Source organism: Erwinia sp. 009765445, from assembly GCF_058137865.1.
The window spans coordinates 114,603-229,945 of record NZ_JBYUWC010000005.1 but is presented as its reverse complement, the minus strand read 5'-3'; the positions used below and the strand labels follow the sequence as shown (position 1 = coordinate 229,945).

General features: G+C 54.2%; 93 protein-coding genes and 3 pseudogenes (2 of these 96 cut by a window edge). 44 read left to right on the top strand and 52 right to left on the bottom strand.

Going from position 1 to position 115,343, the window contains the following annotated elements:
* Positions 1-1,065: the 3' portion of a porin OmpA gene (ompA, locus tag AC3Y5R_RS07065; RefSeq protein WP_158784263.1), read on the top strand. 6 nt of this gene lie to the left of the window's left edge; the window shows 1,065 of its 1,071 coding nt (coding positions 7-1,071); the start codon falls outside the window, past its left edge; it ends in the stop codon at positions 1,063-1,065.
* A 97-nt stretch (positions 1,066-1,162) separates the two neighbouring features.
* On the opposite strand, the gene matP is transcribed toward ompA, so the two are convergent.
* Positions 1,163-1,618 carry a macrodomain Ter protein MatP gene (gene matP, locus AC3Y5R_RS07060; protein WP_158784264.1) on the bottom strand — a complete coding sequence of 152 codons (456 nt, stop codon included), beginning with the start codon at positions 1,616-1,618 and terminating at the stop codon, positions 1,163-1,165.
* 185 nt (positions 1,619-1,803) lie between these two features.
* On the opposite strand from matP, the gene AC3Y5R_RS07055 reads away from it, so the two are divergent.
* Together AC3Y5R_RS07055 and fabA are read left to right on the top strand one after the other, a co-directional pair.
* Positions 1,804-3,558, top strand: coding sequence for an AAA family ATPase (locus tag AC3Y5R_RS07055; protein WP_489920734.1), 1,755 nt, complete (start codon positions 1,804-1,806; stop codon positions 3,556-3,558).
* A gap of 68 nt (positions 3,559-3,626) precedes the next feature.
* The gene (fabA, locus tag AC3Y5R_RS07050) at positions 3,627-4,145 is read left to right on the top strand and encodes a bifunctional 3-hydroxydecanoyl-ACP dehydratase/trans-2-decenoyl-ACP isomerase (RefSeq protein WP_338562673.1); all 519 of its coding nucleotides are present in this window, start codon (positions 3,627-3,629) and stop codon (positions 4,143-4,145) included.
* Between the two features lie 133 nt (positions 4,146-4,278).
* Here fabA and rmf read toward each other — a convergent pair whose 3' ends face one another.
* The 6 genes from rmf to rlmKL form a co-directional block, all read right to left on the bottom strand.
* The gene (gene rmf, locus AC3Y5R_RS07045) at positions 4,279-4,446 is read right to left on the bottom strand and encodes a ribosome modulation factor (RefSeq protein ID WP_158785402.1); all 168 of its coding nucleotides are present in this window, start codon (positions 4,444-4,446) and stop codon (positions 4,279-4,281) included.
* Between the two features lie 283 nt (positions 4,447-4,729).
* Positions 4,730-5,299: a membrane integrity-associated transporter subunit PqiC gene (pqiC, locus tag AC3Y5R_RS07040; protein ID WP_489920733.1), complete on the bottom strand. Its 570-nt coding sequence runs from the start codon at positions 5,297-5,299 to the stop codon at positions 4,730-4,732.
* A complete protein-coding gene (gene pqiB, locus AC3Y5R_RS07035) occupies positions 5,296-6,939 on the bottom strand; it encodes an intermembrane transport protein PqiB (RefSeq protein WP_489920732.1) in 1,644 nt (547 codons plus the stop codon). Before pqiB ends, pqiC begins: the two co-directional genes overlap by 4 nt.
* On the bottom strand, positions 6,926-8,200 hold the full coding sequence (pqiA, locus tag AC3Y5R_RS07030; protein ID WP_489920731.1) for a membrane integrity-associated transporter subunit PqiA: 1,275 nt from the start codon (positions 8,198-8,200) through the stop codon (positions 6,926-6,928). The genes pqiB and pqiA overlap by 14 nt, the downstream gene beginning before the upstream one ends.
* Positions 8,201-8,211: 11 nt before the next feature.
* On the bottom strand, positions 8,212-10,122 hold the full coding sequence (locus tag AC3Y5R_RS07025) for an ABC transporter ATP-binding protein (protein ID WP_489920730.1): 1,911 nt from the start codon (positions 10,120-10,122) through the stop codon (positions 8,212-8,214).
* A 5-nt stretch (positions 10,123-10,127) separates the two neighbouring features.
* A complete protein-coding gene (gene rlmKL / locus AC3Y5R_RS07020) occupies positions 10,128-12,242 on the bottom strand; it encodes a bifunctional 23S rRNA (guanine(2069)-N(7))-methyltransferase RlmK/23S rRNA (guanine(2445)-N(2))-methyltransferase RlmL (protein WP_489920729.1) in 2,115 nt (704 codons plus the stop codon).
* Positions 12,243-12,398: 156 nt separating this feature from the next.
* On the opposite strand from rlmKL, the gene AC3Y5R_RS07015 reads away from it, so the two are divergent.
* Complete coding sequence (locus AC3Y5R_RS07015) at positions 12,399-13,520, top strand: YcbX family protein (RefSeq protein ID WP_489920728.1); 1,122 nt, start codon at positions 12,399-12,401, stop codon at positions 13,518-13,520.
* Positions 13,521-13,609: 89 nt separating this feature from the next.
* Here AC3Y5R_RS07015 and AC3Y5R_RS07010 read toward each other — a convergent pair whose 3' ends face one another.
* Positions 13,610-14,155, bottom strand: coding sequence for a cell division protein ZapC (locus AC3Y5R_RS07010; RefSeq protein ID WP_489920727.1), 546 nt, complete (start codon positions 14,153-14,155; stop codon positions 13,610-13,612).
* Positions 14,156-14,330: 175 nt separating this feature from the next.
* Entirely contained in the window at positions 14,331-15,341 is a 1,011-nt protein-coding gene (pyrD, locus tag AC3Y5R_RS07005) for a quinone-dependent dihydroorotate dehydrogenase (RefSeq protein WP_489920790.1), read from the bottom strand.
* A gap of 384 nt (positions 15,342-15,725) precedes the next feature.
* Here pyrD and ssuE point away from each other — a divergent pair, with 384 nt between their 5' ends.
* The 5 genes from ssuE to ssuB are packed head-to-tail and all read left to right on the top strand — an operon-like array spanning position 15,726 to position 19,996.
* A complete protein-coding gene (gene ssuE / locus AC3Y5R_RS07000) occupies positions 15,726-16,277 on the top strand; it encodes an NADPH-dependent FMN reductase (protein WP_489920726.1) in 552 nt (183 codons plus the stop codon).
* 17 nt (positions 16,278-16,294) lie between these two features.
* Positions 16,295-17,254: a sulfonate ABC transporter substrate-binding protein gene (locus AC3Y5R_RS06995; RefSeq protein ID WP_489920725.1), complete on the top strand. Its 960-nt coding sequence runs from the start codon at positions 16,295-16,297 to the stop codon at positions 17,252-17,254.
* A gap of 11 nt (positions 17,255-17,265) precedes the next feature.
* Complete coding sequence (gene ssuD / locus AC3Y5R_RS06990; protein WP_489920724.1) at positions 17,266-18,411, top strand: FMNH2-dependent alkanesulfonate monooxygenase; 1,146 nt, start codon at positions 17,266-17,268, stop codon at positions 18,409-18,411.
* A gap of 8 nt (positions 18,412-18,419) precedes the next feature.
* On the top strand, positions 18,420-19,211 hold the full coding sequence (gene ssuC / locus AC3Y5R_RS06985; protein WP_489920723.1) for an aliphatic sulfonate ABC transporter permease SsuC: 792 nt from the start codon (positions 18,420-18,422) through the stop codon (positions 19,209-19,211).
* A complete protein-coding gene (gene ssuB / locus AC3Y5R_RS06980) occupies positions 19,208-19,996 on the top strand; it encodes an aliphatic sulfonates ABC transporter ATP-binding protein (protein ID WP_489920722.1) in 789 nt (262 codons plus the stop codon). The genes ssuC and ssuB overlap by 4 nt, the downstream gene beginning before the upstream one ends.
* Before the next feature lie 52 nt (positions 19,997-20,048).
* Here ssuB and pepN read toward each other — a convergent pair whose 3' ends face one another.
* On the bottom strand, positions 20,049-22,664 hold the full coding sequence (gene pepN, locus AC3Y5R_RS06975) for an aminopeptidase N (RefSeq protein WP_489920721.1): 2,616 nt from the start codon (positions 22,662-22,664) through the stop codon (positions 20,049-20,051).
* A gap of 264 nt (positions 22,665-22,928) precedes the next feature.
* Here pepN and pncB point away from each other — a divergent pair, with 264 nt between their 5' ends.
* The 4 genes from pncB to AC3Y5R_RS06955 all read left to right on the top strand — a co-directional run bounded on the left by pncB (position 22,929) and on the right by AC3Y5R_RS06955 (position 28,507).
* Complete coding sequence (gene pncB, locus AC3Y5R_RS06970) at positions 22,929-24,134, top strand: nicotinate phosphoribosyltransferase (RefSeq protein WP_489920720.1); 1,206 nt, start codon at positions 22,929-22,931, stop codon at positions 24,132-24,134.
* 177 nt (positions 24,135-24,311) lie between these two features.
* Complete coding sequence (gene asnS / locus AC3Y5R_RS06965) at positions 24,312-25,712, top strand: asparagine--tRNA ligase (RefSeq protein ID WP_489920719.1); 1,401 nt, start codon at positions 24,312-24,314, stop codon at positions 25,710-25,712.
* Between the two features lie 301 nt (positions 25,713-26,013).
* A complete protein-coding gene (gene ompF / locus AC3Y5R_RS06960) occupies positions 26,014-27,105 on the top strand; it encodes a porin OmpF (RefSeq protein WP_489920718.1) in 1,092 nt (363 codons plus the stop codon).
* A 211-nt stretch (positions 27,106-27,316) separates the two neighbouring features.
* A complete protein-coding gene (locus AC3Y5R_RS06955; protein ID WP_489920717.1) occupies positions 27,317-28,507 on the top strand; it encodes an amino acid aminotransferase in 1,191 nt (396 codons plus the stop codon).
* A 70-nt stretch (positions 28,508-28,577) separates the two neighbouring features.
* Here the strand turns inward: AC3Y5R_RS06955 and AC3Y5R_RS06950 are convergent, their stop codons facing one another.
* The 7 genes and pseudogenes from AC3Y5R_RS06950 to cmoM all read right to left on the bottom strand — a co-directional run bounded on the left by AC3Y5R_RS06950 (position 28,578) and on the right by cmoM (position 39,223).
* On the bottom strand, positions 28,578-29,207 hold the full coding sequence (locus AC3Y5R_RS06950) for an MBL fold metallo-hydrolase (protein WP_158784283.1): 630 nt from the start codon (positions 29,205-29,207) through the stop codon (positions 28,578-28,580).
* A 42-nt stretch (positions 29,208-29,249) separates the two neighbouring features.
* On the bottom strand, positions 29,250-29,798 hold the full coding sequence (gene mepK, locus AC3Y5R_RS06945; protein WP_489920716.1) for a peptidoglycan L,D-endopeptidase MepK: 549 nt from the start codon (positions 29,796-29,798) through the stop codon (positions 29,250-29,252).
* Positions 29,799-29,985: 187 nt separating this feature from the next.
* Positions 29,986-31,650: pseudogene (gene ldtD, locus AC3Y5R_RS06940) on the bottom strand (L,D-transpeptidase); the annotation flags it as partial.
* 319 nt (positions 31,651-31,969) lie between these two features.
* On the bottom strand, positions 31,970-36,430 hold the full coding sequence (mukB, locus tag AC3Y5R_RS06935) for a chromosome partition protein MukB (RefSeq protein WP_489920715.1): 4,461 nt from the start codon (positions 36,428-36,430) through the stop codon (positions 31,970-31,972).
* Positions 36,423-37,139, bottom strand: coding sequence for a chromosome partition protein MukE (gene mukE / locus AC3Y5R_RS06930; protein ID WP_158784287.1), 717 nt, complete (start codon positions 37,137-37,139; stop codon positions 36,423-36,425). Before mukE ends, mukB begins: the two co-directional genes overlap by 8 nt.
* Complete coding sequence (gene mukF / locus AC3Y5R_RS06925; RefSeq protein WP_158784288.1) at positions 37,120-38,442, bottom strand: chromosome partition protein MukF; 1,323 nt, start codon at positions 38,440-38,442, stop codon at positions 37,120-37,122. The genes mukE and mukF overlap by 20 nt, the downstream gene beginning before the upstream one ends.
* A complete protein-coding gene (gene cmoM, locus AC3Y5R_RS06920) occupies positions 38,435-39,223 on the bottom strand; it encodes a tRNA uridine 5-oxyacetic acid(34) methyltransferase CmoM (protein ID WP_489920714.1) in 789 nt (262 codons plus the stop codon). Before cmoM ends, mukF begins: the two co-directional genes overlap by 8 nt.
* A 128-nt stretch (positions 39,224-39,351) precedes the next feature.
* Here cmoM and elyC point away from each other — a divergent pair, with 128 nt between their 5' ends.
* Positions 39,352-40,131, top strand: coding sequence for an envelope biogenesis factor ElyC (gene elyC / locus AC3Y5R_RS06915; RefSeq protein ID WP_489920713.1), 780 nt, complete (start codon positions 39,352-39,354; stop codon positions 40,129-40,131).
* Here elyC and AC3Y5R_RS06910 read toward each other — a convergent pair.
* From AC3Y5R_RS06910 to serC, 12 genes are all read right to left on the bottom strand, one after another.
* Positions 40,108-41,001, bottom strand: coding sequence for a YcbJ family phosphotransferase (locus AC3Y5R_RS06910; RefSeq protein ID WP_489920712.1), 894 nt, complete (start codon positions 40,999-41,001; stop codon positions 40,108-40,110). The genes elyC and AC3Y5R_RS06910 overlap by 24 nt on opposite strands.
* A gap of 102 nt (positions 41,002-41,103) precedes the next feature.
* The gene (kdsB, locus tag AC3Y5R_RS06905) at positions 41,104-41,850 is read right to left on the bottom strand and encodes a 3-deoxy-manno-octulosonate cytidylyltransferase (protein WP_489920711.1); all 747 of its coding nucleotides are present in this window, start codon (positions 41,848-41,850) and stop codon (positions 41,104-41,106) included.
* The gene (locus tag AC3Y5R_RS06900; RefSeq protein WP_158784293.1) at positions 41,847-42,029 is read right to left on the bottom strand and encodes a Trm112 family protein; all 183 of its coding nucleotides are present in this window, start codon (positions 42,027-42,029) and stop codon (positions 41,847-41,849) included. Before AC3Y5R_RS06900 ends, kdsB begins: the two co-directional genes overlap by 4 nt.
* A gap of 82 nt (positions 42,030-42,111) precedes the next feature.
* Positions 42,112-43,320: a winged helix-turn-helix domain-containing protein gene (locus AC3Y5R_RS06895; RefSeq protein ID WP_489920710.1), complete on the bottom strand. Its 1,209-nt coding sequence runs from the start codon at positions 43,318-43,320 to the stop codon at positions 42,112-42,114.
* A gap of 58 nt (positions 43,321-43,378) precedes the next feature.
* Positions 43,379-44,359: a tetraacyldisaccharide 4'-kinase gene (gene lpxK, locus AC3Y5R_RS06890; RefSeq protein ID WP_489920709.1), complete on the bottom strand. Its 981-nt coding sequence runs from the start codon at positions 44,357-44,359 to the stop codon at positions 43,379-43,381.
* Entirely contained in the window at positions 44,356-46,104 is a 1,749-nt protein-coding gene (gene msbA, locus AC3Y5R_RS06885) for a lipid A ABC transporter ATP-binding protein/permease MsbA (protein ID WP_489920708.1), read from the bottom strand. Before msbA ends, lpxK begins: the two co-directional genes overlap by 4 nt.
* Before the next feature lie 34 nt (positions 46,105-46,138).
* Positions 46,139-48,397 (bottom strand): ComEC family protein, encoded by a 2,259-nt coding sequence (locus AC3Y5R_RS06880; protein WP_489920707.1) that lies wholly within the window; start codon positions 48,395-48,397, stop codon positions 46,139-46,141.
* Positions 48,398-48,657: 260 nt separating this feature from the next.
* The gene (ihfB, locus tag AC3Y5R_RS06875) at positions 48,658-48,942 is read right to left on the bottom strand and encodes an integration host factor subunit beta (RefSeq protein ID WP_013201528.1); all 285 of its coding nucleotides are present in this window, start codon (positions 48,940-48,942) and stop codon (positions 48,658-48,660) included.
* Positions 48,943-49,028: 86 nt separating this feature from the next.
* On the bottom strand, positions 49,029-50,702 hold the full coding sequence (gene rpsA / locus AC3Y5R_RS06870; RefSeq protein ID WP_158785405.1) for a 30S ribosomal protein S1: 1,674 nt from the start codon (positions 50,700-50,702) through the stop codon (positions 49,029-49,031).
* 106 nt (positions 50,703-50,808) lie between these two features.
* Complete coding sequence (gene cmk, locus AC3Y5R_RS06865; RefSeq protein WP_158784298.1) at positions 50,809-51,498, bottom strand: (d)CMP kinase; 690 nt, start codon at positions 51,496-51,498, stop codon at positions 50,809-50,811.
* A 207-nt stretch (positions 51,499-51,705) separates the two neighbouring features.
* A complete protein-coding gene (aroA, locus tag AC3Y5R_RS06860; protein WP_489920706.1) occupies positions 51,706-52,992 on the bottom strand; it encodes a 3-phosphoshikimate 1-carboxyvinyltransferase in 1,287 nt (428 codons plus the stop codon).
* Positions 52,993-53,071: 79 nt separating this feature from the next.
* On the bottom strand, positions 53,072-54,157 hold the full coding sequence (gene serC / locus AC3Y5R_RS06855; RefSeq protein ID WP_158784300.1) for a 3-phosphoserine/phosphohydroxythreonine transaminase: 1,086 nt from the start codon (positions 54,155-54,157) through the stop codon (positions 53,072-53,074).
* Positions 54,158-54,465: 308 nt separating this feature from the next.
* On the opposite strand from serC, the gene ycaO reads away from it, so the two are divergent.
* From ycaO to pflA, 4 genes are all read left to right on the top strand, one after another.
* Complete coding sequence (gene ycaO / locus AC3Y5R_RS06850; RefSeq protein ID WP_489920705.1) at positions 54,466-56,223, top strand: 30S ribosomal protein S12 methylthiotransferase accessory factor YcaO; 1,758 nt, start codon at positions 54,466-54,468, stop codon at positions 56,221-56,223.
* Between the two features lie 378 nt (positions 56,224-56,601).
* Complete coding sequence (gene focA / locus AC3Y5R_RS06845) at positions 56,602-57,459, top strand: formate transporter FocA (RefSeq protein ID WP_489920704.1); 858 nt, start codon at positions 56,602-56,604, stop codon at positions 57,457-57,459.
* 82 nt (positions 57,460-57,541) lie between these two features.
* Positions 57,542-59,824: a formate C-acetyltransferase gene (gene pflB, locus AC3Y5R_RS06840; RefSeq protein WP_489920703.1), complete on the top strand. Its 2,283-nt coding sequence runs from the start codon at positions 57,542-57,544 to the stop codon at positions 59,822-59,824.
* A gap of 165 nt (positions 59,825-59,989) precedes the next feature.
* Positions 59,990-60,730 (top strand): pyruvate formate lyase 1-activating protein, encoded by a 741-nt coding sequence (gene pflA / locus AC3Y5R_RS06835; RefSeq protein ID WP_489920702.1) that lies wholly within the window; start codon positions 59,990-59,992, stop codon positions 60,728-60,730.
* Positions 60,731-60,831: 101 nt separating this feature from the next.
* Here the strand turns inward: pflA and AC3Y5R_RS06830 are convergent, their stop codons facing one another.
* The 9 genes and pseudogenes from AC3Y5R_RS06830 to lrp all read right to left on the bottom strand — a co-directional run bounded on the left by AC3Y5R_RS06830 (position 60,832) and on the right by lrp (position 73,308).
* Positions 60,832-61,983, bottom strand: coding sequence for an MFS transporter (locus AC3Y5R_RS06830; RefSeq protein WP_489920701.1), 1,152 nt, complete (start codon positions 61,981-61,983; stop codon positions 60,832-60,834).
* A gap of 242 nt (positions 61,984-62,225) precedes the next feature.
* Entirely contained in the window at positions 62,226-62,516 is a 291-nt protein-coding gene (locus AC3Y5R_RS06825) for a hypothetical protein (RefSeq protein ID WP_489920700.1), read from the bottom strand.
* The gene (locus tag AC3Y5R_RS06820) at positions 62,513-63,010 is read right to left on the bottom strand and encodes a 4Fe-4S dicluster domain-containing protein (RefSeq protein WP_489920789.1); all 498 of its coding nucleotides are present in this window, start codon (positions 63,008-63,010) and stop codon (positions 62,513-62,515) included. Before AC3Y5R_RS06820 ends, AC3Y5R_RS06825 begins: the two co-directional genes overlap by 4 nt.
* 32 nt (positions 63,011-63,042) lie before the next feature.
* Positions 63,043-65,389, bottom strand: a pseudogene (locus AC3Y5R_RS06815) (DmsA/YnfE/YnfF family dimethyl sulfoxide reductase).
* 235 nt (positions 65,390-65,624) lie between these two features.
* Positions 65,625-66,917 carry a serine--tRNA ligase gene (serS, locus tag AC3Y5R_RS06810; protein WP_158783119.1) on the bottom strand — a complete coding sequence of 431 codons (1,293 nt, stop codon included), beginning with the start codon at positions 66,915-66,917 and terminating at the stop codon, positions 65,625-65,627.
* Positions 66,918-67,011: 94 nt separating this feature from the next.
* Positions 67,012-68,355 (bottom strand): replication-associated recombination protein A, encoded by a 1,344-nt coding sequence (locus AC3Y5R_RS06805; RefSeq protein ID WP_489920699.1) that lies wholly within the window; start codon positions 68,353-68,355, stop codon positions 67,012-67,014.
* Between the two features lie 7 nt (positions 68,356-68,362).
* Positions 68,363-68,974, bottom strand: coding sequence for an outer membrane lipoprotein periplasmic chaperone LolA (gene lolA, locus AC3Y5R_RS06800; RefSeq protein ID WP_489920698.1), 612 nt, complete (start codon positions 68,972-68,974; stop codon positions 68,363-68,365).
* 205 nt (positions 68,975-69,179) lie between these two features.
* Complete coding sequence (locus tag AC3Y5R_RS06795) at positions 69,180-72,695, bottom strand: DNA translocase FtsK 4TM domain-containing protein (RefSeq protein WP_489920697.1); 3,516 nt, start codon at positions 72,693-72,695, stop codon at positions 69,180-69,182.
* A 118-nt stretch (positions 72,696-72,813) separates the two neighbouring features.
* The gene (lrp, locus tag AC3Y5R_RS06790) at positions 72,814-73,308 is read right to left on the bottom strand and encodes a leucine-responsive transcriptional regulator Lrp (protein ID WP_006118610.1); all 495 of its coding nucleotides are present in this window, start codon (positions 73,306-73,308) and stop codon (positions 72,814-72,816) included.
* 526 nt (positions 73,309-73,834) lie between these two features.
* On the opposite strand from lrp, the gene trxB reads away from it, so the two are divergent.
* The 5 genes from trxB (at position 73,835) to infA (ending at position 79,751) form a co-directional block, all read left to right on the top strand.
* Entirely contained in the window at positions 73,835-74,803 is a 969-nt protein-coding gene (trxB, locus tag AC3Y5R_RS06785) for a thioredoxin-disulfide reductase (protein ID WP_489920696.1), read from the top strand.
* A gap of 149 nt (positions 74,804-74,952) precedes the next feature.
* Positions 74,953-76,722, top strand: a complete 1,770-nt coding sequence (gene cydD, locus AC3Y5R_RS06780; protein WP_489920695.1) for a heme ABC transporter permease/ATP-binding protein CydD — start codon at positions 74,953-74,955, stop codon at positions 76,720-76,722.
* The gene (cydC, locus tag AC3Y5R_RS06775; RefSeq protein ID WP_489920694.1) at positions 76,719-78,446 is read left to right on the top strand and encodes a heme ABC transporter ATP-binding protein/permease CydC; all 1,728 of its coding nucleotides are present in this window, start codon (positions 76,719-76,721) and stop codon (positions 78,444-78,446) included. Before cydD ends, cydC begins: the two co-directional genes overlap by 4 nt.
* 32 nt (positions 78,447-78,478) lie before the next feature.
* Positions 78,479-79,171 carry a leucyl/phenylalanyl-tRNA--protein transferase gene (gene aat / locus AC3Y5R_RS06770; protein WP_158783126.1) on the top strand — a complete coding sequence of 231 codons (693 nt, stop codon included), beginning with the start codon at positions 78,479-78,481 and terminating at the stop codon, positions 79,169-79,171.
* Positions 79,172-79,532: 361 nt separating this feature from the next.
* Positions 79,533-79,751: a translation initiation factor IF-1 gene (gene infA, locus AC3Y5R_RS06765; protein ID WP_002211347.1), complete on the top strand. Its 219-nt coding sequence runs from the start codon at positions 79,533-79,535 to the stop codon at positions 79,749-79,751.
* A gap of 88 nt (positions 79,752-79,839) precedes the next feature.
* On the opposite strand, the pseudogene AC3Y5R_RS06760 reads toward infA, so the two are convergent.
* Positions 79,840-80,805: pseudogene (locus AC3Y5R_RS06760) on the bottom strand (AAA family ATPase); the annotation flags it as partial.
* A 182-nt stretch (positions 80,806-80,987) separates the two neighbouring features.
* On the opposite strand from AC3Y5R_RS06760, the gene hcp reads away from it, so the two are divergent.
* The 4 genes from hcp (at position 80,988) to ltaE (ending at position 86,575) form a co-directional block, all read left to right on the top strand.
* Positions 80,988-82,628 (top strand): hydroxylamine reductase, encoded by a 1,641-nt coding sequence (gene hcp, locus AC3Y5R_RS06755; RefSeq protein ID WP_489920693.1) that lies wholly within the window; start codon positions 80,988-80,990, stop codon positions 82,626-82,628.
* A gap of 47 nt (positions 82,629-82,675) precedes the next feature.
* Positions 82,676-83,665, top strand: a complete 990-nt coding sequence (hcr, locus tag AC3Y5R_RS06750) for an NADH oxidoreductase (protein ID WP_489920788.1) — start codon at positions 82,676-82,678, stop codon at positions 83,663-83,665.
* Between the two features lie 120 nt (positions 83,666-83,785).
* Positions 83,786-85,507 (top strand): ubiquinone-dependent pyruvate dehydrogenase, encoded by a 1,722-nt coding sequence (gene poxB / locus AC3Y5R_RS06745; RefSeq protein ID WP_489920692.1) that lies wholly within the window; start codon positions 83,786-83,788, stop codon positions 85,505-85,507.
* Between the two features lie 63 nt (positions 85,508-85,570).
* Positions 85,571-86,575, top strand: a complete 1,005-nt coding sequence (gene ltaE, locus AC3Y5R_RS06740) for a low-specificity L-threonine aldolase (protein WP_489920691.1) — start codon at positions 85,571-85,573, stop codon at positions 86,573-86,575.
* Between the two features lie 62 nt (positions 86,576-86,637).
* Here the strand turns inward: ltaE and AC3Y5R_RS06735 are convergent, their stop codons facing one another.
* Positions 86,638-87,465, bottom strand: a complete 828-nt coding sequence (locus AC3Y5R_RS06735; protein WP_489920787.1) for an N-acetylmuramoyl-L-alanine amidase — start codon at positions 87,463-87,465, stop codon at positions 86,638-86,640.
* A complete protein-coding gene (locus tag AC3Y5R_RS06730) occupies positions 87,462-87,785 on the bottom strand; it encodes a heavy metal-binding domain-containing protein (RefSeq protein ID WP_158783136.1) in 324 nt (107 codons plus the stop codon). The genes AC3Y5R_RS06735 and AC3Y5R_RS06730 overlap by 4 nt, the downstream gene beginning before the upstream one ends.
* 107 nt (positions 87,786-87,892) lie before the next feature.
* On the opposite strand from AC3Y5R_RS06730, the gene AC3Y5R_RS06725 reads away from it, so the two are divergent.
* The 6 genes from AC3Y5R_RS06725 (at position 87,893) to AC3Y5R_RS06700 (ending at position 92,372) form a co-directional block, all read left to right on the top strand.
* On the top strand, positions 87,893-88,435 hold the full coding sequence (locus tag AC3Y5R_RS06725; RefSeq protein ID WP_489920690.1) for a lipoprotein: 543 nt from the start codon (positions 87,893-87,895) through the stop codon (positions 88,433-88,435).
* A gap of 202 nt (positions 88,436-88,637) precedes the next feature.
* Positions 88,638-89,366, top strand: coding sequence for an arginine ABC transporter ATP-binding protein ArtP (gene artP, locus AC3Y5R_RS06720; RefSeq protein WP_158783138.1), 729 nt, complete (start codon positions 88,638-88,640; stop codon positions 89,364-89,366).
* A gap of 14 nt (positions 89,367-89,380) precedes the next feature.
* Positions 89,381-90,112: an arginine ABC transporter substrate-binding protein gene (gene artJ / locus AC3Y5R_RS06715; RefSeq protein WP_489920786.1), complete on the top strand. Its 732-nt coding sequence runs from the start codon at positions 89,381-89,383 to the stop codon at positions 90,110-90,112.
* 7 nt (positions 90,113-90,119) lie between these two features.
* Entirely contained in the window at positions 90,120-90,836 is a 717-nt protein-coding gene (artQ, locus tag AC3Y5R_RS06710; RefSeq protein WP_489920689.1) for an arginine ABC transporter permease ArtQ, read from the top strand.
* Entirely contained in the window at positions 90,836-91,504 is a 669-nt protein-coding gene (gene artM / locus AC3Y5R_RS06705; protein WP_489920688.1) for an arginine ABC transporter permease ArtM, read from the top strand. The genes artQ and artM overlap by 1 nt, the downstream gene beginning before the upstream one ends.
* Positions 91,505-91,634: 130 nt before the next feature.
* Positions 91,635-92,372, top strand: a complete 738-nt coding sequence (locus AC3Y5R_RS06700; protein ID WP_489920687.1) for a transporter substrate-binding domain-containing protein — start codon at positions 91,635-91,637, stop codon at positions 92,370-92,372.
* 6 nt (positions 92,373-92,378) lie between these two features.
* Here the strand turns inward: AC3Y5R_RS06700 and rlmC are convergent, their stop codons facing one another.
* Together rlmC and AC3Y5R_RS06690 are read right to left on the bottom strand one after the other, a co-directional pair.
* Positions 92,379-93,506, bottom strand: a complete 1,128-nt coding sequence (gene rlmC, locus AC3Y5R_RS06695) for a 23S rRNA (uracil(747)-C(5))-methyltransferase RlmC (protein ID WP_489920686.1) — start codon at positions 93,504-93,506, stop codon at positions 92,379-92,381.
* Between the two features lie 55 nt (positions 93,507-93,561).
* Positions 93,562-94,041 (bottom strand): YbjO family protein, encoded by a 480-nt coding sequence (locus AC3Y5R_RS06690; RefSeq protein WP_158783144.1) that lies wholly within the window; start codon positions 94,039-94,041, stop codon positions 93,562-93,564.
* Positions 94,042-94,342: 301 nt separating this feature from the next.
* Here AC3Y5R_RS06690 and AC3Y5R_RS06685 point away from each other — a divergent pair, with 301 nt between their 5' ends.
* The gene (locus AC3Y5R_RS06685; RefSeq protein WP_489920685.1) at positions 94,343-95,446 is read left to right on the top strand and encodes a M20 peptidase aminoacylase family protein; all 1,104 of its coding nucleotides are present in this window, start codon (positions 94,343-94,345) and stop codon (positions 95,444-95,446) included.
* A gap of 392 nt (positions 95,447-95,838) precedes the next feature.
* Here AC3Y5R_RS06685 and potI read toward each other — a convergent pair whose 3' ends face one another.
* From potI to nfsA, 7 genes are all read right to left on the bottom strand, one after another.
* Complete coding sequence (gene potI, locus AC3Y5R_RS06680; RefSeq protein WP_489920684.1) at positions 95,839-96,684, bottom strand: putrescine ABC transporter permease PotI; 846 nt, start codon at positions 96,682-96,684, stop codon at positions 95,839-95,841.
* Positions 96,681-97,643 carry a putrescine ABC transporter permease PotH gene (potH, locus tag AC3Y5R_RS06675; RefSeq protein WP_489920683.1) on the bottom strand — a complete coding sequence of 321 codons (963 nt, stop codon included), beginning with the start codon at positions 97,641-97,643 and terminating at the stop codon, positions 96,681-96,683. Before potH ends, potI begins: the two co-directional genes overlap by 4 nt.
* Before the next feature lie 11 nt (positions 97,644-97,654).
* Positions 97,655-98,788 (bottom strand): putrescine ABC transporter ATP-binding subunit PotG, encoded by a 1,134-nt coding sequence (gene potG, locus AC3Y5R_RS06670; RefSeq protein ID WP_489920785.1) that lies wholly within the window; start codon positions 98,786-98,788, stop codon positions 97,655-97,657.
* Positions 98,789-98,881: 93 nt separating this feature from the next.
* Positions 98,882-99,991 carry a spermidine/putrescine ABC transporter substrate-binding protein PotF gene (gene potF, locus AC3Y5R_RS06665; RefSeq protein WP_489920682.1) on the bottom strand — a complete coding sequence of 370 codons (1,110 nt, stop codon included), beginning with the start codon at positions 99,989-99,991 and terminating at the stop codon, positions 98,882-98,884.
* A gap of 423 nt (positions 99,992-100,414) precedes the next feature.
* Positions 100,415-100,897: a YbjN domain-containing protein gene (locus AC3Y5R_RS06660; protein ID WP_158783149.1), complete on the bottom strand. Its 483-nt coding sequence runs from the start codon at positions 100,895-100,897 to the stop codon at positions 100,415-100,417.
* An 86-nt stretch (positions 100,898-100,983) separates the two neighbouring features.
* Positions 100,984-101,886 carry a 30S ribosomal protein S6--L-glutamate ligase gene (gene rimK / locus AC3Y5R_RS06655; protein ID WP_489920681.1) on the bottom strand — a complete coding sequence of 301 codons (903 nt, stop codon included), beginning with the start codon at positions 101,884-101,886 and terminating at the stop codon, positions 100,984-100,986.
* 19 nt (positions 101,887-101,905) lie between these two features.
* Positions 101,906-102,628 (bottom strand): oxygen-insensitive NADPH nitroreductase, encoded by a 723-nt coding sequence (gene nfsA / locus AC3Y5R_RS06650; RefSeq protein WP_489920680.1) that lies wholly within the window; start codon positions 102,626-102,628, stop codon positions 101,906-101,908.
* Positions 102,629-102,857: 229 nt separating this feature from the next.
* On the opposite strand from nfsA, the gene AC3Y5R_RS06645 reads away from it, so the two are divergent.
* On the top strand, positions 102,858-103,121 hold the full coding sequence (locus AC3Y5R_RS06645) for a GrxA family glutaredoxin (protein WP_158783152.1): 264 nt from the start codon (positions 102,858-102,860) through the stop codon (positions 103,119-103,121).
* Positions 103,122-103,231: 110 nt separating this feature from the next.
* On the opposite strand, the gene ybjM is transcribed toward AC3Y5R_RS06645, so the two are convergent.
* On the bottom strand, positions 103,232-103,603 hold the full coding sequence (ybjM, locus tag AC3Y5R_RS06640) for an inner membrane protein YbjM (RefSeq protein WP_489920679.1): 372 nt from the start codon (positions 103,601-103,603) through the stop codon (positions 103,232-103,234).
* A gap of 272 nt (positions 103,604-103,875) precedes the next feature.
* Between ybjM and AC3Y5R_RS06635 the strand changes: the two genes are divergently transcribed.
* From AC3Y5R_RS06635 to AC3Y5R_RS06620, 4 genes are all read left to right on the top strand, one after another.
* Positions 103,876-105,564 (top strand): aspartate:alanine antiporter, encoded by a 1,689-nt coding sequence (locus AC3Y5R_RS06635; RefSeq protein ID WP_489920678.1) that lies wholly within the window; start codon positions 103,876-103,878, stop codon positions 105,562-105,564.
* A gap of 203 nt (positions 105,565-105,767) precedes the next feature.
* A complete protein-coding gene (locus AC3Y5R_RS06630; protein WP_489920677.1) occupies positions 105,768-106,502 on the top strand; it encodes a phosphatase PAP2 family protein in 735 nt (244 codons plus the stop codon).
* Positions 106,503-106,507: 5 nt separating this feature from the next.
* A complete protein-coding gene (gene ybjG / locus AC3Y5R_RS06625) occupies positions 106,508-107,113 on the top strand; it encodes an undecaprenyl-diphosphate phosphatase (RefSeq protein ID WP_158785319.1) in 606 nt (201 codons plus the stop codon).
* Between the two features lie 510 nt (positions 107,114-107,623).
* Complete coding sequence (locus tag AC3Y5R_RS06620; RefSeq protein ID WP_489920676.1) at positions 107,624-108,904, top strand: HAAAP family serine/threonine permease; 1,281 nt, start codon at positions 107,624-107,626, stop codon at positions 108,902-108,904.
* 80 nt (positions 108,905-108,984) lie between these two features.
* Here AC3Y5R_RS06620 and AC3Y5R_RS06615 read toward each other — a convergent pair whose 3' ends face one another.
* Positions 108,985-110,190: a serine hydrolase gene (locus tag AC3Y5R_RS06615; RefSeq protein ID WP_489920675.1), complete on the bottom strand. Its 1,206-nt coding sequence runs from the start codon at positions 110,188-110,190 to the stop codon at positions 108,985-108,987.
* Between the two features lie 275 nt (positions 110,191-110,465).
* Here AC3Y5R_RS06615 and AC3Y5R_RS06610 point away from each other — a divergent pair, with 275 nt between their 5' ends.
* The 5 genes from AC3Y5R_RS06610 to AC3Y5R_RS06590 form a co-directional block, all read left to right on the top strand.
* The gene (locus AC3Y5R_RS06610; RefSeq protein ID WP_489920674.1) at positions 110,466-111,122 is read left to right on the top strand and encodes an HAD family hydrolase; all 657 of its coding nucleotides are present in this window, start codon (positions 110,466-110,468) and stop codon (positions 111,120-111,122) included.
* 711 nt (positions 111,123-111,833) lie between these two features.
* Complete coding sequence (locus AC3Y5R_RS06605; protein ID WP_489920673.1) at positions 111,834-112,505, top strand: DUF1120 domain-containing protein; 672 nt, start codon at positions 111,834-111,836, stop codon at positions 112,503-112,505.
* A gap of 324 nt (positions 112,506-112,829) precedes the next feature.
* The gene (locus tag AC3Y5R_RS06600; protein WP_489920672.1) at positions 112,830-113,519 is read left to right on the top strand and encodes a DUF2574 family protein; all 690 of its coding nucleotides are present in this window, start codon (positions 112,830-112,832) and stop codon (positions 113,517-113,519) included.
* 48 nt (positions 113,520-113,567) lie between these two features.
* Positions 113,568-114,257, top strand: a complete 690-nt coding sequence (locus AC3Y5R_RS06595) for a fimbria/pilus chaperone family protein (RefSeq protein WP_489920671.1) — start codon at positions 113,568-113,570, stop codon at positions 114,255-114,257.
* Positions 114,258-114,350: 93 nt separating this feature from the next.
* Positions 114,351-115,343: the 5' end (the start) of a fimbria/pilus outer membrane usher protein gene (locus AC3Y5R_RS06590; RefSeq protein WP_489920670.1), read on the top strand. The gene runs 1,287 nt beyond the window's last position; the window shows 993 of its 2,280 coding nt (coding positions 1-993); the start codon lies at positions 114,351-114,353; its stop codon lies beyond the right edge, outside the window.

The window sequence follows — 115,343 nt, the reverse complement described above, 5'->3', positions numbered from 1 at the left end:
AAGACAGCTATCGCAATTGCAGTGGCACTGGCTGGCTTCGCTACCGTAGCGCAGGCCGCCCCTAAAGATAACACCTGGTATACCGGTGCAAAACTGGGCTGGTCTCAGTACCATGACACTGGTTACTACGGTAACGGTTATGAGAACAACAACGGTCCAACTCATGAAAGCCAGCTGGGTGCCGGTGCCTTCGGTGGCTACCAGGCTAACCAGTACCTGGGCTTTGAACTGGGTTATGACTGGCTGGGTCGCATGCCTAACAAAGGCACCGTGACTAACGGCGCATTTAAAGCACAGGGCGTTCAGTTGGCTGCTAAACTGAGCTACCCAATCATGGACGATCTGGACGTGTACACTCGTCTGGGCGGCATGGTATGGCGTGCAGACTCAACGCAGACTAACCCAACTACTGGCCGCATCAGCGACCACGACACCGGTGTTTCTCCACTGGCTGCAGTTGGTGTTGAATATGCGCTGACCAAAAACTGGGCTACCCGTCTGGATTACCAGTGGGTTAACAACATCGGTGATGCAAACACCGTTGGTACCCGTCCGGATAACGGCATGTTGAGCGTGGGCGTTTCTTATCGCTTCGGTCAGGACGAAGCTGCTGCTCCAGCACCAGCTCCAGCTCCAGCGCCAGCTCCAGTTGTTGAAACCAAGCGTTTCACTCTGAAATCTGACGTGCTGTTCACCTTCAACAAGGCAACCCTGAAGCCAGAAGGTCAGCAAGCTCTGGATCAGCTGTACACCCAGCTGAGCTCCCTGGATCCTAAAGACGGCAACGTAGTTGTTCTGGGCTTCACTGACCGTATCGGTTCAGAGCAGTACAACCAGAAGCTGTCTGAAAAACGTGCTCAGTCTGTAGTTGACTACCTCGTTTCTAAAGGCATCCCTTCCAGCAAAATCTCTGCACGTGGTATGGGTGAATCTAACCCAGTTACCGGCAACACCTGTGACAGCGTGAAAGGCCGTAAAGCCCTGATCGATTGCCTGGCACCGGATCGTCGTGTAGAAATTCAGGTTAAAGGTATCAAAGACGTTGTAACTCAGCCTCAGGGTTAAGTTTCGCTTTGATAAAAAAACCCCGCTCCGGCGGGGTTTTTCTTTGGCTGATACAGCCCGATAAACTCTTTTTTGTCTTACGTTTCTGCCCTTCCCGTCAGTCCGGCTTGCCTAAAATGGCCTTAAGATCCTGCTTCAGCGAGGACATCTGGCTGGCATATTGTTCTTTGCGCTCAGCATCTTCAATCAACTGTACGATCGTTTCTGATAAAGTGCTGTTGCGGCGCTGCGCCAGACCAGCCAGGCGTTGCCATACCAGATACTCAAGGTCGATCGACTTTTTGCGCGTGTGCTGATGTTCAGCATTAAAATGGCGTTTACGTCGGGCCCGAATGGTCTGCTTCATCCGGTTTTCCAGCGCCGGATTGATATGACGCGATATCCACTGCAGCACGTCTACCGGACGATTCTCCATCGACAGCAGTTCATCCACGGCAACCTGCGCCGCGCTGAATTCAAGATAGCGCGTGATCGCTTCACCTTCCCGGTGTTTTTTAACCAGGTACTTCCATTTCCACCCGCTTTCAAGATTTTCCAGTTGCTGATATTTCATCGGAATCTCATGCTTTTCATATAACCCGTTTAGAATAACAGCTTTTTTTAGCCCTGCCGCATAGAAAACGGGGTTGTTATCGCAATCCCGACCTCTGACCGGGGTGAAGTGCATGTCTACGGTGCTTAACAGGCTGAAATCTTGTATAATGCCGCTTTTACTCATTTCAGAAAAATACGATAACTTTGACCAACAACCGACTAGAATGGCGCGCCCTACAGCCCGATACCGACAGCGTTCAGTCCCTTTTCTCTCAGGTACCTGAAGACGATTCCAGTTGCTTTGCCGCGGTACAATCACGCCTGTTTAACGGGCTGAATCTGCTGCAGCAAACGCCGGCTAAATTGCCACTGATGCTGATTAAATCGGCTGAAAACGCTGAATATCTCGCTTTACTTCAGGACCAGCTCGCCAGCATCACTGCTAAGGATGAAGCAGAACTGCATGGCGGTCACTACCTGATCGAAGGTTTGTCGATAAGCTGGCGTCCCGCTGAGTCTGGGCAGGATAATTTCGCCAGCGTTGGCGGCATTCATTGTGCGGACTGGATTGAGACAGAGCAGCTGTTCGGCTGTGTGCGCTGGTATAACAATACCCTGACGCTGCAACCCGGATTGGTACATCAGGCTAATGGCGGTACGCTGATCCTCTCCCTGCGCACCCTGCTGGCGCAGCCGTTGCTGTGGCTGCGAATGAAGAAAATCCTCACCACTCAGCAGTTTGACTGGTACTCCCCGGATGAAACACGACCTTTGCCTGTGGCGATCCCTGCCATGACACTCCAGTTCCGTTTGATCCTGACCGGCGAGCGCGACGCTCTGGCCGACTTCCAGGAAATGGAGCCGGAGCTTTCAGCACTGGCGCTCTACTCAGAGTTCGAAGAAAACATTCAGATTGTCGACGCAGAAGAGTTCAGCCTGTGGGTGAAATGGGTTCGCACTCTGGCTACCAGTGAAGGTATTGAAGCGATTGCCGACGATCTCTGGCCGGTGCTGATCCGTGAAGCGGTTCGCTATACCGGCGATCAGGATACGCTGCCGCTCTGCCCTGCATGGATTACACGCCAGCTGCAGGATGCAGTGATGTACAGCCCGTATGAAAACATCAGCGGTGAACATCTGCAAAGTGCGCTGGAAACCCGCGAATGGCGGGAAGGTTTCCTGGCTGACCGAGTACGCGATGAAATCCTGCTCGACCAGATCCTGATTGAAACCGAAGGAGAAATGATCGGGCAGATCAATGCGCTGTCAGTTATCGAATTCCCTGGCCATCCGCGTGCCTTTGGCGAACCTTCCCGTATTAGTTGCGTGGTGCATGTTGGCGACGGCGAGTTCACTGATGTTGAGCGTAAAGCCGAGCTGGGGGGCAATATTCACGCCAAAGGCATGATGATCATGCAGGCCTGGCTGATCGCCGAGCTGGAACTGGAACAGCAGCTGCCCTTTTCCGCCTCTCTGGTGTTTGAGCAGTCCTATTCCGAAGTGGATGGCGACAGTGCTTCCCTCGCCGAGCTTTGTGCGCTGATCAGCGCGCTGGCCAGCCAGCCGATCAATCAGCAAATCGCCGTGACCGGATCGGTCGATCAGTTTGGTCGCGTGCAGCCGGTTGGCGGGCTGAACGAAAAAATTGAAGGCTTTTTCCACATCTGTAACCAGCGCAATCTGACCGGCAACCAGGGCGTCATTATCCCTGCTGCCAATGTGCGCCATCTTTCGCTACAGCAGGAAGTGGTGGATGCGGTGCGTGAAGGCAAATTCAACCTCTGGGCAGTCAGCAGCGTGGATGAAGCATTGCCTTTGCTGACCGGTGAAGAGTGGGAAAAAGAAAATTCGGCCTGTCTGCTACGCTCAATACAGGAGCGCATTGCGCAAATTAATCAGCAGGACGGGCGTCAGCGTCCGTGGCCGCTGCGCTGGCTTAACTGGTTTAACCAGAGCTGATCGGACTTGTTCAGCTTACGCCTGTTAGCTAATCTTCGTGATTCATTAAAATAAGGCTTATTGAGAACATGGTAGATAAACGCGAATCCTATACAAAAGAAGACCTCATTGCCTCCGGCCGTGGTGAACTGTTTGGTGCTGAAGGCCCACCGTTGCCGTCCGGAAACATGTTGATGATGGACCGCGTGGTGAAAATGACCGAAGACGGCGGTAACTACGGCAAAGGATTTGTTGAAGCCGAGCTGGATATCAATCCGGACCTGTGGTTCTTTGGCTGTCATTTTATCGGCGACCCGGTCATGCCAGGCTGTCTGGGTCTGGATGCCATGTGGCAGCTGGTTGGGTTCTATCTGGGCTGGTTAGGCGCAGAAGGCAAAGGTCGTGCACTGGGTGTGGGTGAAGTGAAATTCACTGGCCAGGTTCTGCCAACCGCGAAAAAAGTTTCTTACCGCATTCACTTCAAGCGTGTGATCAATCGCAAGCTGGTGATGGGTGTGGCGGACGGTGAAGTGCTGGTGGACGGTCATGTGATCTATACCGCGACCGATCTGAAAGTAGGTCTGTTCAAAGACACAACCGCTTTTTAAGCCTCCCTTAAAACGGAAACCTCCGCTTCGGCGGAGGTTCTTCCTTTTAAAACCTGAGTTATCCAGTTTCACAAACCTGATAGTGCTATTTTCACGAACCGGATGTTCAGATTATATAACGTGAACAATCGGGTTATACGCTAACCGTCCTGTCCTCCATGGCTTGTCGCCAACCTCCCAACCAGTGAGACCTCGCGTCTATCATTTGATAGGGACACATCTCTTTCGAACGTCCGGTAATACCGGCCTGATAACCTCTGGAATGTGCCCGTTCGAGTCGATCTCGTTTCTGTCTCTTCATCATGCCTGTAATCCCCTCTTCAGGTCAGGTGGAATCTGGTGGAAAGAAATCAGTGATTGCATTGTTTGCAACCACACTTCAATTTCTAACGCCATCCGGGCTAAAAATCAATCCGCAAATTTCACGCCAATGTCATATTACCGTGAGAATATGCGGGTGCTGTTTCGCCCAGAAAACCCGAAAGATGAGAAATAACCCGCTGTAATATCACAAAAAAGCCCCTGATTGCGCATAAATCTGATTTTGCGACAATCAAGGGCTTAGCTCTTTATATTAATTTTTATTAACTTTTACTGCGGATCGTATCGGCCATCTGCCTGGCTTCCTGCTGCCAACCTTTAGCCAGCGTTCTGACTAACGCATCGTAACCATCTTCCGTTTGTGGCAACGTCAGTGCAAATGAACGCTTGATAATCTGCCCCTGATGCTCCAGCACCCAGGCACCGCTGATCACTGCCTGGCCGTCATAACGCCCGTGGAAGCCAGTCACGTTGACGTTCAGCGTATCCTGCTGCGCGCCCAGTGGCGATGCGGAAACCAGCCAGCCCGGCAGCGCATCACTCAGATCCGCCACCAGCGTCTGTTGCAGTTGCTGATCCAGCGGGCTGGCCCACAGATTATTGCTGGCAATCACATACTTCACGTCACTGCTCTGATAGACCAGGCCGTTGCCCGCCAGATAGTCGGGCACCGAGACATGCTGTACGAACACCGCCGGGCGCAGTGCATCAGAGCTGCTGACCGCAGCCGCAGAGCTTTTTTCTGCAGCGGGCAGCTGATAGTAAGTTGTTTCCGGCGTAGTGCTACAAGCCGTCACGGCCAGAGCCAGCGCAATGGGTATCCATTTCATCATTGTTTCGCCCTCTTAGGCTGTGGATCCTGTCCGGGTTTCGCCTCAAACACCAGCGCATTGCTCTTGTTGTTGAGCGTTTTCAGTACGGGTTGCAGTTCACGCAGCACCTGATCCAGACGCTGCATATCACCCACCATTTTGCTGTAGGCTGGAGAGCCAGGCTGGAAGGCCTTCATGCTGCTGTTCAGCTCGCGCAGGGTTTTCTGCATATCCGCCGGCAACTGTTGCATCTGCTGGCTACCGGTGATCTGATTGATGTTATCCAGCGTTTTCTGCAAGTTACGCAGCGTAGTCTGGCTCTCTTTCAGCGTTCCGGTAGCCTGATTGATCATCGGATTCAGCGGCATACTGTTGATCTTATCCAGCGTTTCCATCAATTTCTGCTGGATTTGGGCCAGCCCGCCACTGGTGGTCGGGATCAACTCATAACCAGCGAACTCTGCCGGGCCGGTATAAGGCCTGGCATTGTCATGGAAATCGAGATCGACGTACAACGAGCCGGTCAGGAGATTAGCCGACTTCAGCGAGGCACGAAGGCCCGATTTGATGCCGTCTTTCAGGTGCTGCTCGATATTGAAGTCCTTGCCCAGCATGCTTTCGAAGCGGTCTGGTTCAATGCGGATCAGTACCGGAATGCGGTAATCGTTATTCAATCGCTGAGCCACTTCTTTCGACTGGAACGGAACGGCAGCCACGGTGCCCAGACGGATGCCGCGGAATTCAACCGGTGCGCCAGGCTGCAGGCCACGGATTGAATCGCTGAAGAACATCAGGAAGTCTTTGTGCACGGTGTACAGCGAATCCTGAATGCTGCGCTGATCGTCGAACAGCTTGTATTCGGCTTTGTTCTCCGCCAGCTGCCCCAGAGCCCAGCCATCCGGCACATCAAAGCTTACCCCACCGCTGAACAGCGTAGTCAGCGACCCCATTTCAACACGCATGCCCGAGGCCGACATATCTACGGCTATTCCGCTGTCTTTCCAGAAGCGTACATTGGTGGTAACCAGTCGGTCATAAGGGGCGGTAACAAACAGCTGATAGGTCATCATGCGTTTATCGGCATCAAAATTACTGGTCTCGACAGAACCCACGCGGTAGCCACGGAACAGGACCGGATCGCCAGGATTCAGCTGACCGGCTTTGGCGCTGTCCAGCGTAATACGGATACCCTTCGCGTCTGGTGGCGCGAGCGGCGGCGCATCCAGCAGGCTGTAATGTTCAGGCTTTTCGCCTTTGTTGCCCGGCTGCAGCTCGATGTAAGCTCCGGAGAGCAAAGTGCCCAGTCCGGTCACACCTTCACGGCCGATCGCCGGTTTAACCACCCAAAAGGCACTGTCCCCCTTCAGCAGCTTCTCCATACCGGAATTCAGGCGGGCTTTGATCTCCACATGGTGCAGATCATCGGTCAGCACCGCGCTCTCAACGACCCCAACATCCACGCTGCGGCTTTTAATGGCGGTTTTACCTCCCTCAATACCCTCGGCATTGGTGGTGATCAGCGTGACCTCGGGGCCCTGATGGCTGAAGTGATAAAACAGTATCCATGCACCGATCAGCACGGTGACAATGGGAATGATCCAGACAGGTGACCAGCGTTTGATTTGATCAACCGTCGCCACGCCGTGATTATTTTCCTTCAATGCTCGGCTCCTCAATACTCTTTTCACGTACACGATCCCAGGTCAGACGGGGGTCGAATGTCATGGCAGCAAACATGGTCAGGATCACCACCATGGCAAACAGCAACGCTCCCGTTGCGGGATAAATACTCATCAACTGCCCCATGCGCACCAGCGCAGAGAGGACCGCGATAACAAAGACATCAATCATTGACCAGCGGCCAACAAACTCCACCACCTCATAAATTTTGTGCATCCTCTCACTGTCCTGATGAGGCTTGCCCTTGCCGTTGGCGTCCCAGCACAGCCAGCCAATCGCCAGCATTTTTAGCGAAGGCACCATAATACTGGCGATAAAGATCACCAGCGCCACCGGATAGGAACCTTCACTCCACAGCAAAACCACCCCAGCCATAATGGTTGAGGTGATTTTAGTCCCCAGCGCTTCAGTGATCATAATCGGCATCAGGTTGGCGGGGATATATAACAGGAAGGAGGTCAGCAGCAACGCCAGCGTCCACTGCAGGCTGTGGCGACGACGGACGTAACCACCGGTGCCGCAACGCGGACAGGTGAACTGGTCAGCGGCCAACACTGCCGTGCAGCAATGGCAGGAGCGCAGGCCCTGGCGCAGGCCACTGATTGCCGGGACCGGGCGGGCTGGTAAAGCTGGCACCGGCGCAATGCGAGCCCACAGCCAGCGACGGTCCACGCACTGAAATGCGCGCACCTGCAGCATACAGAAAAGACACCAGGGAACAAAACTGGTGCCAATGCCAATGTCGCCGTAGGCCATCAGCTTAACGAAGCTGACCAGTACTCCGGCGAGAAAGATTTCCGCCATCCCCCAGCTTTTAATCTGGAACAACACCCGCGCCATGTTGCGCTTCAGCGGCAACGGCATTCGCACGGGATTAACCAGCAGCAGGATCGCCACCATGCAGACCGCGGGCACGCCCTGCACAAACAGCATGAACAGCGTCGCCAGACTGTTGTAATCCTCAGACACCATCACCTGAGGAATACGCATCAGCGTAATTTCACTGCTCAACCCTGCCACGTGCATATTCACGAAGGGAAACAGATTCGCCAGAACCAGCATAAACAACGCTGCAAGCGCATAACCGGTGGGCCGCTTTTGCGGCTCATGCCAGCTGGACACCAGCGTTGTTTCACAGCGCGGGCAGCTGGCTTTGCTGCCCGCCGACAGTTCCGGCAACTGTGTCATCAGGTCACACTGCGGGCAAAGCATCCATTGATCGGCCTGGTGCGATGAACACATAAATTACCTCATTAACCGTTCTTCAGAGATTCCAGATATTCCCAGCGTTCAAAGGCGACTTCCAAATCCTGCTCTGCCTGAGCCATCGCATCCAGAACCGGCTGGGTCTCTTCATGAGGTTGGCTGAAAAATGTCGCATCCGCCACTTTAGCCTGCAGTGAAGCGAGCTGAGCTTCCAGCGCTTCCATTTTATCCGGCAGCTGTTCCAGCTCGCGCTGCAGGTTATAGCTCATCCTGGCAGCAGGGCGTTTTGCCGGCTCGTTTTTTACACTTTCCTGACGGACCGGAGAGCTGCTGGTTTTCGCTGCGCGGCGGGTCTGCTTGTAGGCCGCACGCTGCAACTGTGAATCGTGATAGCCACCAACAAAGGCACCGATTTCGCCGTTGCCTTCAAAGATCCAGCATTCGGTGACGGTGTTGTCAACGAACTGACGATCGTGGCTCACCAGCAGCACCGTACCCTGATAGCCGTCGATCAGTTCCTCCAGCAGCTCCAGCGTTTCCACGTCCAGATCGTTGGTAGGTTCATCGAGGATCAGCAGGTTACTTGGTTTCAGGAACAGACGTGCCAGCAGCAGGCGGTTTCGCTCACCACCGGACAGTGCCCGCACCGGCGTCATAGCCCGTTTTGGATGGAACAGGAACTCCTGAAGATAGCCCAGAACGTGGCGCGGCTTACCGTTGACCATCACTTCCTGCTTGCCTTCGGCGAGGTTATCCATCACCGTACGGTCCGGATCCAGTTCGGCGCGATGCTGATCGAAGTAAGCCACTTCCAGCTTGGTACCGATATGAACGCGGCCACTGTCTGGTTTAAGCTGATCGAGCATCAGCTTCAGCAAGGTGGTTTTGCCGCAGCCGTTCGGGCCAATCAGGGCGATCTTGTCGCCGCGCTGAACCTGAGAGGTGAAGTCACGAACCAGCTGTTTACCGCCCACACCGTAGCAGACGTTTTCCAGTTCGAAGACGATTTTTCCGGAGCGGCTTGCTTCTTCCACTTGCATGTTGGCTTTGCCCATCACTTCACGGCGTTCTGAACGCTCGCGGCGCAGGGCCTTCAGAGCACGAACGCGCCCTTCGTTACGGGTACGACGTGCTTTGATACCCTGGCGGATCCACACTTCTTCCTGAGCCAGTTTGCGGTCGAATTCAGCATTCTGCATCTCTTCCACGCGCAGCGCTTCTTCTTTGCCCAGCAGATACTGATCGTAGTCACCCGGCCAGGAGACCAGCTTGCCGCGATCGAGATCGACAATGCGGGTAGCCATGTTGCGGATAAACGAACGGTCGTGGGAAATAAAGATAATGCTGCCCTGGAAGGTTTTCAGGAACCCTTCCAGCCAGTCGATGGTTTCGATATCCAGATGGTTGGTTGGTTCATCCAGCATCAGCACACGCGGATTGCTGACCAATGCCCGACCCAGCGCCGCTTTACGCAGCCAGCCGCCGGACAGTGAGGAGAGCGCCACATCGCCATCCAGGCCAATCTGCTTGAGCACGTCCTGGATGCGCGTTTCCAGCTGCCACAGGTTCTGGTGATCGAGGATGCTTTGCAGACGTCCCATCTCATTGAGATTTTTATCGCTGGGATCCTTCATCACCAAATGTGAAATGGCATGATATGCCTTCAGGTGTTCAGCCTGCTCTTCCACACCTTCCGCCACGAAGTCGTAAACCGACCCCGCCACATTACGCGGTGGATCCTGTTGCAGACGCGCCACCACCAGATCCTGCTCATAAATGATCCTGCCATCGTCCAGCGGCTGCTCACGGTTGATGATTTTCATCAACGTGGATTTGCCCGCGCCGTTACGACCAACCAGACAGACTCGCTCATTTTCTTCGATATGCAGCTCAGTGTTATCCAACAGCGGTGCATCGCTGAATGACAGGTAAGCACCATGAATACTGATCAGTGACATAAAACTTATTCCTTACCGGCGTGAGTGATCAGCCAGCAGTTATGAATTTGACGGTTGCGGGCAAAATCCTGCGACTGGGTTTTGGCGGTAATTTCCTGCGCGGCAAGATGCAGACCGGCAAGACCGTCGTGGTCCATTTTGAACCCGCGTTTGTTGTTGGAGAACATAATGGTGCCGTCTTTACGCAGCAGCCTTTTCAGATCTTTCATCAGCAGCAGATGATCGCGCTGCACATCGAAGCTCTCTTCCATCCGCTTCGAGTTAGAGAAGGTCGGCGGATCGATAAAGATCAGGTCGAACTGCTCGTCAGAATGACTCAGCCAGTTCAGGCAGTCTGCCTGCATCAGACGATGCTGACGACCGGTCAGCCCATTCAGGCGCAGGTTGCGCTCTGCCCACTCCAGGTAGGTACGGGACATATCCACGGTCGTGGTACTGCGTGCGCCACCCAACCCGGCATGCACGCTGGCACTGCCGGTATAAGCGAACAAATTCAGGAAATCTTTACCTTTGCTCATCTGACCCAGCATTTTACGGGCAATACGGTGGTCCAGAAACAGACCTGTATCCAGATAGTCAGTCAGGTTGACCCAAAGTTTTGCGTTGAATTCTGAGACTTCAAAGAAATCGCCCTTCTCACCCAGCTTCTGGTACTGGCTTTTGCCCTTCTGCCGCTCACGGGTTTTCAGCACCAGACGGTTGGCAGGCAGATCCAGCACGCTCAGCGTGGCAGAAATCACATCAAACAGGCGCTGACGGGCTTTGGCCGGTTCAATGGTCTTCGGCGGCGCATACTCCTGCACCACAATCCACTCACCATAGCGATCCACAGCAACGTTGTAATCCGGCAAGTCGGCATCGTACAGGCGGTAGCACTCGATCCCCTCCTGTCGCGCCCACTTCTCGAGTTTTTTCAGATTCTTGCGCAGGCGGTTAGCGTAATCTTCCGCAATCTGCCCGACATTCCCTGAAGTATTAACCGCCAGCTGATAGTTTTTCTGTACGCAGTCCAGCGGGCCGTTTTTCGCTTTGAACTGGCGATCGGCACGCAGCTGGAGGCAGCTCAGCAGCTCCGGCGAGGCGCTGAACAGTGACAGATTCCAGCCGCCAAACTGGCTCTTCATAATGCGGCCTAATTGGCTGTGCAGGGCAATCAGCGCCGGTTCGCTCTCCAGACGTTCGCCGTACGGCGGATTGCTCAGCACCGTGCCGGTAATACCTTCCGGCTGCGGGTTGGTCAGTTTCAGCACGTCCTGCACGGTGAAACTGATAATATCGGCCAGACCAGCTTTACGGGCATTGGCGCGGGCACGTTCAATCACCCGCGAATCATTGTCGAAGCCGTAAAAGCGGGAGGACGTTTCCTGCAAACCACGGCGGGCGCGGATCTGTGCTTCGCTGGTCACTTCACGCCACAGCTCTTCGCTGAATTTGCTCCAGCCGGTAAAGCCCCAGTGGTGACGATGCAGGCCCGGCGCACGATCGGTGGCGATCATCGCCGCTTCAATCAGCAACGTCCCCGATCCACACATCGGATCGACCATTGGCGCACCAGCCTGCCAGCCGGAACGCAGAACGATCGCTGCCGCCAGGTTCTCTTTCAGAGGTGCCTGTCCGGTCTGCTGACGGTAGCCACGCTGATGCAGGCCCTCACCACTCAGATCCAGTGCGATGCTGGCTTTATCATTGTTCAGCCAGACGTTGATCCGGATATCCGGCTGCTCGCGATCCACATCAGGACGCGGCAGGTTTTTACGGGTAAAGCTGTCAACGATGGCATCTTTAACCTTCAGTGCGCCGTACTGGCTGTTGCGGATCACTTCATTCAGGCCGCTGAAATGCACGGCGAAGGTTTTATCACTGCCGAACATCGCCGGCCAGTCGATAGCCTGCACGCCCAGATAGAGATCCAGGTCACTGTAAACGCCGCACTCGGTCAGCGGCAGCAGGATGCGGGAAGCAAGGCGGCTCCACATCAGGCTCTGATACATCAGACGATCGTCACCCTCGAAATGTACGCCGCCCTGGACGACCTGGCAGGCCTGGGCCCCCATCGCTTCCAGTTCACTTTTTAACAGCTCTTCGAGCCCACGCGCCGTACTGGCAAACAGAGAATTCATAGCGTCACTTATCGTCTTCAGAAAATTGTTGCGCATTATAGCTAATCGCGGGCTCATGTCATAAAGTTAGCTTCTTTTCGTCAGTGCTCCCGGCAGTTTTCTGCGCTGACACCCTCATTTGATGCCAGTTACAGAATATCTGGCCCGGAGACTTCCATGATTAATCTGTCACGCCTGTTCATTCACCCGGTAAAATCAATGCGCGGAACCCAGGTTTCCCATGCGCAGGCGCTGGAGAGTGGGCTGGCCTTTGACCGGATTTTTATGATCACCGAGCCGGACGGCACCTTTATTACCGCGCGTCAATATCCGGAAATGGTGCTGTTTACTCCGGCGCTGATCCAGGATGGCCTGTTTCTCTCCGCCCCAGATGGCAGCTCGGCCACCGCCCGTTTCGCCGATTTTCTGCCTGAAGCCGCCGCGACCGAAGTCTGGGGAAATCAGTTTACCTCACAGATTGCTCCCGCAGCGATAAACGACTGGCTGAGCGGCTTCTTTCCACGACCGGTTCAGCTGCGCTGGGTGGGTGCTGAAATGACCCGTCGGGTAAAACGCTTTGAGCAGGTTCCTCTTGGTTTTGCTGACGGCTTTCCCTTCCTGCTGATCAATGAAGCCTCGCTGCACGATTTGCGCCAGCGCTGCCCGGCAGGGATCAAATTGGAGCAGTTTCGTCCTAACCTTGTGGTCACCGGTGCCACAGCCTGGGCGGAAGACAGCTGGTCGACGGTGCGGATAGGCGACATCCTGTTCGACATCCCCAAGCCCTGCAGCCGCTGTATATTCACTACCGTCAGTCCTGAACGGGGCCGCAAACACCCCAGCGGCGAGCCGCTGAATACGCTGCAAAAATTCCGTACAGCGAAGGATGACAGTGGCGATATCGATTTTGGCCTCAACCTGATCGCCCGCAGCAGCGGTATCCTGCGGGTGGGTGATGAACTGCAGGTTCTGGCCAGCAAACCGCCACGCCCCTACGGTGCGGGCAAAGTGGTGGAATCGCTTGAGGTGCAAACCAACACCGAACAGGAGGTCGCTATCAGCTGGCAGGGCGAAACGTTTGCGGGGAACAATCAACAGGTGCTGCTGGAACAACTGGAGATGAAAGGCTATCGCATCCCTTACTCCTGCCGTGCCGGTATCTGCGGCAGTTGCAAGGTTAATCTGCTTTCTGGTGAGGTGCGTGCATTAAAGAAAGGGGCCGTGCGCGAGGATGGCACTGTCCTGAGTTGCAGCTGCGTCCCGACTGGCGACATAGTGTTGAGCGGACGTAATCCCTGATGATCCCGACCAGGTTTGGCGCTCAGCAAGGGAGGCTCCATCAGGAACCTGCAAGGGTACTCAGTTCTGAGAACTAAGCGAGGCCGTATTCAGACAGCCCGCGCAAGGGAGAGATTTTGTGGCTGTACGAGCGGCAACAAACGGTCGTGCATCACTTTAATAGCATCGCCCAGTACCATCCCTTTACCTGCCAGAGTCAGCTGAGGTTGCGCCAGTAGGCACAGCGCGGCACTTTCACCCGCTTCCACCACCAGCAACAAAGCTTCGTCACCATTTTCACACAGACGAACCGCCACCAGCTCACCTTCAGCCGGTTGCCACTCACCCTGACGATGGGTCTCAAAATGCCAGCTCTTTGGCATCAGTGGCTTCAGAAAGCGACAGGCCACCAGCGCATTCAGCACCAGCTCGGCACGCTGATCGGCATTCAGTTCACAGCTGCGGCACTTCTCTTCAAAGGTGAAAAACAGAGCGGCATCATCGACACAAAATCCAGAAGTATCAAAGGCATCCGGCGTCAGCATCTTGCGGGGGAAGCGTGAACGGAACAGCATACCGTCGGCCAGATCCAGCATCATGCGATCGTGTTCGGCATCAAAAAACCAGCGCCAGCTGTCGTCAGGTTTAATCCTCATGATCGGTCCTGTAGTGAGAAATGAAAATCCGCTATTTATTGGCGTTACCGGTTCAACTAAGCAGCTGGGTTTAACCGGAATCGTCAAAATAGTCTGAATATCGTTTAAACAGGATAAAATATAAACGAGCCAGAGGCGAAAATAAAGCCCCTGGCATATTTAAATAAGAATCAGCTTAGAGATGGGTCACAATTTCTTTTATCAGCGGCGGACCTTTGTAAATAAATCCGGAATATATTTGCACCAGCGAAGCGCCAGCGGCAACTTTTTCCCTCGCTGAAACCAGCGAATCAATACCACCCACGCCAATAATTGGCAGGCGCCCCTGAAGTTCCAGGGAGAGGCGACGAATAACTTCAGTGCTGCGCGACTGAACCGGACGACCACTTAATCCTCCCGCTTCATCACTGTGTTTTAAGCCGCTGACCAGCGAACGGTCAAGAGTAGTATTGGTGGCAATCACACCATCAATATTATGGCGAACTAAACTATCGGCAATTTGGATCAATTCTTCTTCTGAAAGATCCGGCGCGATCTTTACCGTCACCGGAACATATTTGTGATGAATCGTTGCAAGATCTTTCTGCTTTTGTTTTAACGCCTGCAAGAGATCGTCCAGCGCCTCACCATATTGCAGCGTGCGTAAACCTGGCGTGTTAGGTGAAGAGATATTGATCGCGATATAGCCCGCGTAAGGATAAATTTTATCCATGCAGGTTAAATAATCGTCCTTGCCCTGCTCAACCGGAGTATCTTTATTTTTGCCAATATTAATCCCTAACACGCCGTCGAAATGAGACTTTTTGACATTCTCGACCAGACGATCCACACCCAGATTATTAAATCCCATCCGGTTAATAATCCCTTCCGCTTCCAGCACGCGGAACATCCTTGGCTTATCGTTGCCCGGCTGTGGGCGCGGCGTGACGGTACCGATTTCAATAAAGCCGAAGCCCATTGCGCCGAAGGCATCAATGCACTCACCGTTTTTATCCAGGCCAGCAGCCAGACCCAGGGCGTTTTTAAACGTCAGTCCCATGCAGGTCACCGGCTTAAAAGGAAGAGACTGGCGAACCAGGTGAATAAGAGGTGTACCGGTTACCCGATGCAGCTGCGTGAGGGTCAGTTCATGCGCACGCTCAGCATCAAGCTGAAACAGCGCCTTACGAACCAGATTGTACATGATCGCTCCTGAATGCCCGAAGCCCCGGGCCTGGAAAGGACTAACAGTTGATATCTTGCGATATAAACCCTGAAATTTGCGTTCGCCGTCCGGGGACGATCCTTCCCACCTTTATTATGTCTGGTATGAATGTGGCAAGGTTTACGCAGTGACGCTGCAGGCGCGGGGGAAAATGGTAAAGTCCTTTAGGCCGAAAGTAAAACGTTTGCGCTGAATTGATCGCAATCCGCCTGATGCCGCGCCGCGCCTGCCGCTCTTCCTCTATATCCAAAAAGTGACTTATCTCTGCCGGATAAATCATTTAAGCCTCCTGCCTGCCTCTGTCAGGATAGTTTCATTCCTTCGAAAATAAGTTTAATCAATAACTTTTAGTTATAAGGAGTGGTTATGCGCGTTATTACTTTGGCGGGAAGCCCTCGCTACCCCTCTCGCTCCACAGCTCTGCTGAGCCTCTGCCAGCAGGCACTCGAAAAGCGCGGCGTCGAAGTCATCCCGTGGAATCTGCATAATTTTCATCCTGAAGATCTGCTGTATGCCCGTTTTGATTCTCCGGCCCTGCTGGCGCTGAAAGAAGATCTTGCCATTGCAGACGGGCTGATTATCGCCACTCCGGTCTACAAGGCTTCCTTCTCTGGTGCACTGAAAACGATCCTGGACCTGCTTCCCGAGCGCGCACTGGAACATAAAGTGGTTCTGCCACTGGCAACGGGCGGCACCATCGCACACATGCTGGCGGTCGATTACGCCCTTAAGCCGGTACTCAATGCACTTAAAGCACAGGAAGTGCTGCACGGTGTCTTTGCCGACGACGCACAAATTACCAATTACGACCGTACGCCGGAACTGTCATCAGTGCTGGCGTCCCGTATTGCGGAATCAGTAGAAACCTTCTGGCACGCCCTGGCCCGTCGCCACCAGCCACTGGTCGCTGCTGTATAAAGTTTAAGGTAAGAACTATGAGCCTGTTTTCACGTTTAGCTTCGGCGCTGGTTATCGGCAGCATTCTGACCAGCAGCGCATTTGCTGCTGAGCCCGTCGCACCCAAGACGTTCCGCATTGGTTACCAGAAGGGCTCGGTCAGCATGGTGCTGGCCCGCTCACACCAGCTACTGGAAAAACGTTTTCCCGACACACTAATCAAATGGGTTGAATTCCCGGCCGGACCGCAAATGCTTGAAGCCCTGAATGTGAACAGCATCGATCTGGGCAGTACCGGCGATATTCCGCCTATTTTTGCCCAGGCCGCCGGTGCCGATCTGCTGTATGTTGGAGCCGAGCCGCCAAAGCCGAAAGCAGAAGTGATCCTGGTTGCGAAAAACAGCCCGATCCAAACCGTGGCTGAACTTAAAGGCCACAAGGTCGCTTTCCAGAAAGGCTCCAGTTCACATAACCTGCTGCTGCGCGCGCTGGGAAAAGCCGGGCTGAAGTTCAGCGATATCCGGCCCACTTACCTGACTCCTGCTGATGCGCGTGCCGCCTTCCAACAGGGCGATGTGGCTGCCTGGGCCATTTGGGATCCCTACTACTCCGCCGCATTGCTGGAAGGCGGGGCCAGGGTGCTGACCGATGGCAGCCAGTTGAATCAGACTGGTTCGTTCTACCTCGCTACCCGCCCTTTCACTGAAGCTAACGGCACCTTTATCACTCAGGTATTACAGACCTTCAGTCAGGCAGATGCGCTGACTATCAGCGACCGCAATAACAGTATCAACCTGCTTTCCCAGGCGATGGGCCTGCCAAAACCGGTGATCGCCAGCTATCTGGATCACCGCCCGCCGACCACCATCGGCCCGGTCAGCGACAAAACGGCGAAGCTGCAGCAGCAAACCGCCGACCTGTTTTACGCCAATCATCTGATGCCGGTGAAAGTCGATGTTGCCAGCCGTATCTGGCATGACGCACCGTCCACCCATTAAGGAGTCGTATTATGAGCCTTTCCGTTTTCTGGTTTCTGCCCACTCATGGTGATGGCCACTATTTAGGCACGGCCGACGGTGCCCGTCCGGTGGATCACGGATATTTGCAGCAGATTGCCCAGGCGGCCGACCGCCTTGGCTTCGGCGGTGTGCTGATCCCGACCGGCCGTTCCTGCGAAGATGCGTGGCTGGTTGCCGCCTCACTGGTCCCGGTGACCCAGCGCCTGCGTTTCCTGGTGGCTCTGCGTCCGGGTGTCATCTCCCCGACTCAGGCAGCCCGCCAGGCCGCCACGCTGGATCGCCTCTCCAATGGCCGCGCCCTGTTTAATTTGGTCACCGGAGGCGATGCGGAAGAACTGGCCGGAGACGGCGTGTTTCTCGATCACCGCGAACGTTATCAAGAATCGGCTGAATTCACCCGCGTCTGGCGTCGGGTGCTGGAAGGAGAAACGGTCGATTATGAAGGCAAGCATGTACATGTCCGTGGCGCACGCCTGATGTTTAAACCCGTTCAGCAGCCCCGCCCACCGCTGTGGTTTGGCGGATCGTCTGAGCCAGCTCAGGATCTCGCTGCTGAACAGGTGGATGTCTATCTGACGTGGGGCGAACCCCCTGTTCAGGTCAAAGAGAAAATTGAACAGGTGCGAGCCAAAGCCGCGGCTCAGGGCCGCAAAGTAAAATTTGGCATTCGTCTGCATGTCATCGTTCGCGAAACAAATGAAGAAGCCTGGCGTGCCGCAGATCGTCTGATCTCTCATCTTGATGACGCCACCATTGCCAAAGCCCAGGCGGCGCTGGCGCGTACAGACTCCGTTGGCCAGCAACGGATGGCTGCTCTGCATGGCGGACGCCGCGATAAGCTCGAAATCAGTCCTAACCTGTGGGCAGGCGTCGGACTGGTACGTGGTGGAGCGGGTACGGCACTGGTCGGTGATGGCGAAACCGTGGCGGCAAGAATGCAGGAGTATGCCGATCTGGGTATCGAAACCTTTATCCTGTCCGGTTATCCACACCTGGAAGAAGCGTATCGCGTGGGTGAACTTCTGTTCCCGCATCTGAATCTCAATGTGCCGGAAATTCCGCAACCGCGTGTGGTTTCCGCTCATGGTGAAGCCGTGGCTAACGACTTTACCCCGCAAAAAGTCTCGCAGAGTTAGAGGTCATCATGAACAAGCAATTAAACCGCATTGGCAATCAGCTGCTGCCGTGGGCGCTGCCGGTTATGTTAGTGGTGGTGTGGCAAATCGCCTCACAAACCGGCTGGCTCTCTACCCGTATCCTGCCCTCGCCGGAAGCGATTGTGGTGACGTTCTGGAAGCTGACCGCCAGCGGAGAACTCTGGCAGAACCTGGCAATCAGTACCTGGCGTGCAGCGATTGGCTTTGCCATCGGCGGCTCGCTTGGTCTGGTTCTTGGTCTGATCACAGGCATGTCCCGCACGGGCGAACGCCTGCTGGATACTTCGGTACAGATGATCCGTAACGTACCGCATCTGGCGCTGATCCCGCTGGTCATTTTGTGGTTCGGCATTGATGAGTCAGCCAAGATTTTCCTGGTGGCACTGGGGACACTTTTCCCGATCTACCTCAACACCTATCACGGCATCCGCAATATTGACCGCGGGCTGGTGGAAATGGCCCGCAGCTATGGGCTTTCCGGCTGGAGCCTGTTTATCCAGGTGGTCCTGCCGGGCGCGCTGCCGTCGATCATGGTTGGCGTCAGGTTCGCCCTGGGCCTGATGTGGCTGACGCTGATCGTCGCGGAGACTATTTCCGCCAACTCCGGCATCGGTTATCTGGCAATGAATGCCCGTGAGTTCCTGCAAACGGATGTGGTAGTGGTTGCCATTATTCTTTACGCCCTGCTCGGAAAACTGGCTGACGTCAGCGCGTTGTTACTGGAACGTGTCTGGCTGCGCTGGCATCCGGCTTATCAACTGAAAGAGGAAAACGCATGAGCGAATTAACTCCGTCACCGGCGCGCCTCAATGCCGGTACACCTCTGGTGGTCAATGGCGTCAGCAAGCAGTACAAGGGCCGTACCGTACTGAACAATATCGACCTGCATATCCCGTCTGGCCAGTTTGTGGCTGTCGTTGGCCGCAGCGGCTGCGGAAAAAGTACCCTGCTGCGTCTGCTGGCCGGGTTGGAAAAAACCACCTCTGGCGAACTGCTGGCCGGTAACGCTCCGCTTAGCGAGGCGCAGGATGATACGCGCCTGATGTTCCAGGATGACCGCCTGCTGCCGTGGAAAAGTGTAATTGATAACGTCGGGCTGGGTCTGAAGGGCAAGTCGTGGAAAGCCGATGCAATGGACGCGCTGACCGCTGTCGGGCTGGCAGAGAGAGCCAAAGAGTGGCCTGCCGCTCTGTCAGGCGGACAGAAACAGCGTGTGGCGCTGGCCCGTGCTTTGATCCACCGTCCAGGCCTGCTGCTGCTGGATGAGCCGCTGGGCGCGCTGGATGCGTTAACAAGAATCGAAATGCAGGATCTGATTGAATCGCTGTGGCAGCAACATCACTTCACCGTGCTGCTGGTGACGCATGACGTCAGTGAAGCTGTGGCGATGGCTGACCGCGTGCTGCTGATCGAAGAGGGAAATATCGGTCTTGATCTGACTGTCGATCTTCCCCGCCCGCGACGTAAAGGATCGGTGCGCCTGGCGGAGCTGGAAGCTGAAGTGCTGGATCGGGTGATGAAACGATCGCCGGTTGAAGCGCAAAAACGCTACGCACAACGTTAAAAAAAGGGGCGAATCCAGAATTCGCCCCTTCCTCTCTACTGCTTCAGATTACTCAGGCATTCAGCGCTTTGCTGATCTTCTCATACAGATCCCCGGACAGTTTATCCAGCCCTTTCAACTGCTCCAGCGCATCACGCATCAGCGCCTGGCGGCCTGCATCATAACGTTTCAGGCGGATCAGCGGCTCGATCATCCGCGCGGCAACCTGAGGGTTACGTGTGTTCAGAACGGACAGGATTTCAACCAGGAATTGATAGCCGCTGCCGTTGACGGCATGGAATGCCGATGGATTAGCGGAAGCAAAGGCGCCAATCAGCGAGCGGATACGGTTTGGATTGCTCAGGGTGAATGAACGGTGGCTGAGCAGTGCCCGCACCCGGTTCAGCACATCAGCAGCCGGGCTGGTGGCCTGCAGTGCAAACCACTTGTCCATCACCAGCCCATCTTTATGCCAGCGCTCATCAAACGCCGTCAGCAGTGCTTCACGGCACGGCAGCTGAGCCGCCACAGAGGCTGCCATCGCCGCCACTGAATCTGTCATGTTGTTGGCCTGCTGGAACTGGGCTTTGACCAGTTTGTCGGCCAGTTCAACGTCACCAAAGGCCAGATAGCCCAGACAGACATTCTTCAGTGAACGTTTACCAATTTCTGCATGCTCAACACGGTAATCAGCAGACTGGCTGGCGTTATAGACCGCCAGCCACTCATCAGCCAGTTCGGTTGCCAGCATCCGCACCAGTGATTCACGAACGTCAGAGATAGCCTGTGGATCGATTGTCTCAAACAACTCAGCAATTTCGTTTTCACCCGGCAGCGACAGGATCAGCGCCATCAATGCCGGATCGCTGTTCTCTTCCAGCAGCACCGCACGGAAAGCATCCGCCACGTGCAGAGGAACCGACAGTGGTTGTCCCTGCTGATGGCGCGCAACGTTCAGCTTGATATAGGTTGCCATCAGGCTTTGGGCCGCATCCCAGCGGGCAAAATCGTTACGGGCATGGCACATCAGGAAGGTCAGCTGCGCGTCACTCCAGTTGTAATCCAGCTTTACCGGCGCGGAGAATTCGCGCAGTAAAGATGGCACCGGCTGGAAGTAAACGTTGTCGAACACGAAACTCTGGAACTCTTCGGTCACGTTCAGCACGTGGTGAACCGGATGGCCCTTGTGCTGCAGCGGGATCACCTTGCCTTCGCCATCATACAGCTCTATATCCAGCGGGATATGCAGCGGGCGCTTATCTTTCTGATCGGCGGTTGGCGGGGTCGTCTGGGTCACATGCAGGGTGTACTGCTCCAGTTCCGGGTTGTAATCATCGCGGATCGAGAGCACCGGCGTACCAGACTGGCTGTACCAACGGCGGAAGTGTGACAAATCAACGTTAGAAGCATCTTCCATCGCCTGCACGAAATCATCACAGGTCGCTGCACTGCCGTCGTGACGCTCAAAATAGAGCTGCATACCCTTCTGGAAATTCTCTTCGCCCAGCAGCGTGTGCATCATGCGGATCACTTCCGATCCCTTCTCATACACCGTCAGGGTATAGAAGTTATTCATCTCGATAACCTGCTCAGGGCGGATTGGGTGCGCCATCGGGCTGGCATCCTCAGCAAACTGCGCACCGCGCATCACGCGAACGTTATCGATACGGTTAACCGCGCGCGAACCGAGGTCTGAACTAAACTCCTGATCGCGGAACACGGTCAGTCCCTCTTTCAGGCTGAGCTGGAACCAGTCGCGACAGGTGACGCGGTTGCCGGTCCAGTTGTGGAAATATTCATGACCAATCACCGCTTCAATACCGAGATAATCTTTGTCGGTGGCGGTTTCAGCCTTCGCCAGCACATACTTCGAGTTGAAGACGTTCAGGCCTTTGTTCTCCATCGCGCCCATGTTGAAGAAATCCACGGCGACGATCATAAAGATATCGAGATCGTATTCAAGGCCGAAACGCTCCTCATCCCACTTCATGCTGTTTTTCAGCGAGGTCATCGCCCAGTCAGCGCGATCGAGGTTACCGCGGTCGACGAAAATTTCCAGTGCCACATCGCGCCCTGAACGGGTTTTGAAGCTGTCGCGCAATACGTCAAAATCACCCGCCACCAGAGCAAACAGATAGCAAGGTTTCGGGAACGGATCTTCCCACTTCATCCAGTGGCGCCCATCTTCCATCTGCCCACCGTCAATACGGTTACCGTTCGACAATAAATAAGGATAGAGTGCCTGTTCAGCAATAATGGTGGTGGTAAAGCGGGCCAGCACGTCCGGACGGTCCAGATACCACGTGATATGACGGAAACCCTCCGCTTCACATTGAGTACAGAGTGCTTCACCGGATTTATACAACCCTTCCAGCGCAGTGTTTTTATCCGGGTGGATGTCGTTGACGATCTTCATCGTGAACGTCTCTGGCAACTGTTCAAGGATCAGCGCGCCCTCTTCCAGCCGGTAATGCGGCCAGGAGCGATCGTCAATGTCGAGGGATACCAGCGTCAGATCTTCCCCATCAAGACGCAATTCCGCGCCCGCCGCCCCTAAACGCTTAATGCGGCTGACCGCAGTGACCCGGGTGGTGCTGGCGTCCAGATTGAATGTCAGGTCGATGTCCGTGATAGTGTAATCCGGCGCACGATAATCATGGCGATTTTTGGCTTGTGGCAATTGCGTCATAAGTCCTTCTCACGTCGATAATTAGTTAACCTTTTCAAGTCTATTCCTGTTGGCGCAATGTTGCCACGCTGAATCCCCTTTCTCGCCACTGATCGCCCTGAAATCTACATTTCATTAACAAGCGCACAGATTGCCCTCGACCCTGTCTGCGGATTTGTGCTGTGATCGGGTTCAATAAATGAGTATTCAAGTTATACTCCTGCGTCTTTTCCATTTTTTTAAACCAGGGATAACGCTCTTCGCCAGAGGATGCTGAAACGCACCATGACACGACATGCTTCCCCGATACTGACCACGTTGTTGGATACGGACGCCTACAAGCTGCATATGCAACAGGCGGTGTTCCATCGTTACCAGAAAGTTTCCGTGGTGGCCGAGTTCCGTTGCAGGGGCGATGACCTGCTGGGAATTTACGCTGATGAAATCGTTCGCCAGATTGCGTCCATGCAGTCGCTGGCGCTCAGCGGCGAAGAAGCCGACTACCTCGCTGGCCTGCCCTTCTTTAAACAGGACTACCTGGACTGGCTGCGACAGTTCCGCTACGACCCTTCACAGGTTCGCGTCCGTAATAACCAGGGCAAACTGGACATCCGCATCTCCGGTTCGTGGCTGGAAGTGATCATGTGGGAAGTGCCGCTGCTGGCGCTGATCAGCGAAGTGGTTCACCGCCATCGTTCTCCGCTGGTTCAGCCGAAACAGGCCGTTGAACGCCTGCAGAGCAAGCTGGTGGACTTTAAGCAGCTCACCGCCGATCTGGATATGTCCCGCTTTAAACTGATGGATTTCGGCACCCGTCGCCGTTTTTCCCGCGATGTGCAGAGTGCGATTGTCACCACGCTGCAGCAGGATTTCCCGTGGCTGGTAGGCTCCAGCAATTACGACATTGCCCGCCGCCTGAATATTGCGCCGGTTGGGACTCAGGCGCACGAATGGTTCCAGGCCCATCAGCAGATCAGTCCGGTGCTGGCTAACAGCCAGCGTGCCGCGCTGCAGGCCTGGCTGGAAGAGTATCCGCACAGTCTGGGGATCGCCCTGACCGACTGTATCACCATGGATGCTTTCCTGCGTGACTTCGGCCAGCATTTTGCCAGCAGCTATCAGGGCCTGCGCCATGACTCTGGCGATCCGGTAGAGTGGGGAGAAAAAGCCATTGCCCACTACGAAAAGCTGGGCATCGATCCGCGCAGCAAGACGCTGGTCTTCTCCGATAATCTGGACCTGGATAAAGCGGTAGATCTTTACCGCCACTTTGGCCAACGGGCGGATGTGATTTTCGGTATTGGAACCCGTCTTACCTGTGATATCCCACAGGTCAAGCCGCTGAATATCGTGATCAAGCTGGTGGAATGCAACGGCAAACCAGTGGCGAAACTCTCTGACAGCCCGGGTAAAACCATCTGTCAGGACAAAGCTTTCGTCCGCGCATTACGAAAAGCCTTCGATTTGCCGCTGGTGAAAAAAGCCAGCTAGCCTTGCTGACAGAGAAGAGGGTCGCCGCGCCTTCTTCTCTTTTCACCCCGCCCCAAGCTGTAATAAATCTCCCGCATTACAAAGAATTCTTCTTGTGTCTCGCCTGTCGGCAAGTAACATAGCACTACCTCAAATCTGGGGTGATTTTTCTTATTCTGATTAAAAGAGAGACTTTATATGAGCGTTGTGCCTGTAGCGGATGTACTGCACGGCCGGGCCGCGGTTGACAGCGAAGTCACCGTTCGCGGCTGGGTACGTACCCGAAGAGATTCAAAAGCCGGTATTTCCTTTATCGCCGTGTATGACGGCTCCTGCTTTAATCCCGTCCAGGCTGTCGTCAATAATTCTCTGAATAATTATCAGGATGAAGTCCTGCGCCTGACCACCGGCTGCTCTGTTGAGATTACCGGTAAAGTCGTCGAGTCACCGGGTGAAGGCCAGAGCTTTGAAATCCAGGCCAGCGCCGTCAAGGTCGTGGGCTGGGTTGACGATCCTGATACCTATCCGATGGCGGCCAAGCGTCACAGCATTGAGTATCTGCGTGAGGTAGCTCACCTGCGCCCGCGTACCAACCTGATTGGCGCAGTAGCTCGTGTTCGTCACACTCTGGCGCAGGCGCTGCATCGCTTCTTCGATGAGCAGGGCTTTTTCTGGGTCTCCACCCCGCTGATCACTGCTTCCGATACGGAAGGTGCCGGTGAGATGTTCCGTGTGTCAACGCTGGATCTGGAAAACCTGCCGCGTACGCCGGAAGGCAAAGTGAATTTCGAAGAAGATTTCTTCGGCAAAGAAGCCTTCCTGACCGTATCCGGCCAGCTGAACGGCGAAACCTACGCCAGTGCCCTGTCGAAGATCTACACCTTTGGCCCAACTTTCCGCGCAGAAAACTCCAACACCAGCCGCCACCTGGCTGAATTCTGGATGCTGGAGCCGGAAGTGGCCTTTGCCGATCTGGAAGACAACGCCGCGCTGGCAGAAGCGATGCTGAAATACGTTTTCAAAGCGGTACTGGAAGAACGTGCTGATGATATGGCGTTCTTTGCTGAGCGCGTAGACAAAGAAGCCATCACTCGCCTGGAGCGATTTGTAACGACAGATTTTGCTCAGGTTGATTACACCGACGCGGTCGAGATCCTGATCAACTGCGGTGAGAAATTTGAGAATGCCGTCTCATGGGGTATCGATCTCTCCTCAGAACACGAACGTTATCTGGCTGAGAAGCACTTTAAAGCGCCGGTAGTGGTGAAAAATTATCCAAAGGATATCAAGGCATTTTACATGCGCCTTAACGACGACGGTAAAACCGTGGCCGCGATGGATGTTCTTGCCCCTGGCATCGGTGAAATCATCGGTGGATCGCAGCGTGAAGAGCGTCTGGACGTGCTGGATGCCCGCCTGGCTGAAATGGGCCTGAATAAAGAAGATTACTGGTGGTACCGCGACTTACGTCGCTACGGCACCGTTCCGCATTCCGGATTTGGCTTAGGTTTCGAAAGGTTAATTGCCTATGTCACCGGCGTACAAAATGTAAGAGACGTTATCGCCTTCCCACGTACGCCACGTAACGCCAGCTTCTGATTTTCTGCATTAACCATAAGAAATTCATATATATATTTAAGGTCAGCCTCGCTGGCCTTTTTTTATTTTTGTAAATTATGAGATGGTTCACAAAGTTCCGTATATTTTACATTTTGTAATACATATTTTCCTTATGAAACAAGAATAGGAGATTAGTAGCATTTTCGGGCTAGATAATCCGCTCAGTGAATGGAAAGATGCGTGCAGACACAGGAAGACACCAAACTCTCTTCAGGGTTCTGTAAAGAATTTTTGACGGCAGTGGCAGGTGTCCAAATAACTCCAATGAGGGTAATAAAAAATGATGAAGCGCAACATTCTGGCACTGGTTATCCCAGCCCTGTTAGCAGCTGGTGCAGCCAATGCAGCAGAAGTTTATAACAAAGACGGCAACAAGCTGGACCTCTATGGAAAAGCAGTTGGTCTGCACTATTTTACCCATGGTGATGGCTATGCTGGTGACGGCGACCAGAGCTATGTGCGTATGGGCTTCAAAGGCGAAACTCAGATTAACGACATGCTGACCGGTTATGGTCAGTGGGAATACCAATTCAACACCAACAATTCTGAAGGCAGCGATGCGCAGGACGGCAATAAAACCCGTCTGGGCTTCGCAGGTCTCAAATTCGGCGACGCGGGTTCATTCGATTATGGTCGGAACTACGCTGTAGCCTACGACGTCCTGGGCTGGACCGATATGATGCCAGAATTCGGCGGCGACTACGCGCAGTCTGATTCTATGGGTGGCCGTACGGGTGGCGTTGCTACTTATCGTAACACCAACTTCTTCGGCCTGGTTGATGGATGGGATTTCGCCGCTCAATATCAGGGCAAAAACGACCGTGACGATCTACAGCGTTCTAACGGTGACGGCTACGGCTTCTCTACTTCTTATACTTCGCCAATCGGCGTAGGTGTGGCGGGATCTTATAGCTCTCAGGATCGTACTGACTCGCAGAATGCTCCAGGCGTGGTGGGTAATGGTGAGCGTGCCGAATTGTGGACCGCGGGTCTGAAATATGACGCCAACAACATTTACCTGGCAGCTACCTATGCTGAAGGCCGTAACGAATACCGCATCTCCGGTACCAACACTGCGGGCGCCGCTGTATCGGGTTACGCTAACAAAACTCAGGATATCGAAGTTGTAGCGCAGTACCAGTTCGACTTCGGCCTGCGTCCATCTATCGGCTACGTGCAGACCAAAGGCAAAGATGTCGATGGTATCGGCGATGTTGACCTGACCAAATACTTTGAAGTGGGCGCGACTTACTACTTCAACAAAAACATGTCTACCTATGTTGACTACATCATCAACCAGATCGATGATGACAACGCCCTGGGCTTAGGCACTGGCGACACTGTAGCAGTTGGCCTGGTTTACCAGTTCTAATTGCCTGACGCGGTGGTTCCGTTCACCACCGCGCAAACTCAAAACGGGGCTTCGGCCCCGTTTTTGTTTACTGTAATCGGCTAATCCCTCCTCCTTTGATCTTACCCGGCTTGTTCACCGTGATTTTTAACGCAAACGGTTGGCAATTTGTGCGCTGTGGCGGTAACCTGAGTCCTCACTTCGCTTCAGTTTAAGCTAACGGACTTCGACTATGTTTGAACGCATTGCAGCTGCACCCGCAGACCCTATTCTTGGTTTAGCCGACCTTTTCCGCGCTGACGACCGCCCAAATAAGATCAACCTCGGCATCGGCGTGTATAAGGATGAAACCGGTAAGACGCCGGTCCTGACCAGCGTGAAAAAAGCTGAGCAGTATCTGCTGGAAAACGAAACCACCAAAAACTACCTGAGCATCGATGGCCTGGCCGATTTCGGCAAGTGCACTCAGGAACTGCTGTTTGGTAAAGAGAACGCCCTGATCGGCGCTAAGCGTGCCCGCACCGCTCAGACGCCTGGTGGTACCGGTGCCCTGCGTGTTGCTGCTGATTTTATTGCTACCCAGACCAGCACAAAGCGCATCTGGGTCAGCAATCCAAGCTGGCCAAACCATAAAAACGTCTTTAAGTCTGCCGGCCTGGAAGTCTGTGAATACCAGTACTATGATGCGGCAACCCACTCGCTGGACTTCGAGGGGATGCTGACCGCGCTGCGTGGGGCTGCAGCTGGCGATATCGTGCTGTTCCACGGCTGCTGCCATAACCCTACCGGCGTTGATCCTTCTGCTGAGCAGTGGGCACAGCTGGCTGAATTGTCAAAAGCCAGCGGCTGGCTGCCGCTGTTCGACTTCGCCTACCAGGGCTTTGCCCGCGGTCTGGAAGAAGATGCTGAAGGCCTGCGGATCTTCGCCGCCAGCCACCAGGAACTGCTGGTTGCCAGCTCTTATTCCAAGAACTTTGGCCTGTACAACGAGCGCGTCGGTGCGTTTACGCTGGTCGCCAGCGAAGCCGCCGTTGCCGATACCGCCTTCAGTCAGGTGAAAGCCACCATCCGGGCTAACTACTCTAACCCACCGGCTCACGGTGCTGCCGTGGTGGCAACTATCCTGAGCAACGATGCGCTGCGTGCGTTGTGGGAACAGGAACTGACCGATATGCGCCAGCGTATTCACCGCATGCGTCAGCTGTTTGTGAATACCCTGCAGGAGAAAGGCGCGAAAGGTGACTTCAGCTTTATCATCAATCAGAACGGGATGTTCTCGTTCAGCGGCCTGACTAAAGACCAGGTTATCCGTCTGCGTGAAGAGTTCAGCGTCTATGCGGTGAATTCAGGTCGGGTTAACGTCGCAGGGATGACACCGGACAACATGTCCCCGCTGTGCGAAGCCATCGTCGCTGTTCTGTAATCTCAGTCAGTTGACCGTGCCGTAATAAAAAAGCCTGCTAATCAGCAGGCTTTTTTGTCACTCAAGGCTGTTACTGCAAAAATGGATTGGAGATCCTTTCCCGCCCCAGAGTGGACAACGGTCCATGTCCTGGCAGGAAGGTGACATCATCACCCAGCGGCAACAGTTTGCGCCTGATGGCATCAATAAGATCTTCATGGCTGCCCTGCGGGAAGTCAGTGCGACCCACGCCACCACTGAATATCACATCTCCCGAAACCAGCAGACGAGCGGCACGGTCGAAGAACACAATATGACCTGGCGTATGGCCGGGACAGAGCAAAATTTCGAGCCTGGCGTCACCAACCTGCACGGTTTCGCCCTCTTCCAGCCAGCGATCCGGTTTCACCGGCGTGCAGTCCGGCAGGCCAAACATCTGGCTCTGAACCGGTAAAGCGTCCAGCCAGAAAGCATCAGCACGATGCGGCCCCACTACGGGAACGCCATAAAAGCTGGCCAGATCGCTCGCGGCTCCCACATGGTCAAGGTGGCCGTGAGTCAGCAGGACTTGCGTTACCGTTACGCCCTTTTCTGCCACCGCTGCCTGAATTTTTTCCGCATCACCGCCTGGATCGACCACCGCTGCTTGCAGGGTGACCGGACACCAGATCAACGAGCAGTTCTGAGCGAACGCCGTGACCGGAATGATTTGATAGTCCATAACGCTCCATTACCGCCAGCCCAGCGGGCTGGCCGGATTTCATTACCAGTGCCGCACCGGCCCGGTATCAATATGCACAAAGTCGCTGCTGGGGTAGTATCCTACACCCCCGGCCTTCATGGAAAGCGCGGCTTTGCGAACATTACTCAATGAAATGCCTTCGATATGGAAATCCATTGCCTGGCCCAGCGTGTGATAGCTGTGTTTTGCCACCCCTCTGCTGCGCTTGCGCATTGAATTATTGGTCGCCAGCGAGCGATAGCCGGAGATCAGCTGCACGGATTTACGGGTATCCAGCAAGGCCTGCAAGCGGTAGAGCTGATCGAAAAGGTGCGGATCAATGCTCTTAATTTTATTCGCCCGGTAATCACGGAAAAAATGATTCAGGCGCGTCAACTCATCCTTATCGTAACTCTTGCCGTTGAAGAATTCCGTTTTCAGACTTTCCCCGGTGTTGAGGTTGTTCAGTGTTAATACACGAGGACGCGAAGTAGAAAGCGAGGCGAAAGCCTGCCCCGGCAGCAGCGCCAGACCAAACGCGGCACCGCCAAGAGCCAGCCATTTACGGCGTTGAATATTGAATTTATCCATGAATCAGTGTTACCCGGCTTAAATGATCTTTAATGGTGCAAAACAGTCACCGTCCGGAACCATAACTGGGGTGAAATGCGGAGTCAACCCGTGAAATGTGACGGGCGCGACAATTCACAAAGCCTGTGTCGCGCCCGCCATAATGCCGTTCCGTAGCGGTGGTACCTAAATCCTGATGAATCAACAATTAGAGCAATAATTGACCAGCTGCGGCCATCACCTGAGCGCCTGAGCGTGCGGTGATATCATAATTGTAAATATCTGTGCGGAACTGAGGCTTACCGTCATCCGCAACCCAGGCTGTCAGATAATAGAGATTAACCGGAATACGATGCCGGATGGGCACGTAACGGGTATCCCCTTCTTTCAGGGTGCTGGAGATCCGCGTGTCATTCCAGCCTGCATCCTGCAACAGCAGGTTAGCGAGATCGGACGCTTTATTGACACGCACACAGCCGGAGCTTAATGCCCGGATATCTTTCTGGAACAAATTATGATTTGGCGTATCGTGCAGATAAATCGCATCTGAGCTGGGCATATTGAATTTATAACGACCCAGCGAGTTAGTGGCACCCGGAGCCTGACGGATGCGATAAGGGAAAGATGCCGCCGACACCAACCGCCAGTCAATCATGGTCGGATCTATCACTTCCGCATCACTGCTCCAGCCCGACAGCAGCGTATAGTTATGCTTATAAAGATATGTCGGATCCTGCTTCACTTTAGGCACAATGTCCTGACGCACCAGAGTGGTAGGCACGTTCCAGGGTGGGTTAAGCACTACGTTATTCAACGCGCTTCGCATCAGCGGAGTTTTACGATCTGGCCGTCCCACAATCACTCGTGAAGCAAGAATTTGATTACCGTTGAGGTAATAAATCAGCGAATAGTTGGGAATGTTAACCATGATGCCATTATGCATATCATCCGGCAGCAGGCGCAGACGCTGAATGTTCAGCGCCAACAACGATGCACGCAGCTGAGGTGAAGCATTCAGCCATTCGCGCGTGCGAACACCAATAGCCCCATCTGCCTCCAGCCCCTGCCAGCGCTGAAAGCGCTTCACAGCCTCAACCAGATCGGCGGAATAAATATGGGTAGGATCGGCCGGAGAGGCTTCCTGCACCTGACCGACAGGCTGCGGAGTGTTGGCCTGCACGCTATCATTTACCGGTGCCGCTGACGGGCTGACCACCGCTTCCTCATCAACAAAAGAGGCAGGAACGCTGGTGGTTGGCACCGCATCATCACCAGGTTTCGGAGCATCGCTACCTGGCGTCATCATCCCGGTACGCTGCAAAATTTCCCGCAGCGCCGGAATATCATCACTCAGCTGACCAGGACGCAACGTCTGTTTTGCGGTGAGCTGCGGCCACGGGTGATTATCGGCCAGCAGAGCCTTCAGCGCCTGATGCATCGGCACATATTGCGGATGTCGGGGAGCCAGTGAAGTGACGAAAACGCCGCTGTTACCCTGCTGCACCGCATGCTGCCACTGGTTGATTGTCGACATTGTCGGTACTTCAAGCTTGTAGGGCACGTTGCTGTACAGCCAGGTTTCGCCTTTGGCTGGCACAGAGGAGACAAACCGCAGGTAACCCAGCATCGCATCAGACAGCACCACGTCGCGGGCCATGCCGGTTACTGCAGGGTCGGTCAGCACTTTCACCCACTGGGTAAATTGCGGTTGCACGCCGGAAATCGCCACTTCGGCCAGCTGCTGTTGAAATTGTTGTACAGCCTGGCGATCCTGCCACATAGGCTGCATTCCGTTAGAGGCATACAATGGGGCAAGCGCGTTAAGGAAGAACGGGCGATAACCATTCTGGAAGGCTGATAACAGCTGTGACTGTGCCTGGACGGCATTATAAGACGCCGTAGCGGGAGCGGAGACCGGAGGAATACCCGCCACTGCTGGCATCGCCAGCCCAAACGCCAGCACCAGGCAACTGCCCGGCAGTGTTAACCTTGCAAATAGTATTTTTGTCAGCAACATCCCTTGCCTCCTGTAAAGTGTCTGAAAAGACGATGACTGTGTGATGATTAGCCATTGTTATCAGTATAGAAAAAGAAAACGGCATTTGCCGTAAAAGCGACAAACGCCGTGCCCAGATTAATGCGCTGACAGTTTTTTTTCCATATCTGTCAGCGGATAATTTCATCTGTTCGGGTCAGGATGAAGCCTGCTGGCTCTCCTGTTCCGCTGACGAATTCGCTGCCGCGGGTTCAGCAGCGAACCCGCGCAGCCCAACGACATGAACGTGTTCGGTATTATTAATAACCTTACGCACCAGTTTGTAGGTGGTCCCCTTCTCCGGACTGATATTTTCCGGCGCAGCGATAATCAGCTGCATTTCCAGGCGGTCACAAAGTTCAAACAGCGTGGCAATGGATTTGGCATCCAGACGCGCCGCTTCATCCAGGAACAGTAAACGACACGGTGAAATGTCTTTACCACGCAGGCGACGGGACTCTTCTTCCCAGCTTTGCACCACCATCACCAGAATCGACATCCCGGTACCGATCGCCTCACCGGTAGACAGCGCACCACTTTCCGCACGCAGCCAGCCGTCAGAACCACGGTTAACCTCCACTTCCATCTCAAGGTAGTTACGGTAGTCCAGCAGCTCTTCACCAATGGTCTGCGGCGTACGCTGGCCCATATCGACCTGCGGGTTCAGGCGCTGATACAGCTTCGCCAGCGCTTCGGAGAAGGTCAGGCGGTTACTGTTAAACAGATCCTGATGCTGCTCGTGCTGTTCGGACAGCACATCCAGCAGCGTCGCATGGGACTCGCGCACGTTCACGTTCAGACGAACGCTGTGCACCTGACCGAAGCTGACGCTCTGCAGCCCCTGGTTCAGCTGGCGAATACGGTTCTGCTCACGCTGAATGGTTTTGCGGATAATGTTCGACACGCTGCGTGAGCTGATTGCCAGCATCTGTTCGCGGGCGGTCAGCTCTTCCGTCAGTCGGCCCAGCTCGATTTCCATCTGCTCGATGGCTTCAACCGGGTCATCGGTGCGGATGATGTCCTGACGGATACGCTCGCGCAGGTGCTGATAGACCGCGATAAAGAACTGGATCTTACGCTCAGGGCGTTTAGGATCCTCGGAAAGATGCAGCACGTCGCGCAGATGTTCATTATCCGCCACCGCCAGACGCAGAGCACCCAGCGCCTTATCCGACATTGAACGCAGTTCGTCGCCGCCCAGATAGGCCAGCTCACGACGGTGCAGTCGACGCTCCACGCCGTTATCTTTCACCATGCGTAACACTGCGACCCAACCCGCTTTAGCGCTGACGACCTGCTCACGGCCCTGGTGATAATCACGTTCCACACGCTTCAGTTTTTTCTGCAGTGCATCCATCTCCGCTTCGCAGAAGGTCAGCTGTTTTTCCAGCTGATTACGGCGTGCGCGGTTGTTGCTCATGGCTGTGTACAGCTCATCACGGCGCAGACGCGCACGCTCTTCAGCGCTGGCATCAGCCTGGACGCCAATGTCCTGCATTTCCTGCTGCAGTTCTTTCAGCATGTCACACTTGGCATCGTAAGAACTTTTCAGCGACGCCAGCACCTGAGAGTACTGAGTCAATTGTGCCTGATGACTCCGCATCTGCTCACGGGCACGGGCACGTTCGGACTCGGCCTGCTCAAGGCGCTGACGCAGTTTTTCATTCAGATCGCTGTTGCCGTCCAGCATCCCGGCGGAGTCAACGTAGCTGAAGTGCGCACGACGCTGAACCACTTCAGTGATTGCAAAGGCCTGCTGACGCGCATCGCGCTGAACCTGCTGCGCCTGCTGGTAATCCAGCTTCAGCTGTTCGTGCTGTTCCGGGTCGCTCTGCAGAACGGAAATCAACGGCTCCAGCTTCGCCAGCTGGTTGCCGTGCTGCTGCAGGAAGCGCGCGGCTTCCTGGGCTTCATCCAGGCGCTCAAGAATTTCGTCGTAGCGGTCCTGCAGGGTTTCATCCATCAGCAGACTGACGCGAGGCATCAGGCGGTTTAGCTGCGCAACGCCCTCTTTCGCCTGGTCAAACTGCTGGCGCTGCTGCTGGTTTTCGCTTTCGTGCGCGGTCAATCCACGCTCCAGCTCGCCGCGGCGGCTGCTGAGAGTACGGATCTGCGCTTCAGGGTCTGGCTCAAACGCCACGCCCAGGTGGCTGCCGATAAAGCGGCTAAACGACTGGTGCAGACGCTGCGTTTTCTGTACGTCGAACGACAAATTGGCGTAGCGTTCCGCCAGCGTTTCACGCTCGGCATGCAGCAGTTCAAGCTGATTTTCACGAGCTGCACGGCCAAACAGCGGCACTTTCGGGAAGCGCGAATAACGCCACTGACGATCGCCAGTGACCACCACCGCTTTTTGCAGCTCTTCAACATTGAACACACTGTCATCGAAGGATTGCGGATCCCCTTCAATCAGGTAGAGATCTTCCGGACAGTCTTCGAGGCCATCCAGCAGATCGCGGACCAGCGACAGATCCGGCACCACGATGCCATGACGCGCAGGCCCATAAAGTGCGGAGAAGTACGGCGCATCTTCGATGGTCACATCATCATAAATTTCTGACAGCAGTACGCCGCCAAAACGCTCAGCAAGGTGATTCAGGCGGGCATCTTCTGCTCCGCCCGGCTGGCTGAGACGCTCGATTTGCTTTTCAACTTCACGCTTGCGGGTGGAGACTTCGTCACGCTCAACGGTGGTTTCGCGCTCGCGCTCCAGCAGCTGCTGCATGAACTCGGTAACCTGCTGGCCGTTCTCCAGCGACTGTCCCGTCTGCTCGCTGAGCTGGGTCAGAATTTCCTGCGCGGCCAGCCAGTGCGGGGCCTGTTTGGTCAGGCGGGCAATGCGCTCGCGCACCTGCTCCAGCTCCTGACGCATCTCCATTCGCCGCTCACCGGCCTCAGAGACGCTTTCGGAAAGCTGCTCAATCTGTGCCTCCAGCTCGTGCTGCAGTCCTTCCAGCTCCTGGGGATCGTACTGCTGGCCATGGCGCTTGCAGAACTCATTCAGCAGACGCTCGGCATCCTGCTGCTCACGCAGTCGCTGTTCCATTTCGGACAGGCGCGCACGCAGTGACTGCAGTTGCTCAGCGTGATAGCGCTGGTTGCTGGCGTCACGCAGCAGTTCACGACCGGTCTGGTAAGCCTCACTGCGGCTGACCGGCCCGGCGATGCGGGTCACCAGTTCAAACGCCTGCTCAAACTGACTGTGCGCCGCATCAGCCACGCTCATCTTCTGCTCAAGCATCAACAGCTTATCAGTCGCTTCCTGCTCTTTCGCCTGGAAGGTTTCCTGCCAGGTTTCGGCATTTTCCACGCTGAGATCGCGGATCTGACAAACCTGCTGCGCACGCTGCAAAGCAGCAAGGGCCTGTTGATACTGAATGGCACGGGTCTGCTGCACGTCCAGCGCCTGCTGGTAATCGGCCAGCTGACTTTTCAGCTCATCCACTTCCAGCTCGGCCGCTTCAGCACGCGCTTCGTTATCTTCCTGTACTTCCCGCGCTTCGGCCACCACCTCGTTCTGCTCTTCCAGACGGTAGGTCAGCTCATCGATATCACCTTCATAGCGCTCGATTTTTTCCTGCTGACGCATTGCCGTCTGCACCAGATTCAGGTGGTCGCTGGCACTCTGATAATCCATTTCCAGATCGCTTTCCGCGCCATTATGTTCGTCCAGTTCGCGCGCCATTTCGACATGACGATACTGCTCTGCGGCCAGCTGTCGGCGGCTGCCGAACAGTTCGCCACGGTTCAGCAAAGCGCCATCGAGATGAATACGACGCTCGTTAGCATGGCGCATATAGTCGGCGGCCACATAGCTGGTCGCTTCCGAGATCAGATGCTTAAACAGATCGCGATCGGACTGCGTGACGCGAATCGCTTCCAGCGTCATGCGGTTTTCACGCAGCGCGGCTTCCATATCCTGGAAGGCCTTACGCACGCCGCTGTTTTCCGGCAGCAGGTAATCACGCAGTGAGCGGGTGATGGCACTGGAGATCCCGCCGTACAGCGAGGCCTCAATCAGGCGATAGTATTTGCTGCGATCGGCGGCCGAGCGCAGACGACGCGCCACGATCCCCAGATCGAACATCAGCGAATGGTAATCAGTGATCGAGTTGAACTGCTTAAACTGAACGCTCTCCATCGCCTCGAACTTCTCTTTCAGTTCGCTGAGCGGCAGAACACGTGCCTGACGGGCATTAACCGTCTCGGTCAGAATTTCCGTCGGGTTGATGCTGATCGGCAGACCGTGAATACTGAACGGCTTGATATCCACCTTGCGGTCACGACCGGCGACCTGCTGCAGTCGCACACCCACGATCACGCGCTGGTGCAACGAGTTGACCACGTCCAGCGCGGCATAACAGACACCCGGGCGCAGCTTACCGTGCAAACCTTTATCACGCGAACCAGAGGTCGCCCCTGCTTCCGTGGTGTTACGGAAGTGCAGCAGCGTCAGATCGGGGATCAACGCGGTGATGAAAGCCGCCATGGTGGTTGATTTACCGGCCCCGTTACCGCCTGACAGCGTGGTGACCAGCTCATCAAGATCGAAGGTTCGGGCAAAGAAACCGTTCCAGTTAATCAGCGTCAGGGAGCGAAACTTACCGCGTTCAATCATTCTCATTCTCCGCGTTGTCGGACGAATTGCTGTCCTCATCGGTTTCGTCGTTTAGTGCCAGGCCGCCTTCAATTGGCATTGCTTCACCATCCCTGATCATTCTCAGCTGAGCTTCGCGGGCATCATCGCCGCTGCGGACATCCGCACCGAAGCGAAAAACCGTCTCAATTATGCGGAATTTGCTGTTGTCGTTGCCCATAAACCACACCATACCCAGACGGCGCAGGCGGTTCAGCGAAGCACGCATTTTTTCCTGCAGCTTCTGGCGGTCAAGGTCAGACCCTGTTGAACGCTGATTTACCAGCTTCAGTAGCTTGCTTTCATCCGCCAGCGACAGCAGCTCATCGTACAGCTCCTGCTGGGTGAAGATCCCCTCATTCGCCAGACGTTCCGGGCTGAGGTAGAGATAGCAGAGGATCTTGCCGACCATCATATCCAGCTCGGAAAGCACCGAGCGCGGGATCAGCGTTGTTGAGCGCGGACGCAGATAGAAGAATCCTTCCGGAGCGCGGATCAGCTCGACGTTATAGCGGGTATAGAACTCTTCCAGATATTCCTGGTAGTCCATCAGAAAGGCGTGGTTATCCAGCTCTTCAATGCCAATATGGCGACCGGCACGCAGCTGGCTGTCCAGCGCCGGAAAAAGGGAGTTAGCCAGCGCCTGAGCCAGTTTTACCGGCATCACTTGTTCAATATTTATCGATGACATGCGCCTGTACCTTGGCTCCGTAATCATTAATGACCTGCCACTCTGCGTGCAGGCCGGAGAAATCTGCTTCGGCCACGCCTAAACGCACGGCCTGATCGACGACAATTCTGGCCACGTCAAAATGACGGGCTCTTGGATACTGCGTCAGATATTCGCGCATCACCGCACTCAGATTGAGCGGTTTTTGCTGCGCTTTGTAAAACGCCAGCGCCTCTTCAATCATCGCCGCCAGCTGTTCACGAATTTCGTTGAACTCTTCATATTCCAGTTCGGAAGGTAACTCGCCGGTTACTTCTTCGTTACGCAGCGCCAGCTCTTCATCACGCACGTCAAACAAACGGTCCGCATTGGCGTAGGTTAAAGCCCACGGGCTGTCGAAATAGTTCTGTACCGACAAACGCAAACGCTGGGCAAAAACGCGGTTTTTATCCATATCAATCGCGGTACGGATAAATTTATGTACGTGGCGATCGTAGCCGATCCACAGGTCAATTGCCTGCTGACCCCAGCTGATAATGCGGTCGAGTTTGTTCTGCAGATCGAAGACCAGTTTATCGATAAAACCGAGATCAGGGCTGCTCATGGTGGCATCCTGAATCCGCAACAGGTTTGCCTGCAGCTTGTCGCCTGCCGCCTCCAGCGTATCCTGCAGCTCGCGCAGCGTGCCGGACGTTTCATTCAGCAACAGCTCGCAGCTTTCGATCGCCGCGCGCCAGTCTTTATTCAGCAGTTGCGCAATATCATCTTTCACCGCTTGCTGCTGTTCATCCATGATGCGCTGGGTGATATCGATACTGTCAAAAATCTCCGCCACCGAGTATTTCAACGGCGCGAACACGTTACGGTGCCAGTGGAAATCATCGCCGTCTTCATCTGCCGCATCGGCCGCACGCTTCAGCTCGCCAGCCACAATGGACAGCTGCATGGAGAGGCGCAACGTGGAGAACTCACGCTGGCGGATGTAATAGTCGGTGATGCCGATAGCCAGCGGCGTCAGGCGATAGATAGCATTGCCTTCCGCGTGTTCGCTGGTAAAACGGTTGAGCAGGCGCTGCCTCACCATATCATTGATGGCGTTATTGGCGCGGACCACAACGGTTTCGCTGGTCTGTTCAAACCCTTCGCTGACGTGACGAAATGCGTCGGTCAGTTCACCCTCGCTCATTTCGCCATCCATGCGCTCCCCGTTCAGGGTGGCAATCGCCAGCAAAAATGCCAGACGTTCGGTAGGTAACGTGACCGAAAAATCATTTTTTCGCGCCCAGGCAACCAGTTCCGGTACAGTCTGGGAAAATTCACTCATAGTTCGTCCTGTTTATGGGTTTCCGTGCTGTAACGTGGATATAACGGCCCAAACTTAAAAATGGCTCCTGACGGCAGAAGCGTTTTTCCAGCGCCAGAATTTCCTTAAAGCGTTCAGTCTGTTTGTGCTTGTCGCGCATGTAGTCATGGAAGACGCGGATACCGGTTTTATTTTCCACCGTGAATCCGGCCTCTTCCAGCCAGCTATAAACCTGTTCAGGTTCGCGCGGGTAGTCCGGCGACAGCGTTTTTCGCTTCCGCTTGCGCAAATCGGCCTGCATGTAGCCAAAATTGCCCAGCACCAGGGTCTGCATCATCAGCCCGTTGACGTTATAAAACATCAGCGAGAGCACGCCACCAGGGGCCAGCGTGTCATATAACGCAGCCAGAACTGCTTCAGGCTCTGCCACCCACTCAAGCACAGCGTGAAACAATACCAGATCGGCGGGCTTATCCAAATGTTGACCGACCTGTTGCGCGCTAATTTGTTTAAATTGCATGTTATCGCTCACACCTTTTTCTTCTGCGTGAAGGCGGGCGCGCTGCAACATCTCACCGGACAAATCGCAGAGTAAAACCTGATGGCCCTTCGCGGCAAGTCCGCAACCGGTCTGCCCTTCACCGCCACCGGCGTCCAGCACCTGCAGTGCCCGTTGCGGTAGCGTGGCTAAAATCTCGTCCAGCTCCTGCCAGACTATGGCCTGGCGAATACGGCCTTTGGTGGTACCGTAGATGTTCTGCGAAAATCTTTCCGCAATATCATCAAAGTTGCGATCCTGCATGATCGGTCTCCGGCCTGCTTGATGGGTGAATCTGCGGTCTATTTTGGCATACACTGGCGGAGAATGAACCTTCCAGTCGCTGCTTCGCATTCGGGTGGTGTTTTTTCGGACAACAGGAGTCCGTTTTCATGTTTTTTGCGCTTAAAAAAGTGGCCGGCGGTCTGTTGCTGCCCTTGCCTTTCCTGCTGTTGTTGATGGCAGCAGGGCTTTTGTTGCTCTGGTTCAGCCGCTGGCAGAAAACCGGCAAAATTATCCTCTCTTCTGCCTGGCTGATCTTGATGCTGATCAGCCTGCAACCCGTTGCAGATAGTTTGCTGAAACCGATTGAAAATCGTTATGTCACCTGGCAGGGCAGCCAGAAAGTGGATTATGTAGTGGTACTCGGCGGCGGTTATACGTGGGATCAAAATTGGGCACCCAGCTCAAACATGCTGAATAACAGCCTGCCGCGGTTAGCAGAAGGGATTCGTTTGTGGCGGGAAAATCCGGGGGCGAAGATGATCTTTACCGGCGCGGCGGCGCAGAATAACCCGGTCAGCTCTGCAGAGGTCACTTCCCGCGTGGCTCAATCGCTGGGTGTACCTCCCGGCGATATCATCACGCTCAACAAACCGCGTGACACCAGTCAGGAAGCCCGTGAAGTAGCAAAAGTGGTCGGCAACCGGCCATTTCTGCTGGTGACATCGGCCTCTCATCTGCCACGGGCGATGATTTTCTTCCGGCAGCAGGGACTGAATCCATTGCCTGCCCCGGCTAACCAGCTGGCGATAACGTCCCCACTGAACTTCTGGGAAAAGGCCATTCCTTCGCCATTGTGGCTGAGTCACAGCGATCGGGCGATTTACGAGACGCTGGGCCGCCTGTGGCAAACAATGACCGCGCCGTCAGTTGAGCCAGGGAAGCAGTGATGCTGCTGCGTGATCAAAACGTTTTCGATCGAACTGGCCGGCCTGGATCAACCGGCCCATTTCATCCCACAGCGTGTAAAGCCAGCGGCGGGTGATAAAGCCTTCGGCGACCGGAGCCTGTTTCAGATAGTGAAAAAGCAGCGACTCCGCCGGACCTTCTTCATTTAACCGGAAGAGATCGTATTCGCGCGGGGCCCACAGCACGGTGCCAGGGTTGATAATTGACAGCAGTTCATCGCTCCAGGCCTGCTTCAGCATGCTGCGCAACGACAGATTACCGTGAACAAGCACGCAGGGATCGTCAAAATCATCAAACAGATGTTCCAGGTTCTGGCGGCTGCGAAACAGCACCTGCCGCTCTTCCATCGTCAGCGCTTCTGGCCGCAAAAAACCCAGCGTTGACCACAGCACTTCCACCCGTTGCGCATACCACACGGCCCAGTGACTTTCCTGGGTGCTGTCAACATTGCCGACCAGACCATGGCTGTCGAGACGATGCCAGGCGAGGAGCGCCTCAACAATTTGATCCTGTAGCTGTAGCCAGCGCTCCGGCGTGCGGGTCGGTGCCTCCACGGAAACACCCCCCATCCGCTCAATCAACAGCACTTCATGCATCGGCTGCTGCTGGCTGATAATCAGGCCATACACCGTTGGCATGCGGATGGTGCTGTCGCGGGCCAGCATCGACAGCTTGTAGGCTTCCTGAGAAGCGATACCTTTTACGTTGTAGTATTTTGCCACCAGCGGCAGAGAGTGGCCCTGCCCGTCATACAGCGACCAGAGACTGGCATAGGGTTGTTCACTGATGCATTCGAGACGGCTGAGCGTCTCGCCCAGCACCAACGAGAGTTCTGAACGAAGTTGTTCCATCTGCTGCTCCTTAGTTACACAGGCTTCACCACAGGCCGGACTGCCATTTTATTCCCAGGGTGCCAGAAGCAGAGCAAAGGGGCCGATAAATGCCCCGGATAATTACTGCATAGCTGCCCGCACGCGGGCCAGATCTTCCGGCGTATCAACTCCCACGCTCGGGATTGCTTTGGCGACATCCACGTGGATTTTCTCGCCGTACCACAGCACACGCAGCTGCTCCAGCAGCTCAATCTGCTCCAGCGGGCTTGGCTCCCAACTAACGTAGCGACGAATAAATCCGGCACGGTATCCGTAGATACCGATATGACGCAGGAAGTTATCGCCTACCGTCTCACGCGAGGCAGCAAAGCGCTCACGGTCCCACGGGATAGTGGCGCGGGAGAAATAGAGAGCGTAGCCCTGCGCATCCATCACCACCTTCACCGCATTAGGATTGAAGGCTTCTTCGGCCGACTCAATCGGTACCGCCAGCGTTGCCATACCTGCGGTACTTTGAGCCAGGTTATCAGCAACCTGACGGATAATAACCGGTGGGATCAAGGGCTCATCGCCCTGCACGTTGACGATCACCGTCTCATTGGAGAACTGATAGCGTTCGATGACTTCAGCCAGTCTTTCCGTGCCGGAATGATGATCGGGGCGGGTCATACAGACTTCACCACCGGCGGCCTCAACAGCGCGGGCCACGTCTTCATTATCGGTCGCCACGATCACTCTTTCAGCACCCGACTCCAGCGCACGCGCCATCACATGCACCACCATCGGCTTACCGTGAATATCTACCAGCGGTTTCCCCGGCAGCCGCGTGGAAGCAAAGCGTGCCGGGATAATGGCAACAAAACTCATGGGTGGATCTCTTCAAGCGTCAGCGATCGCGCTTCCGTCTCCAGCAGCACAGGAATGCCGTCGCGCACCGGATAAGCCAGCCCATCGGGTTTGCAGATCAGTTCCTGCTGGTCTTTGATGTAATACAGCTTGCCGTGGCAGACAGGGCAAGCAACGATTTCAAGTAAGCGGTGATCCATGGTATCTCCCTTGTGGACCCGGTCAGACAGGCTGTCAGAATATCATAGCTCGGCACCGGAAGGTTACTCCGCGCTTAAGGTGTTACACCAGCCAGTTTTTTTGCCACCCGGCAGCCAGCTCTGGAGGCAGTTTATCCAGCACCACTGATACGGCTCCCTGCCAACGTGCAAAGCGTAAAATCGCCTGCTGTACATCATCCAGCAGCGCCTGGCTCACCTGCACATTTCGCTCCAGCCAGATCTGCCTAATCAGCAGCACCTTCTCCTTGCGCAGCATTTTTGCATCCAGCCGCCCTTTCAGCGCCCCACGATGCAGAATGGGCAACACAAAATAACCGTACTGACGTTTTTCTTCCGGTGTGTAACACTCGAGGCGGTAATCAAAGTTAAAAAGTTCCAGCGCCCGCTTGCGATCCCATACCACCGGATCAAAAGGGGAAAGCAATGTGGTATGAGTGGCTCGGGGGATGGCTTCCAGCAGAGGCAACAGCGAGTGATGCAGATAACATTCTCCTAATGTTTCCACCCCGACCGGAATGACTTCGCCAGTTTCAAGCCAGCTTGCCAGAGCAGCTTTCACCGGCGCACGTTTCAGGCGGTAGTAATCCGGCAGCCAGGCGGCACGAAACAGGCCCAGGCTGGCGGCGCTGTTTTGCAGCATCTGCTGCATGGCCTCACCCTCTTCCAGCGCGTGCAGTTCATCATTCCAGTCCGGCAACACATTCTGGCGAAGATCGTACACCCGCTGAAAATTACGCCGCTCCGTAACCATCAACTCACCGGCAGTGAATAAATTTTCCAGGTGCCGTTTATGAGGTTTCCACGCCCACCAGCCCGGTTTCTGCCCTTCAGGTGCAGCGAAATCAGCCGATCTTACCGGTCCGTTCTGCGCAATATATTCCAGCAGTTCGGTGATCTCCTGCTGCCAGTTTTCCACCCACTCGCTGTTGTATTTCCAGCCCATATGCTGCGGATTGAGCATACGATGCCGCAGCAAGGGATAGTCTTCGCTGGGAATAAAGCAGGCTTCATGCGCCCAGTATTCAAACAGGTTGCCGCCGGAAAGGGCCTGCTCAAGCCAGGCCTGCGGATAGTCGCCCAGGCGGCTGAACAAGACCAGGTAAGGACTGCGCGCCACCACGTGGATAGTGTCAATCTGCAGCAGCGACATCTGGCGGATCGTGGTCAGAAGATCTTCAAAGCGGGCTTTGCGCCTGGCCGGACGCAGCAGTCCCTGGGCAGCCAGGTGCAGTTGACGAGCCTGATTCAGTGTGAGCGAGGGAGAAGACATAGCGCACCTTAATAAAAAGATGCATTAAGTTTAGCGCGTTTATTCAGTGTGTTAGCAACTATTTAACCTGAAGCGCGACAATCCTGTTCAGTAAGGCATCACTTTCAGCCTGCGGCAGCTGCGCATCAACCGGCAGATACCACCAGTTATCCGCAGCAAAATGCCGGGCTTTGACCGCGTCTTTCTCAGTCATCAGCAATATCTCTCCTGCGGACACCAGGGAAGCCAGCTGAGGTTGAGTGTAATCCTGATGATCGGCAAACGGCACCTCTCTGACCGGCACGACCCCTTGCTGACGGAGCGTGGCAAAAAAACGGGGGGGATGACCAATACCCGCCATTGCCACCACATTTTCCAGCTCGTTCAGCGGAACTGTTTCACCTGTAATGAGATTTACCGCCAGCCCTGGCTTCAGCTGCATTGGCAGCTCGCCTGGCTGAGCATTGCCACCATTGACGATCACTGCATCAACGCTTTTCAGACGGGAAGCACTTTCACGCATCGGCCCGGCAGGCAGCCACCAGCCATTGCCGAAGCGCCGCTGACCGTCCACCACCACAATTTCAAAATCCCGCGCCAGGGCATAATGCTGCAGGCCGTCGTCAGTGATGATCACATCCACTTCACCGCCCTCCAGCAGAGCCTGAACAGCCTCTTTTCTGACCGGGGAAACCGCAACAGGGGCACCTGTACGCTGGTAAATCAGCACCGGCTCATCACCCGCCTGCCGGGTGGAAGTCTGGTCGTTAAGGACCAGGGGATAATACTCAGCCTTGCCACCGTAACCACGGGAAACCACGCCGGGCCGCAGACCGCGCTGCTGCAATGCCTGTACCAGCCAGATTGCAACAGGCGTTTTGCCGTTGCCGCCTGCGGTGAGATTCCCTACGATAACCACCGGTACGGGTGCCCGCCAGGCCTTGCGCCAGCCCAGGGTGTAGCTGAGACGGATCAGCGTCGAAATCAGCCCGTACAGCCAACTGAGTGGCAGCAGCAGCACATACAGTGCTGAACGGCCACTCCAGAGCCTCTCAATCATTGGCCAAACTGCATTTTGTGCAACTGAGCATAAACCCCTCTTTGCTCCAGCAGGTCAGCATGGCAGCCGCGCTCAACGATATGACCGTCCTCTACCACCACAATCTCATCGGCTTTTTCAATAGTGGAAAGACGGTGCGCGATGACCAGCGAAGTACGGTTTTTCTGCAGTTCATCCAGCGCCGCCTGAATGGCACGCTCTGATTCGGTATCCAGCGCTGAAGTCGCTTCATCCAGAATCAGGATCGGACAGTCGCGCAGCAGCGCGCGGGCAATGGCAATACGCTGGCGCTGACCGCCGGAAAGCAGCACGCCGTTCTCGCCAATGACCGTGTCCAGACCTTTATCCATCTTATTGATGAAGTCCATGGCATGCGCCATCACTGCGGCTTTCTCAATATCCTCGCGCGTGTATTTTTCGCTTCGTGCATAGGCGATATTGTTGGCAACCGTATCGTTGAACAGGTGAACATTCTGCGAGACCAGTGCGACCTGATTACGCAGCGAGCTGAGGGTGTATTCCCGCAAATCGTGACCGTCCATCAGGATCTCGCCCTGCTGGATATCGTAAAAACGGGTCATCAGGCTGGCTATGGTGGATTTACCAGAGCCGGAGCGTCCCACCAGCGCCACCGTTTTCCCTTCAGGGATCGACAGAGTGATGTTATGCAACGCCGGTGTTTCACGGCCCGGATAGGTAAAGGTGACGTTACGGAATTCCACATCGCCTTTAGCACGCTCAATGGTGCGGGTGCCGGTATCGGTTTCCTGCTCACTGTCCAGAATCGAGAACAGCGTCTGGCAAGCTGCCATCCCGCGCTGGAACTGGGCGTTAACGTTGGTCAGCGATTTCAGCGGGCGCATCAGCGCGATCATTGAGGAGAAGACCACGGTAATGGTACCGGCAGTCAGCGTTTCCATCACGCTCGGGAAGCTTGCAGCATAGAGGACGAAGGCCAGTGCCAGAGAAGCGATCAGCTGGATAATCGGGTCAGAGATAGAAGAAGCAGAAACCAGCTTCATCCCCTGCTGACGCATGCGGTTGCTCACGCGGTTAAAGCGCTCGCTCTCGATTTCCTGACCACCGAAAATCAGCACTTCTTTGTGCCCTTTCAGCATCTGCTCAGCGCTGGTGGTGACCTGCCCCATGGTGTTCTGCATGGTTTTGCTGATATTACGGAAACGTTTGGAAACCGTGCGAATAGCAAAAGAGACGATCGGTGCCAGCAAGATCAGGATCAGCGACAGCTGCCAGCTATAGTAGAACATCATGATAAACAGGCCGATGATCGACGCACCTTCACGAACCACAGTCACCAGCGCGCTGGAAGAGGAGGACGCAACCTGCTCGGAGTCATAGGTGATACGGGACAACAGGGTCCCGGTTGACTGCTGGTCGAAAAAGGCGACCGGCATCCCCATCATATGGCTGAACAGGCGGCGACGCATCGACATCACCACGTTACCCGACACCCAGGAGATGCAGTAGCTGGAAATATAGCTGGTCACACCACGAATCAACATCAGACCGATAACGGCCAGTGGCATCCAGATCAGAACCGAAGAGTTCGCCTTACCGAAACCGTCATCCAGTAACGGTTTCAGCAGTGACAGCATTAGTGTATCGCCCGCCGCGTTAAGTACCAGCGCTACCGCAGCCACAATCAACCCCGTTCTGAAAGGTTTGATCATTGGCCAGAGGCGACGGAATGTCTGCCAGGTGGAGAGATCTTTATCCTGATGCATTATTTAACCAGTTCAATTGAAATAGCCGCTCATTCTACCTGGAATAACGTGGTACGCCAAACCACTGATGGTACCAACGGGGTAATATTTGTTCTCTTAACCCTGAAACCATCCAGTAATCGTTGAAAAATTGTACGCGGATCTGTCCGTTCACCGCCGTGTCATACCAGCGATACTGGTTCTCCGCATAGCGCCTGATAACACGTTCTGCGGGCAGTTTCCACGCGCTGTATCGGGCAGCAGAGGCCAGTGCTACCCGCCCTGCCACTGCCCTGAGCAAGGGCGGCGAAGAGGACGTTCCGCTGCCATGATGGGGAACCTGTAAGATATCTGACCGGAGCCGATCGCGATAAATACTGACCATTTTCAGCTCCGCCGGTGCTTCAATGTCCCCTGTCAGCAACACGCGCCATTTACCATCACTAACGGCAATCACACAGGACTGATTGTTGCCAGACTGCGCTTCACGCTTTAGCGGCCACAGCACCTGAAAATTTAACGATTGCCATTGCCAGCCCACCCCTTTATGGCACGGCAAATGCCCCGACCTGCCCGTATCACTGCGCAGGGTCGCTTGGGGGAATATTTTGACCAGACTTTCCAGCCCGCCGGAATGGTCCAGATGATCGTGACTGAGGATGATTTGCTCAACATCCATTCCCTGCCATTTCAGCCACGGCAGGATCTGGCTGGTTGCTGCGTCTCCGCCATCCCAGCGGTTTCCGGTGTCGTAGATGATCGCGCTGTTGTGCCGAGATATCACTACCGCCAGACCATGCCCGACGTCAAGCATATCCAGCCGCCAGTCAGGCACCTTCACGTTCATTCGCCACAGCAGCAGCGACAGGCACAGGCTGAGTGCCGTGGCCGGTGAGCTCCGCCACCAGCAGAAACGCCAGACCACCACCGCCATCCAGGCCAGCAGGCTCAGCCATAAAATCTGAGAGTTCACCGTAACCCAGCCAGCCGGTAATGCCCGGAGCGGAATGAAGACCAGCTCGAGAGTCCGGTCAGCCATCCACCACAGGAGTTCACTGACGGATGGGATCATATTGGTTACCGTCGCGCAGAGGATTAGCGGTACCGTCAGTAAAGTGATGACCGGGATCGCCCAGAGGTTCGCGACCAAAGCACTCAGGCTGATGCCGTGAAAAATCAGCATCTGCAACGGCATCAGCAGCAGGAACATCCCCAGTTGCAAATGCAACAGTTGCACCACCAGCCAGCGTTTCTTACCCACAAACCGCCGCGACAGAGGAAACCAGTGATACCAGAACAGCAGCCCGGCTACCGCCATTGCCGACAGCCACAGACTCTCTGACAGCATACTCAGCGGATCAAAAAGCAAAATACAGCCTATACAAACTCTCCATACCTGCCAACTGCTGCAGCATTTACCACGCAGTCGCAGCACACTCCACACGCCAAGAGCCAGCATTGCCCTCGCGGCAGGCGGATTCCCGCCTGAAAGCCAGGTATAAGCCATGGCGACCAGCAGGCTGAACAACAGCGGAAAACGGTATCCAATCCGGTGAGCGGGCAACGCTATCTGGATCCCACGGGCAATCAGCCAGCCCAGACTGGCGGCCAGACCGATATGCATTCCGGAGATTGCCATCAGGTGTGCCGTGCCGGTCTCCCTCAGTAACTGATTCATTTCCCGACTGACGTCACCACGTTCGCCAAATGCCAGCGCAGTAATCATTGCCTGCCATGGCAGCTCACCATAACGCTGCTGACTGCTGCGAATAACCTGCTGACGCCAGCTGCAGCCAGTTTCAACTGGTTGCAGGGACAGAATCTTGCCCGTCAGTGGCGTACTGTTGGCTAACGCATATCTCTGTGAATCAAAACTGCCTTCGTTGAGCCGTGCATGCACCGCTCTCAGCCTGAGTTTCATCTGCCAGTGCTGGCCAGCACAGAGTGGCTGCTCGTGTTGCGGAAAGCTGACCGTGGCATAAATCGGCGGGAAGATCTGCCTGTCCGCGATACTGAGGATCCTGAGTTTGACCCGATCCGGCTGAAGCTGTTCAATCCTGACCATCGCCTCCTGTGGCCTCGATGTCAGAAACTCAACTTGTTGCAGTAAGGTTCGCGCGGGCGAAATGGCCCACAGAAAGAGCAGTAATAAAATCGCCCCTTCCTTCAGCATCCGGCAGTGACTGCTGCTCAGGGAAACGGCAATAATGATCCAGAGCAGGTCATATTTCGCTTCCGGCAAGTGGGGAAGAAAGCAAAGGGGAAGCGTCGCGGCGATTATCCACATCGCCAGGCGGCTCAGGCTGTAAGGCATCGCTGGCACTCCTGTTAACCATCAACCGGAGTGTGTCGCAGTGAGCGGACCAATGCAGCCTGCTAATCGGCCAGGCCAGAGCAGGGTCGCAGGAAAGTTATTCTGGTTGCCGGGTTCGGACAAAATTTTGCGGGCAAGCTTCCGGAACAAACATCAGCAACGGATTCTGCAGTACCCACTTACGCTCTCTGTCCTGCCCTGAAATTAAGGCAAAAAAAAACGACACCTGAGTGTCGTTTTATTGCTGCAATGCGTAAGCCTTAGCCGTAGATATTTGCGCGATCGCGCAGCTCTTTGCCTGGCTTGAAGTGTGGAACGTATTTACCTTCCAACTCCACTTTGTCGCCCGTTTTCGGGTTACGGCCAGTACGAGGTGCACGATAGTGCAAAGAAAAACTGCCGAAACCCCGGATTTCAATGCGTTCGCCCTGCGCCAAAGTGGTCGCCATGTGCTCCAGCATTTCTTTTACCGCATCCTCAACAACTTTCGCCGGAATATGAGAGTGCTGGCCAGCAAGTCTTTCAATCAGTTCTGACTTGGTCATAAATCCTCCGGTTAATTCCTACAGGAAAAAGCTCTGACAGTAACGGCTATTTCAGGGCGGCAACTGCCGCCCTGTTGCAAGCGCAATCACTCGCCTTTAGCTGCTTTGAATGCTTCAGCCATAGCGTTAGAGAAGTTACCTTCTTCCTGTTTAGCGTTCACAGTATTGATGGCTTCTTTCTCATCTGCCTGGTCTTTAGCACGTACAGACAGGCTGACAACGCGGTTTTTACGGTCAACGCCGGTGAATTTAGCTTCAACATCATCGCCAACATTCAGAACCAGAGTTGCGTCTTCTACACGGTCAACAGAGGCTTCTGAAGCGCGCAGGTAACCTTCAACGCCATCAGCCAGTTCAACTGTAGCACCTTTAGCGTCAACAGCAGTTACTTTACCGTTAACAATAGCACCTTTCTTGTTCAGAGAGATGTAGTTGTTGAACGGATCTTCTGCCAGCTGCTTAACGCCCAGGGAGATGCGCTCGCGCTCTGCGTCAACCTGCAGAACCACAGCGGCGATTTCGTCGCCTTTCTTGTATTCACGAACTGCTTCTTCTCCGGTAGCGTTCCAGGAGATGTCAGACAGGTGAACCAGGCCGTCGATGCCGCCGTCCAGGCCGATGAAGATACCGAAGTCAGTAATAGACTTGATTTTACCTTCAACGCGGTCGCCCTTGTTGTGGGTTTCTGCGAACTGCTGCCATGGGTTAGATTTGCACTGCTTCAGACCCAAGGAGATACGACGACGTTCTTCATCGATATCCAGAACCATAACTTCAACAACATCGCCAACGTTAACAACTTTGGACGGATGGATGTTTTTGTTGGTCCAATCCATTTCTGAAACGTGCACAAGGCCTTCAACGCCTTCTTCGATTTCAACGAAGCAGCCGTAGTCGGTCAGGTTGGTCACGCGACCAGTCAGTTTGGTGCCTTCCGGATAACGCTTAGCGATAGCGACCCATGGATCTTCGCCCAGCTGTTTCAGACCCAGAGAAACGCGGGTACGTTCGCGGTCGAACTTCAGCACTTTAACAGTGATTTCGTCGCCAACGTTGACAATTTCGCTTGGATGCTTAACGCGCTTCCATGCCATGTCAGTGATGTGCAGCAGGCCGTCAACGCCGCCCAGATCAACGAATGCACCGTAGTCAGTGAGGTTCTTAACGATACCTTTAACTTCCATGCCTTCCTGCAGGTTTTCCAGCAGCTGATCGCGCTCTGCGCTGTTTTCGGATTCGATAACCGCACGACGTGAAACCACCACGTTGTTACGTTTCTGATCCAGCTTGATTACTTTGAATTCAAGCTCTTTGCCTTCCAGGTGCAGGGTGTCACGCACCGGACGCACATCAACCAGGGAACCTGGCAGGAACGCACGAATACCGTTCAGCTCAACAGTGAAGCCGCCCTTGACTTTGCCGTTAATAACACCGGTAACAGTTTCAGCATCTTCGTAAGCTTTTTCCAGCGTGATCCAAGCTTCGTGACGTTTAGCTTTCTCACGGGACAGCAGAGTTTCACCGAAGCCGTCTTCTACTGCGTCAAGCGCTACGTCAACTTCGTCGCCTACCTGGATTTCCAGTTCGCCAGCTGCGTTCTTGAACTGCTCTGCAGGAATTGCAGACTCAGATTTCAGACCCGCATCAACCAGAACGATGTCTTTGTCGATAGAGACAACAACACCACGAACGATGGAACCCGGGCGGGTTTCGATTTCTTTCAGGGACTCTTCAAAGAGTTGAGCAAAAGATTCAGTCATATTGATAATCTTATGATTCTTCAATTTAACGTCCACCTGACATCCTGACGGGTGGGGTTGTTTCACATGCCCCATGACATCCATATCAAAGGGTTAAAAAAATCGGTTACTGCTGCGGCAAGGACAATTTTTCACGCGCATATTTAAGAGACGTTTCAATCACTTGCTCTATTGACATGCTGGTTGAATCCAGCACCAGCGCATCACTTGCCGGTCTTAGCGGCGCAATGGCGCGATTACGATCGCGGTCATCACGCTCCTTTATCTCAGATAAAAGGCGCTCAAAGTTAACACTAAAGCCCTTCTCCTGCAACTGTAGCATACGGCGGTGAGCACGCTCTTCTGAACTGGCATCCAGGAAGATTTTGACCGGTGCGTCAGGGAAAACCACCGTTCCCATATCCCGTCCATCAGCAATCAGACCAGGCAGCTCGCGGAAGGCTCGCTGGCGACGAAGCAGCGCCTCACGCACCCGGGGGAATGCTGCCACTTTGGACGCCGTATTACTGACATCCTGGGTGCGGATTTCACCGGATACATCTTCTCCCTCGAGAATCACTTCCATCTCACCATTGGTTGAGACAAAGCGAACGTCCAGGTGTGCTGCAATAGGGACCAGAGCCTCTTCAGACGAGATATCCACCTGGTGGTGCAAAGCGGCCAGTGCCAGCACGCGATAGATCGCGCCTGAATCCAGCAGATGCCAATGCAACGCCTCGGCCATTGCTTTACACAAGGTCCCTTTACCTGCACCGCTGGGGCCATCAATGGTGATCACCGGGGCTAAAGCCGTCATCTCATTCTCCTGTCGGTGGGATGTCTGTTTAACCTGCTCAGACAAATATCGACGCGCATTATACGCTGCAACAGCCCAGATCGTTACCCCATAAGCATAGACGCACTCAAATTAATCAGCCTTTTCGGACCAATTACAGAGCGAATTCCTGCGCAGGGCGTGATTTAGTTCGCAACCCGCTGCACAACGTGCAGCGGATTTACAGATTTATGCCAGCTGACTGAGGCGAGCGAGCTGCTCAAAATAGTCGGGGAAGGTTTTTGCTGTACATTTCGGATCGAGAATGGTCACCGGCGTGGTTGAAAGCGCCACCAGTGAAAAACACATTGCCATACGGTGATCGTTATAGGTCCCGATTTCTGCATACCGGATAGTTTCTGGCGGAGTGACGCGAATATAGTCGTGTCCCTCTTCCACTTCGGCACCCACTTTCCGCAGTTCTGTCGCCATGGCGGCCAGACGGTCGGTTTCTTTTACACGCCAGTTATAGATGTTGCGCATCACTGTTGTGCCTTTGGCAAACAATGCTGCCGTAGCAATGGTCATTGCCGCATCCGGGATATGGTTCATATCCAGATCGATGGCCTTCAGTTCACCGCGGGTACAGGCAATAAAGTCATCACCCCACTCAATCGTCGCCCCCATTTTCTCCAGCACGTCGGCAAAGCGGATATCGCCCTGCATGCTGTTGCGGCCAATACCGGTGACCTTAACAGTGCCGCCTTTGATAGCCGCTGCGGCCAGGAAATAGGAAGCAGATGAAGCATCTCCCTCAACCAGGTATTCGCCCGGCGAAACATATTGCTGATTACCGGCAATGTGGAAGACGCTGTAATTCTCGTTTTTAACCGTAACGCCAAAGGTCTTCATCAGATTCAGGGTGATATCGATATAAGGTTTGGAAACCAGATCGCCCTTGATCACAATTTTGGTGTTGGTCGGTGCCAGCGGAGCCGTCATCAGCAACGCCGTCAGGAACTGGCTGGATACGCTACCGTCGACGGAGACTTCCCCTCCGGCAAAACCACCCTGCAACCGCAGCGGCGGATAATCCTGCTGTTCAAGATACTCCACTTTGGCCCCACCCTGACGCAGCGCATCGACCAGATGACCAATTGGACGCTCTTTCATCCTTGGCTCACCGGTCAGCACAATGTCACTGGCACCCAGGCAAAGTGCGGCTGCAAGAGGACGCATTGCGGTCCCCGCATTGCCCAAAAACAGTTCAAGCGGTTTTTCCGCATGCAGCGGGCCACCCTGACCGGTCACCTCACATACCGTACGATTGTCAGACAGTGTATAGCTGATCCCTAACGCCTGCAGGGCATTAAGCATATGGCGTACATCATCACTGTCCAGCAAATTGGTCAGGCGAGTGGTGCCTTTAGCCAGCGCAGCCAGCAATAAAGCGCGGTTAGAAACGCTTTTGGAACCGGGTAAGTTAACGGTGCCATCCACCAGTGCGATAGGTTGTAACGTCAGGGATTCCTGCATGTGAAACTTATTCTCCAAATAAAATGCAATAAAACCTCGCGATGCGAGGTTTCAGAGAGTTCAGACCGGGATCTTGCACTCAGCCGTGGCGGCGCTCAAAGTCGATCATAAAATCAGTCAGGGCCTTTACCCCTGCCAGCGGCATAGCGTTGTAGATGGAGGCTCGCATGCCGCCTACCACACGATGGCCTTTCAGTGCATGCAGACCTGCAGCAATTGATTCGTCCAGGAACACCTTATCCAGGGAAGCATCCGCCAGCTGGAAAGGAACGTTCATGCGCGAACGGTTGCCACGAGCCACATCGTTGCGATAAAAATCACTTTTGTCGATCACGCCATAGAGCAGATCCGCTTTCGCCTGGTTGCGCTTGTCCAGTTCAGCCACGCCGCCCTGCTCTTTCAGCCACTTGAACACCAAACCGGAAAGATACCATGCAAAAGTCGGAGGGGTGTTAAACATTGAGTCGTTTTCGCTCAGCACCTGGTAATCCAGGATCGAAGGCAACTCTTTTTTCGCCTTACCCAGCAGATCTTCACGTACCACGACCAGCGTCAGGCCAGCCGGACCGATGTTTTTCTGCGCACCGGCATAAATTACGCCGTAGCGGCTGACATCAATCGGGTGGGACAAAATGGTTGATGACAGGTCGGCAACCACCACTTTATCACCAAAATCCGGCTCTTCATTAATCGCGATACCGTCAATGGTTTCATTAGGGCAGTAGTGCACGTAGGCGGCGTCATCAGACAGTGCCCAGCTGCTCATCGGGGTAACCGCCCTCAGGCCATCAACGGTGGTTTTAGCATCAATGACATTTGGCGTGCAGTATTTCAGCGCTTCTTTGATCGCGCTGTGCGCCCAGTAGCCTGCATCAACATAATCTGCCGTTGTGTGGTTCCCCAGCAGGTTCATCGGGATAGCCGCAAATTGGGCACGGGCACCACCATGGCAGAATAATACTTTGTAATTGGAGGGGATTTTCAGCAGATCGCGAAAATCTTTTTCTGCCTCTTCAGCCACCTGAATGAACTCTTTACTGCGATGGCTGATCTCCATCACAGAAGTCCCTAAACCCTGCCAGTTACAGAGTTCCTGTTCGGCACGACGCAGCACTTCCACCGGCAGCATTGCCGGGCCGGAGCTAAAATTGAAAATCTGACTCATTTCCCCTCACCACTTTCAGATCAATCGATTTCGATTCTGCTATCGGTTTTATCACTGCCCTGGCCGGGCTGCAATGATTAATCCGGTCAACCGACCAGTTCTTCGCGTTGCTACGCAACAGCTTGTAGGGTGAATGGAAACAATGTCGATATTTTGTGAGGCTGTTCCAGCGATCGCTGATTTGCCCCTCACATCCGGCGGGGAAACTGCCAGAATAGCCGCCATCAAATCACCCAGCCGGATAGCGAATCAGGCGGAAACCCCGTATCATTGCGCGCTTTCGGCACAACCCAAAACGAGTGGGCACTATGACGCAAACGTATATCCCAGGCAAAGACGCCGCGCTGGAAGACTCCATCGCACGCTTTCAGCAAAAATTACAGGATCTGGGCTTCAATATTGAAGAAGCTTCCTGGCTGAACCCGGTACCTCATGTCTGGTCGGTTCATATTCGCGACCGCGACTGCCCGCTGTGCTTCACTAACGGCAAAGGTGCCAATAAAAAAGCCGCGCTGGCTTCCGCGCTGGGTGAATATTTCGAGCGCCTGTCGACCAACTACTTCTTTGCCGATTTCTGGCTGGGTAAATCCGTGGCCGAAGGGGATTTTGTTCACTATCCTAATGAAAAATGGTTCCCGCTGCCGGAAGATGACAGCCTGCCACAAGGCATTCTCGATCCGCGCCTGAGCAAATTTTACGACCCGAAACAGGAAGTGAGTGCCAGCGATCTGATCGATCTGCAGTCCGGCAATAGCGATCGGGGGATCTGCGCCCTGCCGTTTACCCGCCAGTCAGATCAGCAGACTGTCTATATTCCGATGAACATTATCGGCAATCTCTACGTGTCTAACGGCATGTCCGCGGGTAACACGGCGAACGAGGCTCGCGTACAGGGTTTGTCTGAGGTCTTCGAGCGCTACATTAAAAACCGCATTATCGCCGAATCCATCAGTCTGCCAACTATTCCGGATGAAGTGCTCAACCGTTACCCGGGCGTGGTGGAGGCCATCGCCAGACTGGAAGCGGAAGGTTTCCCAATCCTCTCTTATGACGCCTCGCTGGGTGGCAAGTATCCGGTTATCTGCGTGGTGCTGTTTAATCCGGAGAATGGTACGTGCTTCGCCTCTTTCGGCGCACACCCGGATTTCGGCGTCGCGCTGGAACGTACCGTCACCGAACTGCTGCAGGGCCGCAGCCTGAAAGATCTCGATGTGTTTACGCCGCCCACTTTCGATGATGAAGAAGTGGCCGAGCATGCAAACCTGGAAACTCACTTTATCGATTCCAGCGGGCTAATATCCTGGGATATGTTCAAGGATGACGCCGACTATCCGTTTGCTGACTGGAGCTTTGCCGGCACCACCGAAGAAGAATTCGCCACGCTGATGGCAATCTTCGATTCGGAAGATCGGGAAGTGTATATCGCCGACTATCAGCATCTGGACGTCTACGCCTGCCGTATCATTGTGCCCGGGATGTCAGATATCTATCCGGCCGAAGATCTGCTGCTGGCCAACAACAGCATGGGGGCTTATCTGCGCGAAACCCTGCTCTCGCTGCCTGAAAGCAACTGGGAGAAAGAGGACTATCTGGCGCTGATTGAGCGTCTGGATGAAGACGGCCATGACGACTTTACCCGCGTCCGTGAGCTACTGGGCCTCGCGACCGGTAAAGATAACGGCTGGTATACCCTGCGCATTGGTGAACTGAAGGCGATGCTGGCCCTGGCCGGTGGCGACACCGATCAGGCTCTGATCTGGACCGAATGGACAATGGAATTTAACGCTTCCATCTTCACTCCAGCCCGTGCGAATTATTACCGCTGCCTGCAGACTTTACTGCTGCTGAGCATGGAAGAAGAACGCGATCCTGTGCAGTACCACAATGCCTTCGTGCGGATGTATGGTCAGGAAGCCGTTGAGGCAGCTTCGGCCGCCATCAGCGGCGAAGCGCCATTCTATGGTCTGCAAAGCGTGGATGAAGATCTGCTGGCCTTCCCGGCCCATCAGTCACTCCTGGCAGCCTATGAAAAACTTCAGCAGGCAAAACGCCGCTACTGGAAATAATGCTTAGCTGGCGGCCTGCAATATAAGAGCAGGCCGTCATTCATTCAGATCCACTCCAGGAAGATTCCATGCCACTTAATTTTCATTAAAAGTTAATAAAAGGTGAGCCAGATATTTTTAAAAAACCACCATGCAACATTCCGCACATATTTCTCTTTTGTTTTTCACCTTCCAACCCGTGCATTTCGTGCTCTATTCAACTTTTATTTAGTATATTAAAAATATTTTATCAAATAATTTCAATCAGTTAACCATTAAAACCCCACATAAAACAGTGCTTTAAGCCGTGATATACTTGAGCAATATGATCCACATCAATTTCTCCCCTATACTCCTTTGTTAGTATTTCGTCGTTGATAAATTTTGGGAGAAGTTGGTGTGAAAACTGGCAACCCGTTCGATTTACTCTTACCGTCTGAAATGGCTAAAGTTGCCGAAGAAGCCGGTGTCTACAAAGCGACAAAACATCCCTTCACGACATTTTTCCTGGCTGTCACCGCCGGAGTCTTCATCTCCATTGCTTTTGTGTTCTATATCACGGCCACCACCGGTGCTGAAGCTGTACCCTACGGCCTGGCTAAGCTCGTTGGTGGCATCTGCTTTTCCCTCGGTCTGATGCTGGTCGTGGTTTGTGGAGCCGACCTCTTCACCTCTACCGTGCTGACCATGGTGGCAAAAGCCAGCGGTCGTATCAGTTGGGGGCAACTGGCTCGTAACTGGATCAACGTTTACATAGGGAATTTCTTCGGCGCGATGTTTTTTGTCGGGCTGATCTGGTTTGCCGGCCAGTATATGGTGGCAAATGGTGCATGGGGGTTAAATGTTCTGCAAACGGCTGACCATAAAATGCACCATACTTTCCTCGAAGCCGTTTGCCTGGGCACGCTGGCTAACCTGATGGTGTGTATGGCGGTGTGGATGAGCTACTCCGGCCGCAGCCTGACGGACAAAATGTTAGCCATGGTGCTGCCGGTCGCGATGTTCGTTGCCAGCGGGTTTGAACACAGCATCGCTAACATGTTCCTTATCCCGATGGCTATTGTGATTAAAGACTTCGCCTCACCAGAATTCTGGCAGGCGACCGGCACCACAGCAGCACACTTCTCCAGCCTGACAGTCAGTAACTTTGTTATGGATAACCTGATCCCCGTCACCCTGGGCAATATAATTGGCGGCGGTTTGCTGGTGGGTCTGACTTACTGGGTTATCTATCTGCGTGATGGCGATCATCACTGATCCCGAAATCAAGATTTGACATCCGTCGCCGGATTCACGGCGGCGGGAACGAAAGAACTCAATGTAATTAAGGTAGGTTCAAATGAGCGAGCACAATGAAAAACAGGCTGCTGCCTGGGCAGGCTTTGCACAGGGCGAGTGGCAGAACAGCGTTAACGTTCGTGACTTTATCCAGAAAAACTACACCCCTTATGAAGGTGATGAAGCGTTTCTGAGTGGAGCCACTGAAGCGACCACTGCGCTGTGGGACCAGGTGATGGAAGGCATCAAGCTGGAAAACCGCACTCACGCACCTGTCGATTTTGATACCGACCTGGCGTCCACCATCACCTCTCACGATGCGGGCTACATCAATAAAAAACAGGAAACCATCGTTGGTTTACAGACTGATGCTCCACTGAAACGTGCGCTGATCCCCTTCGGCGGCATCAAAATGGTCGAAGGCTCCTGTAAAGTTTATGGTCGCGAGCTGGATGCCGGCCTGAAAAAAGTCTTCACCGAATACCGTAAAACTCATAACCAGGGCGTGTTCGATGTTTACACCCCGGATATCCTGCGCTGCCGTAAATCTGGCGTGCTGACTGGTCTGCCGGATGCTTATGGCCGTGGCCGTATCATCGGTGACTACCGTCGCGTTGCGCTGTACGGCATCGACATGCTGATGAAAGACAAGTTCGCGCAGTTCACTTCTCTGCAAAGCGATATGGAAAACGGCGTGAATCTTGAAGCCACTATCCGTCTGCGTGAAGAAATTGCCGACCAGCACCATGCCCTGCAGCAGATCAAAGAGATGGCAGCCAAATACGGTTGTGATATCTCCGGCCCTGCCACAACCGCGCAGGAAGCCGTACAGTGGACTTACTTCGGCTATCTGGCTGCAGTTAAATCACAGAATGGCGCAGCAATGTCCTTCGGGCGCGTTTCCACCTTCCTGGATGTGTACATTGAGCGCGATCTTAAAGCGGGCAAAATCACCGAACAGGAAGCACAGGAACTGATCGACCACCTGGTGATGAAACTGCGTATGGTGCGCTTCCTGCGTACACCGGAATACGATGAACTGTTCTCAGGCGATCCAATCTGGGCAACAGAATCCCTGGCCGGTATGGGCGTGGATGGTCGTACCCTGGTCACCAAAAACAGCTTCCGCTTCCTGAATACCCTGTACACCATGGGGCCGTCTCCGGAGCCAAACATGACCATTCTGTGGTCAGAGAAGCTGCCACTGAACTTCAAAAAATATGCGGCTAAAGTCTCCATCGATACCTCATCCGTCCAGTATGAGAACGATGACCTGATGCGTCCTGACTTTAACAACGATGACTACGCCATCGCCTGCTGCGTCAGCCCGATGATCGTTGGTAAACAAATGCAGTTCTTCGGCGCCCGTGCAAACCTGGCGAAAACCATGCTTTATGCCATCAACGGCGGCGTGGATGAAAAACTGAAAATGCAGGTTGGCCCGAAAGAAGCGCCAATGATGGATGAAGTGCTGGACTATGACAAAGTGATGGCCCGTATGGATCACTTCATGGACTGGCTGGCAAAACAGTATGTCACCGCACTGAACGTCATCCACTACATGCACGACAAGTACAGCTATGAAGCTTCACTGATGGCGCTGCATGACCGTGACGTTTACCGTACTATGGCTTGTGGTATCGCAGGTCTGTCCGTCGCGGCTGACTCGCTGTCTGCTATCAAATACGCGAAAGTCTCCACCATTCGTGATGAAGATGGTCTGGCTATTGACTTCAAAATCGACGGTGAATATCCGCAGTTTGGTAATAATGATGCCCGCGTGGATGACATCGCCTGTGACCTGGTTGAACGTTTCATGAAGAAAATTCAGAAACTGCAGACCTACCGTAACGCGGTGCCAACTCAGTCTGTTCTGACCATCACCTCTAACGTGGTGTATGGTAAGAAAACTGGTAACACACCTGATGGCCGTCGCGCTGGTGCGCCATTCGGACCAGGTGCTAACCCAATGCACGGTCGCGATCAGAAAGGTGCAGTTGCCTCACTGACCTCAGTAGCGAAACTGCCGTTCGCCTACGCGAAAGACGGTATTTCCTACACCTTCTCCATCGTGCCAAACGCGCTGGGTAAAGATGATGACGTGCGTAAAGCTAACCTTGCCGGACTGATGGATGGTTACTTCCACCACGAAGCCAGCATCGAAGGCGGCCAGCATCTGAACGTTAACGTGATGAACCGCGAAATGCTGCTGGATGCGATGAACGATCCTGAGAAATATCCTCAGCTGACCATCCGCGTATCCGGTTATGCCGTTCGCTTCAACTCACTGACTAAAGAGCAGCAGCAGGACGTGATTACCCGTACCTTCACTCAGACGATGTAATCTCTGCCCTTCTGAGTATAAAAGGCTCCTTCACCGGAGCCTTTTTCCAGTCTTGTTTGCCAGCCCTCTGCAGTGTTCCATCAGGTGGCTGGCAAAACAGACTTAACGCAGCTTAAGACTGCGTACCTGCCGGAAAGGCAGGTCCACAATGGAGAATTCATCGCAATGTCAGTCACTGGTCGCATCCACTCATTTGAATCCTGCGGGACCGTCGACGGCCCCGGCATCCGCTTTATTACCTTCTTCCAGGGCTGCCTGATGCGCTGCCTGTATTGCCACAACCGTGATACCTGGGACACGCACGGTGGCAAAGAGATTACCGTTGAAGAGCTGATGAAGGATGTGTTGTCGTATCGTCACTTTATGAACGCTTCAGGCGGTGGCGTGACGGCTTCTGGTGGCGAAGCCATCTTGCAGGCTGAATTTGTGCGTGACTGGTTCCGCGCCTGCCATGCAGAAGGGATTAATACCTGCCTGGACACCAATGGTTTTGTACGCCGCTATGATCCGGTGATCGACGAACTGCTGGAAGTGACCGATCTGGTGATGCTGGATCTGAAACAGATTAACGATGAGGTTCACCAGATCCTGGTCGGCGTATCAAACCACCGCACACTGGATTTTGCTCGCTACCTGGCGAAGAAAAACATCCGCACCTGGATCCGCTACGTGGTGGTGCCTGGCTATTCAGACGATGATGAGTCTGTGCACCGCCTCGGTGAGTTTACCCGTGATATGGGCAACGTGGAAAAAATCGAACTGCTGCCTTATCACGAGCTGGGCAAGCATAAATGGGTGGCGATGGGCGAAGAATATAAGCTGGATGGCGTTCACCCACCAAAAGCTGAAACCATGAACCGGGTGAAAAGCATTCTGGAAAGCTATGGCCATAAGGTCATGTACTGACTGACGGCGAGCGGAAAACCCGCCATCACGATGGTGTGAATGTACGACCAGGGCGGAATGAACTCCGCCACTAAAGGGAGCGAATGATTTCGTTCCTTTTTTTATGCGTGAGCAATCGGTGTGGCATGCTGGTCGGCTTTGCGCAGCAACATCACCAGATAAACCAGCGCGACTGAAGCAATCATCACAAACAATACCCGGTCAGAATAGTTCTGCATCAGCATTGAAGTCATCGCCGGACCAAACAGGCTGCCTAACGTGTAGCTCAACAGCAGCGCCTGATTCATCGCCACCAGTTCGTGATGAGCCACTTTCTCGCAGGCCCAGGACATCGCCACGGGATACAGTGTAAAACCTGCCCCACCCAGCACAAACAGCGCAGGTGCCATAGCCGTATTGCTCAGCATTGCCAGCGCTCCAAGGATCACCACAAAAACCTGCACGCGCAGCACCAACAGACGACCGTAACGGTCAGCCAGACGACCGACCGGCCACTGGCCGATAATGCCGGAGCTGACGAGCAGTGCCATCCAGTAGCCTACCGTCGAGTCGCTCATCCCCTGATGAGAGAGATACAGCGGCATCAGGCCGTAAAGTGACCCCAGCAGGATACCTGAAATGATGCAGCCGTTGATCCCCAGACGAGCGCTGCGACGACGCAGCATTGGCCACATACGTCCCGGAGAAGCGTCTTCATCATCCCCTTTCGCCGTCACTTTGGTAAACACCAGCGGCAGGATCGCAGCAACTACAATTCCGGTCACCCACGGCAGCACGTGCAGCAGCTCTGTGGAGACCTTACTGACCAGAAGCTGCCCGGCAACGGTACCGAGATAATAGAAAATCATATAAGCGGCCAGCAGCTGACCACGGTTCCGCACGGTGCCGCTGCAGAGTAAGGCGCTTTCCACTACCACCCAGATTAATGCGCAGCCGATACCGGCGATAAAGCGCCAGGCTGACCACGCCCAGAAACCGCTTTCAAAGCCTAATGCTGCCGTAGCCAGAGCGAAAATAATGGAAGCGATGTAATAGCTGCGATTAAATCCAAAACGCTTGATTATCCGGCCCGCAAGCAAAGTCCCGACCAGGTTGCCCGAATAGTAAGAAGAGCTGACCACGCCAACCTGCCAGGTAGGCAGTGCATCATGGGTAAGCCAGAGTGGCACCAGAGTGTTTAGCACGGCGATAGAAATCGTCAGCAGCAAGAGGCCGCAGAGCAGCACAATAACGGGGCGAGACCAGGTAGACATTGTCAGAAACGACCAAAACGGCGGAATATTTTGCGCGCATAATGCCATTCGCTAAATTATTGTCAACGGCCAGAAATCAACCGCAGCACGATTTGCCAGACACCGATTTAAATTTTTTATCTACAACGAGTTAGCGGGATACTTATCCCATGTTCGAAGTGTGTTATCTCTATGAAAAATGACAACTTTGGCTTGTTGGTGGGTATTACGGACGATAACTTTTATTTTTGGTTATTTCATGACTAAAAATACAGGTTGCGTTCCACCCTTTTCCATCCAAAACGGTGCGTCCAGTCGTGAAGGGTGGCAAGGGTAAGAACCGCAAGGCTGGGGTAAAAAACTTCGGCCTGCTGTTCAGCTAGCAGCGTCAGATATCGCTCAGCCCAGGGAAGGATATGCTGAGGAATAAGCTCATCAAGCCAGGCCGGTTGCTGTCCGGCACACCAGGCAACCAACAGCAGCAGCAATCCAAAATGATCCTCTGGTTCAGCCTTTTCCAACAGTGGGGTCATGCCAACCGTTTCCCATTTCACACCTCCAGTGGGTTTGCCAGGTGGCCGGTCTTGTCGCCACATGGCCGGCTGTTAGCGTTAGGTTTGATGCCTTTTTCAGCATTATATTGCGGTGCGCCATAAGGACAGGCCATGTGACAATATCTGCAACCAATGCATACCTCTTCATTAACCACCACAAATCCGTCAGCTCGCTTATGCATTGCGCCACTCGGGCAGACTTTGGTACAGGCAGGATCGGCGCAGTGATTGCAGGAAATGGAAAGGTAGCAGGCAAATACGTTTTGCTGCCAGCCATCGCCGTCCTGTTGCCAGCCATCGCCGTCCTGTTGCCAGCCATCGCCGTCCTGTTGCCAGCCATCGCCGTCCTGTTGCCAGCTAACGCCGGCGTATTCATAGATGCGGCGAAAACTCACCTCAGGCGCTAAATTTTTGTAGTCTTTACAGGCCAGCTCACAGGTTTTGCATCCTGTGCAGCGGCTTGAATCAATGTAAAAACCATACTGTGCGGACATATTGGCTCCGTTACCCGGGGTTCCGTTATCCATTACGCTTTTTCCACCTGAATCAGATTGGTATGTTGCGGGTTTCCCTTAGCGAGTGGTGAGGGACGCTGGGTCGTCAGGGTGTTCATACAGGTTCCATGATCAACACGATCGCCATTCATGCTGGCCTGATGCCATGCTCCCTGTCCCATAGCGACCACCCCAGGCATAATGCGGGGCGTGACTTTGGCCGCGACACGAACCTCCCCGCGATCGTTAAATATCCGCACTTTGTCACCATTCGCTATATTGCGGACACGGGCATCCAGTGGATTAATCCAGACTTCCTGGCGACAGGCCGCCTGGAGTACATCAATATTGCCGTAGGTGGAATGGGTCCGTGCTTTGTAATGGAAGCCAAACATCTGCAGGGGAAACTGATCCCGTTTAGGATCGTCCCAGCCTTCAAAAGTTGAGGCGTACACCGGCAGCGGGCTGATAACTTCGTCTTTCTGCAAATGCCACTCAGCGGCTATTTTCGCCAGAGAAGAAGAGTAAATTTCAATTTTTCCCGAGGGGGTTTTAAGCGGATGCGCCTGAGGATCCTGGCGAAATTGTTGATAGGCGATGAAATGCCCAGCGGGGTCTTTACGCTTATAGATCCCCTGTTCACGCAGCACATCGTATGCGGGCAATAAGGGATCTTTTTGCCGCATTTTGCCGTAAAGATGCTGCAACCATTCGCTTTGTGTCCGGCCTTCGGTAAATTTTTCGTACACATCCGGCCCCAGCCGACGAGCCACTTCACTCATCACTTCATAAATGCCCTTACGCTCAAATTTGGCTGAAGTCGCTGGCTGAATGAAAATCAGATACCCCATATTATCGGCAGAGTCATTGGGGATGATGTCCTCCTCGACGGTCATCAGGTCCGGCAGCAGGATATCGTGCGTTTTATTGATGTCCGAATGCTGATTGGTAATAGTGTTTCCCGCATAGTTCCAGATGAACTTGATCGGCACATCCAGCTTATCTTTACCCCGAACCCCATCGGCCAGGGCCGTCATTTCAGGGCCTCTGACGATCGCATCAGTCCAGCTGAAACAGGAAATCTGTGTTTTTACCGGATTAGAGAGTACCGGCATTCGTTCAATTGTGAGGGTATAAGTCGATTCGCGAGCACCGCTGTTTCCGTCGCTGATCCCCACATTGCCGGTCAGTATGGGCAACATGGCGATTGCCCGGGAGGTCAGCTCACCGTTTGCCTGACGCTGTGGTCCCCATCCCTGAGAGATGTATGCAGGCTTAGCCTGGCCAATCTCTCGTGCCAGCCTGATAATACGGTCGGCTGGAATACCGGTGATACGGGATGCCCAACCTGGCGTTTTGGCCGTACCGTCCGCACCCTCGCCCAGAATATAGGTGGCTGTTTGCAGGAGCATCTGCAGGCAGAGTTTTCTCATCGTAGCCAATACAGTAGCGATCCAGGAAAGGTTGATCCACCAGGTTTTCGGAGATTAAGACATGGGGAAGGCCAGCAACCAGTGCGGCATCAGTACCCGGTCGGATCGGGATCCATTCATCCTCACGCCCTGCAGCCGTGTCCGTATAGCGGGGATCAATCACGATCATCCGCGCATTTGATCGCTGGCGAGCCTGCTCAAGATAATAGGTGATCCCTCCTCCGCTCATCCTTGTTTCAGCCGGATTATTGCCGAAATAGACCACCAGTTTACTGTTTTCAATATCAGAGGTGCTGTTACCGAGATTACTGCCGTAGGTATACGGCATGGCACAGGAGATCTGTGCAGTACTGTAAGTACCGTAATGGCTGAGAAAGCCGCCGTAACAGTTCATCAGCCGGGCGACAAGAGAAGCGTAAGGAGAAGAGCGGGTAATATTGCCGCCCACGATGCCGGAAGAGTAGTTGATATAGACGGCTTCATTACCATACTTAGTGACAATCCGCCGCAGGTTATTGGCTATTTCTTCGTAAGCCTCTTCCCAGCTGATTCTTTTAAACTTGCCCTCGCCCCGCTTACCCACACGTTTCATTGGATAATTCAGCCGCTCAGGGTGATTCATACGCCGACGTATTGAACGACCGCGCAGGCAGGCTCTCACCTGATGTTCGCCGTAATGATCCAGCCCCGTGTTATAGGTTTCCACCCAGTACACTTCGTCGTCACGCACGTGAAGACGCAACGCACAACGGCTCCCGCAATTGACCGAACAGGCTCCCCATACCATTTTATCTTCAGGCGACTGAGGGAGGGGTTCCTGACTTTCGCTAACCAGTGCCCCGCAGGCAAAGGGAAGCGAGATGCCACCCGCAGCAAAAGCCAGTCCGGTCAGAGCCGAGGTCTTAATCAACTGCCGCCGACTGATCCCCTCCAGTTCGCTGGCCAACTCTGCATTTTCCTCTGATATATCCCCGCCCCTTTTTACCCATTCTGTGGGTGTGGATATTACCCCTTTAGAGGTGGCAAACTTTGTCTGCTATCAAGAAAGAATGATTAAACAAGTTTGAAAGAGAAGTGTAGTTAACCGGGAGATGGCAGGAGCTTAAGACAATGAATCAGAGGAGTTTAGTCACAAAAAAAGCGCCCGGTGGGCGCTTTCAGAAAGCAGAGGGCGCGGATAATCAGCCGATAAACTCCAGGCCTTTCATATAAGGACGCAGTGCTTCCGGAACTGCAATACGGCCATCGGCCTGCTGGTAGTTTTCCAGCACCGCAACCAGAGTGCGGCCAACAGCCAGACCTGAACCGTTCAGAGTGTGCAGCAGGCGCGTCTTCTTCTCAGATTTGCTGCGGCAGCGAGCCTGCATACGACGAGCCTGGAAATCACCCATGTTAGAACAGGAAGAGATCTCGCGGTAGGTATCCTGCGCTGGCAGCCATACTTCAAGGTCGTAGGTTTTGCAGGAGCCAAAGCCCATGTCGCCAGTACACAGCAGCACTTTACGATATGGCAGGTTCAGCAGCTGCAGCACTTTCTCTGCGTGACCAACCAGCTCTTCCAGCGCCTGCATGGAGTCTTCCGGACGGGTGATCTGCACCATTTCAACTTTATCGAACTGGTGCATACGGATCAGACCGCGGGTATCACGACCATAGGCACCGGCCTCAGACCGGAAGCAAGGCGTATGAGCGGTGAATTTCAGCGGCAGCGACTCTTCTTCAACGATCTCGTCGCGAACCATGTTAGTCAGCGGCACTTCGGAAGTCGGGATCAGCGCATAATCGCTGCTGGACGCTTCTTCTTCCAGCGGACGGGTATGGAACAGATCTTCACCAAACTTAGGCAACTGGCCGGTACCGTACAGCGAAGCATGGTTAACCAGATACGGCACATAAGTTTCCAGATAGCCGTGCTGTTCAGTGTGCAGATCCAGCATAAACTGACTCAGGGCGCGATGCATCAGGGCGATCTGCCCCTGCATAACCACAAAACGAGAGCCGGTCAGCTTGGCGCCCATGGCAAAATCCAGCCCGGAGGCCATTTCACCCAGCTCCACATGATCGCGCACTGCAAAATCAAATTTGCGTGGCTCACCCCAGCGGCTGACTTCCAGATTTTCGCTGTCGTCTTTGCCCAGGGGAACTTCATCAACCGGGATATTAGGTATCGCTAACGCCACATCACGGATTTCGTTCTGCAGTACATCCAGTTCCGCTTTGGCCGCATCCAGGCGTTCGCCCAGCGCGTTCACTTCCTGACGTAATGGCTCAATATCTTCCCCACGCGCCTTGGCCTGCCCGATAGTTTTGGATCGGGCGTTACGTTCAGCCTGCAGGGTTTCAGTTTCTACCTGCAGAACTTTGCGTCGCTCTTCCTGCGAGCGCAGCGTTTCAACGTCCAGTTTAAAGCCCCGGCGTGCCAGTTTTTCAGCGACTGCGTCTGGCTCATTACGCAGCAGATTGGGATCGAGCATGCTTGTCCTGTGAATATTTATTGAGTAATAAAGAGAAGCGCATCCGGCGGGCGAATGCGTTGAATTCCTTGCTAACCTTACCGCAACACCCGTTTCAGCGATAGCGTTTTGTCGGGCTATTTTGATCCTGTTCAGCAAGCCAGGCCAGCTTTTCGCCAATCTTTCCTTCCAGCCCGCGGGAGGTCGGTTGATAGTAGCGAGTCTGAGCCATCTGCGGCGGGAAGTAGTCCTCTCCAGCGGCATAGGCATTGGGCTCATCATGAGCATAGCGATATTCCGCCCCCAGCCCCATTTCCTTCATCAACTTAGTTGGCGCGTTGCGCAGATGCTCCGGTACGTCGAAATCCGGGCTTTCGCGGGCATCGCGCATCGCTGCTTTAAAGGCGGTGTAAACGGCATTACTTTTTGGCGCGCAGGCCAGATAAACAATTGCCTGGGCTATGGCACGTTCACCTTCGGCCGGGCCGACGCGGGTAAAACAATCCCATGCTGAGATAGCAACCTGCATTCCTCGTGGATCGGCATTGCCAACATCTTCAGAGGCAATAGCCAGCAGACGACGTGCTACATACAGCGGGTCTCCGCCTGCAGTGATGATCCGCGCGTACCAGTACAGAGCTGCATCAGGAGCTGAACCACGAACAGACTTATGCAGGGCAGATATCAGGTCGTAATAACGATCGCCCTTGTTATCGAACCTGGCACTGCGTTCGCCAGAGACTTCATTCAGCAGTTGTGCCGTCAGCTCACGCTGGCCTTTGCTGTTCACCTCAGCCATATCGGCCATCATTTCCAGCGTGTTCAGCGCACGACGGGCATCGCCGTTAACCAGCTCAGCCACCATTCGCTGCGTATTCTCAGGCAGCAAAATGTTTTCTTTGCCATAGCCACGATCGCTGTCCTGCATTGCCTGTTTCAGCACGGTTTCAATATCTTTGCTGGTCAGAGATTTCAGCAGGTAGACTCGGGCACGCGAAAGCAAAGCGGAGTTAAGTTCGAAGGAAGGGTTTTCCGTGGTAGCACCAATAAAGGTGATGGTGCCATCTTCAATATGCGGCAGAAACGCATCCTGCTGACTTTTATTAAAGCGATGCACCTCATCCACAAAGAGGATGGTTCGGCGGCCTGCGTTGCGGTTTTGCCGCGCTCGTTCTATCGCCTCGCGAATTTCTTTCACCCCGGAGGTGACAGCTGAAATCCGCTCCACATCGGCCTGACCATAGTGGCCGATGATCTCAGCCAGCGTCGTCTTTCCTGTCCCCGGCGGCCCCCACAAAATCATCGAATGCAGATGGCCCGCTTCAATCGCCCGTGGCAGCGGCTTGCCGGGAGCCAACAGGTGCTGCTGCCCGATATATTCTGCCAGCGTGCGTGGCCGCATCCGCGCAGCCAGGGGCTGAAACTCGTTGTGGGAGAAATCCAGGGACAGATTGCTCACGCTCACCTCACTGACGTTGATCGTCAACCGTTACGCCTTTTGGCGGCGTAAACTGAAATTTATCGGCGCTGACCGCGCTATTCTGCTGGCTTTTCAGCGCATAACTGCTGCGCTGCCCATCCTGCTCAACCGCACTGAACTGGTTGATGGTGCCATTGGTGGAAACGTTAATGGTGAACTGTTTCAGATTTCCATCGGCTGATTTCGGCGTCAGCTCAAAATTGTCACCCTGCTGTTTAATGTTGTACTGCTTCCAGTCGCTGCCCTGGTTACGGGCAATCAGCATAAACGGCGTGTTGCTGGTGGCGTCTTTCAGCCAGGTAGCACTGACCTGCTCAACAAACGGGTTGTAGAACCATAAGGTTTTGCCATCGGAAATCAGGATGCTCTCATCCGGTGCCGTCATATGCCAGTTAAACAGATTCGGACGTTTAACCCACAGCTCACCTTCACCGTCCTGCACCGACTGGCCGCTGCCATCAGTCACTTTCTGCGAGAAGCTGGCATGGAAGCTTTTCACTTTATCCAGGCGTTGCTGCAGATCGGAAGACGCATCAGCCAGAACGCTGGCGGAGGTGAAAGCCGCCAGCAGGCAGCAGGAGATCATTAATTTTTTCATCACGGCATCCTTATTGAAACTTTTATATCCCTGACAGCAGGGAAGCTTACGTGGATAACTGTAGCCAGGCTGGAGCAATAGCAACAGGGGATTCACCTGAATGCCACCGGCACCTCTGCTGGATATGGGGCTTAAGCCCGGAAACTCAACGGGCCGGGTCACCCCGGCCCGCTCATTACGGTAAAAAAGTCAGACTACGCTGGCATTACATCTCATGCGGCGGCGGCGAAAGCACTTCACGGTTACCGTTATGGCCAGGAGAAGACACGATGCCCTGCGCTTCCATCTGTTCGATGATACGCGCTGCACGGTTGTAACCAATGCGGAACTGACGCTGAACGCCAGAGATGGAAGCCCGGCGTTTTTCAACCACAAACGCCACCGCCTGATCGAACAGCGGATCAAGCTCCTCATCACCCTCCAGACCCAGACCACCACCTTCACTCTCTTCACCAGCGGTAATGCTTTCAATGTACTGCGGACGGCCACGGGCCTTCCAGTCCTGTACCACTGCATGCACTTCCTCGTCGCGAACAAATGCACCATGCACACGCACCGGCATTGAGGAGTTAGGCGGCATATACAACATGTCCCCCATCCCCAGCAGAGACTCTGCCCCCCCCTGATCGAGGATGGTACGCGAGTCGATCTTGCTTGATACGGTAAAGGCAATTCGGGTAGGGATGTTGGCCTTAATCAGGCCGGTGATCACATCTACCGAAGGACGCTGGGTCGCCAGAACGAGGTGAATACCTGCCGCACGCGCTTTCTGAGCCAGGCGGGCAATCAGCTCTTCCACTTTCTTGCCTACCGCCATCATAAGGTCGGCAAATTCATCCACCAGCACCACGATGTACGGCAGTTTTTCCAGAACCGGCGGCGTGGTGTCCATGCTGTCACCCGGTTTCCAGAAAGGATCCGGAATTGGGCGGCCCATCGACTCAGCCTGCGCGACCTTCTCGTTGTAACCCGCCAGGTTACGCACACCAAGCGCCGACATCAGCTTGTAGCGGCGCTCCATTTCACCAACGCTCCAGCGCAGCGCATTGGCCGCATCTTTCATATCGGTAACCACTTCCGTCAGCAGGTGAGGGATGCCTTCGTAAACCGACAGCTCAAGCATTTTCGGGTCGATCATGATAAAGCGCACTTCTTCCGGTGTGGCTTTATACAGCATGCTGATGATCATCGCGTTCACGCCGACCGACTTACCGGAACCGGTAGTACCGGCAACCAGCAGGTGCGGCATCTTCGCCAGATCGGCCACTACTGGCTGACCGGCAATGTCTTTGCCCAGCACCACCGCCAGCGGTGACGGGTTGTCACGGAACTTGTCGCACTCCAGCACTTCACGCATGTAAACCGTCTGACGATGCTTGTTAGGCAGTTCCAGGCCGACGTAAGGCTTGCCCGGAATAACTTCCACCACGCGAACCGCGACTGCGGAAAGCGAACGGGCAAGATCCCGGGACAAATTGGAAATACGCGCTGCTTTAACGCCAGGAGCCAGATCCAGCTCGAAACGGGTGATCACCGGCCCTGGAGAGATGCCAACCACTTCCGCTTTCACCCGATAGTCGCCCAGGCGAGCTTCCACCAGACGGGCTGTCTGCTCCAGAGCAAACATATCCACCGGCTCAGCTTCAACAGGAGGAGCACTCAGCAGATCCAGTGTTGGCAACGGCGTGGTCGGTTTTTCCATCGGCTGCTCATGGCGAACCAGGAATGGATGGAACAGGCTGTCAGCCGCAGGCTGAGCTGGCGCTTCCGGCTGCGAGGGCACAGTAGCAGCGGGTGGCTGCTGCTGAGCCGGAGACGTCTGCCAGGATGCCGCTGCTGGTTGTTGCTGAGCATGGCACGCAGGTGCATCTGGCTGTTGCTGAGCCGGAGGCGTTTGCCACGCAGGTGCAACAGACTGCTGAACAGGGGCCTGCTGAGGTGCCTGGCTGTGCTGCTGCCACTGCGGCTGCTCTGCCGGAGCTTCAACCTCAGGCGCGGCTGACAGAGTGAACAGCGGCTCACTTGGACCCTCGTCCACCAGATCATCCATCGGAGAGAAATCAAAGGCTCCCGCAGTGTCCAGGCGGAAAGTCGGGATTTCGTTCTGCACCTCTTCCTGCCCATAACGCTGAGTCTGCTGCTCTGCGAACTGACGAGCCAACGCTGCCTGTTGCAGCGCCTCTTCATCATCTTCAGCAAATTCTTCGCCGTAACGCGCCTGCTGCTGGGCCATAAAGGCCTCACGCAGCTGCGCCTGTTCAAGTGCGTCATCGTCTTCTGCAACGCCACCCGCTGGCTGAATGTCAGCACTCTGCTGGCGCAGTTCTTCTTCTTTTGCCTTCTCTTCCGCCATACGCTGCGAAGGCAGTTTGATGCCGTACGACGCGAGTTCACGCCGTGTAGGAAGCTTGACCGGGTTAGGACGCGGCAGTTCCGGACCAATCCCCTGTTTCACCTGAGGATTACCCGCTTCGCTGGTGGCAGTAAAGCCCGGCATAAATGGCGCAACCGCTGAAGCAGCCGCAGCCACTTTAACTGCATCCCCCATTCCCCTTGCCACGTCAGAAGGCTGAGAGACCGTCTGGGCAGAAAAATCAAAAGGTGACGATGAGGCATCACGCCAGTTCCCCATCCGCGGCCCGTCATCTTCCTCGTCCAGCGGGACGGACGGCGCAGGTGTCTCGTCAGGGATCTCGAACCGGTAAAGTTCCGGTGGAGGTGTCGGTGCAGCGGAAGCAGAAGAAGCGACATGAGCAGGCTGAGAGACCGCGGGAGGCGGAGAGGAAAGCGGCGCAGGTTGCACCACTGCCGCAGAAACCGCTGCCTCAGGAGCAACTGGAATTACCGGAGCAGCCGTAGCCTCAGGAACCGCAGCAGAGGCAACAGCATCAACTGAAGCGGTTGTAGCTGCGACAGCAGTTTTACTCAGCAGCGGAGCGTTTTCTTCATCTTCATCGTATTCTTCCTGCTCTTCCACCCTTTTCTTCGGTGCAGCCAGCAGCACATCGTCATCACCCGCGTGGGCGCTCTGTCTCAGCACCGGTGCCGATGACTCTTCGCGCAGCTCCTCTTCATCATCTTCTTCCTGCCAGCGTTCATCATTACGAGAACGGTTGCTGGCAAAGGTCAGCACGCCCATCACCACACCACCGATTTTCTCGGCGATGGTCAGCCAGGACCAGCCGGTGTAAAGAGTGACGCCCGCAGCCCAGATAAACAGCAGCGTTAATGTGCCACCTGCCCCACTGAACCACGGAGCCATGGCATTGCTCAGCAGGCTGCCTATCACGCCGCCCGAAGCAAAATACCAGATATCATCAGCATTCAGCGCGGCCAGCCCGCAGGATGTCACCACCAGCGCCAGCACGCCAATCAGGCGCAGCGCTACGGCAAAATAGTCAATGTAATCCTGAGAATTACGTTGACGGAAGGTGATCCAGCACAGGCCTAAAATGACCGGAGGAATGGCATAAGCCATCACGCCAAAAATGAAAAACAGCGTATCCGCAAGCCATGCGCCGACGCCGCCGCCCAGATTGTGGATAGGTTCGTGCCAGGCGGTCTGCGACCAGCTGGGATCGGAAGGATTGAAGCTCACCAGTGCCGCCATCAAATAAACGGCGAAAAGAGCAACAATAATCAGCAACGCTTCCAGCAGACGACGTCCACTGCTCAGCGGTTGTAGCGAAACTTCTTTATCTTCTGTGTATTCCTGGCTCAAGCGTATCTCCAGGTGCCTGTAAACTATGAAGGCAACAGCGCCGGGCAAGCCCGACGCTGAACCTGTATGAATTCACAGGAGTGTACCGAAATCTTCCAGGTTTTGCACCTGCCCTGTGTTACCGCGTTTTAATGACCAGGCGGTTACTTTGCTTCACTTCTTCCATGACCACATAGGTGCGCGTATCGTTCACGCCCGGCAGGCGCAGCAGGGTTTCACCCAGCAATTTACGATAGGCAGACATATCTGGTACACGGGTTTTCAACAGATAGTCGAAATCCCCTGAAACAAGATGACACTCTTGAGTTTCCTCAAGTTTTTGCACTGCGGCGTTAAATTGCTCAAACACATCAGGTGCACCACGATTCAGAGTAATCTCAACGAATACCAGCAGCGAAGCATCCAGATAGTGCGGATTAAGCTGGGCGGTATAGCCAAGGATAAAACCCTGCCTTTCAAGACGACGAACACGCTCAAGGCATGGTGTCGGTGATAAACCTACACGCTTGGAAAGCTCGACGTTAGAGATACGCCCATCCTTCTGCAGTTCATTAAGGATGTTACGATCGATTCTGTCGAGATCTTTACCGGGCCGTTTTTTATTGTCTACCATTATTATTGTCTCTCTTAATGCCTTCCCTTTACCTGCCATACCCTGAACGAGTTCATTGTCACAGGGTTGTTCTAAGTGAAGTCTGGAGCCTGCTGCGATTCAAAACGCCCATCCGTATGACGCATGTTGTCTGTCCACACCATGCGTCATGACCAATGACAGACCGGATTTATCTGGCGAGAAGCGCAAATGTTGGGATGAAAACCTGTTTTGCGCGCCGAAAAACCCTTTGCTTCCTACACTGTTTTCGCAAAAGCGCAGCCGATTGTCAAAGCAAAACAACTAAAATCAGTACAACATGCCAGAAGTATCGCTGCGTGACTGTTTTTAAATGACTATTCGGGCCGGAATGCACCGCCATAAGTCAAAGCCTGCTCCATTATGGCGCACACCTCCCTCTACTGGTTCAACGGTGAATTGGTTAAACCTTTTACAGCCATTGTTAACAAAATTGCAGAATGCTTTTTTTGCCCCGCTAAATTCCCTACAATCGAACCTGGGTTGCCAGTCAACAATTGAGGGTCTTATGAGCACCGCCAAACACAGTAAATTACTTATCCTGGGTTCAGGCCCAGCAGGCTATACCGCCGCCGTTTACGCCGCCCGTGCGAATTTGAACCCGGTTCTGATTACCGGGCTGGAGAAAGGCGGTCAGTTGACCACCACAACTGAAGTGGAAAACTGGCCGGGCGACCCGCATGATCTGACCGGCCCGCTGTTGATGGAACGCATGCAGGAACATGCTGAGAAATTCAACACCGAGATCATTTTCGACCATATTCACACTGTTGATCTGCAGAATCGTCCTTTCCGCCTGACTGGTGACAGCGGCGAATATACTGCCGATGCGTTAATTATCGCGACTGGCGCTTCAGCCCGTTATCTGGGCCTGCCATCAGAAGAAGAGTATAAAGGGCGAGGCGTGTCTGCCTGTGCCACTTGTGATGGCTTCTTCTATCGTAACCAGAAAGTTGCCGTTATTGGCGGCGGTAATACGGCTGTGGAAGAAGCCCTGTATCTGGCTAATATTGCTGCGGAAGTGCACCTGATCCACCGCCGTGGCAGCTTCCGTGCTGAAAAAATCCTTATTGACCGGCTGATGGAAAAAGTGCGCAACGGCAACATTGTGCTGCACACTAATCAGACGCTGGACGAAGTGATGGGTGACCAGATGGGCGTCAGCTGCCTGCGCCTGCGCTCTGCGCTGGATGAAACCCAGACCGAAGAGCTGAACGTTGCCGGTCTGTTTGTCGCCATCGGCCACAGCCCTAACACGGCTATCTTCAAAGATCAGCTCGAACTGGAAAATGGTTACATCAAGGTGCACTCAGGTCTGCAGGGTAACGCCACGCAGACCAGCATCCCGGGCGTATTCGCTGCCGGTGACGTGATGGATCACATCTATCGTCAGGCGATCACCTCCGCAGGAACCGGCTGTATGGCTGCGCTGGATGCAGAACGTTATCTGGATGGGTTAGTTAAAAACTCTCAGTAACTTGTTAAAAACCTGCATCAATCTTGCCGAAGGCGACCGCAACTGGTCGCCTTTTTACTTTCTGCATTGTAACATTACCAACAATTCCCCTGAACATTACGGGGTCGTTACAGCCTGTATGCGCTGAGCGCCCGACTCTCTGGTAAGGCATGGACAAATCACGGCAGCAACAGTTACTTCGCTGGTTGAAAAGCCAGAGCGGGCATGGCAAGCGCTGGTTAAGGCTTTCGCTGTATCTGGGAATTTTCAGCGCGCTGCTGATCCTGCTGCAGGCCTGGCTGCTCGCCGGGCTGCTGCAATCCCTGATTGTTGAGCACCACTCCCGCGCGGATCTGATCCCTCACTTTATACTGCTTTTCGGCTGTTTCGCCTTGCGTGCACTGCTGGTCTGGCTGCGCGAAAAGGCGGGCTTTGAGTGTGGTAAAGCCATCCGCCAGACACTGCGCAGGACGGTACTTAACCGGCTTGAAGCCCTTGGTCCGGCCTGGATTCAGGGCAAACCGGCAGGAAGCTGGGCCACGCTTCTGCTGGAGCAGATCGAAGATATGCAGGATTACTACTCCCGCTATCTGCCACAGATGCTGCTGGCGGTGATTATCCCCTGCTTTATCCTTATTGCCCTGTTCCCGGTTAACTGGGCAGCAGCGATGATTCTGCTGGCTACCGCGCCGCTAATCCCACTGTTTATGGCCCTGGTGGGTATGGGCGCAGCGGATGCCAATCGCCGTAATTTTCTGGCTCTGGCACGACTCAGCGGGCATTTCCTCGACCGCCTGCGCGGGCTGGATACGTTGCGGTTGTTTCATCGCGTGGAGGCTGAAACCCGGGAAATACGTGAAGCCTCAATCGATTTTCGTCAGCGCACCATGGAAGTGCTGCGCCTGGCGTTCCTCTCGTCCGCCGTGCTGGAGTTTTTCGCCTCCATCTCCATTGCCGTGGTGGCAGTCTACTTCGGTTTCTCTTATCTCGGCGAATTGAACTTCGGCCACTACGGCGGCGGCATCACTTTGTTTGCCGGTTTCCTCGCGCTGATACTCGCACCGGAATTCTTCCTGCCTCTCAGGGATCTGGGCGCTTTTTATCACGCGAAAGCGCAGGCTGTGGGTGGCGCAGACTCTCTCGAAGTCTTCCTGACAGAGATGGGTGAGCTGGAAACCCGCCACGGTGAACAGACACCTGAACTGGGCCTCGGTCTGACCATCAGGGCTGCAGAGCTGCTGATCGTTTCTCCGCAGGGAGTACCGCTGGCAGGTCCGCTTGATTTCACTTTCCGGCCGGGACAGAGGATTGCGCTGGTAGGCCAGAGCGGCGCAGGGAAAACCTCCCTGCTGAATGCGCTGCTCGGCAACCTCCCCTATCAGGGATCGCTGCAGGTGAACGGCGTGGAGCTGCGGGATATCCAGCCGGAATACTGGCATCAGCAGCTGGCCTGGGTCGGGCAGAATCCGCACCTGCCTGCCAGCACGCTGGTCGAAAATATCGCGCTGAATGGCAACCACGATATGCAAAAACTACAGCAGGTCTGTGAGGCTGCCGGGGTCACGGAATTCCTGTCACAGCTGCCAGAGGGTCTGCAGAGCGAAACTGGCGAGATGGCAGCAAACCTGTCAGTGGGGCAGGCACAACGCATCGCCGTTGCAAGGGCATTGTATAAACCCTGCAAGCTCCTGCTGCTGGATGAACCGGGCGCGAGCCTGGACAGCCACAGCGAACAGCATGTCAATCAGGCCCTGCAGTCAGCCTCTCACCAGCAGAGCACGCTGCTGATCACTCATCAGCTCGATCAGCTGGCGCACTGGGATGAGGTCTGGCTGATGCGTGACGGTAAAATTATTCAGCAGGGTAGCCATCAGCAACTTTCGCAAAGCGCAGGTGCCTTTGCCGATCTGGCATCCCGTCGTCAGGAGACTGTGGAATGAAAACTTTGCTGCCCTTCCTGGCACTCTATCGTCGCCACATCTGGCGGCTGGCGCTGGGCGTGCTGCTGGCTGTCGTCACTCTGCTGGCCAGCATCGGTCTGCTGACATTGTCAGGCTGGTTCCTCGCCGCCTCTTCGCTGGCCGGTGTGGCCGGCCTTTACAGCTTTAACTATATGCTGCCTGCTGCCGGTGTGCGGGGTGCAGCAATCACCCGCACCGCTGCGCGCTATTTCGAACGCCTGGTCAGCCATGATGGTACCTTCCGGGTTCTTGAACATCTGCGGGTCTTTACCTTCAGCAGACTGATGCCACTCTCTCCGGCCGGGCTGACCGCCTTCCGCAAGGGTGACCTGCTGAACAGACTGGTGGCGGATGTGGATACTCTTGATCACCTCTATCTGCGCGTCATTTCTCCGCTGATCGGGGCAATGGCGGTCATTCTGGCCGTCACCGTCGGTCTCAGCTGGCTGGACTGGCAACTGGCCGTCACGCTGGGCGGCCTGCTGCTGCTGACGCTGCTACTGCTGCCACCGATTTTTTATCGCATGGGCCGCCCGGCAGGTATCGCCCTGACCCGTTTGCGCGCTCAGTACCGCAGCCAGTTGACCAGTTGGCTGCAAAGCCAGGCCGAGCTGAAACTGTATGGTGCCGCGCCGCGCTTCCGTGCTGAACTGGATAAGACCGAAACGGACTGGCAGCAGGCACAGCGCGCTCAGGCAAGTCTTGGCGGCCTTTCCCAGGCTTTGCTGTTAATAATTACCGGACTGACTGTCGTGCTGATGCTCTGGCTCAGCGCCAGTGGCGTGGGCCGGGACGCACAGCCCGGCGCACTGATTGCGCTGTTTGTGTTCTGCGCCCTGGCCGCCTTCGAAGCGCTGGCACCGGTCGGAGGCGCTTTCCTGCATCTCGGTCAGGTGATGGCTTCGGCAAAGCGGGTCAGCCAGATCGTCAGCCAGCAGCCCGCGGTGGAGTTCCCGACGTCAATGCCACCTGTCACTCAGGGAGCGAAACTTTCCCTTCGTGATGTAAACTTCACCTGGCAAGGTGGCCGAAACGTATTACAGGGGATCTCACTGGATGTCGCACCTTGTGAACATATCGCGCTGCTGGGGCGGACTGGCTGTGGTAAATCGACCCTGCTTCAGCTGCTGACCCGCGCCTGGGATCCTGACGCCGGAGAGATAGCATTGAACGGCCAGCCGCTGAAAAGTTGGGATGAAGCCTCGCTGCGGGCTGTCACCAGCGTGGTGACTCAGCGCGTGCATCTATTCAGCAGCACACTGCGGGAAAATCTGCGGCTGGCCTCGGCGGACAGCAGCGATGAACAAATGGCCGCAGTGCTGCACCAGGTGGGGCTGGAAGCCTTGCTGAATAACGATCAGGGTCTGAATGCCTGGCTGGGTGAAGGTGGCCGTCAGCTCTCCGGTGGTGAATTGCGCCGTCTGGGGCTGGCTCGCGCTCTGCTCCACGGTGGCTCGTTGCTGCTGCTTGATGAACCCACGGAAGGACTGGATGCGGAAACCGAGCAGCAAATCCTCCAGTTACTGCGCCAGGTAGCACAGGATAAAACGCTGGTCATGGTGACACACCGTCTCCAGGGGCTCAGCCATTTCGACAAAATTTGCGTTATGGATAACGGCTGTATTACCGAGCAGGGAAATCACGCCGAATTAATCTCAAAACAAGGGCGTTACTGGTATTTTCACCAGCAGTTTGCGCTATAGTCAAAGGCTCTCGTTTGACAGAGATTTTCACCATGCGTCTGATTCAGCTTTCCAGGGAGTCACTGAACTTTCCGCCGCCGGAGATGGCGCTGCGCGAACCTAACGGCTTGCTGGCTATGGGCGGCGACCTCAGCCCGCCGCGCCTGCTCAGCGCCTACTATCGGGGGATCTTTCCGTGGTTCTCGCCAGGAGACCCGATCCTCTGGTGGTCACCCGATCCCCGTGCGGTGCTCTATCCGGAGAGATTTCATCTCAGCCGCAGCATGAAACGTTTTCATCAGCGTTCTCCCTACTCCGTCACCATGAATCAGAATTTTTATGACGTAATCGAAGGTTGTGCCAGCGATCGTCAGGAAGGAACGTGGATCACCAACGAAGTGAAGCGCGCATGGCTCAAGCTGTTTGAAGCCGGTCACGCACAATCTGTTGAGGTCTGGTTGGGTAACGAGCTGGTCGGGGGGATGTACGGGCTGGCACTGGGGCAGATCTTTTGCGGTGAGTCGATGTTCAGCCGCAGCGAAAATGCCTCTAAAACTGCCCTGCTGGTGTTCAGCCGCTATTTTCAGCAGCAGGGTGGCAGGCTAATCGACTGCCAGGTACTGAACCCGCATACCGCATCGCTGGGTGCAGAAGAGATTGCCAGAGCGGACTATCTGCAGCAGGTGAATTCACTGGCGCATCAATCTATGGCAGCAGAGTGCTGGCAGCAACAGACCCTTTTTTGATGCTATTTCGCGATGTTTTCCACGCAGACGTGGAGAACAGTGATATAATATGCGCGTTTGGTATGTCGTCCGCCCTTCGCCTCCTGTTACTGGCGAGCCGGGATTGGCCTGGCTGGGAATATTAACGCACCTCGTCTTTCGGTTTTCATTACGCGCAGGAGCGAATGCAGACCCACTCTTAGCCCTCTATTCCCCCACGCTGACGCCATTACTCTACTCAGTTTTAATTTTGAGCTCCTCTGCGCAGAGCGCGTACAGAGGGGTTACCGTGGTGAAATCACCAACAATTCTTTACATAATACTTGAAATTCGGCATTATCTTGCCGGTTCAAAACTAAGGTTGTAACACCTAGAGGATTCGATGGCCAAAGAAGACAATATTGAAATGCAGGGTACCGTACTGGATACGTTACCTAACACCATGTTCCGCGTTGAGTTAGAAAACGGACACGTGGTTACCGCTCACATCTCCGGTAAAATGCGCAAAAACTATATCCGCATCCTGACGGGCGACAAAGTCACTGTAGAGCTGACCCCGTACGACCTGAGCAAAGGCCGCATTGTCTTCCGTAGTCGCTAATATCCTGCCGTGCTGTCGCTGAAAAGCCCGCAGCACCTTAAAAAAAAGGCCGCACACCGTGCGGCCTTTCGCTTTTTCAGGATCCTGATCAGTGGACCGTGCCTTCCGTTTTACGCTTCTCGGCGCTGAGGAAGTGGTAGGTCAGCTCGTTTTTCTCTTTATCGAGAGCCACAGAGACCGATCCACCATCCACCAGTGAACCGAACAGCAGTTCGTTTGCCAGTGGTTTCTTCAGGCTTTCCTGTACGGTACGCGCCATCGGACGGGCACCCATCGCCTTGTCGTAGCCTTTCTCAGCCAGCCAGTCACGAGCGTCATCACTGACTTCCAACGACACGCCTTTCGCATCCAGCTGCGCCTGCAGTTCGACAATAAACTTGTCCACCACCTGATGGATCACCTCGGTATCGAGATGTTTAAACCAGATAATGTTGTCAAGACGGTTGCGGAACTCCGGCGTAAAGATCTTTTTGATCTCTTCCATGGCATCGGTGCTGTTATCCTGCTGGATCAGGCCGATGGATTTACGCTCAGTTTCACGCACGCCAGCGTTGGTCGTCATCACCACCACCACGTTACGGAAATCGGCTTTACGACCATTGTTATCGGTCAACATGCCGTTATCCATTACCTGCAGCAGAAGGTTGAATACGTCCGGATGCGCTTTTTCGATCTCATCAAGCAGCACCACAGAATGCGGATGTTTGATCACCGCATCAGTCAGCAGCCCGCCCTGATCGAAGCCAACATAACCCGGAGGCGCACCAATCAGACGACTGACGGTATGTCGCTCCATGTACTCTGACATGTCGAAACGCAGCAGCTCGATACCCAGCGCTTTCGCCAGCTGTACGGTCACCTCGGTTTTACCCACGCCGGTCGGACCAGCGAACAGGAAGGAACCGACAGGTTTACGGTCTTGACCCAGACCGGCGCGGCTCATTTTGATCGCTTCGGTTAAGGCCTCAATCGCATTATCCTGGCCGAATACCAACATTTTCAGGCGATCGCTCAAGGTCTTCAGCGTGTCGCGGTCGGTGGCAGAAACGCTCTTAGATTGTGCCTGCAGCTATCGTACACGGCTTTATTCTCAGCCTGGCGGCACCCATTCTGATTGCCCTGTTCTCTTCCTGATCGCTGTTTTTGAGCCTGATCAACTAAGCGGGTGTTTTTTGCGGCACCCGAAACAGCATAGGTATAAAGTTGCATTTTAAATACAACTTATAAAGGTTCAGCATGTTTTGCGTTCAATGTGAGCAAACGATTCGACCTCCCTCTGGTAATGGCTGTTCATATGCTCAGGGCATGTGTGGCAAAACAGCCCAGACTTCCGATTTGCAGGATTTACTGATTGCCGTTCTGCAAGGGCTGTCAGCCTGGGCGCTGGAAGCGCGCGAGCATGACATTGTGGATCATGATATTGACAGCTTCGCTCCCAGGGCTTTTTTTGCCACGCTGACGAATGTGAATTTCGACTCTCAACGCATCGTGGAGTATGCCCGGCAGGCCATCGCTTATCGCGAACAATTGAAAGCGCAGCTTTCTGGCTTCTCACGCGGTCCCCTTCATCCCGCCGCTGGAATTACCCTGCTGAGCAACGACCTGCAGCAGCTTCAGCTGCAGGCCGCCAGCTGGGCGCTGGCACAAGGCGAAACCGATGAAGATATCTTTGGCCTGCGCCTGCTCTGCCTGTACGGCCTGAAAGGGGCGGCGGCCTATATGGAACATGCTCATGTTCATCACCGTTACGATGTGAATATTTATCAGCAATATCATCAGATAATGGCATGGCTGGGCACCTCACCTCACCAGATGGGTGAATTAGTGCAGATCGCAATGGACATTGGCAAAATGAACTTTGCGATTATGGCGATGCTGGATGAAGCACAGACCAGCGTTTACGGCCATCCTCAGCCCGTGTCAGTGAACACCCGCCCCGTGGCTGGCAAAGCCATTCTGATTTCTGGCCACGACCTGAAAGACCTTGAGCTGTTGCTGGAGCAAACGGCAGGCACGGGCGTTAACGTCTACACCCATGGGGAAATGCTGCCCGCTCATGGCTACCCTGAACTGAAAAAATTTCCTCACCTGGTTGCTAACTACGGCAGTGGCTGGCAAAACCAGCAGGAAGAATTCGCCCGCTTCCCCGGGCCGGTGATAATGACCTCTAACTGTATTATCGATCCATTTAGCGGCCATTATCAGGATCGTATCTGGACCCGCAGTATTGTTGGCTGGCCGGATGTGAATCACCTTGATGGAGAAGATTTTTCCGCCGTTATTGAACAGGCACAGGCACTTCCGGGCTTCCCCTGGAGTGAGATTCCGCACAAGATTACCGTTGGTTTTGGCCGCCAGGTCCTGCTGGATGCTTCCGACAGCGTGATTGACCTGGTGGCGCAAAACAAACTGCGCCACGTCTTTCTGATTGGGGGTTGCGACGGCAGCCGGGAACAACGCAGTTATTTCACCGATCTGGCTACCGCAGTTCCTGATGACTGTCTGATCCTCACGCTGGCCTGTGGCAAATATCGCTTTCACAAACTTGATTTCGGCACGTTGGAAGGGCTTCCCCGCCTGCTGGATGTTGGTCAGTGCAATGACAGCTATGCAGCCATTACTCTCGCCATCAGGCTGGCGGAAAAGCTTAACTGCGGAGTTAACGACCTGCCTCTTTCACTGGTGCTCTCCTGGTTTGAGCAGAAAGCCATTGTGGTACTGCTGACCCTGCTGTCACTGGGAGTGAAAAATATTCGCGTCGGCCCGACTGCACCGGCCTTCCTGAGTGAAAATGTGCTGGCGCTGCTGGAAAAAGAATTTGGCCTGCAGTCGGTGACTACGGTTGAAAACGACCTGCACACCATCCTAGCCCCCTGAGGAGACTGTCATGCAAACTTCCCATTCCCCTATTGGCGAGAGATAAAATCATGTCCCCTCATCCACTTTGCCGCTGGCGCATGCAGGTCCATCATGTCCGGCAGGAAACCTCAGACGTCTGGACCATTGCCCTGATCAACGTTGATTTTTACCGCTGGCAGGCAGGACAATTTGCTTTAGTCCAGGTGGCTAACTCCGCTAACCTTCGCGCATATACTCTCTCATCCACACCGGGCCAGAGTGAGTACATTACGCTGACAGTTCGCCATATCTCAGAGGGGCTCGGTTCCGGCTGGCTCACTCAGCATGTCCGGCCTGGCGACTATATCTGGCTTTCAGACCCGCAGGGATCCTTCACCTGTGAACAGCACCCGGCCGATAGCTACCTGATGCTGGCTGCAGGCTGTGGTATCACCCCCATTATGTCAATGTGCCGCTGGCTTCGGGCCTCGCAACCTCAGTGCAGCGTCAGTTTGCTGTACAGCGTGCGCTCCGCCAGTGAGGTGATTTTCGCTGAAGAGCTGGCCACGCTCTCCAGCTGGCTGAAGCTGACGGTCATTGCCGAAGATGCTCCAACGGTCGATCTTCCCGCAGGACGAATTACCCGTGAGTGGTTACAAAAATGCGTGCCGGATATCAACCAGCGAACGGTAATGATCTGCGGCCCCCAACCATATATGCATCAAATGGATCAATTCGCTCGCGACCTTGGGGCTGAGAATATCTGGCAGGAGAACTTTACCGCGCCCGACAACACCAAAGAGAATGGCAAAGCAGAGATATTCACGCTGCGCTCTTCGGGTCAGGTAAAATCCGCTACCTTCAGCGCTGGCAATACACTCCTTAATGCCATGGAGAAGAACCAGTTCAGCATTGAAGCAGCCTGCCGATCCGGCGTCTGTGGCTGCTGTAAAACACAAATCCTCAGCGGAAGTTATACCACCAGCAGTACCCAGACGCTGAGCGATTCAGAGCAGCAGGCCGGATATGTTCTGGCATGCAGCTGCCTCCCTGTCAGCGATATCATTATTGCCTGATCCTCCTCGGGGCCTGATCGTGCCACGGCCCCATCATCCGTCTCCCATTCCCCCCTGTCTAGACTATGCTTTTCCCAGTCGGTTTTAATTTGGGATACGACCAGAAAAAAGGAGTCAAGCATGAAGCAAACCGTAGCCGCTCTGGTGGCAAAAACATTAGAAAACGCCGGCGTTAAGCGCATTTGGGGCGTTACCGGGGACTCACTTAATGGCCTGAGCGACAGTCTGAACCGCATGGGCACTATCGAATGGATGCCCACCCGTCACGAAGAGGTGGCCGCTTTTGCCGCCGGAGCCGAGGCGCAGACCAGCGGCGAACTGGCGGTCTGCGCCGGTTCCTGCGGACCGGGCAACCTGCACCTGATTAACGGCCTGTTCGACTGCCATCGCAATAACGTTCCGGTGCTGGCCATTGCCGCGCATATTCCTTCAAGTGAAATAGGCAGCGGCTACTTCCAGGAGACGCATCCGCAGGAGCTGTTCAGGGAGTGCAGCCACTATTGTGAGCTGGTGTCTAATCCTGAACAGTTGCCTCAGGTACTGGGTATTGCCATGCGCAAAGCGATCCTGAATCGCGGCGTTTCGGTGGTCGTTCTGCCTGGCGATGTGGCACTGAAGCCCGCGCCGGAGAATGCCACGGCAAACTGGTATCCTCCGCAGTTGCCGGTAGTGCAGCCACCTATAGCAGAGCTGGCAAAGCTGGCCGGGCTGCTGAACGGTTCACAAAATATCACCCTGATGTGTGGCAGCGGCTGTGCCGGGGCCCACGATGAAGTGGTGAAACTGGCTCAGACGCTTAAAGCGCCGGTGGTCCATGCCCTGCGCGGCAAGGAACATGTGGAATATGACAATCCCTACGATGTCGGCATGACCGGGCTGATCGGCTTCTCATCCGGTTTCCACGCGATGATGAACGCTGACACGCTGGTGCTGCTGGGAACGCGCTTTCCCTACCGGGCGTTTTATCCGGCAGAGGCAAAAATCATTCAGATTGACCTCGATCCGGGTAGCATCGGAGCGCACAGCCATGTGGATATGGCGCTGATTGGCGATATCAAAACCACGCTAACCGCCCTGCTACCACAGCTGGACATAAAGCAGGATCGCGACTTCCTCGATAAGGCGCTGGAGCACTATGCCGAAGCGCGTAAAGGGCTGGATGACCTGGCTACCGCCAACGATACACAGGCGATCCACCCGCAGTATGTGGCCCAGCAGCTCAGCCAGTATGCTGACAATGACGCCATTTTTACCTGCGATGTGGGCACACCGACGGTCTGGGCGGCCCGCTACCTGAAAATGAACGGCCAGCGTCGCCTGATCGGTTCGTTCAATCATGGCTCGATGGCGAATGCCATGCCTCAGGCGCTGGGTGCGCAGTCGATTGACCGTCAGCGCCAGGTCGTGGCGATGTGTGGCGACGGCGGATTCAGTATGTTGATGGGCGATTTTCTCTCCGTTGCGCAGCTGAAGCTGCCGGTTAAGCTGGTGGTCTTCAACAACAGCGTGCTGGGCTTCGTCGCCATGGAGATGAAAGCCGGAGGCTACCTGACCGACGGGACCGAGCTGGAGAACCCTGACTTTGCCGCAATTGCCAACGCCTGTGGCGTAAAGGGCATTCGCGTGGAGCGGGCCTCAGAGCTGGATGCCGCCATTCAGCAGGCGCTGGCGCATGATGGCCCGGCACTGATTGATGTGGTGACGGCCGGAGAAGAGCTGGCGATGCCGCCGCAGATTAAAATGGAGCAGGCCAAGGGCTTCAGCCTGTATATGCTGCGCGCCATTATCAGCGGGCGTGGTGACGAAGTTGTCGAACTGGCAAAAACCAACTGGCTGCGGTAAAACATTCTGATGTCTTTTTTTACGGACGCTGCGGCGTCCGTTTTTTATCAAAGGAGTGCAAGAGTGATTGATTTACGCAGTGATACGGTAACCCGCCCGAGTGCCGCCATGCTGTCAGCGATGATGGCTGCTGAAACTGGTGACGACGTATACGGCGATGACCCCACGGTTAACGCACTCGAAGCGAAAGCAGCCAGCCTCAGCGGTAAAGAAGCTGCGCTGTTCTTGCCAACTGGCACCCAGGCCAACCTGATTGCGCTGCTCTGCCACTGCCAGCGTGGTGAGGAATATATCGTTGGACAGCTGGCGCATAATTACAAATATGAAGCCGGTGGCGCGGCGGTACTGGGCAGCATTCAGCCTCAGCCGATTCTGGCTTCTGCAGACGGCACCCTGCCGCTCGACGTGGTGGCACAGTTTATCAAGCCCGACGATTTCCACTTCGCCATCACTAAGCTGCTGAGCCTGGAAAATACCCATAACGGCAAAGTGCTGCCGCTGAGATACCTGAAAGAGGCATGGGAGTTCACTCGTGAACGCAAACTGGCGCTGCATGTGGATGGCGCACGTATTTTTAATGCTGTCGTTGAGCTGGGCGTTGAGCTTAAAGCGTTAACCTGCTACTGCGATACGCTGACCATCTGCCTGTCAAAAGGACTGGGGACACCGGTGGGATCGCTGCTGTGTGGCAGTGAAGAGTATATTCAGCGCGCACGGCGCTGGCGGAAAATGACCGGTGGCGCGATGCGCCAGTCTGGCATCCTGGCCGCCGCCGGGCTGTATGCCCTGGAGCATAATGTGGCCCGCCTTAAAGAGGATCACGACAACGCCGCCTGGCTGGCAAGCCAGCTGAAAAACCTCGGGGTGGACGTCTCCCGTCAGGATACCAATATGGTCTTTGTACGCCTGCCGGAAGCGCAGATTGCCCCGCTGAAGGCGTGGATGCAGGAGAGAGGAATTCTGCTCAGCGCCGGTAGCGTGACGCGCCTGGTCACGCATCTGGATGTGGACCGCCCTGCGCTGGAAACACTGGTAGCAGAGTGGAAGGCCTTTTTAGCCGCGCTTTAACGCCATTTGAACCTGGCTACGGGGCGAACACTCCTCCGCAGCCAGGGCAGAGTCATCGTTATTCAGCCCGTTCCGTATTTCTCCAGCAACGCTTCAGCAATAGCCTCACTCTCCGCATCCGCCAGCCCGCGATAGTCTGCCGGGCGGAAATGCATCTGGAAGGCCGCAATCACCTTCTGCTGTTGCCTCTGCGTCATACCGGGCGTCACTTCATAGCCATAGCGTGCCAGCAGGGTCAGCAAATTGGCCGGATCGGTCAACTGGTCCGGCGCTCTGCCCGCCAGGAAGAACTTCACACGGTCCGCATCTGGCCATGCTCCAACACCCTGCTTTGCCAGCCAGTGCCAGGGGAACAGCGGGCCCGGGTCCTGCTTACGCTGCGGCGCAACATCGCTGTGTCCCACCACGTCCTGCGGCAGGATGTTATAGCGCTTTACGATATCGCGGGTCAGCGGCATCAGAGCACCAATTTGTTGGGGAGTAAACGGATACCAGATCAGCCCGCCTGCAGTGCGCTTATATCCCTGATTCTCCAGCTCAATCCCAATGGAAGTATCGTTTATCCGGGTCGCACCGCGCCAGAAGCTGATCCCGGCATGCCAGGCGAGCTGAGTTTCCGGTACCAGCCGCAGCACCGTTGGCTGATTTCCCAGCTGATGCGGCCTGGCCGGGATCAGATAATGCGCGCTGACATTGCGATCGGTCAGGGTTGCCAGCGAACTGGGAAAATCTTCGGCGGTATAATGGATCACCAGAACCTTGACCCGAGGGCGTGCGCCCCATGCGGGGTGGCGCGTGTCTACCACGTAACCCTCATGTTTTTCCAGCCCGGGCGGTGCACAGGCGCTGAGCAGCATCGCCGCTGCCAGAGCGAACAGCAAACGCATCAGCTGCGGGTTTTAACAGCGGTGCCGCTGACGCTGACCATCAGCATGCTGCTGTCTTTACCGACCGTTTCATAATCGATATCAATGCCGACTACCGCATCAGCGCCAAGCGCCTTAGCCTGTTCTTCCAGCTCGGCAAAAGCAATCTGCCGGGCTTTTCGCAGCTCTTTTTCATAGGCGCCTGAGCGGCCACCAACGATGTCGCGAATGCCGGCAAAAAAGTCACGGAAGATGTTGGCGCCCAGGATCGCCTCACCGGTCACCACACCGCAATATTCTGCGATCGGCTGGCCTTCGAGGGTGGGAGTGGTTGAAAACTGCATCGTTTTTTCTCCTTTAACAGTTCTTTCCAGGTGTAGCCCTTGCGGTGAAGCAGAGCGGCTATACTTTATGCTAAAAAACGCCATCCAGAAACAATAAGGAAATCAAGATGAAATACCAAGCGATTGCTGCACTGGCTCCGCTGGCGCTGCTGCTGAGCGCCTGTACCACAGTTCAACCCGCATATAAGGACATCGGTACCCGCATGGGCCCGTGTGTGGATGGCGGCCCGGATTCTGTTGCGCAGCAGTTCTACGATATGCGCATTGAAAATCCTACCCAGGGCCTGCCTGGCGCTCAGCAGCTGGCAAAATATCGCCCGTATCTTAGCGACAAACTCTACCAGACCCTGCTGAAAGCCAACAGCGAACAGGATAAAGAAGCAGCACTGGCGCAGGGTGACCTGTTCTCCAGCCTGCCTGCCGGACCGACTTCAGCCAGCGTGGCTGACTCTTCAACTATCCCGAATACCGACGCGCACAATATCCCGCTGCGGGTGAAGCTGACCCGCGACGGTAGCACACCGGTGAAATGGCAGGATGAAGTGCTGATGGTACGTGAAGGCACCTGCTGGGCCGTGGACGATGTCCGCTACCTGGGACAGAATCCCCATATCGATGGCGGCTCCCTCAGCCAGCGTCTGTTGAAATAAACCTCCGGTTCGTGTCCTTTTTGAATGAGGGCGCGAACCCGAATTCTGCCCCAAACCCTGCTGCTATTTAGCTCACCCCGCACGATAATGTGCTAGCCTTTAACTTTTAATCCATGCATTCGCGAATTTTCAAAGCGATGATTGCATAACTATGCCGTCAACGTTAAAATTTGCAGCACTAATTACTATTCATTTTTTGCGCATGAGTATTCAACTTAACGGTATTAACTGCTTTTACGGTGCCCACCAGGCGCTGTTCGATATTCAACTGGCGTGCCCCGAAGGCGAGACGCTGGTTCTGCTGGGTCCAAGCGGTGCCGGTAAGAGCTCCCTCCTGCGCGTGCTGAACCTGCTGGAGATGCCGCGCTCCGGCACGTTGGGTATCGCCGGCCACCATTTTGACTTCAGCAAAAGCCCTTCCGATGCAGCAATCCGCGAACTGCGGCAGAATGTCGGCATGGTCTTTCAACAATACAATCTCTGGCCGCATCTCACGGTGACACAGAACCTGATCGAAGCGCCCTGCCGCGTGCTGGGTCTGAGCAAAGATCTGGCCCATGCCCGCGCCGACAAATTGCTGGAGCGCCTGCGACTGACCAAATTTGCCGACCGCTTCCCACTGCATCTTTCCGGTGGTCAGCAACAGCGGGTGGCCATTGCCCGGGCACTGATGATGGAGCCTGCGGTCCTGCTTTTCGATGAGCCGACCGCCGCACTGGATCCGGAGATTACCGCCCAGATTGTGTCAATTATTCAGGAACTCTCCCAGACCAATATCACCCAGGTAATCGTAACCCACGAAGTGGAAGTGGCGCGCAAAACCGCCAGCCGCGTGGTGTATATGGAAAATGGCTACGTGGTCGAACAGGGCGATGCCAGCCGCTTTACACAGCCGCAAACCGAAGCGTTTGCCCATTATTTATCGCACTGATGCAGGACATAATGATGAAAAAAGTCGTACTCACCGCGCTGTTAGCCGGCCTAAGCCTGAGCGCAAGCGCCGCACAGACCATCCGTTTTGCTACTGAAGCCTCATATCCTCCGTTTGAGTTTGTTGACTCTGACAATAAGATCCAGGGCTTCGATGTGGACCTGGCTAACGCGCTGTGCCGCGAGATGAACACTACCTGCTCCTTCACTAATCAGGCATTCGACAGCCTGATCCCCAGCCTGAAGTTCCGACGTTTTGATGCGGTGATGGCCGGTATGGACATCACGACAGAGCGTGAAAAACAGGTGCTGTTTACTAAAGCCTACTACGACAACTCCGCGTTGTTCATTGCCCAGAAAGGCAAAGTCGCTTCCGTTGACGCGCTGAAAGGCAAACGTGTTGGCGTGCAGAACGGCACCACACACCAGAAATACCTGACTGAAAAAATGGCTGGTGTCAGTACAGTGCCTTACGACAGCTATCAGAATGCCATCCTCGACCTGAAAAATGGCCGTATCGATGCCGTGTTCGGTGATACTGCCGTGGTTAACGAGTGGCTGAAACAGAACTCTAACCTGGCTCCGGTCGGTGAGAAAGTGACTGATAAAGCCTACTTCGGCACCGGTCTGGGCATCGCGGTTCGCCAGGGCAACAGCGAGCTGCAGGGCCAGTTCAACGCTGCGCTGGACAAAGTGAAGGCAGATGGCACTTACAAAACCATCTACAGCAAATGGTTCCAGCAGTAATTTCTGAATGAGCGAACTTTATCCTCTTGCAAGCGCCGCCGGGATGACCGTCGGCCTTGCCGTCTCTGCGCTGGTCGTGGGCCTGATCCTGGCAATGATTTTTGCCGTCTGGGAATCAGCCCGATGGCGGCCTGTCGCCTGGATCGGTACCGGTCTGGTGACGCTGTTTCGCGGCCTGCCGGAGATTCTGGTGGTGCTGTTTGTCTACTTCGGCGCTTCGCAGCTGCTGCTGACGCTTTCCGATGGTTTCACCATTAATCTGGGCCTGGTGAAAATCCCGGTACAGATGACCATCGAGAATTTCGACGTCAGCCCGTTTCTCTGTGGCGTGATCGCGTTGTCTGTTCTCTACTCTTCATACGCTTCGCAAACGCTGCGCGGCGCGCTGAAAGCAGTGCCGGTTGGTCAGTGGGAATCTGGCCAGGCGCTGGGAATGAAGACGACGGCGATTTTCTTCCGCCTGATCCTGCCACAGATGTGGCGTCACGCATTGCCGGGCCTGGGCAACCAGTGGCTGGTGTTGCTGAAAGATACCGCGCTGGTGTCGTTGATCAGCGTTAATGACATCATGCTGCAGACCAAAAGCATTGCCTCCCGCACGCAGGAGCCTTTTACCTGGTACATGATCGCCGCGGCGATGTACCTGGTGATCACCCTGCTGAGCCAGCAGATCCTCAAGCGGATTGATGCCCATACCACGCGGTTTGAGCGGGGGAATAACTGATGCTGAGCTATTTACCCGAGCTGCTGAAAGGGCTGCATACCAGCCTGACGCTGACTGTTGCATCACTGATGCTGGCGCTACTGCTCTCACTGCTGTTTACCGTGATCCTCTCCCTGAAGGTTCCGGTGCTGAACCCGATCGTGCGTGGCTATATCACGCTGTTTACCGGCACTCCGCTGCTGGTGCAGATCTTTCTGATCTACTACGGCCCGGGGCAGTTCCCGTCGATTCAGTCGATCCCGTGGCTGTGGCATTTTCTCTCGCAGCCCTGGCTGTGTGCGCTACTGGCGCTGTCGCTGAACAGTGCAGCTTATACCACTCAGCTGTTTTACGGTGCCGTGCGGGCCATCCCTTCCGGTCAGTGGCAGTCCTGTGCCGCTCTGGGGATGAACCGTAAAGATACTCTGCGCATCCTGCTGCCCTATGCTTTTAAACGTGCCCTCTCCTCTTATTCCAACGAGGTGGTGCTGGTGTTTAAAAGTACCTCCCTGGCTTACACCATCACGCTGATGGAAGTGATGGGACACGGACAGTTGCTGTACGGTCGGACCTATGACGTGACGGTATTTGCGGCCGCAGGCCTGATTTATCTGTGCGTCAATGGACTGTTGACCCTGATGATGCGTCTGATTGAGCGCCGTGCGCTGGCCTTCGAACACCGTAATTGATCGTACCGGTGGTGGTCAGCACCACCGGTATCTCCTGGAAACAGCCCTTCTTTGCAGGTTAATCAGCGGATAGCCCGTTATCGCCGACTGGCATAATAGCCGGGTATTTTGACCGCAAGGACGGTAAGTGATGCACAAGTTTGTCCTGACCCTTTTGCTTGCCAGCCTCAGCTTTAACTCGCTGGCCAACGGCCCCCTTCGTTTCGCCTTTTCGGCAACCAATCCGCCCTTTGAGTCTCTTGACAGTGACGGGCAACTGGTGGGGTTTGATATCGACCTGGCAAAAGCCCTGTGCGAGCGAATGAAAACCCAGTGTATCTTCACTAATAACGCTTTTGATCGCCTGCTGCCTTCGCTTAAATTTCACCGCTATGACGTGGTCATCTCCGGGATGGACATCACCGCTGAGCGGCAAAAACAGGTGGATTTCACCCAGCCCTATTACGCTAACTCTGGCACCATCGTCGCCGTGAAGGGGCGCTACAGCAATTTTGAGCAGCTAAAAGGCAAACGTATAGGCGTGGGTGGCGAGACCACCCAGCAGGCTTATCTTCAATCGGCATGGCCGGACATTATTGCCGTGACCTATGACAACTACCAGAATGCGCTGCTGGATATACATAACGACAGGCTGGAAGGCATCTTCAGCGATACGCCAGCGGTACATGAATTGCTGAAATCCAATCCCCAGCTGGCCCGGGTCGGCGAGCCAGTGACGGACAGTCGTTATTTCGGCTCCGGACTGGGGATCGCCGTGAGAAAAGGCAATCAGGATCTGCTCAGCCAGCTGGACGAAGCCCTGCAGGGCATCAAGGATGATGGCACCCTGCGTAAGCTGAGCCTGCGCTGGCTTGGCAGTGAAAAATAGCGTTGCTCAGCGCCGCTTCAGCAGCGTCAGTACTTCGCTGTGGGCAGTGTGCGGGAACATATCAAACATCTGCACTTTTTCCACCAAATAATCAGCCATTAACGCAATATCACTGGCCATCGTCTGCGCATTACAGCTGGAATAGAGGATCCACTTTGGTGCCATCGCGCTGAGAGAGTTGCAGAGCTGCACGCCAATTCCGCGTCGCGGAGGATTCACCAGCACCAGATCCGGCACCTCCCCTTCACCAGTGGCAAACGCCGTCGAATCCAGCGCGGCAAAACTGATGTTTTCCAGGCCCATTGCCGCTGCCGAGCGTTTCGCACAGGTAATAGCTTCCGCACTGATCTCAATACCGGCCAGGCTCATCTCTTTTGTTGAGCAGTGCAGGCCAAAACCGCCCACCCCACAAAAAAGATCCCACATACTGCCGACGGCCAGCTCGCTGACCCACTGGCGGGCAGTGCCATACAGCGAGGCTGCCACTTGCGGATTTGTCTGGAAGAAACTCTGCGGGCGGATCCACAGCGGCACATCGTTTAGCTGGTCGGCCAGCGCCTGATTCTCTGTCAGTGGGATCTCTTCTTCTCCTTCCAGAATGGCCATATGCACCGGCTGGATATTGGCAGAGATAACGCTCAGCTGCGGCAACTGCTGCTGCAGGGCTGGCAGCGCATGCTCCAGCTGCGCCAGCTTCTCTTTTGAGCGCAATACAAAGCGCAGCATCAGCTCGCCGCTGTGTGAGCTTTCAGTGAGCAGGATAAACTTCAACTCGCCTCGTTTACGCGCGACGTTATACGGCGTCAGCCCAGCCTGGGCAATAAACGGCTTCAGTCTTGCAAAGACTTCGGAAAAACTCTGCGGATAGAGCGGGCAGTCACAAAGATCAACCGGATGACCATCACGATGCATGATACCCAGCACCGGTCGCTCCACGCTGCCGCTGACCACCATTTTGGCCTTATTACGAAACATCTGCTCAGCGGAAATCACCGGCGCCAGCCACTGTCCCACAGGCTGCTCAGCCAGCAACTGACGAAGCCGTTCCTGCTTGGTTTCAAGCTGACGTGGATAAGGGATCTCCAGCCACTGGCAGGAGCGGCAGCGGTCGGCATCGTAAAGGGCGCAGTGCATGATAAATCAGTTAATCCGGATTAAAAAAGCGGGCGGGGATTGTATCACTGTACGTTTAGCGATGCCGAAAAAATTCCCGACTGCTGGCAGGGACAAACAGCAGCAGCATGATCAGCAGATCCGGCAGCTTGAGGGAAATAAGTAAAGGAAGAATACGGCCATCGCTTCCGCCGCTGATATTAAACAGCTCAGGGTAGACCCATCCCATTGAGGCCATAAACAGATAGAACATCACCACTGCCTGCGCCAGAGCGTAACCCAAGCGTCCCCAACGGCGGCCACGCATCACCGCAATGGCACAACGCAACTGGGCAAAAAACAGCAGCTGGCTGGCAATAAAGATCAGAGTGGAATCCCAGGCCTGGGCGCTGCGATGGACAAAACTCATCAGCTCATTCAGCCCCAGCTCATGCATCTGCAGGCCAACACCGAGACAGCGGATGGCGATAATGCCAATCCCGGCCACCAGCACCGGCACGGGGATAACCGATGGTGATGACAGAACCGCTTTACCTTCTCTCAGCACTTCTGACATGGTTTTTCTCCTGCTGATGCACCTGGGTTCCCGACATCATGAAATAACCGCCAACTATTTTTAGCGCAATTGAAGGAATATATCCACTCTCCGGGATATTTCTCTGCGGAACAGTTTGACAGGTATTATAAAAAACGTCGAATCCCGGTATTTATTCTTTAAATGGCGGCAGGATGTTCCTCCCACTCCTCTATTTCCAGACGATGTTACATTTAACGTCATAATTTACTTCCGGACAGGGCAAGGCCTGTGTGATTATCGGAAGGCTAACCCCTGATAATGGCTGAATGGAGAGCTTAACGTGTTAAAAGTTTTGGAACATTACGCTTATCTGCATGAGATCCCGGAGCTGGGGTTTCAGGAGTTTAAAACCTCGGCCTATATCAGCCAGCAGCTGAAAACCGCCGGTTATCAGGTTCAGGATAATTTTAATGCCACCACCGGTATTGTGGCCGTGCTGGACAGCGGCGTGCCGGGTCCCACTCTGGCGTTGCGCGCAGATATGGATGCACTTGGCCACGTCATTAATGGCGAACATTGCGCACGCCATACCTGCGGTCATGATGGACACTCTTCAGTAGTGCTGGCCGCCGCTCAGGAACTGATAGCAGAAGGCGCAGTGAAGAAAGGCCGCCTGAAAGTCATTTTCCAGCCTGCGGAAGAGTTGGGCACCGGTGCGCTGGCGATGATTGCTGGCGGAGCTGTTGACGATGTCGATATGATCCTTGGTTTCCACGTCCGTCCGGCCGAAGAGTGCGCCGTCGGAACCGCCATCCCTGCCGTTTACTACTCGGCCTGCGTAACCATTGAGGCTACCGTGCGCGGTCAGACCGCACATGGCGCACGTCCTCATCTGGGCATTAACGCGCTGGATGCTGCCAGCAGCGCGGTTCAGGCCGTCAATGCCGTGCATATGGCCCCGGGTAACAGCTGGAGTGCGAAAGCGACCCGTTTTCTCTGTGACGCCGGGGTGACCAACTCGATCCCTGATGAAGCCCGCGTGGTATTCGATCTGCGCACGGCAGAGAATGAGGATATGGAAGTGCTGCAGGCCAGAGTGGAACGGGCGATCCAGCACAGCGTGGCGGCCTACGGCGCAACGGCTGAAATCATGGTGCTGAAATCGATGCCAGCAGCAGAAATTGATGACGAGATGACCACACTGATCTCAGAGTCGATTAAAGAAGTGCTGGGAGAAGAGGCAGTAATGCCGGTTCGCTCCACGCCTGGCAGCGAAGATTTCTTCCACTATGCGGTACAGCGTCCGCAGGTGAAATCCGGCTTCTGGGGACTGGGAACCGGACTGGTGCCGGGCCTGCATCACCCGGATATGCACTTCGACCTGAACTCGCTGCCAGTGGGCATTAAGATCTTTAAGGCCTGCGTGCTGAAAGTGCTGGGGTGAGTAGCTTTATAGATAGGTGAGCGCAGGAGGGAATAACCGGAACACGGACACGCCGTAAATACTTCTCTGTAGGCTTGATTCGGGCATCCGTGCGCTCAACAGTCCGCTTATCCGGTTATCCCCTCCAGCCAAAAGCAATGGCGTCGCTGCGAAGAGGTGTCGTTTTCCGGTTTATCTTTCAACTCACCAACAACACTGAAGTTTGCGGGCGACGGTGAAGTGGGCCTCAGCCGGGTGTTTGTCGCAGGGACGCGGCATTCAAGCCCCCATGGACGGGTTTACGGCGTCCCGGATGAGGCTCACTTTACCGACGCCGGACATCAGCGCCGGTTTTGACCTTGTCGTTGCCAGAACCAGTCTTGACCTTGTTGGTGCCAAAGCTGGCGTTGACCTCAGTGCCCGCTCCGTGCCTTCTGAATATCCCGCAGCCGCTGTTTCTCTTCATGAGCCATAAACCGCCAGGCGATAAACCCGACAATCCCGACCACGAACAGGATCAGCGAGGCCAGCGCGTTAATCTCCGGATTCACCCCACGGCGCACGGTTGCAAAGATCTGCATCGGCAGCGTGGTGGCTCCAGGCCCGGTCACAAAGCTGGAAATTACCAGATCGTCCAGCGACAGCGTAAAGGCCAGCAGCCAGCCGGTGACGATAGCCGGAGCAATCATCGGCACGGTGATCACAAAGAACACCTTCAGCGGCGTTGCACCTAAATCCATTGCGGCTTCTTCAATCGAGCGGTCCAGTTCGTGCAGCCTGGAGTTAATCACCACCGCGACATACGCCGTACAGAAAGTCACGTGTGCCAGCCAGATGGTTAACATGCCACGATCGGCAGGCCAGCCAAAAGCATTGCCCATCGCCACAAACAGCAGCAGCAGTGACAGCCCGGTGATCACATCCGGCATCACCAGCGGTGCAGTCAGCATAAAAGCAAAGCCGGTTGACCCTTTGAAACGGCCAAAACGCACGATCACCACTGCGGCAATAGTGCCGAGGATCGAGGCAGCGGTAGCCGCCAGCGCCGCAATACTCAGGCTGAGCGTCACTGCGCCGATCATCGCATCATCGTGGAACAGCACGTTATACCAGTGCAGTGAGAAACTCTCCCATGCCGCCAGCTGTGACGAGTTAAAGGAGTAAATCACCAGCAGCACCATCGGCGCATACAGGAAGAAAAAGCACACCACCAGAATAGCGATACGCCACGGCGAGCGGATTGTCGGTAACGTGGTCATTCCTTCTCCCCCATCTCTTTATTCTGATGCTTGTGGAACCAGATAATTGGCAGGATCAGGATCAGCAGGATAATGACCGCCAGCGCCGATGCCACCGGCCAGTCACGATTATTAAAGAACTCCTGCCACAGCACACGGCCAATCATAATACTGTCCGGGCCTCCCAGCAGTTCAGGAATAACGTACTCACCGACCGCCGGAATAAATACCAGCATCGATCCGGCAATAATCCCACCTTTGGTCAATGGCACAATCACGCTGAAGAACGTTTTCAGCGGCCTTGCGCCCAGATCCAGCGAGGCTTCCACCAGGGAATAATCAATACGTGTCAGCGCGGTATAAATTGGCAGCACCATAAACGGCAGATAGCAGTACACAATGCCGATATACACCGCGAGATTGGTATAGAGGATTGTCAGCGGATGGTCGATGATGCCGGTCCACATCAGAAACCGGTTTAACACCCCGTTATCGTTCAGGATCCCCATCCAGGCATAGACGCGCACCAGAAACGAGGTCCACGAAGGGAGGATAACCAGCAGTAGCAGGATATTGCGGGTGGAAGGTGAACTGTGCGCCACCGCCCACGCCAGCGGATAACCAATCAGCAGACAGATTACCGTGGAGACTGCCGCGACCTGTAACGAATGCAGATAGGCATCCACATAAAGTGGATCGTCCGTGAGCGTAAGATAGTTACCGAGATTCACTACCATCGTCAGCTGACCGTCAGCCCAGCTGAGCAGATCGGTATACGGCGGGATAGCACGGGCAATATCAGCAAAGCTGATTTTCAGCACGATCAGGAACGGCAGCAGGAACAGCAGGACCAGCCAGAGATAAGGTAAAGCGATGACCAGTTTACGGCCATGCTTCATCTTCAGGCGGCCCGGCAAAGAGGACACCGGTGCCGGAGTGCGGCCTGGTGGTTCAGTGGTATTTGAAGAATGCTGGCTCATAATCCCCCCCGCTACACCGTCAGTACCACACAGCTGTCCGCGTCCCAGCAGAGACGCACTTCGTCTCCCCAGGTCGGCGCGCCTTTGCGGAAGCGATGGGCGTTCTGCAACTGGGCGCTGATCATCTGGCCGCTGCGCAGACGCACATGATATATCGACAGGTCGCCGAGATAGGCAATGTGCACCACTTCCCCGACGGCAAAGTTACAGCCATCAGCAGGAACCTCTTCACACAGCATCACTTTTTCCGGGCGCAGCGCCACATGAACCGGCACGCCGTCGGTCACCGAAGCATCGGAATCCACCTTCAGCGGGTGGATCAGCCCCGGACTGTCGATAATCAGGCCGTCAGCCTGACGTTCACGCAGCAGGCCTTCGAACAGATTTACCGAGCCGATAAACTCCGCGCTGTAGCGCGTGGTCGGATGCTCGTAAATCTCCTCCGGCTCACCAATCTGCACAAACTTGCCGCGGTTCATAATCGCAATGCGCCCGGCCATGGTCATCGCCTCTTCCTGGTCATGGGTGACCATCACACAGGTCGCGCCCACACGCTCAAGGATATCGACCACTTCCAGCTGCATCCGATCGCGCAGCTTTTTATCCAGCGCACCCATTGGCTCATCCAGCAGCAACAGTTTTGGCCGTTTCGCCAGGCTGCGGGCCAGTGCCACTCGCTGACGCTGACCGCCGGAAAGCTGATGCGGTTTACGTTTGGCGTACTCCTGCATGTGCACCAGGGTCAGCATCTCAGCGACGCGGCTGGCAATTTCACCTTTTGGCAGGCGATCCTGCTTCAGGCCAAACGCGATATTCTGTTCAACCGTCATGTGTGGGAACAGCGCGTAGGATTGAAACATCATATTGATCGGTCGCTGATAAGGCGGCACATGGGACAGATCCTGGCCATCGAGCATAATCTGTCCGGATGTCGGGGATTCAAAACCCGCCAGCATCCTCAGCAAAGTAGACTTGCCGCAGCCGGAGGCACCCAGCAGCGCAAAAATCTCGCCTTTGTAGATGGTCAGGTTGACATCATCAACCGCATGTTGTCCGTCAAAAGACTTGGTCAGATTGCGGATTTCCAGCAGCGGCGTTAACGCCTTGCCCGCTTTTTGCTGCGGACGGGGGATCGCGTCGTTCACTTCCATAACTCTCCGGGCCCTGCCGTAAAAAACAAAACAGAGGCCAGGCAGGCACCTCTGTTATTCAGTGAAGAAAGAGTCAGCCTCTGTTAATTACTTACCACTCTTAACTTTAGTCCATGCACGGGTGCGCACACGATCGAGTTTCGGATCCTGGACTTTCAGCACGAACAGTTTCGCCATGGTTTCCGGGGTTGGGAAGATGCCCGGATTGTTACGAATGTCAGCATTAATCAGTGGTACAGAAGCCTTGTTGCCATTGGCATAGAACATCTTGTTTGAGATGTCGGCAATGACTTTTGGCTCCATCAGATAGTTCAGGAACTGATAGGCCTCATCGACGTTTTTGGCATCTTTAGGAATAGCCAGCATATCGAAGAACGCCAGCGCGCCCTCTTTAGGAATACTGTAGGCAAGGTGCACGCCATTTTTTGCTTCAATCGCGCGGTTCTTAGCCTGCAGCACGTCTCCTGCCCAGCCGATAGCCACGCAGGTGTTGCCGTTAGCCAGATCGTTAATGTACTGGGAAGAGTGGAAATAGCGGATGCTCGGACGCAGCTTCAGCAGCAGGTCGGTTGCCGCACCGGAGTAATCTTTCGGATCGCTACTGTTAGGATCTTTGCCCAGGTAGTTAAGCACGGTAGCAAAAATCTCTTCCGGCGCATCGAGGAAGGAAACGCCGCAGCTCTTCAGCTTTTCGAGGTTCTCCGGTTTCAGCACCAGATCCCAGCTGTCGACCGGCGCATCTTTACCCAGTACCGCTTTGACCTTATCGACGTTATAGCCAATACCGGTGGTCGCCCACAGATACGGAATGGCGTATTTATTGCCCGGATCGTGCTGGTCCAGCTTTTTCAGCAGGTCTGGATCGAGGTTTTTGTAGTTAGGCAGCTTGCTCTTGTCCAGAGGCTGGAACACGCCGGACTGAAGCTGGCGGGCGAGGAAGCTGGAAGAAGGCACCACGACATCGTAACCGGTGCTCCCCGCCATCAGTTTGCCTTCCAGCACTTCGTTTGAGTCGAAGACGTCATACACCACTTTGATACCGGTCTGCTTTTCAAAATTCGGCACGGTATCCGGGGAAATATAATCTGACCAGTTATAGACGTGCAGCGTCTTATCAGCAGCCACCGATCCCGCGGAAACCGCCATCAGTACACCGGCCACCACACCTGACAACCATTTTTTACGTTGGTTGAACATGTTTTTCCTTCCTCCAGAAAAAGATAATCACGGCTCGTTATGACAGCGGGCCTGCAAAGGCCATTAGAATGAATGATTATTCACCCTGCTGTTAAATAGAAAAAACCTATACCTGTAGCGACGTTGCACGCGAAACGCAGCTTCGCAAGAATAGCCCCACTCTAAGATCCAGGCCAGACCCAGGCGTAAAAAACGCCTTTTATCGATTTTTAATGCATTTTTCCTCTATGTGATAGGCCAAACGCGGCACAAACGACGAGGAAAATCGGGCATTTGCCGCTTAAATGCAGCATAAAAAATGGCACTGGTGGCCTGAAGTCTGCCGAAAATAGCAGCAACTAAGGTTAACAGGAGAAATATGCACCAGACAGGAAGTTCAAAGGGGCCAATCGTGGATCGCCCCGGGCGGTTCAGAGAGAGGAATTAATGCAGCATGGAGTGGGAGGAGATGAACTCACCGCGTTCCTCTTCGTCTTCGTTCATCATCAGCAGATGGTTGGCAAAGGCTTCCATCACCACCATGGAGATCTGTTCTTCGCTCTGCTTCATAAAGTGCACGAACTGACCGTAAGTCAGCCCGGCCGTAACGCAAAGCGACTGACAGACAATCAGCTTGGGCAGGTTGTCATCCTGAATATCCACGAAGGCTTTTACCGTCAGCGAGCTGGCATTGATCTGTGACAGATCGCCAACCAGCGGGATCAGCGCCGTGGGCTTTACTTCGGCGAGTGCGGAAAACAATATGACGTTGTCCACCAGATCGAGCTTGGCATCGAACACGCCGTCAAAATTTTGCATATGCGGCAGGTGAAGCGCCTGACAGGAGTCACACTCAAACCAGGTAATACTTTGCTGATCCAGCCAACGACGAATGACGTCGATATCCGGAACGACGAGTGAATCCATGTGATTTGTCTCATACTGCCTTAAAATTGCGCCCTAGCTTACGGAAAAAAGCCCCGGAACACCACGATTGCGACAGAAATATGACGTCATCCGCCGGTTTTCAGACAGAAACCAGGTCGCGCCTGTTCTTCAATCCAGGCGATCATCATCGCTGCAATATCCAAACCCGTGGTCTTTTCAATGCCTTCCAGCCCTGGCGAGGCATTAACCTCCATAACCAGTGGTCCACGGCTGGCGCGTAAAATATCCACCCCGGCCACGTCCAGGCCCAGCGTCGCGGCGGCGTCGATCGCCATTTCCCGCTCACGGCAGGTGATTTCCACGCTGCGCGCCGTGCCGCCACGATGAAGGTTGGAACGGAAGTCCCCTTCCTTCGCCTCTCGTTCAATTGCAGCAACCACTTCGCCGCCAATCACCAGACAACGGATATCCCGGCCGTGGGCTTCCTTGATAAACTCCTGCACCAGAATATGGGCGTTCAGTCCCCGGAAGGCGTCGATCACGCTTTCGGCCGCCTGACGTGTTTCCGCCAGCACCACTCCAATCCCCTGCGTGCCCTCAACCAGCTTTACCACCAGCGGCGCTCCACCCACCATCTCAATCAGATCGCTGGTGTCATCCGGTGAATGGGCAAAACCGGTAACCGGCATATCAATCCCCTGCCGCGCCAGCAGCTGCAGCGAACGCAACTTATCCCGCGCGCGGGTTATCGCCACCGACTCGTTCAACGGGTAGCTGCCGCATACCTCAAACTGGCGTAGCACCGCTGTGCCATAAAAGGTAATGGCCGAGCCGATACGCGGGATCACCGCGTCGAAATAGTCCAGCTGCTTGCCGCGGTAGTGGATTGCGGAAGAACCCGGATTGATATTCATGTAGCAGGAAAGCGGGTCAATCACTTCCACGCTGTGGCCGCGCTTTCGGGCGGCCTCCAGCAGTCTTTTGCACGAATAGAGTGAACCGTCTCGGGAAAGAATCGCAATTTTCACCAGATGCCTCCGGGGGATCTTAACGTGTTGCCCAACCCTGCTTGTGCAGATAATCCAGCATAAATGGCCGGCTTTCTTTAATAATGGTTTTCTGGATGTGCTGGCTCCAGCTTTCGCGCCGCGGGTTGCTTTCACGGGTCAGATAGTACTCTTCCTGCTGGCTGTCATAAGCGGCCAGCACTTCAGGGTCGATCGGCTGATAGCGGTTTTCATGCACCAGCATTTGTGCTGGCATACGCGGCTTGTGCTGCGGTTTCTGATCGGGCCAGCCCAGGCAAAGGCCAAACAGCGGCAGGACAAATTTCGGCAGCCCCAGCATCCCGGTCACTTCAGCGATGCTGTTACGGATACCGCCGATAAACACGCCGCCGAGGCCAAGAGACTCTGCGGCAATCATCGCATTCTGCCCCATCAGTGCGGTATCCACGCAGCCCAGCAGCAGCTGTTCGGCCAGCCCCAGCTGCGCTTCCGGACAGATTTGCAGGTGACGATTAAAATCGGCACAGAACACCCAGAACTCGGCCGCCTGGCCGACATAACGCTGGCCGCCGGTCAGGGTAACCAGCTTTTCACGCAGTTCACGATCGGTAATCCTGATCACAGATGAACACTGCAGGAAGCTGGAGCTGGATGCCGACTGGGCAGCGGCCAGAATGGCCTGCCGCCCGGCGTCGCTGATGGGCTGGTCAGTAAAGGCCCGGATAGAGCGGTGAGAGCAAAGTAGCTCAATGGTCGGCGTCATGCTTTTCTCCTGGAGAATGAGCGATAAAATGTTGCCGGCAAGGGTAGCACCAGATCAAGTGCGGGGTAAGAGAGGCCCCCTATAATTCCACCGGGGTATAGCCTGGACGAATCGGATCAACAGGTAATTCCTTCTTCCTTTTACCCAATGATGCGGGCATCATAAGCGCCAATTCAGATTATTTTGTGATTCAAATCACATAAATTTTTTGACCTTTGAGGAGAAACCTATGTTTGCAGTGATTTTTGGACGTCCTGGCTGTCCTTATTGTGTCCGTGCCAAAGAACTGGCCGAGAAGCTGACTGAAGAGCGTGATGACTTCAATTTCCGCTATGTGGATATTCACGCCGAAGGCATCACCAAGGCTGACCTGGAAAAAACCGTCGGCAAACCAGTAGAAACCGTGCCGCAGATTTTTCTCGATCAGAATCACATCGGTGGCTGTACTGATTTCGAAGCTTACGCGAAAGAGAATCTGGGGCTTTTCCAGTAAAATTCTTGCGGCTGGGAGCTTCCGGCAAAAAGAGGGTCGATATTGCTATCGACCCTCTTTTTTTATCTGCGTATTTTCACACCCATTACACCGTTCTTCCCTGCCGGGCCTCAGCCATGCGGATGCCAGAAAATGGTTCTCAGCAGCATCACGGCCAGAGCTCCGGATCCGCACCAGAAAATCGCGCTGGCATCAAAAGCCAGCTCCTGCAGCAGATCGTGTCCCCACATTGAGTACCAGCGCATAATCGCCAGGCAGATTGGCGTACCGAGCAGAGCACCCAACAGCGCCACCGTCAGCGGAGCCTCTTTCGAAGTCAGCGCAGCTACCGCTCCGGGAATGGTTAACATCAGCAAACCGGGACGCGCCTGCATTGTCGCGGCACCCTCGATGAACATGTCATAACGCACCGCCAGAAAGACAATGCAGTACAGGGCAAGACTGCTTATCAGGCTTGTCCAGGACATACCCTTAAACATCATAGGATCTTCTCTCGGTAATTGATGTAGTCCCCTGGTCAGACAAACTCCGGACCATTTTCCCCGATGGTAAAAACTAAATACCGTTACAATTGTTCACGGCTTTTACTGGCTGAAAAAGAATGAAGCGACTAAAATGGCGGCCGTTTTAACTGGCGCTGGGCTGTAATTCGCGGATAAACCTGAATGTTGCCGCTGCTCTGCTGGCAGTCAGGCAAATTTAGCGCAAAACGCCCTTTATTTCAACACGTTACTGGTAAACAAGAAGTTAAACCGTGAATATAAACGTCGCAGACTTGTTAAGTGGAAATGACATTCTGTTATTATTTGTCGTGCTGGCACTGGGACTATGTCTGGGTAAATTACGGCTGGGTTCTGTCCAACTGGGTAATTCCATTGGCGTTTTAGTCGTCTCTCTCCTGTTAGGCCAGCAGCATTTTAGTATTAATCCCAACGCTCTTAATTTGGGCTTCATGTTATTTATTTTTTGCGTAGGTGTTGAAGCAGGCCCCAACTTTTTTTCAATTTTCTTTCGTGACGGCAAAAATTATCTGATGCTGGCTTCGGTCATGGTCGGCAGCGCGGTCATTCTGGCGCTGGGGCTGGGTAAACTGTTTGGCTGGGACATCGGTCTGACCGCCGGGATGCTGGCCGGGTCAATGACCTCCACGCCGGTTCTGGTGGGGGCCGGAGATACGCTGCGACAAACTTATCCTGCAGGCAGTCTGCTAAATGCGGCTCAGTCTAACCTCAGTCTCGGCTATGCCCTGACCTACCTTGTCGGCCTGGTCAGTCTGATCTTTGGCGCCCGTTACTTGCCCAAGTTACAGCATCAGGATCTGCCTACCAGTGCGCAACAAATTGCCCGCGAGCGGGGACTGGATCCTGACAGCCAGCGCAAAGTCTACCTGCCGGTGATCCGCGCCTATCGTGTGGGCCCGGAACTGGTGGCATGGACTGACGGTAAAAACCTGCGTGAACTCGGTATATATCGCCAGACCGGCTGCTATATCGAGCGTATCCGCCGTAACGGTATCCTGGCGAACCCGGACGGCGACGCGGTGCTGCAGCAGGGGGATGAAATTTCGCTGGTGGGCTATCCGGATGCACATTCCCGCCTCGATCCAAGCTTCCGCAACGGCAAAGAAGTGTTCGACCGCGATCTGCTCGATATGCGAATTATCAATGAAGAGATCGTGGTTAAAAATAACAATGCGGTGAATAAAAGACTCAGTCAGCTTAAATTGACCGACCACGGATGTTTCCTTAATCGGGTGATCCGCAGCCAGATTGAAATGCCTATCGATGACAGCGTCATCCTTAATAAAGGCGATGTGTTACAAATTAGCGGCGAGGCACGCAGGGTTAAATCCGTTGCAGACCGAATCGGATTTATCTCAATTCACAGTCAGGTGACCGACCTTCTCGCCTTTTGTGCCTTTTTTATAATCGGACTGATGGTCGGAATGATCACTTTCCAGTTCAGCAGTTTTAACTTCAGTATTGGTAACGCGGCCGGATTATTATTTTCCGGCATTATGCTCGGCTTCCTGCGTGCCAACCACCCGACGTTTGGCTATATCCCACAGGGTGCGCTGACCATGGTTAAAGAGTTCGGGCTGATGGTATTTATGGCTGGCGTGGGACTCAGCGCCGGGAGCGGGCTGTCGCATGGACTGGGCGATACAGGGCTGCTGATGCTGATTGCGGGGCTGGTAGTCAGTTTGCTGCCGGTGGTGCTGTGCTTCCTGTTTGGGGCCTACGTGCTGAAAATGAATCGCGCGTTACTGTTCGGTGCCATTATGGGAGCGCGCACCTGTGCCCCGGCCATGGAAATTATCAGCGATACGGCGCGCAGTAATATCCCGGCTCTTGGCTATGCCGGCACCTATGCAATTGCTAACGTTTTGCTGACCTTAGCCGGTACGCTAATCGTCATAATCTGGCCAATGTTCGGCGGCTGAAAATAATTTAAAAATTTCTGAGAACTTTTATAACGGGGCGCAGTCTTAATTAGTGCCACTGCTTTTCTTTGAAATCCCCAAATTGTGGAGCCCGTTAATCGAATGATTAGCGGGTTTTTTTCTATCTGCACTCCCCCCTCTTAATGTTTCCTTAATCGCTTTTCAGCAACATGCTCAGCTGCATTCACCTTCATCCGGCCGTCATGAAAACATCATCAAGTCTTAACGAAAGCTCAATCACTGGTTCAACCAGGAACAATGCTATTTATCTTCTTCCCCGACGCTTTTATCTTATCCAGCTGATATTGCTGGCTGTGACCGGTTTGGCCTTCACCTGGGTGTCCCGTAACGAGACGTGGGATTTTGCCCTGTCCCGGATGTGGTTTGACCCGGTTTCACAGCAGTTTCCCTGGAAGGAAAATTTCTGGCTGGACCTGATTAACCATCGCATAGCCAAAGATGCAGTGATTGCCATGGCGGTCATCGCGCCGGTGACAGGCGTAATCAGGCGGAATTGTCGCCTGGTGCTAGTTGCTTTACTGACCGACGTCGGCCCACTGGTCGTCGGCATCCTGAAGGCCACCAGCGCACACTCCTGTCCCTGGGACTTGATTGAGTTTGGTGGCAAAGCGGTGTCGTACCCGCTGTTTTCCGCCATTCCGCTGGACAGCGGTCCCGGGCGCTGCTTACCCGGAGGCCATGCATCCAGCGGCTTTGGCGTAATGGCGTTGTTTTTCTGGTTCTGTCCGCAGCGTCCCCGGCTGGCCTGGCTGTGCTTTTTCGCCGGTGCCGCGCTGGGTATGTTGATGGGTTATGACCAGATGATGCGCGGCGCGCATTTTCTTTCCCACAATTTATGGGCTGGCTGGTGGGTCTGGCTGAGCCAATGTTTTACTTTCGGATGCGTGTCGTATCTGCTGAACAAGACGAGGAAATAACCATGCTGGAAGAGTTGAACCGGATGCTGTTTCTCTGGGTCAATGCCACGCCTGAATCACCAGGCTGGCTGATTTCACTGGCAACCTTTATCGCACGGGATTTGATCGCCATCGTGCCCCTGCTGATCGTTGCACTGTGGTTATGGGGGCCTGGAAGCCAGCTCACCTCACAACGGGTGCTGGTGCTGAAAACCGGCATTGCCCTGATTTATGCGCTGGCCATTTCCTGGTGTATTGGCAATCTGTTCCCGCATCCGCGCCCTTTCGTCATCGGTCTGGGTCATCAGTTCCTGTCGCATGCGCCGGATGACTCCTACCCCAGCGACCACGGCACGGCTATCTTCACCTTCGCCATTGCTTTCCTCTGCTGGCATCGTGCCTGGTCAGGCGTGGTGCTGATGCTGGTCGGTACGGCGATCGCCTGGTCGCGCGTTTATCTTGGCGTTCACTGGCCGATGGATATGATCGGCGGACTGCTGGTTGGCATGCTCTCCTGCCTGTTTGCGCAGGTTGCATGGTATTTCTGTGGTCGTCGCTTATTGCAAAATATTTCGTCCGTGTACCGGTTATTGTTCGCCCTGCCAATCCGCAAAGGTTGGGTTCGTGATTAAATAGCTGTTGCGCATAGCCAGGGTGGATATGATTCCACCCTTTTTTATTTTTCAATTTCCGCCAGAATTATTGCGCAACATCATGGTAAAAAAAGGAAACAGCATTGATTCGTTGCGCAAATGGATAATTCGCAAACAACCTGACGCATAAGAATTACGCAACGTAATGATAATAAACAACTTAAATTTTAATTCCTGGTTGTTTTTTAACCTTGAGCGTGAAATTTATACAATGCGCTCCGATCACAATGCAGTTTAAATAACCATCATAAAGACGATATTCCAGAACATGAACCTGCATTAAAAAAAGATATAGCGTATAACTCTGATAATAATTTCATAACTGTGATTACGATCGCCAGAAAGCGCCGTTCTTCCACTTCCTTCTTCCCTGCCAGATGGTAGAGTGTCGCCGTCTGAAACAGAGCCCTAAATTAAATCACGCTGCGCGGCTGTATTCAGCCTGCGCCCGGCTTTATTTACTTTATTGTTTTCAATCCGGAGAAAGTCATGGAATCATCTGAAGCCGTTACGCTGACACAGGACGTTGTCGATTCAACCAGCTGGCGTAAAAGCGATACAATGTGGATGCTGGGCCTGTATGGCACGGCGATTGGGGCTGGCGTGCTGTTTTTACCGATCAATGCCGGTATCGGCGGACTGGTCCCACTGATTATTATGGCCCTGCTCGCCTTCCCGATGACCTTCTTTGCTCATCGTGGCCTGTGCCGCTTTGTGCTGTCCGGCCGTGAAGCAGGCGAAGATATCACCGGCGTAGTGGAAGAACATTTCGGTGCCGGTGCCGGTAAGCTGCTTACCCTGCTCTACTTCTTTGCTATCTATCCGATACTGCTGGTTTACAGTGTGGCAATCACCAATACAGTGGAAAGCTTCCTGACCCATCAGATGCATCTGCAGGCACCGCCGCGCGCCCTGCTGGCGCTGATCCTGATTGTCGGACTGATGACCATTGTTCGCTTCGGCAAAGAGATAATTGTCAAAACCATGAGCGTGCTGGTCTACCCATTCGTGCTGGTGCTGATGGCACTGGCGCTGTTCCTGATCCCGCACTGGAACAGCTCAATCTTTGAACATGCCAGCCTGAGCGGTTCCGGCAGTGGCTTATGGATGACGCTGTGGCTGGCGATCCCGGTAATGGTGTTCTCGTTTAACCACTCCCCGATTATCTCTGCTTTTGCCGTGGCAAAACGTCAGGAGTACGGCGACAGTGCAGAGCAAAAATGTTCACGCATTTTGCTGCGCAGCCATCTGATGATGGTGGTGACGGTGATGTTCTTCGTGTTCAGCTGTGTTCTCAGCCTGTCACCGGAGAATCTGGCGGAAGCGAAAGCACAGAATATTTCGATCCTCTCGTACCTTGCTAACCACTTTGACACGCCGCTGATGGCATGGATGGCACCGATTATTGCGATGGTCGCCATCACCAAATCGTTCCTCGGCCACTATCTTGGCGCGCGTGAAGGTTTTAATGGCCTGATCGTCAAGGCTATGGGAGAGAAAGGCAAAAAGCTGCCGGAAAGCAGGCTGAACGGCGTGACCGCCATCTTTATGCTGATCACCACCTGGCTGGTGGCAACGCTGAACCCGAGCATCCTGGGTATGATCGAAACGCTGGGCGGGCCGGTGATTGCGGTGCTGCTGTTCCTGATGCCGATGTATGCCATCAACAGGGTTCCGGCGATGCGTCAGTACAGCGGTAAAATCAGCAACGTCTTTGTGGTGCTGATCGGCCTGATTGCCATCTCCGCGATTACTTTCGACCTGTTCTGATCCCAAAGAAAAGGGGCTGAGTATCAACCCAGCCCCTGAAATCAGTTAAACAATATTGGCACTAAACGAGCACGACTCCGTCAGGAAAACCATTTCCCGAACCAGCCATTCATTTTCATCATCACGAAATCCCAGATGCGGCTGAAGAACCCGCCCTCGTTCACATCCTCCATCACCACTAGCGGCCGCTGTTCAATGGTTTTACCCTCCAGCTGGAAATCGATATTCCCTACCACCTGATTTTTTTTAAGTGGCGCGGTCAGCTGTGGCTGCGACAGCGTAAAGCTGGCCTTGAGATTTTTCATTTGTCCCTTTGGCAGCGTGACAGAAGCATCGTTAGCCACGCCAAGGTTGACCTCATTTTTATCGCCGTACCACACGCGCTGCGTTGAGAAAGGCTTATCGGCTTTAATCGGCGTCACCGTTTCATAAAAACGGAAGCCCCACGTCAGCAGTTTTTCACTCTCACGGAAGCGGATCGCATCCGTTGCCGCACCGAGCACCACTGAGATTAAGCGCTGATCGCCGTCGGTTGCTGAGGCCACCAGATTATTCCCTGCGCCATTGGTATGACCGGTTTTGATACCGTCCACGTGCAGGTTGCTGCTCCAGAGTAGCCGGTTACGGTTGTACTGTTTGATGCGGTTAAAGGTGAATTCTTTCTCTTTATGCAGCGCATACTCGGCTGGCACATCACGGATGAGCGCCTGACCGAGCAACGCCATATCACGAGCTGTACTGTACTGCCCCTCCGAATCCAGCCCATGCACCGTCTTGAAGTGGGTATTTTTCAGCCCAAGCGCCTGCACATAGTTATTCATCAGGCTGACAAACGAGTCCTGGCTACCGGCCACGTAATCGGCCAGTGCAATACTCGCGTCATTGCCCGACTGGATAACAATGCCTTTGTTCAGTTCAGAAACCGGAATACGGTCGCCAGGCTTGAGAAACATCAGCGATGAACCCTGCAGAATCGGGTTGCCGGTGGCCCATGCATCCTTACCGACCGTCACCATATCGTCATTGGTGATCTTCCCGGCTTTAATCGCCTGGCCGATCACATAGCTGGCCATCATTTTGGTCAGGCTGGCCGGGTCAAGGCGATCGTCAGCATTGGATTCAGTCAGGACTTTGCCACTGTTGTAATCCATCAGGATCCACGCTTTGGCATCAATCTGGGGTGGTGCGGGGGCGTTTTCAGCCCGGGCAGGAGAGACCACGTTCAGGAGCAGTGAAAGTGAGGCAGCCAGTGGAGCAAGACCGGCGGAAAGGCGAGTTTTCATCATGGCAAGACCCAAGTATCCATTTGAAAGATAAATATTTCTGGTGCTGGCGGGCACAGACCTACCTACGCTAACGCTTCTGAAGCTGAAAAAAAACAGCATTACCGTAAAGTTTTTTGAAGTTTATTAGATAAATCTGGGATATGCCGCCGCTGGCGGGCTTTTTTTGGCACTTCCGCGTCAGCTGTGCCAGGTGAAATTCCGATTTTTCGCAGAACAGTTAAGCCGGTCACAAAATTCCGCTAACCTGAATACAGGTTGCCAGAGGAGAACTAACGATGGATTTAGCCCTGTTCGATCTTGATGAGACGGTTATCTGTGAAGACAGCACCGGCCTTTGGTTACGCTGGCTGGTCTCCCAGGGATTTGCCCCGGAGGCGCTGATAGAGCAGGAGAGAGCGCTGATGACCCAGTACTACCGGGGGTCGCTGTCGATGGAAGAGTATATGAATACCACGCTGTCCCCGCTGGCAGGAATGGCGACGCTGACGGTAGCGGGCTGGATAAGACGTTTTATCCACCGCGACATCATGCCAAGAGTTTACCCCTCAGCCCGCGAAAGAATGGCCTGGCATCAGGCGCGCGGCGATACCATTATTCTGGTCTCTGCCAGCGGTGAACATCTGGTGACACCGATTGCTCTGCAACTGGGGGCCCATGCCGCGCTGGCAATTGGTGTGGAAATTGTCGATGACCGCTACAGTGGCCAGACCTATGGCACCATGACTTATAAAGAGGGCAAGGTCACGAGACTCAATGACTGGCTGTCGGTACAGGAGGATGTCCGGTTTAATCATACCTGGGCTTACAGTGATTCGATGAACGATTTACCGATGCTGGAACATGCCGACCACGCCCATGTTATTAACCCGAGTGAAAGCTTACACCAGTTAGCAAAACAGCGCGGCTGGGAAGTTTGCCGCTGGATGCGATAAGCGGGAGTATCGTTTTACCCTCATCTCAGTCCCTTCCCTCTACTCTCCCTCACGGGCACTTCTTTTAAAGTGCCCGTTTTTTTACATCATTTCAGTTTACTGACTTTAAGTTTCAAGTCATGAGGCCGCTTTTAATCATCAACGAGGCTTAATGAGTTATCAGAGATACGTTTTATCCTGACCCGAGGCATTACCTCTACACACACAGGTAAGTAATTAAAAGGAGAGAATTACCATGATGACCGTACGCACTTTATTAATTGGTTCGGTAGCCCTTATGCTCGCCATTTGCATAATGACAGTTTCAGTACTGCTTTAACTGAAACATTAGTTTTTCTTTAATCCTGATGACCAGTTATAAACATCTCGCTGAAATCAGCCTGTGTAAAACAGGCACTGTATAATTGCATGGGTGACTATCTTCAGTCAGAAGACTCAGTGAAAAATCGATATAAAACATAAAATTATTAAATAAATAAAAAACTTCACTGCACCAGTTAAGTTTTCCCTCCGGAGAGACGCTTTAAGAATACCAGCAGGAGTAAAAGCGCAATGCTTCCAGCACGACCAGAGAGGTCAGACTGACAGCATTGAAAGGATTTCTCTCTTTTGCAATCTGCACAATCTGAGGAGGATGCCACGGCATCTCTGTAAATCAGAAATTTTTTCAACTCATTTTTCAAAACAAGTAATTAAATGGAGAAAATTACTGTGCGTATTTCATTACTCGCTTCAGCCCTCGCGCTGGCTGTTGCCACAACTTCCTTTACTGCCTCAGCTGCTGATACGGCGACGATGGCAGTGACAGGCACTATTACCCCCACCACCTGCGATGTCGCGCTGAGTGCTTCCTCTGTGGATCTGGGGAATATCCCTGCCACCGAGCTCCTGACAAAAGCAAACGATTATACTCAGGACTATCAATCGTTATCAGTCAGCTGTGATGCCGCAAGCCAGATCGCACTGCAAACCACCGACGATCGTGCAGCAAGTGCATATACCAATGCCGACTTCCAGACTGTTTCTGCACTGACTTTGCCTGGCGTGGACCAAAATATTTTCGGTCTGGGAACGGATTCAGCTGATGGGAAAATCGGATCATTGCAGTTAGTGATTACCGCAGCCAACATTGACGGTACTGCCGCAACAGTGCTGGCTAGTGCGGATAAATCCAGCTGGACTTCTCAAGGCAATAGTTATTTGCTGGCTAAAAATGGCTATGTTGCACTGACCACTAATGCGGGCGGCACCACACCGGACAGCTTTACTAAAGCGACCCTGACTCTTTCTCCACGAATCTATCTGAAACAAGGTTCAGCCTACCCGGCTGGCGAAGAGGTCAAAATTAACGGTAGCGTCACCTTCTCTGTAGTGTATTTGTAAGCAGATCGTTGCAGTAATTTGAGGCTAACGTTCTCAAGATTAATTAACTTAATTTTATTTTCACAAATAACATAATACCAGGGAACCTGGCATTATTTCATTCTGCAGAAAAAGGACATAACTGACCAAATTAACCGATATAAATACACGCCATCAAAAAACAATACCGCATTTAACTTTTATTAATATGAGGTATGTAACGATAGCAGTCCGGGCAAGGAATCCGTTGATAAAAATCCGTAATGGAAGAGTCCATGAACAACCTGATGCTAAAAAAAATAGCCATCATGTTAATAAAAAGTAATTAAATGGAGAAAATTACTCATGCGTAAATTAGTTATTGCGTCGGCTATCGCATTAGCGACAAGTACATTAAGCCTTTCTGCTTTTTCAGCAGATACCGCCACGCTGGCAATTACCGGGACGATCACCCCTGCAACCTGTGATGTGTCACTGAGTAATACCTCTCTGAGCGCAGGAAATATAGCGGCATCGAGCCTGACCAACGATTTTAATCAATTCGAGCCAGGAAACAGTACCTTATCTGTTGCCTGCGACGCAGCCTCTGCAGTAGCGATACAGACTACTGATAACCGTTCGGCTTCAGCGATGACAAAAGCTGAGATAAGTTCGGAAATGAAGATAGATATAACGTCGATTACTGATGCGAATATTTTTGGTATTGGCAATGATTCTGCCGGTAAAAAGGTGGGGATGCTCGCTCTGGCAGTTGCCTCAGCCACGGCTGATGGCACAAGCAACAACAACCTGTTGAGCAGCAGCGACAAGAGCAGCTGGACAGCCAAAACGATTTCCCAGGCTACGCCAATACCACTGGAAAAAAACAGTTATTTCGCTTTAGCTGCCAGCAGCGGAGATACGGCCCCCACCAGCGTGACCAATGCCACATTTGAAATATCTTCGCTCCTGGTTTTAAAGAAAGCCGACCATTATCCAGGTGGTGAAAAAGTAGACATTGACGGCAATATCACCTTCTCGCTGGTGTATTTATAATCCTTCTGGCGAGAGGCGACAGCCCTTCGCTATTTTACGAGTAAGAAAATGACAACATTATCTAAACTCTTCTCTGCACTATTGCTTTTCCCGCTGCTGCTGAATACTGCGCAGGCCGCCGGAATGCGGCCAGAAGTCCCGGCCTTGTTTCTCGATGATGGCAGTCGCGAAGCCACCATCAATGTTCAGAATACTGACAGCTCCCTGGCTTTGTTGCACAGCAGCCTGCAAACCATTCCTGAAGACAGGGAGAACCTGTTAATTATCACCCCGCAACTGGCCCGCGTTAATGCCGGACAGAAGCAGCAGGTTCGCGTGATGCTGAAACAGGGCGTGATGCTGGACAAGCAGCGCATGCAGCGGATTAATTTTATTTCCGTGCCGCAGGATGACGGTAAACAAAATCGTACCCGAATTCTTATCGGTCAGAATATCCCGGTCATTATCTCACCGGCGAGCCTGCCGCAAAATCTGGAGCCATGGAAGTTACTGAAATGGCAGCGCATCGGCCAAAGTATTCAGGTGGAAAATCCTTCAAAGTATATCGTCAGGATGACCGATAAGGTCGATCTTTTACCGTCGAAAAACAGCATCAGCCTGAAAAAAACCTACCTTCTTCCCGGTGAGAAAGTTCTGCTTTCCCTGAAGGAATCGGATGCCAGCAAGATTAAAGAGATCCGTATCCATCCGGTGACTCGCTTTGGTGTGCTGACCACACCATATGTTATTTCCTTGTAAATCGCGCCCATAATCCTGATGAAAAAAACAGTGTTCTTTTGCAGCCTGCTCCTGTCATGTCATGCATTTGCAAAAGATAGTTTTGATCGGGAGATGCTACGCGATCTTGGCTATGATGATTCCGTTGGGGATTTGCTGGCGGAAGAAGCCCATTTTCTCCCCGGTCATCATCAGGTCACCCTCATTATTAACGGCCAGCAGAAAGGCAGCAAAGACCTGACTTTTGATCGCCAGGGCAAAGCCTGCTGGTCCAGCGCCCTCCTGGAGGAGCTGGGGATTACCCCGCGCGCTTTCACATCCGCGGCAGAGAGTGACTGTCTGATTCCCGCCCCTGAGAATAACATCACTGTCATTGAACATCCGGACAGAAACAGCCTGGAATTAAAAGTGCCGCCTGACTGGTTACAGGATCGGCTGCATTACGCCTCGGGTGGCAAAGCGCTGATCCTGAATTATGACGCTAATGTTTATCGTTATCAGCGGCAGTCCGCTAATAGCGCCACCAATCAGACTCTGACCAGCGAAGCAGGCATCAACTTTAATGACTGGATAGTACGCAGCGGACAGAGTTTTTCCACCTGGGGAGGGAAGAAAGATTTTTCCCGCCTTTATACCTATTCCCAGAAGACCTTTACCAACCTCTCTTCGGTACTCCAGGCCGGGGAGATCTCGACTAATGACCCGGTTTTCGGCGGCATTAACCTGACCGGGGCACAGCTGTTTCCGGAAATGGCGCTGCAGGGCGGGAGTAACCACGCAACGATTGATACTGTTATCCCGCTGGCGGCAACCGTTGAAGTCTGGCAGCGGGATATTCTGCTAAAATCTTTTCGTCTCCCGGCTGGGGCTGTGACGCTGGAAGATATTCCGGTGCTCAATCGTCAGGACGATTTTATCCTCAAAATCCGGGACGATGCCGGTGGCGAACAGCAGCAAATTATCCCCTATATTCAGGCAAGAACCGCGAGGGTATTCAGCCCAACGGGATTGAGCCTCGCAGCAGGTCAACTGCGTTTGAGTTCTGAGAAATTCCCGCTGGCTACGGCTTCTGCAGGCGTTTATCAGAATACCCGACTCTCGCTGGTG

Coding starts and splice junctions, on each gene's coding strand:
- pflA (WP_489920702.1), top strand. CDS start 59,990: ATGTCAGTCACTGGTCGCATCCACTCATTTGAATCCTGCGGGACCGTC.
- lolA (WP_489920698.1), bottom strand. CDS start 68,974: ATGAAAAAATTAATGATCTCCTGCTGCCTGCTGGCGGCTTTCACCTCC.
- potF (WP_489920682.1), bottom strand. CDS start 99,991: ATGTTCAACCAACGTAAAAAATGGTTGTCAGGTGTGGTGGCCGGTGTA.
- rpsA (WP_158785405.1), bottom strand. CDS start 50,702: ATGACTGAATCTTTTGCTCAACTCTTTGAAGAGTCCCTGAAAGAAATC.
- rlmC (WP_489920686.1), bottom strand. CDS start 93,506: ATGCACTGCGCCCTTTACGATGCCGACCGCTGCCGCTCCTGCCAGTGG.
- elyC (WP_489920713.1), top strand. CDS start 39,352: ATGTTTTTTGCGCTTAAAAAAGTGGCCGGCGGTCTGTTGCTGCCCTTG.
- AC3Y5R_RS06910 (WP_489920712.1), bottom strand. CDS start 41,001: ATGGAACAACTTCGTTCAGAACTCTCGTTGGTGCTGGGCGAGACGCTC.
- AC3Y5R_RS06645 (WP_158783152.1), top strand. CDS start 102,858: ATGTTTGCAGTGATTTTTGGACGTCCTGGCTGTCCTTATTGTGTCCGT.
- serC (WP_158784300.1), bottom strand. CDS start 54,157: ATGAGTCAGATTTTCAATTTTAGCTCCGGCCCGGCAATGCTGCCGGTG.
- AC3Y5R_RS06620 (WP_489920676.1), top strand. CDS start 107,624: ATGGAATCATCTGAAGCCGTTACGCTGACACAGGACGTTGTCGATTCA.
- AC3Y5R_RS07010 (WP_489920727.1), bottom strand. CDS start 14,155: ATGAGGATTAAACCTGACGACAGCTGGCGCTGGTTTTTTGATGCCGAA.
- aat (WP_158783126.1), top strand. CDS start 78,479: ATGCGTCTGATTCAGCTTTCCAGGGAGTCACTGAACTTTCCGCCGCCG.
- infA (WP_002211347.1), top strand. CDS start 79,533: ATGGCCAAAGAAGACAATATTGAAATGCAGGGTACCGTACTGGATACG.
- msbA (WP_489920708.1), bottom strand. CDS start 46,104: ATGCATCAGGATAAAGATCTCTCCACCTGGCAGACATTCCGTCGCCTC.
- nfsA (WP_489920680.1), bottom strand. CDS start 102,628: ATGACGCCGACCATTGAGCTACTTTGCTCTCACCGCTCTATCCGGGCC.
- ompF (WP_489920718.1), top strand. CDS start 26,014: ATGATGAAGCGCAACATTCTGGCACTGGTTATCCCAGCCCTGTTAGCA.
- artM (WP_489920688.1), top strand. CDS start 90,836: ATGCTGAGCTATTTACCCGAGCTGCTGAAAGGGCTGCATACCAGCCTG.
- AC3Y5R_RS06690 (WP_158783144.1), bottom strand. CDS start 94,041: ATGTCAGAAGTGCTGAGAGAAGGTAAAGCGGTTCTGTCATCACCATCG.
- AC3Y5R_RS07025 (WP_489920730.1), bottom strand. CDS start 10,122: ATGTCACTGATCAGTATTCATGGTGCTTACCTGTCATTCAGCGATGCA.
- AC3Y5R_RS06880 (WP_489920707.1), bottom strand. CDS start 48,397: ATGCCTTACAGCCTGAGCCGCCTGGCGATGTGGATAATCGCCGCGACG.
- AC3Y5R_RS06725 (WP_489920690.1), top strand. CDS start 87,893: ATGAAATACCAAGCGATTGCTGCACTGGCTCCGCTGGCGCTGCTGCTG.
- trxB (WP_489920696.1), top strand. CDS start 73,835: ATGAGCACCGCCAAACACAGTAAATTACTTATCCTGGGTTCAGGCCCA.
- lpxK (WP_489920709.1), bottom strand. CDS start 44,359: ATGATTGAGAGGCTCTGGAGTGGCCGTTCAGCACTGTATGTGCTGCTG.
- AC3Y5R_RS06895 (WP_489920710.1), bottom strand. CDS start 43,320: ATGTCTTCTCCCTCGCTCACACTGAATCAGGCTCGTCAACTGCACCTG.
- rlmKL (WP_489920729.1), bottom strand. CDS start 12,242: ATGAATTCTCTGTTTGCCAGTACGGCGCGTGGGCTCGAAGAGCTGTTA.
- cydD (WP_489920695.1), top strand. CDS start 74,953: ATGGACAAATCACGGCAGCAACAGTTACTTCGCTGGTTGAAAAGCCAG.
- pflB (WP_489920703.1), top strand. CDS start 57,542: ATGAGCGAGCACAATGAAAAACAGGCTGCTGCCTGGGCAGGCTTTGCA.
- AC3Y5R_RS06595 (WP_489920671.1), top strand. CDS start 113,568: ATGACAACATTATCTAAACTCTTCTCTGCACTATTGCTTTTCCCGCTG.
- pqiC (WP_489920733.1), bottom strand. CDS start 5,299: ATGATGAAATGGATACCCATTGCGCTGGCTCTGGCCGTGACGGCTTGT.
- artJ (WP_489920786.1), top strand. CDS start 89,381: ATGAAAAAAGTCGTACTCACCGCGCTGTTAGCCGGCCTAAGCCTGAGC.
- ycaO (WP_489920705.1), top strand. CDS start 54,466: ATGACGCAAACGTATATCCCAGGCAAAGACGCCGCGCTGGAAGACTCC.
- AC3Y5R_RS06995 (WP_489920725.1), top strand. CDS start 16,295: ATGAGCCTGTTTTCACGTTTAGCTTCGGCGCTGGTTATCGGCAGCATT.
- AC3Y5R_RS06600 (WP_489920672.1), top strand. CDS start 112,830: ATGCGTAAATTAGTTATTGCGTCGGCTATCGCATTAGCGACAAGTACA.
- AC3Y5R_RS06820 (WP_489920789.1), bottom strand. CDS start 63,010: ATGTCCGCACAGTATGGTTTTTACATTGATTCAAGCCGCTGCACAGGA.
- AC3Y5R_RS06630 (WP_489920677.1), top strand. CDS start 105,768: ATGAAAACATCATCAAGTCTTAACGAAAGCTCAATCACTGGTTCAACC.
- potI (WP_489920684.1), bottom strand. CDS start 96,684: ATGACCACGTTACCGACAATCCGCTCGCCGTGGCGTATCGCTATTCTG.
- AC3Y5R_RS06950 (WP_158784283.1), bottom strand. CDS start 29,207: ATGGACTATCAAATCATTCCGGTCACGGCGTTCGCTCAGAACTGCTCG.
- rmf (WP_158785402.1), bottom strand. CDS start 4,446: ATGAAGAGACAGAAACGAGATCGACTCGAACGGGCACATTCCAGAGGT.
- artP (WP_158783138.1), top strand. CDS start 88,638: ATGAGTATTCAACTTAACGGTATTAACTGCTTTTACGGTGCCCACCAG.
- ihfB (WP_013201528.1), bottom strand. CDS start 48,942: ATGACCAAGTCAGAACTGATTGAAAGACTTGCTGGCCAGCACTCTCAT.
- mukB (WP_489920715.1), bottom strand. CDS start 36,430: ATGATTGAACGCGGTAAGTTTCGCTCCCTGACGCTGATTAACTGGAAC.
- AC3Y5R_RS06830 (WP_489920701.1), bottom strand. CDS start 61,983: ATGTCTACCTGGTCTCGCCCCGTTATTGTGCTGCTCTGCGGCCTCTTG.
- kdsB (WP_489920711.1), bottom strand. CDS start 41,850: ATGAGTTTTGTTGCCATTATCCCGGCACGCTTTGCTTCCACGCGGCTG.
- AC3Y5R_RS06615 (WP_489920675.1), bottom strand. CDS start 110,190: ATGATGAAAACTCGCCTTTCCGCCGGTCTTGCTCCACTGGCTGCCTCA.
- ssuC (WP_489920723.1), top strand. CDS start 18,420: ATGAACAAGCAATTAAACCGCATTGGCAATCAGCTGCTGCCGTGGGCG.
- mepK (WP_489920716.1), bottom strand. CDS start 29,798: ATGGATAAATTCAATATTCAACGCCGTAAATGGCTGGCTCTTGGCGGT.
- poxB (WP_489920692.1), top strand. CDS start 83,786: ATGAAGCAAACCGTAGCCGCTCTGGTGGCAAAAACATTAGAAAACGCC.
- ybjM (WP_489920679.1), bottom strand. CDS start 103,603: ATGATGTTTAAGGGTATGTCCTGGACAAGCCTGATAAGCAGTCTTGCC.
- potH (WP_489920683.1), bottom strand. CDS start 97,643: ATGAGCCAGCATTCTTCAAATACCACTGAACCACCAGGCCGCACTCCG.
- AC3Y5R_RS06660 (WP_158783149.1), bottom strand. CDS start 100,897: ATGGATTCACTCGTCGTTCCGGATATCGACGTCATTCGTCGTTGGCTG.
- ssuE (WP_489920726.1), top strand. CDS start 15,726: ATGCGCGTTATTACTTTGGCGGGAAGCCCTCGCTACCCCTCTCGCTCC.
- pncB (WP_489920720.1), top strand. CDS start 22,929: ATGACACGACATGCTTCCCCGATACTGACCACGTTGTTGGATACGGAC.
- AC3Y5R_RS07015 (WP_489920728.1), top strand. CDS start 12,399: ATGATTAATCTGTCACGCCTGTTCATTCACCCGGTAAAATCAATGCGC.
- AC3Y5R_RS06955 (WP_489920717.1), top strand. CDS start 27,317: ATGTTTGAACGCATTGCAGCTGCACCCGCAGACCCTATTCTTGGTTTA.
- lrp (WP_006118610.1), bottom strand. CDS start 73,308: ATGGTAGACAATAAAAAACGGCCCGGTAAAGATCTCGACAGAATCGAT.
- asnS (WP_489920719.1), top strand. CDS start 24,312: ATGAGCGTTGTGCCTGTAGCGGATGTACTGCACGGCCGGGCCGCGGTT.
- cydC (WP_489920694.1), top strand. CDS start 76,719: ATGAAAACTTTGCTGCCCTTCCTGGCACTCTATCGTCGCCACATCTGG.
- mukF (WP_158784288.1), bottom strand. CDS start 38,442: ATGAGTGAATTTTCCCAGACTGTACCGGAACTGGTTGCCTGGGCGCGA.
- AC3Y5R_RS06730 (WP_158783136.1), bottom strand. CDS start 87,785: ATGCAGTTTTCAACCACTCCCACCCTCGAAGGCCAGCCGATCGCAGAA.
- mukE (WP_158784287.1), bottom strand. CDS start 37,139: ATGTCATCGATAAATATTGAACAAGTGATGCCGGTAAAACTGGCTCAG.
- ssuD (WP_489920724.1), top strand. CDS start 17,266: ATGAGCCTTTCCGTTTTCTGGTTTCTGCCCACTCATGGTGATGGCCAC.
- artQ (WP_489920689.1), top strand. CDS start 90,120: ATGAGCGAACTTTATCCTCTTGCAAGCGCCGCCGGGATGACCGTCGGC.
- cmoM (WP_489920714.1), bottom strand. CDS start 39,223: ATGCAGGATCGCAACTTTGATGATATTGCGGAAAGATTTTCGCAGAAC.
- pqiA (WP_489920731.1), bottom strand. CDS start 8,200: ATGTGTTCATCGCACCAGGCCGATCAATGGATGCTTTGCCCGCAGTGT.
- serS (WP_158783119.1), bottom strand. CDS start 66,917: ATGCTCGATCCCAATCTGCTGCGTAATGAGCCAGACGCAGTCGCTGAA.
- matP (WP_158784264.1), bottom strand. CDS start 1,618: ATGAAATATCAGCAACTGGAAAATCTTGAAAGCGGGTGGAAATGGAAG.
- AC3Y5R_RS06900 (WP_158784293.1), bottom strand. CDS start 42,029: ATGGATCACCGCTTACTTGAAATCGTTGCTTGCCCTGTCTGCCACGGC.
- cmk (WP_158784298.1), bottom strand. CDS start 51,498: ATGACGGCTTTAGCCCCGGTGATCACCATTGATGGCCCCAGCGGTGCA.
- pepN (WP_489920721.1), bottom strand. CDS start 22,664: ATGACGCAATTGCCACAAGCCAAAAATCGCCATGATTATCGTGCGCCG.
- aroA (WP_489920706.1), bottom strand. CDS start 52,992: ATGCAGGAATCCCTGACGTTACAACCTATCGCACTGGTGGATGGCACC.
- ssuB (WP_489920722.1), top strand. CDS start 19,208: ATGAGCGAATTAACTCCGTCACCGGCGCGCCTCAATGCCGGTACACCT.
- hcp (WP_489920693.1), top strand. CDS start 80,988: ATGTTTTGCGTTCAATGTGAGCAAACGATTCGACCTCCCTCTGGTAAT.
- AC3Y5R_RS06610 (WP_489920674.1), top strand. CDS start 110,466: ATGGATTTAGCCCTGTTCGATCTTGATGAGACGGTTATCTGTGAAGAC.
- fabA (WP_338562673.1), top strand. CDS start 3,627: ATGGTAGATAAACGCGAATCCTATACAAAAGAAGACCTCATTGCCTCC.
- AC3Y5R_RS06700 (WP_489920687.1), top strand. CDS start 91,635: ATGCACAAGTTTGTCCTGACCCTTTTGCTTGCCAGCCTCAGCTTTAAC.